The organism is Streptomyces sp. 378 (assembly GCF_030124145.1).
GTDB lineage: Bacteria > Actinomycetota > Actinomycetes > Streptomycetales > Streptomycetaceae > Streptomyces.
The window spans coordinates 55407-170749 of sequence record NZ_JASKMS010000004.1 but is presented as its reverse complement, the minus strand read 5'-3'; the positions used below and the strand labels follow the sequence as shown (position 1 = coordinate 170749).

General features: G+C 71.7%; 85 protein-coding genes, 2 pseudogenes and 2 riboswitches (1 of these 89 only partly in view). Of the genes and pseudogenes, 34 read left to right on the top strand and 53 right to left on the bottom strand.

Annotated features, from left to right (window positions below):
- Nucleotides 1-484, bottom strand: the start of a protein-coding gene (locus tag QNO09_RS07770) for a beta-N-acetylhexosaminidase (protein ID WP_283969505.1). Its footprint begins 1118 nt before the window's first position; 484 of the gene's 1602 nt are visible here — the first part of the coding sequence; the start codon lies at nt 482-484; the stop codon falls past the left edge of the window.
- Between the two features lie 289 nt (nt 485-773).
- On the opposite strand from QNO09_RS07770, the gene QNO09_RS07765 reads away from it, so the two are divergent.
- The 7 genes and pseudogenes from QNO09_RS07765 to QNO09_RS07735 form a co-directional block, all read left to right on the top strand.
- The gene (locus QNO09_RS07765; RefSeq protein ID WP_283969316.1) at nt 774-1247 is read left to right on the top strand and encodes a 2-oxo-4-hydroxy-4-carboxy-5-ureidoimidazoline decarboxylase; all 474 of its coding nucleotides are present in this window, start codon (nt 774-776) and stop codon (nt 1245-1247) included.
- A 221-nt stretch (nt 1248-1468) separates the two neighbouring features.
- A complete protein-coding gene (gene sdhC / locus QNO09_RS07760; protein ID WP_031107855.1) occupies nt 1469-1849 on the top strand; it encodes a succinate dehydrogenase, cytochrome b556 subunit in 381 nt (126 codons plus the stop codon).
- Nucleotides 1850-1854: 5 nt separating this feature from the next.
- Nucleotides 1855-2337: a succinate dehydrogenase hydrophobic membrane anchor subunit gene (locus QNO09_RS07755; RefSeq protein ID WP_283969315.1), complete on the top strand. Its 483-nt coding sequence runs from the start codon at nt 1855-1857 to the stop codon at nt 2335-2337.
- A gap of 19 nt (nt 2338-2356) precedes the next feature.
- Complete coding sequence (gene sdhA / locus QNO09_RS07750; protein WP_283969314.1) at nt 2357-4111, top strand: succinate dehydrogenase flavoprotein subunit; 1755 nt, start codon at nt 2357-2359, stop codon at nt 4109-4111.
- Nucleotides 4111-4890 carry a succinate dehydrogenase iron-sulfur subunit gene (locus QNO09_RS07745; RefSeq protein ID WP_062928709.1) on the top strand — a complete coding sequence of 260 codons (780 nt, stop codon included), beginning with the start codon at nt 4111-4113 and terminating at the stop codon, nt 4888-4890. Before sdhA ends, QNO09_RS07745 begins: the two co-directional genes overlap by 1 nt.
- Nucleotides 4891-5042: 152 nt before the next feature.
- Nucleotides 5043-5663 (top strand): Uma2 family endonuclease, encoded by a 621-nt coding sequence (locus QNO09_RS07740; RefSeq protein WP_283969313.1) that lies wholly within the window; start codon nt 5043-5045, stop codon nt 5661-5663.
- Between the two features lie 32 nt (nt 5664-5695).
- Nucleotides 5696-6042 (top strand): annotated as a pseudogene (locus QNO09_RS07735) (ElyC/SanA/YdcF family protein); the annotation flags it as partial.
- Between the two features lie 28 nt (nt 6043-6070).
- On the opposite strand, the gene QNO09_RS07730 reads toward QNO09_RS07735, so the two are convergent.
- Entirely contained in the window at nt 6071-6595 is a 525-nt protein-coding gene (locus QNO09_RS07730; RefSeq protein WP_283969312.1) for a hypothetical protein, read from the bottom strand.
- A gap of 13 nt (nt 6596-6608) precedes the next feature.
- Here QNO09_RS07730 and QNO09_RS07725 point away from each other — a divergent pair, with 13 nt between their 5' ends.
- The 3 genes from QNO09_RS07725 to QNO09_RS07715 are packed head-to-tail and all read left to right on the top strand — an operon-like array spanning nt 6609 to nt 8332.
- The gene (locus tag QNO09_RS07725; RefSeq protein WP_283969311.1) at nt 6609-7016 is read left to right on the top strand and encodes a hypothetical protein; all 408 of its coding nucleotides are present in this window, start codon (nt 6609-6611) and stop codon (nt 7014-7016) included.
- 42 nt (nt 7017-7058) lie between these two features.
- The gene (locus tag QNO09_RS07720; RefSeq protein ID WP_283969504.1) at nt 7059-7553 is read left to right on the top strand and encodes a thiol-disulfide oxidoreductase DCC family protein; all 495 of its coding nucleotides are present in this window, start codon (nt 7059-7061) and stop codon (nt 7551-7553) included.
- Between the two features lie 32 nt (nt 7554-7585).
- The gene (locus QNO09_RS07715; RefSeq protein WP_283969310.1) at nt 7586-8332 is read left to right on the top strand and encodes a TetR/AcrR family transcriptional regulator; all 747 of its coding nucleotides are present in this window, start codon (nt 7586-7588) and stop codon (nt 8330-8332) included.
- A 171-nt stretch (nt 8333-8503) separates the two neighbouring features.
- On the opposite strand, the gene QNO09_RS07710 is transcribed toward QNO09_RS07715, so the two are convergent.
- Both QNO09_RS07710 and QNO09_RS07705 read right to left on the bottom strand, forming a co-directional pair.
- On the bottom strand, nt 8504-10135 hold the full coding sequence (locus tag QNO09_RS07710; protein ID WP_283969309.1) for a metallophosphoesterase: 1632 nt from the start codon (nt 10133-10135) through the stop codon (nt 8504-8506).
- Between the two features lie 23 nt (nt 10136-10158).
- Nucleotides 10159-10398 carry an SCO4848 family membrane protein gene (locus QNO09_RS07705; RefSeq protein ID WP_003992504.1) on the bottom strand — a complete coding sequence of 80 codons (240 nt, stop codon included), beginning with the start codon at nt 10396-10398 and terminating at the stop codon, nt 10159-10161.
- Nucleotides 10399-10489: 91 nt separating this feature from the next.
- Here QNO09_RS07705 and QNO09_RS07700 point away from each other — a divergent pair, with 91 nt between their 5' ends.
- Nucleotides 10490-11863, top strand: a complete 1374-nt coding sequence (locus QNO09_RS07700; protein WP_349636951.1) for a D-alanyl-D-alanine carboxypeptidase family protein — start codon at nt 10490-10492, stop codon at nt 11861-11863.
- On the opposite strand, the gene QNO09_RS07695 is transcribed toward QNO09_RS07700, so the two are convergent.
- The 4 genes from QNO09_RS07695 to QNO09_RS07680 are packed head-to-tail and all read right to left on the bottom strand — an operon-like array spanning nt 11811 to nt 14623.
- Complete coding sequence (locus QNO09_RS07695) at nt 11811-12728, bottom strand: YihY/virulence factor BrkB family protein (protein ID WP_283969307.1); 918 nt, start codon at nt 12726-12728, stop codon at nt 11811-11813. The two genes, QNO09_RS07700 and QNO09_RS07695, sit on opposite strands and share 53 nt — an antisense overlap.
- Nucleotides 12716-13141: a GtrA family protein gene (locus QNO09_RS07690; RefSeq protein ID WP_283969306.1), complete on the bottom strand. Its 426-nt coding sequence runs from the start codon at nt 13139-13141 to the stop codon at nt 12716-12718. Before QNO09_RS07690 ends, QNO09_RS07695 begins: the two co-directional genes overlap by 13 nt.
- Nucleotides 13142-13164: 23 nt before the next feature.
- Nucleotides 13165-14109: a decaprenyl-phosphate phosphoribosyltransferase gene (locus QNO09_RS07685; protein ID WP_283969305.1), complete on the bottom strand. Its 945-nt coding sequence runs from the start codon at nt 14107-14109 to the stop codon at nt 13165-13167.
- Complete coding sequence (locus QNO09_RS07680; protein ID WP_283969304.1) at nt 14102-14623, bottom strand: phosphatase PAP2 family protein; 522 nt, start codon at nt 14621-14623, stop codon at nt 14102-14104. Before QNO09_RS07680 ends, QNO09_RS07685 begins: the two co-directional genes overlap by 8 nt.
- 133 nt (nt 14624-14756) lie before the next feature.
- Here QNO09_RS07680 and dprE1 point away from each other — a divergent pair, with 133 nt between their 5' ends.
- Nucleotides 14757-16139, top strand: a complete 1383-nt coding sequence (gene dprE1, locus QNO09_RS07675) for a decaprenylphosphoryl-beta-D-ribose oxidase (protein WP_283969303.1) — start codon at nt 14757-14759, stop codon at nt 16137-16139.
- 22 nt (nt 16140-16161) lie between these two features.
- Entirely contained in the window at nt 16162-16917 is a 756-nt protein-coding gene (dprE2, locus tag QNO09_RS07670) for a decaprenylphospho-beta-D-erythro-pentofuranosid-2-ulose 2-reductase (protein ID WP_283969302.1), read from the top strand.
- Between the two features lie 11 nt (nt 16918-16928).
- On the opposite strand, the gene QNO09_RS07665 is transcribed toward dprE2, so the two are convergent.
- From QNO09_RS07665 to pdxR, 6 genes are all read right to left on the bottom strand, one after another.
- On the bottom strand, nt 16929-17507 hold the full coding sequence (locus tag QNO09_RS07665) for a 2'-5' RNA ligase family protein (RefSeq protein WP_283969301.1): 579 nt from the start codon (nt 17505-17507) through the stop codon (nt 16929-16931).
- 139 nt (nt 17508-17646) lie between these two features.
- Nucleotides 17647-18660 (bottom strand): tryptophan--tRNA ligase, encoded by a 1014-nt coding sequence (gene trpS / locus QNO09_RS07660; protein ID WP_283969300.1) that lies wholly within the window; start codon nt 18658-18660, stop codon nt 17647-17649.
- 340 nt (nt 18661-19000) lie between these two features.
- Entirely contained in the window at nt 19001-20449 is a 1449-nt protein-coding gene (locus QNO09_RS07655) for a glycine hydroxymethyltransferase (protein ID WP_283969299.1), read from the bottom strand.
- A 33-nt stretch (nt 20450-20482) separates the two neighbouring features.
- A riboswitch (ZMP/ZTP riboswitch) is annotated at nt 20483-20568 on the bottom strand.
- Between the two features lie 137 nt (nt 20569-20705).
- Entirely contained in the window at nt 20706-21887 is a 1182-nt protein-coding gene (locus tag QNO09_RS07650) for a glutathionylspermidine synthase family protein (RefSeq protein WP_283969298.1), read from the bottom strand.
- Between the two features lie 17 nt (nt 21888-21904).
- The gene (locus tag QNO09_RS07645) at nt 21905-22258 is read right to left on the bottom strand and encodes a hypothetical protein (protein WP_283969297.1); all 354 of its coding nucleotides are present in this window, start codon (nt 22256-22258) and stop codon (nt 21905-21907) included.
- A gap of 210 nt (nt 22259-22468) precedes the next feature.
- The gene (gene pdxR, locus QNO09_RS07640; protein WP_283969296.1) at nt 22469-23857 is read right to left on the bottom strand and encodes a MocR-like pyridoxine biosynthesis transcription factor PdxR; all 1389 of its coding nucleotides are present in this window, start codon (nt 23855-23857) and stop codon (nt 22469-22471) included.
- A 47-nt stretch (nt 23858-23904) separates the two neighbouring features.
- Between pdxR and QNO09_RS07635 the strand changes: the two genes are divergently transcribed.
- Nucleotides 23905-24414, top strand: coding sequence for a carboxymuconolactone decarboxylase family protein (locus QNO09_RS07635; protein WP_283969295.1), 510 nt, complete (start codon nt 23905-23907; stop codon nt 24412-24414).
- A 160-nt stretch (nt 24415-24574) separates the two neighbouring features.
- Nucleotides 24575-25303, top strand: coding sequence for an isocitrate lyase/PEP mutase family protein (locus QNO09_RS07630; protein WP_502962259.1), 729 nt, complete (start codon nt 24575-24577; stop codon nt 25301-25303).
- Between the two features lie 3 nt (nt 25304-25306).
- Here QNO09_RS07630 and QNO09_RS07625 read toward each other — a convergent pair whose 3' ends face one another.
- From QNO09_RS07625 to QNO09_RS07585, 9 genes are all read right to left on the bottom strand, one after another.
- A complete protein-coding gene (locus QNO09_RS07625; protein WP_283969293.1) occupies nt 25307-26263 on the bottom strand; it encodes an ABC transporter substrate-binding protein in 957 nt (318 codons plus the stop codon).
- A 1-nt stretch (nt 26264) separates the two neighbouring features.
- Complete coding sequence (locus tag QNO09_RS07620) at nt 26265-28214, bottom strand: ABC transporter permease (protein ID WP_283969292.1); 1950 nt, start codon at nt 28212-28214, stop codon at nt 26265-26267.
- Nucleotides 28214-29320, bottom strand: coding sequence for a quaternary amine ABC transporter ATP-binding protein (locus QNO09_RS07615; RefSeq protein ID WP_283969291.1), 1107 nt, complete (start codon nt 29318-29320; stop codon nt 28214-28216). Before QNO09_RS07615 ends, QNO09_RS07620 begins: the two co-directional genes overlap by 1 nt.
- Entirely contained in the window at nt 29317-30849 is a 1533-nt protein-coding gene (locus QNO09_RS07610; protein WP_283969290.1) for a GMC family oxidoreductase, read from the bottom strand. Before QNO09_RS07610 ends, QNO09_RS07615 begins: the two co-directional genes overlap by 4 nt.
- Nucleotides 30850-30956: 107 nt before the next feature.
- Nucleotides 30957-32477, bottom strand: a complete 1521-nt coding sequence (locus QNO09_RS07605; protein WP_283969289.1) for an aldehyde dehydrogenase family protein — start codon at nt 32475-32477, stop codon at nt 30957-30959.
- A 374-nt stretch (nt 32478-32851) separates the two neighbouring features.
- Nucleotides 32852-33841, bottom strand: a complete 990-nt coding sequence (locus tag QNO09_RS07600; protein WP_283969288.1) for a malate dehydrogenase — start codon at nt 33839-33841, stop codon at nt 32852-32854.
- A gap of 361 nt (nt 33842-34202) precedes the next feature.
- Nucleotides 34203-35510 (bottom strand): helix-turn-helix domain-containing protein, encoded by a 1308-nt coding sequence (locus tag QNO09_RS07595; protein WP_283969287.1) that lies wholly within the window; start codon nt 35508-35510, stop codon nt 34203-34205.
- Between the two features lie 365 nt (nt 35511-35875).
- Entirely contained in the window at nt 35876-36301 is a 426-nt protein-coding gene (locus tag QNO09_RS07590; protein WP_283969503.1) for a DUF3017 domain-containing protein, read from the bottom strand.
- A 91-nt stretch (nt 36302-36392) separates the two neighbouring features.
- On the bottom strand, nt 36393-37247 hold the full coding sequence (locus tag QNO09_RS07585; protein ID WP_283969286.1) for a bifunctional methylenetetrahydrofolate dehydrogenase/methenyltetrahydrofolate cyclohydrolase: 855 nt from the start codon (nt 37245-37247) through the stop codon (nt 36393-36395).
- A 274-nt stretch (nt 37248-37521) separates the two neighbouring features.
- Between QNO09_RS07585 and QNO09_RS07580 the strand changes: the two genes are divergently transcribed.
- Both QNO09_RS07580 and QNO09_RS07575 read left to right on the top strand, forming a co-directional pair.
- Nucleotides 37522-38103 (top strand): hypothetical protein, encoded by a 582-nt coding sequence (locus tag QNO09_RS07580; RefSeq protein ID WP_283969285.1) that lies wholly within the window; start codon nt 37522-37524, stop codon nt 38101-38103.
- A 346-nt stretch (nt 38104-38449) separates the two neighbouring features.
- A complete protein-coding gene (locus QNO09_RS07575; RefSeq protein ID WP_283969284.1) occupies nt 38450-40192 on the top strand; it encodes a protein kinase domain-containing protein in 1743 nt (580 codons plus the stop codon).
- 39 nt (nt 40193-40231) lie between these two features.
- On the opposite strand, the gene purH is transcribed toward QNO09_RS07575, so the two are convergent.
- Both purH and purN read right to left on the bottom strand, forming a co-directional pair.
- Nucleotides 40232-41797 (bottom strand): bifunctional phosphoribosylaminoimidazolecarboxamide formyltransferase/IMP cyclohydrolase, encoded by a 1566-nt coding sequence (gene purH / locus QNO09_RS07570; RefSeq protein WP_283969283.1) that lies wholly within the window; start codon nt 41795-41797, stop codon nt 40232-40234.
- Nucleotides 41794-42432: a phosphoribosylglycinamide formyltransferase gene (gene purN / locus QNO09_RS07565; protein WP_283969282.1), complete on the bottom strand. Its 639-nt coding sequence runs from the start codon at nt 42430-42432 to the stop codon at nt 41794-41796. Before purN ends, purH begins: the two co-directional genes overlap by 4 nt.
- 305 nt (nt 42433-42737) lie before the next feature.
- Between purN and QNO09_RS07560 the strand changes: the two genes are divergently transcribed.
- Nucleotides 42738-43532, top strand: a complete 795-nt coding sequence (locus QNO09_RS07560) for a hypothetical protein (RefSeq protein WP_283969281.1) — start codon at nt 42738-42740, stop codon at nt 43530-43532.
- Nucleotides 43533-43765: 233 nt separating this feature from the next.
- Here QNO09_RS07560 and QNO09_RS39875 read toward each other — a convergent pair whose 3' ends face one another.
- Nucleotides 43766-45925, bottom strand: a complete 2160-nt coding sequence (locus QNO09_RS39875) for a cell division protein PerM (protein ID WP_502962258.1) — start codon at nt 45923-45925, stop codon at nt 43766-43768.
- A gap of 96 nt (nt 45926-46021) precedes the next feature.
- On the opposite strand from QNO09_RS39875, the gene QNO09_RS07550 reads away from it, so the two are divergent.
- The gene (locus QNO09_RS07550; protein ID WP_283969280.1) at nt 46022-47287 is read left to right on the top strand and encodes a helix-turn-helix domain-containing protein; all 1266 of its coding nucleotides are present in this window, start codon (nt 46022-46024) and stop codon (nt 47285-47287) included.
- Between the two features lie 126 nt (nt 47288-47413).
- Here QNO09_RS07550 and sucD read toward each other — a convergent pair whose 3' ends face one another.
- The 6 genes from sucD to QNO09_RS07520 all read right to left on the bottom strand — a co-directional run bounded on the left by sucD (nt 47414) and on the right by QNO09_RS07520 (nt 56375).
- A complete protein-coding gene (sucD, locus tag QNO09_RS07545) occupies nt 47414-48298 on the bottom strand; it encodes a succinate--CoA ligase subunit alpha (RefSeq protein WP_031132986.1) in 885 nt (294 codons plus the stop codon).
- Nucleotides 48299-48319: 21 nt separating this feature from the next.
- Nucleotides 48320-49498, bottom strand: coding sequence for an ADP-forming succinate--CoA ligase subunit beta (sucC, locus tag QNO09_RS07540; RefSeq protein WP_283969279.1), 1179 nt, complete (start codon nt 49496-49498; stop codon nt 48320-48322).
- 522 nt (nt 49499-50020) lie between these two features.
- Nucleotides 50021-50173 (bottom strand): hypothetical protein, encoded by a 153-nt coding sequence (locus QNO09_RS07535; RefSeq protein WP_283969278.1) that lies wholly within the window; start codon nt 50171-50173, stop codon nt 50021-50023.
- Nucleotides 50174-51424: 1251 nt separating this feature from the next.
- Complete coding sequence (locus tag QNO09_RS07530) at nt 51425-52591, bottom strand: VWA domain-containing protein (RefSeq protein ID WP_283969277.1); 1167 nt, start codon at nt 52589-52591, stop codon at nt 51425-51427.
- A 139-nt stretch (nt 52592-52730) separates the two neighbouring features.
- Nucleotides 52731-55136 (bottom strand): DUF5682 family protein, encoded by a 2406-nt coding sequence (locus QNO09_RS07525; RefSeq protein WP_283969276.1) that lies wholly within the window; start codon nt 55134-55136, stop codon nt 52731-52733.
- A gap of 108 nt (nt 55137-55244) precedes the next feature.
- Nucleotides 55245-56375: an ATP-binding protein gene (locus tag QNO09_RS07520; RefSeq protein ID WP_283969275.1), complete on the bottom strand. Its 1131-nt coding sequence runs from the start codon at nt 56373-56375 to the stop codon at nt 55245-55247.
- 145 nt (nt 56376-56520) lie between these two features.
- Here QNO09_RS07520 and QNO09_RS07515 point away from each other — a divergent pair, with 145 nt between their 5' ends.
- Together QNO09_RS07515 and QNO09_RS07510 are read left to right on the top strand one after the other, a co-directional pair.
- Nucleotides 56521-57876, top strand: coding sequence for an SWIM zinc finger family protein (locus QNO09_RS07515; RefSeq protein ID WP_283969274.1), 1356 nt, complete (start codon nt 56521-56523; stop codon nt 57874-57876).
- A 212-nt stretch (nt 57877-58088) separates the two neighbouring features.
- Nucleotides 58089-59768 carry a DUF5691 domain-containing protein gene (locus QNO09_RS07510; RefSeq protein ID WP_283969273.1) on the top strand — a complete coding sequence of 560 codons (1680 nt, stop codon included), beginning with the start codon at nt 58089-58091 and terminating at the stop codon, nt 59766-59768.
- A gap of 335 nt (nt 59769-60103) precedes the next feature.
- On the opposite strand, the gene icmB is transcribed toward QNO09_RS07510, so the two are convergent.
- Nucleotides 60104-60520: a coenzyme B12-dependent isobutyryl CoA mutase small subunit gene (icmB, locus tag QNO09_RS07505; protein WP_062928665.1), complete on the bottom strand. Its 417-nt coding sequence runs from the start codon at nt 60518-60520 to the stop codon at nt 60104-60106.
- Between the two features lie 525 nt (nt 60521-61045).
- On the opposite strand from icmB, the gene QNO09_RS07500 reads away from it, so the two are divergent.
- Together QNO09_RS07500 and QNO09_RS07495 are read left to right on the top strand one after the other, a co-directional pair.
- Nucleotides 61046-61909 carry an esterase/lipase family protein gene (locus QNO09_RS07500; RefSeq protein WP_283969272.1) on the top strand — a complete coding sequence of 288 codons (864 nt, stop codon included), beginning with the start codon at nt 61046-61048 and terminating at the stop codon, nt 61907-61909.
- A 219-nt stretch (nt 61910-62128) separates the two neighbouring features.
- Entirely contained in the window at nt 62129-63691 is a 1563-nt protein-coding gene (locus QNO09_RS07495; protein WP_283969271.1) for a M23 family metallopeptidase, read from the top strand.
- Nucleotides 63692-63749: 58 nt separating this feature from the next.
- On the opposite strand, the gene pcrA is transcribed toward QNO09_RS07495, so the two are convergent.
- Nucleotides 63750-66230 (bottom strand): DNA helicase PcrA, encoded by a 2481-nt coding sequence (gene pcrA, locus QNO09_RS07490; RefSeq protein WP_283969270.1) that lies wholly within the window; start codon nt 66228-66230, stop codon nt 63750-63752.
- 314 nt (nt 66231-66544) lie between these two features.
- Nucleotides 66545-66717: riboswitch (cyclic di-AMP (ydaO/yuaA leader) on the top strand.
- An 8-nt stretch (nt 66718-66725) separates the two neighbouring features.
- On the opposite strand from pcrA, the gene QNO09_RS07485 reads away from it, so the two are divergent.
- A complete protein-coding gene (locus QNO09_RS07485; protein WP_283969269.1) occupies nt 66726-67901 on the top strand; it encodes a C40 family peptidase in 1176 nt (391 codons plus the stop codon).
- A 279-nt stretch (nt 67902-68180) separates the two neighbouring features.
- Nucleotides 68181-69116, top strand: coding sequence for an SLAC1 family transporter (locus tag QNO09_RS07480; protein ID WP_283969268.1), 936 nt, complete (start codon nt 68181-68183; stop codon nt 69114-69116).
- Here the strand turns inward: QNO09_RS07480 and QNO09_RS07475 are convergent.
- Nucleotides 69094-69447 carry a hypothetical protein gene (locus QNO09_RS07475; protein WP_283969267.1) on the bottom strand — a complete coding sequence of 118 codons (354 nt, stop codon included), beginning with the start codon at nt 69445-69447 and terminating at the stop codon, nt 69094-69096. The two genes, QNO09_RS07480 and QNO09_RS07475, sit on opposite strands and share 23 nt — an antisense overlap.
- 418 nt (nt 69448-69865) lie before the next feature.
- On the opposite strand from QNO09_RS07475, the gene QNO09_RS07470 reads away from it, so the two are divergent.
- The gene (locus tag QNO09_RS07470) at nt 69866-70924 is read left to right on the top strand and encodes a C40 family peptidase (protein WP_283969266.1); all 1059 of its coding nucleotides are present in this window, start codon (nt 69866-69868) and stop codon (nt 70922-70924) included.
- Between the two features lie 9 nt (nt 70925-70933).
- On the opposite strand, the gene QNO09_RS07465 is transcribed toward QNO09_RS07470, so the two are convergent.
- The gene (locus tag QNO09_RS07465) at nt 70934-71674 is read right to left on the bottom strand and encodes a LuxR C-terminal-related transcriptional regulator (protein ID WP_283969265.1); all 741 of its coding nucleotides are present in this window, start codon (nt 71672-71674) and stop codon (nt 70934-70936) included.
- Nucleotides 71671-72963, bottom strand: coding sequence for an ATP-binding protein (locus QNO09_RS07460; RefSeq protein WP_283969264.1), 1293 nt, complete (start codon nt 72961-72963; stop codon nt 71671-71673). Before QNO09_RS07460 ends, QNO09_RS07465 begins: the two co-directional genes overlap by 4 nt.
- A gap of 178 nt (nt 72964-73141) precedes the next feature.
- On the opposite strand from QNO09_RS07460, the gene QNO09_RS07455 reads away from it, so the two are divergent.
- Both QNO09_RS07455 and QNO09_RS07450 read left to right on the top strand, forming a co-directional pair.
- A complete protein-coding gene (locus tag QNO09_RS07455) occupies nt 73142-74578 on the top strand; it encodes a PspC domain-containing protein (RefSeq protein WP_283969263.1) in 1437 nt (478 codons plus the stop codon).
- Nucleotides 74565-74786, top strand: coding sequence for a hypothetical protein (locus QNO09_RS07450; RefSeq protein WP_283969262.1), 222 nt, complete (start codon nt 74565-74567; stop codon nt 74784-74786). Before QNO09_RS07455 ends, QNO09_RS07450 begins: the two co-directional genes overlap by 14 nt.
- Before the next feature lie 15 nt (nt 74787-74801).
- On the opposite strand, the gene QNO09_RS07445 is transcribed toward QNO09_RS07450, so the two are convergent.
- The 3 genes from QNO09_RS07445 to QNO09_RS07435 form a co-directional block, all read right to left on the bottom strand.
- Nucleotides 74802-75329, bottom strand: coding sequence for a DoxX family protein (locus QNO09_RS07445; protein WP_283969261.1), 528 nt, complete (start codon nt 75327-75329; stop codon nt 74802-74804).
- Between the two features lie 138 nt (nt 75330-75467).
- Nucleotides 75468-76832 carry a hypothetical protein gene (locus QNO09_RS07440; RefSeq protein ID WP_283969260.1) on the bottom strand — a complete coding sequence of 455 codons (1365 nt, stop codon included), beginning with the start codon at nt 76830-76832 and terminating at the stop codon, nt 75468-75470.
- A 498-nt stretch (nt 76833-77330) separates the two neighbouring features.
- Complete coding sequence (locus QNO09_RS07435; protein ID WP_283969259.1) at nt 77331-78125, bottom strand: class II aldolase/adducin family protein; 795 nt, start codon at nt 78123-78125, stop codon at nt 77331-77333.
- Between the two features lie 248 nt (nt 78126-78373).
- On the opposite strand from QNO09_RS07435, the gene QNO09_RS07430 reads away from it, so the two are divergent.
- Nucleotides 78374-78847: a pyridoxamine 5'-phosphate oxidase family protein gene (locus tag QNO09_RS07430; RefSeq protein WP_283969258.1), complete on the top strand. Its 474-nt coding sequence runs from the start codon at nt 78374-78376 to the stop codon at nt 78845-78847.
- 10 nt (nt 78848-78857) lie between these two features.
- On the opposite strand, the gene guaA is transcribed toward QNO09_RS07430, so the two are convergent.
- The gene (gene guaA / locus QNO09_RS07425) at nt 78858-80438 is read right to left on the bottom strand and encodes a glutamine-hydrolyzing GMP synthase (RefSeq protein ID WP_283969257.1); all 1581 of its coding nucleotides are present in this window, start codon (nt 80436-80438) and stop codon (nt 78858-78860) included.
- Here guaA and QNO09_RS07420 point away from each other — a divergent pair.
- Nucleotides 80432-81049, top strand: coding sequence for a chorismate mutase (locus QNO09_RS07420; RefSeq protein WP_349636950.1), 618 nt, complete (start codon nt 80432-80434; stop codon nt 81047-81049). The genes guaA and QNO09_RS07420 overlap by 7 nt on opposite strands.
- Before the next feature lie 539 nt (nt 81050-81588).
- Here QNO09_RS07420 and QNO09_RS07415 read toward each other — a convergent pair.
- From QNO09_RS07415 to QNO09_RS07405, 3 genes are all read right to left on the bottom strand, one after another.
- Entirely contained in the window at nt 81589-82677 is a 1089-nt protein-coding gene (locus QNO09_RS07415; RefSeq protein ID WP_283969256.1) for a hypothetical protein, read from the bottom strand.
- 171 nt (nt 82678-82848) lie between these two features.
- On the bottom strand, nt 82849-83430 hold the full coding sequence (locus QNO09_RS07410; protein WP_283969255.1) for an SMI1/KNR4 family protein: 582 nt from the start codon (nt 83428-83430) through the stop codon (nt 82849-82851).
- Nucleotides 83431-83433: 3 nt separating this feature from the next.
- Nucleotides 83434-94041, bottom strand: a complete 10608-nt coding sequence (locus QNO09_RS07405; RefSeq protein WP_283969254.1) for a LamG-like jellyroll fold domain-containing protein — start codon at nt 94039-94041, stop codon at nt 83434-83436.
- A 343-nt stretch (nt 94042-94384) separates the two neighbouring features.
- Between QNO09_RS07405 and QNO09_RS07400 the strand changes: the two genes are divergently transcribed.
- Nucleotides 94385-95392 (top strand): LAETG motif-containing sortase-dependent surface protein, encoded by a 1008-nt coding sequence (locus QNO09_RS07400; protein WP_283969253.1) that lies wholly within the window; start codon nt 94385-94387, stop codon nt 95390-95392.
- A gap of 91 nt (nt 95393-95483) precedes the next feature.
- Here QNO09_RS07400 and QNO09_RS07395 read toward each other — a convergent pair whose 3' ends face one another.
- The 5 genes and pseudogenes from QNO09_RS07395 to QNO09_RS07375 form a co-directional block, all read right to left on the bottom strand.
- Nucleotides 95484-97277, bottom strand: a complete 1794-nt coding sequence (locus tag QNO09_RS07395) for a GMC family oxidoreductase N-terminal domain-containing protein (protein ID WP_283969252.1) — start codon at nt 97275-97277, stop codon at nt 95484-95486.
- A gap of 38 nt (nt 97278-97315) precedes the next feature.
- A complete protein-coding gene (locus QNO09_RS07390) occupies nt 97316-98974 on the bottom strand; it encodes a succinic semialdehyde dehydrogenase (RefSeq protein WP_283969251.1) in 1659 nt (552 codons plus the stop codon).
- Nucleotides 98975-99109: 135 nt separating this feature from the next.
- Nucleotides 99110-101005: a serine/threonine-protein kinase gene (locus QNO09_RS07385; protein WP_283969250.1), complete on the bottom strand. Its 1896-nt coding sequence runs from the start codon at nt 101003-101005 to the stop codon at nt 99110-99112.
- A 61-nt stretch (nt 101006-101066) separates the two neighbouring features.
- Nucleotides 101067-101806: pseudogene (locus QNO09_RS07380) on the bottom strand (serine/threonine protein kinase); the annotation flags it as partial.
- 323 nt (nt 101807-102129) lie between these two features.
- A complete protein-coding gene (locus QNO09_RS07375; RefSeq protein ID WP_502962257.1) occupies nt 102130-103263 on the bottom strand; it encodes a serine/threonine-protein kinase in 1134 nt (377 codons plus the stop codon).
- Nucleotides 103264-103808: 545 nt separating this feature from the next.
- On the opposite strand from QNO09_RS07375, the gene QNO09_RS07370 reads away from it, so the two are divergent.
- Nucleotides 103809-104090 (top strand): hypothetical protein, encoded by a 282-nt coding sequence (locus tag QNO09_RS07370; protein ID WP_283969248.1) that lies wholly within the window; start codon nt 103809-103811, stop codon nt 104088-104090.
- Nucleotides 104091-104209: 119 nt separating this feature from the next.
- Here the strand turns inward: QNO09_RS07370 and QNO09_RS07365 are convergent, their stop codons facing one another.
- The 3 genes from QNO09_RS07365 to QNO09_RS07355 all read right to left on the bottom strand — a co-directional run bounded on the left by QNO09_RS07365 (nt 104210) and on the right by QNO09_RS07355 (nt 110702).
- Nucleotides 104210-105811 carry a serine/threonine-protein kinase gene (locus QNO09_RS07365; RefSeq protein ID WP_283969247.1) on the bottom strand — a complete coding sequence of 534 codons (1602 nt, stop codon included), beginning with the start codon at nt 105809-105811 and terminating at the stop codon, nt 104210-104212.
- Between the two features lie 166 nt (nt 105812-105977).
- Nucleotides 105978-108509, bottom strand: coding sequence for a serine/threonine kinase C-terminal domain-containing protein (locus tag QNO09_RS07360; protein WP_283969246.1), 2532 nt, complete (start codon nt 108507-108509; stop codon nt 105978-105980).
- Nucleotides 108510-108662: 153 nt separating this feature from the next.
- Nucleotides 108663-110702 (bottom strand): serine/threonine-protein kinase, encoded by a 2040-nt coding sequence (locus QNO09_RS07355; RefSeq protein WP_283969501.1) that lies wholly within the window; start codon nt 110700-110702, stop codon nt 108663-108665.
- 171 nt (nt 110703-110873) lie between these two features.
- Between QNO09_RS07355 and QNO09_RS07350 the strand changes: the two genes are divergently transcribed.
- Nucleotides 110874-111917: a serine hydrolase domain-containing protein gene (locus QNO09_RS07350; RefSeq protein ID WP_283969245.1), complete on the top strand. Its 1044-nt coding sequence runs from the start codon at nt 110874-110876 to the stop codon at nt 111915-111917.
- A gap of 69 nt (nt 111918-111986) precedes the next feature.
- On the opposite strand, the gene QNO09_RS07345 is transcribed toward QNO09_RS07350, so the two are convergent.
- A complete protein-coding gene (locus QNO09_RS07345) occupies nt 111987-113699 on the bottom strand; it encodes a glycerol-3-phosphate dehydrogenase/oxidase (protein WP_283969244.1) in 1713 nt (570 codons plus the stop codon).
- 271 nt (nt 113700-113970) lie between these two features.
- Between QNO09_RS07345 and QNO09_RS07340 the strand changes: the two genes are divergently transcribed.
- On the top strand, nt 113971-115179 hold the full coding sequence (locus tag QNO09_RS07340; RefSeq protein WP_283969243.1) for a nucleotide sugar dehydrogenase: 1209 nt from the start codon (nt 113971-113973) through the stop codon (nt 115177-115179).
- The last annotated feature ends 164 nt before the right edge of the window (nt 115180-115343 follow it).

Genomic DNA, 115343 nt, shown 5'->3' with positions numbered 1-115343 from the left:
TGCCGTAGAAGACCCCGGTGTCGGACGGCCCGTTGATCTCCACCCGCCCGTCGCGCACGGTCATCACGTACGACTCGGGGTTCGCGCCCTTGTCCTTGTTGAGCGCCAGCCTCAGGTCCCCGGCCCGCCGGTCGTCCTTCTCACCCGCGTACGCCATCCCCAGCTCGCCGGCGACCAGCCGCCCCTCGTCGGCCAGCGCCGGGTCGTCCACGACCACGCGGTTGCCCTTCTCGGGACGCCAGCCCGGGCCGCGCGCCGGCTCGTGTTCGCGCACGGCGGGGATGGTGCGGGGCGCCTCGGACAGGGGGTAGGAGCGGGTCGGGCCGGGGGTCGGGCTCGCCTCCGGCGCTCTGTCCGGGGGCGCCGCCGCGGTGGCCCCCCGCGAGGGCCCGGCCTCCTGGCCCGTGGACCCTCCGGCACCGCCCGAGGCCGCCCAGAGCCCGAGACTCACCCCGGCCGCGACCACGACCAGGGCTACCGCCATGGCCACGACCAGCACCTGCCGCTTGCTCTCCTGCTTCGCCGAAGCCCGGCGCCTGTGCTGACTCACACGGCCAACCTAAAACCCGGGGCTCGATGGCGCGCGTCCACCACGCGTCCGAATCTCTCTCCCCCGGGTGAAATTCAGGCATCCTTCGGACACGTCATGGTCGTACTCGATAGCGTGACGTCACATCTCTCACAGCTTGCCCTGCCGACACACGTGACGCCCACGAGGACCCACGCTGCCTGCGCACCGTCTCCCAGATCTCCCCGGTCGGCTCGCCATACCGGTGGAGCATTTCAACGCGGCCTCCGAGGAGGACCTGGAGCAGGCCCTCCTCTCCTGCCTGCGCAGCCACCGCTGGGCCCGGCGTGTCGCGGAGCACCGCCCCTACCCGGACCTGGACTCCCTGCTGGCCGCCGCGGACGAGGCGGCCTACGACCTGACCTGGTCCGAGCTCGCGGAGGCATTGGCGGCCGAGCCGCTGCCCACCCTGCCGCCGGACGCCTACTCCGCGGCCCACACGGCCCTGAGCGCGGCCCACGCCGCCTACGAGGCCCGCTTCGGACACGTGTTCGTCATCTGCCTGGACGGTTTGTCCCCCTCCGAGACCCTGGACCGCCTCCTCGCGGCCATCCGGTCACGATTGACCAACGATCCGGAGGAAGAGCGGGTGGTGGCGGTGGAGGAGCTCCGGCGCCTCGCCCGGGGACGTCTGCTGGATGCCCTCAGGGACGCGGGGAACTGCGCGATCGACCACTGACGGTCCGCACCCGGCGGTCCCGGAGACCCCTCCCGCCCCCTTGGCCGCACTAGCCCACCCGTACCTCTTTGCGTGCCAGTTTGATCACACCGGGGGACCCCCGCTCAGCCCAGCGGCAGCGCATCGCTACGATGCTGGGGGCCGGTGGACCGTACCCGGCCGGGCCCGACCGACACACCAAGCCGGCGCGGCCCCAATCCCCGCTCCCGGAGGAAACTTCCGTGCCGGCTGGAACGCTGTACCGCGGCCGGGAAGGAATGTGGTCCTGGGTGGCTCACCGAGTCACCGGCGTCCTCATCTTCTTCTTCCTGTTCGTTCACGTGCTGGACACCGCGCTCGTCCGTGTGTCCCCGGAGGCCTACGACACCGTCGTGGCCACGTACAAGACGCCGATCGTCGCGCTGCTGGAGTACGGCCTCGTCGCCGCCATCCTCTTCCACGCGCTCAACGGTCTGCGCGTCATCGCTGTCGACTTCTGGATCAAGGGCGCCCGCTACCAGAAGCAGATGCTCTGGACCGTCGTCGCCCTGTGGGTCGTGCTGATGCTCGGGGCCATCTACCCCGTCCTCGGCCACGCCGCTCGTGAACTCTTCGGGAGCTGACGCCAATGTCCACGTCTGAGAAGACCGCCTCCGGCGTCGGCCCCGTCGAGGGCGGCGCCGTCTACACCGTCGACAACCCGGCGCCCCTCATCGAGGCCCCGCGCCGGCGCACCCGCAAGAGCCCGAAGAGCACCCGCGGCAACTTCGAGCTGGCGGCCTGGCTGTTCATGCGCCTGTCGGGCGTCGTGCTGGTCGTGCTCGTCCTCGGCCACCTGCTGATCCAGCTCGTGCTGGACGGCGGCGTCTCCAAGATCGGCTTCGCCTTCGTGGCGGGCCGCTGGGCGTCCCCGTTCTGGCAGGTCTGGGACCTGCTGATGCTGTGGCTCGCCATGCTGCACGGCGCCAACGGCCTGCGCACGGTCATCAACGACTACGCGGAGCGCGCGAACACCCGGCTGTGGCTCAAGGGCCTGCTCTACACCGCCACGGTGTTCACCATCCTGCTGGGCACGCTGGTGATCTTCACCTTCGACCCGAACATCCGCTAGGCACGGGGCTGCGAGAATCATGAAGATCCACAAGTACGACACCGTCATCGTCGGCGCCGGTGGCGCCGGCATGCGCGCGGCCATCGAGTCGACCAAGCGCAGCCGCACCGCCGTCCTGACCAAGCTCTACCCCACCCGCTCCCACACGGGCGCCGCGCAGGGCGGCATGGCCGCCGCGCTCGCCAACGTGGAGGAGGACAACTGGGAGTGGCACACCTTCGACACGGTCAAGGGCGGTGACTACCTGGTCGATCAGGACGCCGCCGAGATCCTGGCGAAGGAGGCCATCGACTCCGTCCTCGACCTGGAGAAGATGGGCCTGCCGTTCAACCGCACCCCGAACGGCACCATCGACCAGCGCCGCTTCGGCGGTCACAGCCGCAACCACGGCGAGGCCCCGGTCCGCCGCTCCTGCTACGCGGCCGACCGCACCGGCCACATGATCCTCCAGACGCTGTACCAGAACTGCGTCAAGGAGGGCGTGGAGTTCTACAACGAGTTCTACGTCCTGGACCAGCTGATCACCGAGGTCGACGGCGTCAAGAAGTCGGCCGGTGTCGTGGCGTACGAGCTGGCGACCGGTGAGATCCACGTCTTCCAGGCGAAGTCCGTGGTCTACGCGTCCGGCGGCTGCGGCAAGTTCTTCAAGGTGACGTCGAACGCGCACACGCTGACCGGTGACGGCCAGGCGGCGGTCTACCGTCGCGGTCTGCCGCTGGAGGACATGGAGTTCTTCCAGTTCCACCCGACCGGCATCTGGCGCATGGGCATCCTGCTGACGGAGGGCGCCCGCGGTGAGGGCGGCATCCTCCGCAACAAGGACGGCGAGCGCTTCATGGAGAAGTACGCGCCGGTGATGAAGGACCTGGCGTCGCGTGACGTCGTGTCCCGCTCCATCTACACGGAGATCCGTGAGGGCCGCGGCTGCGGTCCCGAGGGCGACCACGTCTACCTCGACCTCACCCACCTCCCGCCGGAGCAGCTGGACGCGAAGCTTCCCGACATCACGGAATTCGCCCGCACCTACCTCGGCATCGAGCCCTACACGGACCCGATCCCGATCCAGCCCACCGCGCACTACGCCATGGGCGGCATCCCGACCAACGTCGAGGGTGAGGTCCTGGCGGACAACACCACGGTCGTCCCGGGCCTGTACGCGGCCGGCGAGGTCGCCTGCGTGTCCGTGCACGGCGCCAACCGCCTCGGCACCAACTCGCTGCTGGACATCAACGTCTTCGGCAAGCGCGCGGGCATCGCCGCCGCGGAGTACGCGCAGAAGGCGGACTTCGTCGAGCTGCCGGAGAACCCGGCGGAGCTCGTGCTCTCCCAGGTGGAGCGGCTGCGCGACTCCACCGGCACCGAGCGGGTGGCGGAGCTGCGGCGCGAGCTGCAGGAGACCATGGACGCCAACGTCATGGTGTTCCGCACCGAGCAGACGATCAAGACGGCGGTCGAGAAGATCGCGGAGCTGCGCGAGCGCTACCGGAACGTGTCGATCCAGGACAAGGGCAAGCGGTTCAACACGGACCTGCTGGAGGCCGTCGAGCTGGGCAACCTGCTCGACCTGGCCGAGGTCATGGCCGTCTCCGCGCTCGCCCGCAAGGAGTCCCGCGGCGGTCACTACCGCGAGGACTACCCGAACCGCGACGACGTCAACTTCATGCGGCACACCATGGCGTACCGCGAGGTCGGCGCCGACGGTTCCGAAACCGTCCGTCTCGACTACAAGCCGGTCGTCCAGACCCGCTACCAGCCGATGGAGCGTAAGTACTGATGGCTACCCCTGTTCTGGACAAGGAAGACGCGGCCGGCAAGCCCGAGCCCGGTTTCGCCGACTCCCCCTACATCACGGTCACGTTCCGCGTCCGCCGCTTCAACCCGGAGGTCGCGGCGGACGCCACCTGGGAGGACTTCCAGGTCGAGATCGACCCCAAGGAGCGCGTCCTCGACGCCCTCCACAAGATCAAGTGGGAGCTCGACGGTTCGCTGACGTTCCGCCGCTCCTGCGCGCACGGCATCTGCGGCTCGGACGCCATGCGGATCAACGGCAAGAACCGTCTGGCCTGCAAGACGCTGATCAAGGACATCAATCCCGAGAAGCCGATCACGGTCGAGGCCATAAAGGGCCTCACGGTCCTGAAGGACCTCGTGGTCGACATGGAGCCGTTCTTCCAGGCGTACCGCGACGTCATGCCCTTCCTCATCACGAAGGACACGAACGAGCCGACGCGTGAGCGTTTCCAGACGGCCGAGGACCGCGAGCGCTTCGACGACACCACGAAGTGCATCCTCTGCGCGGCCTGCACCACGTCGTGCCCGGTCTTCTGGAACGACGGCCAGTACTTCGGCCCGGCCGCCATCGTCAACGCGCACCGCTTCATCTTCGACTCGCGTGACGAGGCCGGCGAGCAGCGCCTGGAGATCCTCAACGACCGCGACGGCGTCTGGCGCTGCCGCACGACCTTCAACTGCACGGACGCCTGCCCGCGCGGCATCGAGGTCACGAAGGCGATCGCGGAAGTGAAGCGTGCGCTGATCACGCGCCGCTACTGAGGTCGACCGCCTGCGCTCGAGGGCCCTGTTTCCGCTGGAGACGGGGCCCTTTGGCATATGCCACACCATCGGGTGAACGCGACTCAACCGGCCCTACGAGCGGCGCCCGGCCTACGATGATGCTCTCGACACCAGTTCCCAGGAGGCACCTGATGTCCGCAGCTTCCGTCGAGCAGCCCTTCCACGACGAAGAGCCGGTCACCCTCACGACCATCGCCGACGAGATCATGGAGCGCCATCCGGGCTACCGCGTCGAGATCATCGGAGGCCATCTCCTCGTGGCCCCGTCACCGGATGCTCCCCACGCCCGTGCCCTGACCGGCCTCATGATTCCGTTCATCGCCGCCGGACTGCACGACGGCGAAACCGAGGTCCTCCAGAACGTCGGTCTCTGGCTCCCCACCGGCGCCGAGGACTACGCCATCCCGGACCTCGCGGTGGTGGATGCCGATATCGACGACCACTTCGTCGAGAACAACGCCTACGACCCGGTCTGCTTCCGCCTCGTTCTGGAAGTCACGTCCGGGAACTGGAAGGACGACCTCAAGACCAAGGTCGGCGCCTACGCCGAGGCCAAGGTGCCCGTCCACGTCATCGTCGACCGCAAGCACCAACGCCTTCACGTCCTGACCAACCCGGTCGGAAGCGCCTACGAGAACCACCGCCCGCACGCCCCCGGCGAGCTCGTCACCCTCCCCGACTCCATCGGCGCCAAGGTGACCCTCGACGTGGCCGAGATCCTCAAGGCCGGCCAGCCGAAAACAGCCGACTGATCCGCGAGGCTCGGAACTCGCCAGACCCAGGCGGCAGCTACGCCGCGGAAGCCCAGCTGATGGCTGACTACGCGAAGTCGGTGCTGGGTTCGACGGCGCGGTGCTTCTCGAGGACCGGAGCGCGACGACATCGGAGAACATCACGAACGTGATCCCGCTGCTTGAGGATGTCGATCGCATCAGGATCGCCTCCCAACCAGCGCACGCCCTCAAGGCCCGTGCGTACCTGCGGCGGCAGCGCCCTGATCTTGCTGAGAGGCTCGTACGGGCGGATGACTACCGTCCTGGCGAGTGGGTGATCGGTAAACCGCTGCTGGCTCTGTACGGGCTTTGGACACTCCGTGGTCTCAAGGCCGAGGAGCGGAAGGTCTCGCTGTAGGCAGCCGCTGTGCTGCCGCGCCCGCCCCTCACCCGCCCGCTCTGTCCGCTCCGGTCGCCTCGCTCAGCAGGGCGGCGAAACGGACTGCGGTCTTCTCCCCGGCTCGTTGCCTGATCAGACCCTCTTTGGCAGCTGCACGAAGCCAGACCTCCGTGCTGACCTCATCGGCCTTCAGCACTCGGGCGGTCACCACTACGGGATTCAGACCGCCCGCACCGCCGCCGGTGACGACGCGGATCGTCTCCTCGTCCTCCCTGGAGTCGACCGGCACGGTCGCGACCGCGTGGCCCGCCTTCCCGAGCACGCTGGTGACGCGTCGCAGCACATCGTCGAACGGCAAGGGGACGAGGAGATCGATCTCATGGACGTTCTTCCTCATCAGCCTGGCCACAAGGCGGACCACGTGACCGCTCCCCCCGCTCGACGCGCCTAGGGCGGCAAGCTCCTCAGCCAAGATCTGATCTTCGCTCTGATCCACAGAACCTTCATAGACGTTGAACACGTTCAAAAATAGGTCTAGAGTCATCCTCGACAGCATTTTGAACGTGTTCAAGAAGGGTGGGGCAATGGACCGCACGGTCGTCGCCTACGTCATCTACCTGCTGGTCAGCATCGGCCTGACCGTCTGGGTGGCCCGCACGCTCAGCCGGAACGGCAAGGTCTTCCTGGCCGACGTGCTGCACGGCAACGAGAAGCTCGCCGATGCCGTCAACCACCTCCTGGTGGTCGGCTTCTACCTCGTCAACCTCGGGTTCGTCGCCCTGTACCTGAGCGGTGACGGGACCATCACCGACGCCCGCGGCATCTTCGAGGCCCTGTCGACGAAGCTCGGCGTGGTGCTACTGGTGCTCGGTGTGATGCACCTGGCCAACGTCTACGTGCTGAACCGGATCCGGCGCCGGGGGGCCATGGAGCGCGAGCAGGTGCCGCCGGTGCCGCCGCAGGGCTGGGTCGCCCCGTCGGCGCGGGCCTGAGCGGAGGCCCCCGTGAACGCCACCGGCACCGGCACGACCGGCATGAACACACCCGCACCGCTCCGTCGGCTCACCGTCCTGTACGACGCCGAGTGCTCCCTGTGCGCGTTCCTGCGCGACTGGCTCCTGCGGCAGTCCCACCTGGTGCCGCTGGAGCTGGTCCCGGCCGCCTCCGAGGAGGCCCGGCGACGCTTTCCCGGCCTCGACCACGGCGCCACCCTCGACGAGATCACCGTCGTCGGTGACGCCGGACAGGTCTACCAGGGCCCCGCCGCCTGGGTGGTGACCCTGTGGGCGCTGCGCGAACACCGGCCGCTGGCCCACCGGCTGAGCACCCCGTCCGGCGCTCTGCTCGCCAGGGGCGCGGTCCTCGCCGCCGCCAAGTGGCGCGGGGCGCGGTGGCCTCGGGGGCAGCGCGGCGGGACGCAGTGGGGCGGCCGGGTGTACCGGCGGGCGGACGGGTGGTCGTACGCCCCGGACAGCGGCTGGAGCTACACCGCCCCGGGCTGCGCCGACGGCGCCTGCGCCCCTCGGTGACCGCACGGGTGCTGACGTTAGGCTCTCTTCCCGTGCCCGCGAAGAACGACGGCCCCGACGACGGCGCCACCCCCACCAAGTCCGAGCAGACCCGCGCCCTGATCCTGGAGACGGCCATGCGGCTGTTCCAGGAGCGTGGCTACGACAAGACCACGATGCGGGCCATCGCCACGGAGGCCGGGGTCTCCGTAGGCAACGCCTACTACTACTTCGCGGGCAAGGAGCACCTGATCCAGGGCTTCTACGACCGGATCGCCGCCGAGCACCAGGTGGCGGTCCGGGAGATCCTGGACCGGGAGACCGACCTGGAGACCCGGCTCGCGGGAGTGCTGCGGGCCTGGCTGGACATCGCCGCGCCCTACCACGAGTTCGCGGTGCAGTTCTTCAAGAACGCCGCCGACCCCGACAGCCCGCTCAGCCCCTTCTCCCCGGAGTCGGAGCACGCGCGCGAGGAGGCCATCAGCGTCCACCGGGACGTGCTGGCCGGGGCGACGAAGACCAAGGTGCCCGAGGAACTGCGGGACATCCTGCCCGAGTTGATGTGGCTGTCCCAGATGGGACTGTGCCTGTACTGGATCTTCGACCGGACCGAGGGCCGCGAGCGCAGCTACCGGCTCGCCGAACGCGGTGCCCGGCTCACCGCGCGGGGCGTGGCCCTGGCCCGCTTCCGGGTGCTACGGCCGCTCGTGCGCGAGGTGCACGAGCTGTTCACGGACTTCCTGCCGGGGATGACGCACGCCATCCCGGATCCGGCGGCCCGGCGGCGCTCCGACCCCTGACCGGCGACCGGCCCCAGGCCGTCAAGGGTTCGGAGGGTTCAGCGGGTTCAGAGGACTCGGAGGTTCAGCGGGTTCAGAGCGTGGTGAGGCTCCACAAGCGGAACACACCCGTGCCGTCCGACAGGTACTGGCCGCCGCCGACGTCCTCGGTCGTGACGACGTACTCCTCGCTCAGGCCTGCTTCGACGCGAGCTCGATCACGGTGATGTCCGACGGTGCCCCCACCCGGGTGGGTGGGCCCCAGGCGCCGGCACCGCGCGAGACGTAGAGCTGGGTGTCGCCGTAGCGCTCCAGGCCCGCGAGGGTGGGGTTCGCGCCGGAGGCGACGATGTTGCCGGGCCAGAGCTGGCCGCCGTGGGTGTGGCCGGAGAGCTGGAGGTCGACACCGTGCTCGACGGCGTCGTGGATCTGGACGGGCTGGTGGGCGAGCAGCACGCAGGCGCGGGCGGTGTCCCGGTCGCCGAGCGCCTTCGCGAAGTCCGGGCCCTGCCCCTCGTCCTCACCCGCGACGTCGTTGACTCCGGCCAGGTCGAAGTACGGCATCTCCCGGCGGGCGTTCTCCAGGGGGGCGATGCCCAGGCGGCGGATCTCCTCGAGCCACTGCTCCGCGCCGGAGAAGTACTCGTGGTTGCCGGTGACGAAGTAGGACCCGTGACGGGCCCTCAGCTGGGCGAGCGGGGCCGCAGCGGGTCCCAGGTCCTTCACACTGCCGTCGACCAGGTCGCCGACGACCGCGATCAGGTCGGGCTGGGCCGCGTTGATCGTGTCGACGACCTTCTGCGCGAAACCGCGTCCCAGGACCGGGCCGAGGTGCACGTCACTGACCACGGCGATCCGGTATCCGTGCGCGGCGCGCGGCAGCTTGGCGAGGGGCACGGTGACCCGCTTGACCTTCGGCCCGCGCAGCACGCCGTACGTCCCGTACCCCACGGTCCCGACGGCGGCGGCCGCGGCGGCCCCGGCGACGACCCGCGAGACGAAGAGCCGCCGGGAGGGCGAGGGAGGGGCGGCAGGGGACGGCTGCGGGGAGGCCTCGGGAGTGTCCGCCGCGGGGTCGCCCTGCGGGTGGACGGCGGTCGCGCAACGGGCACGGCCGGGCTGCGAAGCGGGCGCGGGCGCCGTCCCCGAGACAGGCACTCCACCGGAATCGCCCGTCCGCGAGGCGGTCGTGGGCGCCGTCCCGGGGGCTGCCGCTCCACCGGAACCGCCCGCCTGCGAGACGGGCGCGGCGGGCACGGGTGCGGTGGACGCGGGCGCGGTGGGCGTGTCGCCGGCGTGCTCCCGCGGCGCGGCCGCCGGCGTCCCGGCGCCGCTGCCGTTGCCCTGGGGGCCGTCCGCTCCCGGGGAGAGGCTCGCGGTGGGAGTGCGGCCCGCGGGTGAGTCGGGTGCCGTGGCACCGGCCGGGGCGTGCGGGCCGGGCTCGGAGTCAGTGGGCTGCTCGGCGGTGGTCGCCGGGCGCCGCTCCTGGTTCGTGCGTCTCGCGCGGTGCTCGAGGAAGCGGCGCAGAAGCGGGCGGACGAGTTCCCCCGCCAGCACCGCCAGCAGCAGGTATATCGACAGGGCCAGCCACAGGAAGCCCGGCCAGGCGAGGACCTGCTGGAGCCGGAAGGGGGCGCCCGCGCGTTCAGCGACCAGGGCCGTGATCGCCAGGAACCAGCCGCCGGCGATCAGGACCGCGCCCGCGCGGCGGACGAGGCCCGGGCCGCTGGTCGTGTCGCGGAACAGGCGGCGCCACACGTACCAGTTGGCCGTCACGACGACGGCCAGGACCAGACTCGCGACGAGTACGAAAACGATGACCACGGTGTCGTGTCTCCCGATCGCCGTTATGACGTCCGGCGCAGTGCGCGCAGACCACGCAACCCGATGGCCCCGATGACCGTCCCCAATACGAAGGAAACGACGGCGAGCAGCAGGTGCACCCAGAAGTAGGCCGTGGGACGACCGTCGTCGAAGGCGAGCCCGCTGCCGTCCTTGACCAGGTTCTTGACGAAAGTGATCCAGATGACCCAGCTCCACACCCCGAAGGCGAGCAGGAACCAGGAGACGGGGCGGCTGAGCTTCATGCACCCAGTATCGCCAGGCCGTGTCCGGTTCCGTTCCCGGGGTGGGGCCGGAGGCGGGACTTCCGACCGTACGGCATGTACGTTTCCGACCGTGCCCGCTCCGCAGCAGACCACCAGGCGATCCCTGCTGGTCACCTCCACCGTCCTGTCGTCCCTGGCCCTGGCCCTGGCCGCGCCCGCCGCCGTCGCCGCACCGAGCCCCTCGGGCAGCCCTTCGAGCAGCCCCTCCGGCAGCCCTTCGAGCAGCCCCTCCGGCAGCCCTTCGGGCAGTCCCTCGGCGAGCCCGTCGGCCACTCCCCCGGCGTCGATGTCGAGCGTGGGCGGCGCCCGGCTCGGCAGGCCGGGGACGCAGGTGAATCTGGCGAGCGGCGTCCCGGTGCTGCCGAAGGACGTCAGCGCCCGGTCCTGGATCGTCGCCGACGCCGAGTCGGGCGAGGTGCTGGCCGCGCACAACGCCCACTGGCGCCTCGCCCCGGCGAGCACCCTGAAGATGCTGTTCGCGGACACGCTGCTGCCGAAGTTCCCGAGGGACACCGAGCACAAGGTCGTCCCCTCCGATCTGGCGGGCATCGGTTCGGGCTCCAGCATGGTCGGCATAAAGGAGGAGGAGACGTACACGGTCCACGATCTGTGGCTGGGCGTCTTCCTGCGCTCCGGCAACGACGCCGTGCGCGTGCTGTCCGCCATGAACCACGGCGTCGAGAACACCGTCAAGGAGATGAACGAGCACGCCGAGGAGCTCCAGGCCCTCGACACGCACGTCGTCAGCCCGGACGGCTACGACGCCGAGGGGCAGGTCTCCTCGGCGTACGACCTGACACTGATCGCCCGCTCCGGGATGCAGAAGAAGGACTTCCGCGAGTACGCCTCGACGGTCAGCGCCAAGTTCCCCGGGAAGACGAAGAAGGGCAAGAAGGGCAAGAAGGTCCGCGAGTCCTTCGAGATCCAGAACACCAACCGGCTGCTGGCCGGCGACTCCGACGTGCCGGTCTACGAGGGCATCGCGGGCGTCAAGAACGGCAACACCACCAACGCGGGCGCCACCTTCACGGGTGTCGCCGAGCGCGGCGGCAAGGTGCTGCTGGTGACGGTGATGAACCCGGAGAAGTCCGAGCACAACGAGGTCTACAAGGAGACCGCCCGGCTGTTCGACTGGGGCTTCAAGGCGGCCGGGAAGGTACGGCCGGTGGGCGAGCTGGTGCCGCCCAGGAGCGCCGCGCGGGCCAGTGCGCAGCCCGGCGCGAACCCCTCCGGCGAGGCCGGTGGCTCCGGGGACGGCGGCGGCGGCACGGCCGGGACCGGTGCGAAGCCGGTGGCCGGCGCACCGACCGCGGACGGCTCCAGCGGCATCGGGACGGCGCTCGGCATCACGGGCGGGGTGCTGGTGCTGCTCGCGGGCGGCGCGTTCCTGGTCAACCGCCGCTGGCCGCTGCCGGATCTGGTGCGCCGTCGGACTCGCCCGTGAGACCCGGGACTTCGTCCTGCTTGCTCCGCGTCGCCGTCCAGGCGGCGCAGAACAGCACCAGCTTCGAGGTGAAGTTGATCCACAGCAGCAGCGCGACGGGGACCCCGAACGCGCCGTACATGCTCTTCGCGGCCACGCCCTGCAGATAGCCGCTGAGCAGCAGCTTCAGCAGTTCGAAGCCGATGGCGCCGGTCAGCGCCGCCACGATGAGGCGGTGGCGCGTCGGCTCGACGCCGGGCAGCAGCGTGAGGACGTAGAGCAGCAGCAGGAAGTTCGCCAGCACGGCGACCAGGAACGCGACGACGTGCAGCAGGACCCCGCCCCAGCCGCCCTCGTCGACACCGAGTTGCCGGGTGACCCAGCCGATCAGCGCGGAGGCGACGGCGGAGGCGGCGATGGTGACGAGCAGCGCGCCGCCGAGGCCGATCAGGACACCCGTGTCCTTGCCGTAGCGCACGGCGGGGTTCTCCTCGTCGTCGTCGAGGTCCCACACCGCCCGCAGGCACTCGCGCATCGAGCCGGCCCAGCTCACCCCGGTGAAGAACAGCAGGGCGCCCGCGATGAGCCCGATCGTGCCGGCGTTGTCCACCAGACCGGCGATGTCCATCTGGTCGGAGATGCCGGGGACCTGCTCGGCGACCTTGTCCCGCAGCCTGTCCTCCTGCTCCGTGCTGAGCGTGGCGGCGGCGATGGTGGCGGACACCGTCAGCAGCGGGAACAGCGCGACGAAACTCCTGAAGGTCATCGCGGCGGCCAGCCGCGTCCACTTCACGCGGTCCAGCCGTTCGTACGACCGCCACACGTGGGTGATCATCAGCCGCTGCGCCCACGGCCCGACCACCGGGAGTCTTTTCAGCCAGTCCATGATCCGACTCTGCCCTCCGCCCGGAACACCCATGTACGGGTACCCCAGAACCGCAGGACTGTGGCCAGCGCCATCCCGACGACTCCGCCGGAGACGGTGTCCGCGCGCTGCGAGGTGAGGCCGAGCCCGTAGTGGCTGACGGCCAGGCAGAGCAGTTGTACGCAGGCTCCGGCGAGGTTCACCGCGAAGAACACCGCGTACGGGCGCGGGCCCCGGGGTCGTGTGGTCCGGTAGGTGCCGAGGGCGTTGCCGGCGTAGGCGACCGTGCAGGCGGCCAGGAAGGACACGGACTTGGCGGTGAGCGGGTCGAGCCCGGCGGGGCCGCGCAGCTGCGTGAAGAGGGCGAGGTCGACTGCGTAGGCGAGGAGACCGGTGGTGGCGAAGCCGATCAGTTCCCGGCGGCACGGGAGCACGTGGGCTCGCCCCGGGCGCGTGGTCACCAATTGGCCACTGCCAGGCCGTACATCGCCACCCAGACCACACCGATGAGGGCGAGGGCGCGGTCGCGCAGGACGACGTCCTCGGGTTCGCCGGCGGTGCCGCGGTCGGCGAACACGGCGTAGCGGAGGATCGCGAGGATGAAGGCGACCATGGACAGCTGCCGCCAGGGCAGCACGCTGGTGTGCGGGACGCCGCCCTCCTCCATGGCCCACAGGCAGTAGCCGAGGACGGCGACCCCGGCCGCGAGCTGCCAGACGAAGCGGAGGTAGCCGGTGGTGTACTCGGTGAGCAACGCCCGTGTGGCGCCCGCCTTTCCGGCCATCTGGACGGCTTCCGAGTAGCGCTTGGCCGACACCATGAACAGCGCGCCGAAGCCGGTGGTGATGAGGAACCAGCGCGACAGCGGGATGCCGAGGGCGAGTCCGCCGACCATGGCGCGCATGAGGAACCCCGTGGTGACGACGGCGAGATCGACGACGAGGACGTGCTTCAGGCTGATGCAGTAGGCCAGTTGCATGCCGAGGTACGCGGTCAGCAGCGCGGCGACGGCCGGACCGCACAGCCAGGCCGCGGCGGCGGGCGCGAGGAGGCCGAGGGTTCCTCCGACGGCGTAGGCCACGGGCACGGGGACCTGCCCGGCGGCGACCGGGCGGTGCCGCTTGGTGGGGTGGGCGCGGTCGGCGTCGGCGTCGCGGGCGTCGTTGACGAGGTAGACGGCGGCGGCGCAGGCCGTGAAGAGGACGAAGACCAGGGCGAGTCGGATCAGGGCGTGCCGCGAGAAGAGCTCGCCGGCGGCGGCCGGGGCGGCGACCACGAGAACGTTCTTGATCCACTGTCTGGGGCGCGCGGTTCTGAGGAGACCGGCCGGGAGACCGCCCTTGCGGGGTGGTGCCGGCCGCTCCTGGCGGGTGCGCTGCCGCAGGACGGTCGTCTCAGCCATGGTGGGCGCCTCCTCGCATCCAGCGGGCGCCGAGCCGGGCCGTGAGGGCGCCCAGCGCCGCGCCCGCGGCCACGTCGGAGGGGTAGTGGACACCGGCCACGAGGCGCGAGACGCACACGGCGGCGGCGAGCGGCGGGACCGCGTGTGCTCCCAGGGCGCCGAAGGCGACGGCGGCGGCCGCCGCCGAGGTGGCGTGCGAGCTGGGGAAGGAGTGCCGGCCGGCGGTGCGCACCAGGGGCTCGACGTGCGCGGGGCGCGGCCTGCGCACGACCCGTTTCACCCCCATGCTGACGAGGTGCGCCCCGGCGGTGAGGGCGGTGCCGCGCAGCCAGACGCCGCGTCTGCCGGCGTCGACGGCGGCTCCGGCGAGCCCCGCCACCAGCCACAGTGCCGCGTGCTCCCCCGCCCAGGACAGGGCACGCGCGGCACCGGCGACGCGCGGGTCGGTGCCGCACGCCCTGAGCGCCGAAACGATCCGGTGGTCCATGTCGTGCAGGTCGTCGAGGTCGTCCATGTGGACTCACTGTTCACGCCCACCAGGCCTGAACTCCGGCAATATTGGGCGACATCCCATTAATCACCCATTTCGGGGAGAGATGCCATGTTCGCTAACTAATCGCTCACAGTAGGGCGATACGGTCGCGGACATGTCTGCCGACACCGATTTCGACCCGGACATCATGGGCCTGGACCACACCACCGTCACGGGCTGGGGCCGCACCGCCCCCACCGCCGCCCGGCTGATCCGCCCACGGACGTACGAGGAGGCCGCGGCGGCCGTCCGGGACTGCGGGGCCCGCGGCGGCATCCCCCGGGGACTGGGGCGGGCGTACGGGGACGCGGCGCAGAACGCGGGCGGCTCCGTGCTCGACATGACGGCCCTGGACCGTGTGCACGCGATCGACGCCGCCGGCGGGACCGTGCTGTGCGACGCGGGGGTCTCCCTGCACCGGCTGATGGAGGTGCTGCTGCCGCTCGGCTGGTTCGTGCCGGTCACCCCCGGCACGCGCTACGTCACCGTCGGCGGGGCGATCGGCGCCGACATCCACGGCAAGAACCACCATGTCTCGGGCTCCTTCGCCCGGCACGTCCTCGCCCTCGAACTGCTCACCGCGGACGGCGAGATCCGCACGGTGATCCCCGGCACACCCCTGTTCGACGCCACCGCCGGCGGCATGGGCCTCACGGGGGTGATCCTCACCGCGACGATCCGGCTGCAGCCGGTGGAGACCTCCCTGGTGTCGGTCGACACCGAGCGCGCGACCGACCTCGACGACCTGATGGCCCGGCTGGCCGCCACCGACCACCGCTACCGCTACTCGGTGGCCTGGATCGACCTCCTGGCCCGCGGCGCCTCGACCGGGCGCGCGGTGCTCACCCGCGGCGACCACGCGCCCGCGGACGCGCTCCCGGCCCGGTTGCGCCGCGACCCGCTGGCCTTCCGCACCTCACGCCTGCCCGCCGCGCCCGCCCTGCTGCCCGAGGGCCTGCTCAGCCGGACGACCGTGGGCCTGTTCAACGAACTCTGGTACCGCAAGGCCCCCCGCGCCCGCACCGGCCGACTCCAGCGGATCTCCGCCTTCTTCCACCCCCTGGACGGCGTGCCGCACTGGAACCGCGTCTACGGCCGCGGCGGCTTCGTGCAGTACCAGTTCGTCGTCGGCCACGGCCGGGAGGACGCCCTGCGCCGCATCGTGCGCCGCATCTCCGAACGCCGCTGCCCGTCCTTCCTGGCCGTCCTCAAGCGCTTCGGGGAGTCCGACCCGGGCTGGCTGTCCTTCCCCGTGCCGGGCTGGACCCTGGCGCTGGACATCCCGGCGGGCCTGCCCGGCCTCGGCGCGTTCCTCGACGAACTCGACGAGGACGTCGCCGCCGCCGGCGGGCGGGTCTACCTCGCCAAGGACGCCCGGCTGCGACCGGAGCTGCTCGCGACCATGTACCCGCGTCTCGACGACTTCCGCGAGCTGCGCGCCGAGCTGGACCCGCGCGGGGTGTTCGTGTCCGACCTGGCCCGCCGCCTCAGTCTGTGAGCAACCTCAAGGAGCTGCTGTCATGAAGGACGCCTTCGGCCTCCCCCAGTCCCTGCTCGTCCTCGGCGGTACGTCCGAGATCGCGCTGGCCACCGCCCGTCGGCTGGTCGCCCGCCGCACCCGTACGGTCTGGCTGGCGGGCCGCCCCTCCCCCGCCCTGGAGGAGGCCGCCGGGCAGCTGCGCGGGCTCGGGGCCGACGTGCACACCGTCGCCTTCGACGCCCTCGACCCGGCCTCCCACGAGGCGGTGCTCGGCAAGGTCTTCGCCGAGGGCGACATCGACATGGTGCTGCTCGCCTTCGGGCTGCTCGGCGACCAGGCCCGCGACGAGCGCGAGCCGGAGGCGGCGGTGCGGGTCGCGCAGACCAACTACACCGGCGCGGTCTCGGCGGGGCTGGTGTGCGCCCGCTCGCTCCAGTCGCAGGGGCACGGCTCGCTGGTCGTGATGTCCTCCGTCGCGGGCGAGCGGGCCCGCCGCGCCAACTTCATCTACGGCTCCAGCAAGGCCGGGCTCGACGCCTTCGCGCAGGGCCTGGGTGACGCGCTGTACGGCACGGGCGTGCACGTCATGGTCGTGCGCCCCGGCTTTGTCCGGACCCGGATGACCGCCGGTCTGCCCGAGGCGCCGCTCGCGACCACGCCCGAGGCGGTCGCGACGGCCGTGGAGCTGGGCCTGCGCCGCCGCTCGGAGACGGTGTGGGTGCCGGGGGCGCTGCGGGTGGTGATGGCGGCGCTGCGGCACCTGCCGCGCGGGGTGTTCCGGCGGCTGCCGGTCTGACCCCGGGCGGGTCAGCGGGTGGGGACCGAGCCGCGCTCCACCCGCCCGGCCTGCGGGGGCACCACGGAGCCGCCGAAGGGGAACTCGCGGAGCTTGCGCCAGACGCCGTCGGCGCCCTGCTCGTAGAGGGCGAAGCCGGTGCAGGGCCACTCGGCCTCGTAGCCGGCGAGTTCCTCGAAGGCGCGGTCCATGGCCGCCTCGTCGATGCCGTGCGCCACCGTGACGTGCGGGTGGTACGGGAACTGCAGGTCGCGCGCGGCCGGCCCGGCGGGGTCGCGGACCTGCTGCTGGAGCCGGGTGCAGGCCTCCGCGCCCGAGACGACCCGGACGTACACCACCGGTGACAGGGGCCGGAAGGTGCCGGTGCCGGACAGCCGCATGGGGAACGGGCGGCCGGCCGCGGCGACCTCGGCCAGATGTGCCTCGACGGCCGACAGGGCGCTCTCGCCGACCTCCGTCGGCGGCAGCAGGGTGACGTGCGTGGGGATGCCGTGAGCCGCGGCGTCGCCGAAGCCCGCGCGCAGCTGCTGGAGCTCGCTGCCGTGAGGCTCCGGGACCGCGATCGAGACACCGATCGTTACGGTCCCCACGTCGTCTCCTGTCGTGTCAGTGTGGCCGCTGGTACGACCACCCGGTTATCGACTGTACGGCCACGGCCGGGTTACGGGCAGGCGCAACCGGAGTGATGTACAGCGCTGTTCGGGGGTACGGCTGTGCGCGGGAGCGGTTTCAGTGCTTGGCGGGCAGGAAGCCGACCTTGTCGTACGCCTGCGCGAGGGTCTCGGCGGCGACCGCGCGGGCCTTCTCGGCGCCCTTGGCGAGGATCGAGTCGAGCGTCTCGGGGTCGTCCAGGTACTGCTGGGTGCGCTCCCGGAACGGCGTGACGAAGTCGACCATGATCTCGGCGAGGTCGGTCTTGAGCGCGCCGTACATCTTGCCGGTGTACTTCGCCTCCAGCTCGCCGATGCTCTCGCCGGTGAGGGTCGAGTAGATCGTCAGCAGGTTGCTGACGCCCGGCTTGTTCTCGGCGTCGTAGCGGATCACCGTGTCCGTGTCGGTGACGGCGCTCTTGACCTTCTTGGCCGTGGCCTTGGGCTCGTCGAGGAGGTTGATGAGGCCCTTCGGCGTGGACGCCGACTTGCTCATCTTGATCGACGGGTCCTGAAGGTCGTAGATCTTCGCCGTCTCCTTGAGGATGTACGGCTTCGGGAGGGTGAAGGTCTCGCCGAAGCGGCCGTTGAAGCGCGTGGCGAGGTCACGGGTGAGCTCGATGTGCTGGCGCTGGTCCTCGCCGACCGGGACCTCGTGGGCCTGGTAGAGCAGGATGTCCGCGACCTGGAGGATCGGGTACGTGAACAGGCCGACCGAGGCGCGCTCGGCGCCCTGCTTGGCGGACTTGTCCTTGAACTGGGTCATCCGGCCGGCCTCGCCGAAACCGGTGAGGCAGTTCATGATCCAGGCGAGCTGGGCGTGCTCGGGGACGTGGCTCTGCACGAAGAGCGTGCAGCGGTCCGGGTCGAGGCCCGCCGCGAGGAGCTGGGCGGCGGCCAGGCGCGTGTTCGCGCGCAGGTCCTTCGGGTCCTGCGGGATGGTGATCGCGTGCAGGTCGACGACCATGTAGAACGCGTCGTGGGTCTCCTGGAGGGCCACCCACTGGCGGACGGCGCCGAGGTAGTTGCCGAGGTGGAACGAGCCGGCGGTGGGCTGGATCCCGGAGAGCACGCGAGGTCGGTCAGAGGCCATGCACACCATTCTCTCAGGTCTCGCGGCCCGATCCGGAACCGGTCGGGAACAGGGGCGACCCCGTTCCGCTCCGGCGGTGTAACAAGAGTGAGGACCCGGGAGGGGCTGCCCCCGTCCATGCGTAGGGGGTGGGGCGGAGCACGGCCGGGGCGGACTGACCGGCCCGGTGCCGGTGCGCGGTGGTGTCCGGTGGGCCGTGGCGGCAGGGTCCTGGGGCTCGTGGCCGGTGCCGGCGGCACGCTGCCGATACGCCGCGCGGCGGCCCGGCGGGAAGCCGGACCGCCGCGGGAGGAGCCGCGTCGGGTGCTGACGACCTGGACCCGTGACCGGGCCGAGGGCGTCAGCCCAGGTCGATCTCCGGGTACAGCGGGAAACCGGCCACGAGGTCGGTGGCGCGCTGGGAGATCTCGTCGGCGATCTTGGCGTCGAGCACGTGGGCCGCCTTGGAGGGGGCGCCCGACTTGGTCGTGCCCGGCTCCGTGGTGGACAGGACGCGGTCGATGAGGCCGGCGACCTCGTCCATCTCGGCGGTGCCCAGGCCGCGGGTGGTCAGGGCGGGGGTGCCGATGCGGATGCCGGAGGTGTACCAGGCGCCGTTCGGGTCGGCGGGGATGGCGTTGCGGTTGGTGACGATGCCCGACTCGAGCAGGGCCGCCTCGGCCTGGCGGCCGGTGAGGCCGTAGGAGGAGGCGACGTCGATGAGGTTCAGGTGGTTGTCCGTGCCGCCGGTCACGAGGGTCGCGCCCCGGCGCATGAGGCCTTCGGCGAGGGCGCGGGAGTTGTCGACGATGCGCTGCGCGTAGTCCCGGAAGGACTCCTGGCGGGCCTCCGCGAGGGCCACGGCCTTGGCGGCCATGACGTGCGGCAGCGGGCCGCCGAGGACCATCGGGCAGCCTCGGTCGACCTGGTCCTTCAGCGAGTCGTCGCACAGGACCATGCCGCCGCGCGGGCCGCGCAGCGACTTGTGGGTGGTCGTCGTCACGATCTGGGCGTGCGGCACCGGGTCGAAGTCGCCGGTCAGGACCTTGCCCGCGACCAGGCCGGCGAAGTGCGCCATGTCGACCATGAGCGTCGCGCCGACCTCGTCGGCGATCTCGCGCATGATCCGGAAGTTCACCAGGCGGGGGTAGGCGGAGTAGCCGGCGACGATGATCAGCGGCTTGAACTCGCGGGCGGAGACGCGCAGGGCCTCGTAGTCGATGAGGCCCGTGGCGGGGTCCGTGCCGTAGGAGCGCTGGTCGAACATCTTGCCGGAGATGTTCGGGCGGAAGCCGTGGGTGAGGTGGCCGCCGGCGTCCAGGGACATGCCGAGCATGCGCTGGTTGCCGAAGGCCTGGCGCAGCTCGGCCCAGTCGGCGTCGGTCAGCTCGTTGACCTGGCGGACACCGGTCTTCTCCAGGAAGGGCACCTCGACGCGGGCGCCGAGGACGGCCCAGAAGGCGACCAGGTTGGCGTCGATGCCGGAGTGCGGCTGGACGTAGGCGTGGCGGGCGCCGAAGAGTTCCCGGGCGTGCTCGGCGGCGAGGGACTCGACGGTGTCGACGTTGCGGCAGCCGGCGTAGAAGCGGCGGCCGATGGTGCCCTCGGCGTACTTGTCGCTGAACCAGTTGCCCATCGCCAGCAGCGTGGCCGGGGAGGCGTAGTTCTCGGAGGCGATCAGCTTGAGCATCTCGCGCTGGTCGGCGACCTCCTGGCCGATGGCGTCCGCCACGCGGGGCTCGACGGCGCGGATCACGTCGAGGGCCGCGCGGTAGGCGGTGGAAGCGGGGGAGAGGGGCTCGGCTGGCATGTGTGGACCTCCGGACGTTGCGTTCAGCGTTCACGGTACGGCCCAGGCGCACGGCTCTCGTCCTTCGGACCGCTCCCCGATGGTTCGTCCATCCCAGCGCGCCAGTCACGGCCCGGCGATCAGCCTACCGGCTGGGCCGGGGAAGCGTCTGCCGGGTTGGCGAGCGTGGCCGGGTGCGGGTGCGTCGTGGCCGGTCGCGCCCACGCGGCGGAGCCGCATAGGTCGCAGCCCCGCGCCCCCTGGGGCGTCGGCCCGGTCAGAGGATCACGTGGGGAAGGAACCGTGCGTACTCGTCGGTGATCAGGCCCGACGACTCGCGGATGCCCAGGCCGGCCGACTCGTTCTCCACCACCCAGGCGCCCAGGACGACGCGGTTGCCGTCGAAGTCGGGGAGGGGCGCCAGTTCCTGGTAGCAGCACGGTTCGTCGCGGAGGGCGGGGTCGGAGCCGGGCTCGTGGATCGTGACGCCGGCGCCCTCGCGCCCGAGGAGGGGCTTGGCCGCCCAGCCCGTGGTGGCGAGGTCCCGGGGGCCGTCCAGGTAGGCCGGGAGGAGGTTGGGGTGGCCGGGGTAGAGCTCCCAGAGGACGGCCAGCAGGGCCTTGTTGCTGAGGAGCATCTTCCAGGCCGGTTCTATCCACAGCGTGGAGCCCGTGCCGCCGCCGTTGTCGAGGGTGTCCAGGACGTGGCCGGCGAAGCGGTCGGCGGTGAGCCATTCCCAGGGGTAGAGCTTGAAGACGCTGCGGATGAAGCGCAGACGCTGGTCGACGAAGCGGCCGGAGAGACGGTCCCAGCCGATCTCCTCCATGGAGATCCAGTCGGTGGCGAGGCCCGCCTGCTCGGCGGTCTCCTTCAGGTAGGCCACCGTCATCATGTCCTCGCCGAGTTCGTCGGCGGAGGAGTACGCGAAGTGGAGGGGGCTGCCGGGCGGGAGCAGGGCGGCCTGGTTCTTCCACGCGTCGATGAGGCGTTCGTGGAGGGAGTTCCACTGGTCGGCGCCGGGGAAACGGTCCTCCATCCAGAACCACTGGGGCGACGCGGCCTCCACCAGTGAGGTGGGGGTGTCGGCGTTGTACTCCAGGAGCTTGGCCGGGCCGGTGCCGTCGTAGCGGAGGTCGAAACGGCCGTAGACGGAGGGGAGTTCGGCACGGCGGTGCCAGGCCTCGGCGACCGCGTCGGCCACGCGGGGGTCGGTGATGCCCAGGTCGGCGAAGCGGCCCGCGGTGACGATGTGGTCGGCCGCCGCCAGGCACATGCGGTGGAGGTCCTCGACCACCTCCTCGAGGGCCTCGATCTCCTCCAGGGAGAAGACGTAGTACGCGCTCTCGTCCCAGTAGGGGCGCAGGGAGTCGTCGGGGTAGCGGGTCAGGGGGTAGATCAGGCCCTGTTCCTCGACGATCTGCTGCCAGCCGGGGCGGGGCTCGGTGATCCGGCGTTCCATCGCTCGCGTCCGCCCGGTCAGCCGCCGCCGCTGCCGGAGCCGGAGCAGCCGAAGCCGCCCCGGTCGACGGCCTCGCTGCGGCTGAAGGTGCCGTGCTCGGCGTAGCCGCCGCTGACGTCGGCGTCGTAGTACCAGTCGGCGTCGGCGGCCCTGGTCGTGCCGCTCTTCTTGCGGCCCTTGCCGGAGGAGGCGGCGCCGGACGCACAGTTCTTGTCGGCGACGATCTTGTAGCCGTTGAGGTAGTCGTAGCTGTCGCGGTCCACACAGCGGCGGTCGGGATCGGAGCCGCACGCGGACAGGGTCGCCGCGAGGACGCCCATGCCGCCCAGCACCACCGTGCTCGAACGCAGCCTTCGCCGTGTCTCAGCCATCTGTGTGTCTCCCCCGGTTCTCCCCGTTGTGCACCGACAGACGGTCAGCCTAGAGATCGCTGTGAACGGGCGTGCACGACCCCCCGCCCATGACCCTTCCCCTGGTGCCGATTTGTGATGTACGGAATGCTGTGCGCCCTTGATGCGGCTGCCCGAGCGGGCCCTGGCACTGGGCCTGGGGGCGGGGCTCGGACGGTGCAGTGCGCGCAGTCACCCGGGCAGTACCGCGCACAGCGCGTCCAGCGCGCCGGACCACGCGTGGTCCGGGGGTGTCCCGTATCCGACGACCAGGGCGTCGAGCGGCTCGACCCGCGCGTCGGGGTGGCCGAACCGGGCGAGTCCGTGCAGGGCGAGGCCTCGCCAGTGGGCCGCCTGGATCACCGACTGCTCGGTGCCGGGCGGCAGCCGCAGCAGGACGTGCAGACCCGCCGCGATGCCGGTGACACGGGTCTGCGGGGCCCTGGCCGTCACGGCGGCGACCAGGGCGTCCCGGCGGCGCCGGTAGCGCAGGCGGGTCGCGCGGACGTGCCGGTCGTAGACACCGGAGGTGAGGAACTCGGCCAGGGTCAGCTGGTCCAGCGCCCCGCAGGAGTCGACGCCGCCCTTCGCCGCCGCGACCTCCTCGGCGAGGCCCGGCGGCAGCACCATCCAGGCCAGCCGCAGCCCCGGCGCGAGGGATTTGCTCGCGGTGCCCAGGTAGACCACCCGGTCGGGGTCCAGGCCCTGGAGCGCCCCGACGGGCTGCCGGTCGTAGCGGAACTCACCGTCGTAGTCGTCCTCCAGCACCAGCCCGCCGGTGCGCCGCGCCCAGTCCACGACGGCCGCGCGGCGGTCGCGGTGCAGGGGCACGCCCATGGGGAACTGGTGGGCGGGGGTGAGCAGCAGCGCGTCGGCCCCGGACAAGCCGCCCGGGTCGGTGCCGAGCCGGTCGAAGGGCAGCGGGGCGGTGTCCAGGCCGCGGTCGGCCAGGATGTTCCGGTGCGCGTCGAGTCCGTACGACTCGACCGCGACCAGCGCCGCTCCGCGCGCCCGCAGCACCGTGCCGAGCAGTTTCAGGCCGTGTGCGAACCCGGCGCACACCACGATCCGTTCGGGTTCGGCGCGCACGCCCCGGGCCCGTGAGAGGTACCCGGCGAGCGCGGCCCGCAGCTCGGGGCGGCCGCGGGGGTCGCCGTAGTCGAGGGCGTGGTACGGGGCGGCGGCGAGGGCGCGGCGGGCGGCCCTGAGCCACTCCGCGCGTGGGAAGGAGGCGAGGTCGGGGCTGCCGGGGCGCAGGTCGTAGGCCGGGCGGGTGCGGGCGCGGGGGTGGGGTGCCGTGCCGGACGGCGGGACGACCTCGCGCGCGGCGACCCGGGTGCCCGAGCCCTGCCGGGCGGTGAGCCACCCCTCGGCGACCAGGTCGGCGTAGGCGTCGGCGACCGTGTTGCGGGCGATGCCCAGGTCGGCGGCGAGCGCGCGGGAGGAGGGCAGCCGGGTGCCGGGGGCCAGCCGGCCGGAGCGCACCGCCTTGCGCAGGGCGTCCGTCAGTCCTCGGCGCAGGCCCGGCCCGGTCGGCTCCACATGCAGGTCGATGCCCAGAGTGGCCCACGGCTTTGCCATGGAAATGGACCATACTCCTGGGTGACTTCCTTCCTAGGATCGAGGGCATGACGACGCACACCGACGAGACCGAGGCCGTGGAGTACGCCCCCGAGCAGCCCGCCCGGCTGGAGTGGGCCAAGCACGCGCCCGAGGTCTACAAGGCGATGGTCCGGCTGGACACCGCCGCCCGGAAGGGCCTCGACCACAAGCTGTACGAGCTGGTGAAGATCCGCGCCTCCCAGATCAACCACTGCGCGTTCTGCATCGACATGCACACCAAGGACGCCCTCGCCTCGGGCGAGAGCGTCGAACGGATCGTGCAGCTCAGCGCCTGGGAGGAGTCCCGGCACTTCTACACCGCGAAGGAGACCGCGGCCCTGGAGCTGACGGAGGCGGTGACGGTCCTGACGGACGGTTTCGTGCCGGACGACGTCTACGCGCAGGCGGCCGAGCACTTCGAGGAGGCGGAGCTGGCGCAGCTCATCGCGGCGATCACGGTCATCAACGCCTGGAACCGGTTCGGGGTGACCTGCCGTATGACGCCCGGGCACTACCAGCCGGGCCAGTACAAGTGACGCCCCGCACCCGGCTGCCGGACCCGGCGGTCGGCCGGGCCATGCCGGCTCTCGGCGCCACCGCGAAGAAGGGAACGCGGCCGGCCCGTGTGATCGGGCCGGTCGTCGCCGTCAACCACGGGAACCGGGTGATGGCCGGTCGCCGGATTCCGCCAGGGGGATGCACGCCGTGAGCAAGGTCGAGACGTTCCGCGCCCTGCACCACCACCGGGTGCCGGGGGATCCGCTGGTGCTGCCCGGGCCCTGGGACGCGGCCAGTGCGCGGGTGTTCGCCGAGGCCGGGTTCCCGGCGCTCGCCACGCCCAGCGCCGGGGTCGCCGCCTCCCTCGGTTACGAGGACGGGCAGGTCCCGGCCGACGAGATGTTCGCGGCGGTCGCCCGGATCGCCCGGGCCGTCGACGTGCCCGTGTCGGCGGACGTGGAGGGCGGATACGGGCTCGCGCCGAAGGAGCTGGTGGAGCGGCTGCTGGAGGTGGGGGCGGTCGGCTGCAACCTGGAGGATTCCGCGGACGGGGTGCTCAAGGACCCCCGCGCGCACGCCGGTTGGCTGGCCGAGGTGCGGGAGGCGGCCGGGGACCGGCTGTTCGTCAACGCGCGCGTCGACACCTTCGCCCGCGGGGTCGACGATCCCGGACAGGCCATCGAGCGGGCCGCGTTGTACGTGGCCGCGGGGGCCGACTGCGTGTACCCGATCGGCGCCCCGCCGGAGGTGCTGCCGCTGCTGCGGGCCGGGATCCAGGGGCCGATCAACGTCGGGGCCCCGGCGGAGGGTGGCCCCTCGCCCGCCGAACTCGGGGCGAAAGGGGCCACCCGGATCACCTTCGGGCCGGGACTCCAGCGGCGGGCCACCCGGGCCCTGCGGGAGATCGCCGACCGACTGAGCCGGTGAACGTCAGGACAGCCACTTCTTCCACGTGGAGGGGTGGCTGTCCACCCACTTCTTCGCCGCGTCCTCCGGCGTCATCTTCTTGTCGGCGATCATCAGGGAGACCTCGTTCTGGTCCTCGGTCGTCCACTTGAACTTCTTCAGGAAGGCCGCCGCCTTGCCGCCGTTCTCCGCGAAGTCCGCGTTGAGGTACTTCTGCAGCGGGGTGTGCGGGTAGGCGCAGGCGACCTTGTCCGGGTCGGCGTCGCAGCCCTCCTTGTACTCCGGCAGCTTCACCTCGGTCATCGGGACCTTCTTGAAGAGCCACTGCGGCGAGTACCAGTAGGTGAGGAAGGGCTTCTTCTCCTTGGCGAACTGCCGGATCTGCGTGATCTGCGCCGCCTCGGACCCGGCGAACACCACCTTGTAGTCCAGCTTCAGGTTCTTCACCAGCGCCTTGTCGTTGGTGACGTAGGACGGCGAACCGTCCATCAGCTGGCCCTTGCTGCCGCTTTCGGGAGTGCGGAACAGCTCGGCGTACTTGTTGAGGTTCTTCCAGTGGGTGATGTCGGGGTGCTGCTCGGCGAGGTACGTCGGGACGAACCAGCCGATGTGGCCGGTGACGCCGAGTCCGCCGCCGCGCACGATCGTCTTCTTGTCCTTGACGTAGCGCTGCTCCTGCTCGGGATGGCCCCAGTCCTCCAGGAGCGCGTCGACGCGGCCCTGGCTGAGGGCGTCCCAGGCGGGCACCTCGTCGACCTGGACGGTGTCGACGCGGTAGCCCAGCTCGTGCTCCAGGATGTACTGGGCGACGGCCACGTTCGACTGGGCGCCCACCCAGGACTGCACGGACAGGGTGACGGTCTTCGCGCCCTGCGCGTTGGCGAAGGGCGAGGCCTGCTTGGTCATGTCGGCGGCACCGCAGCCGGTGAGCAACGCCAGGGAGCTCACCGCGGCGAGCGCGGCAGTGATACGGACGCGCATGTCAGGCTCCCTTCTGCGCGCGGCGTTCGGTGGGCTGGGTCACCCGGTCGAGCATCAGGCCGAGGCAGACGATCGCCACGCCGGCCACCAGACCGGTCGCCAGGTCGCCCTGGGCGAGGCCGAAGACGACGTCGTAGCCGAGGGCGCCACCGCCGACCAGGCCGCCGATGACGACGACGGCGAGGACCAGGACGAGGCCCTGGTTGACGGCGAGCAGCAGGGCCCGGCGGGCCAGCGGGAGCTGGACCTGCCTCAACTGCTGCCAGCTGGTCGCGCCGAGCGAGCCGGACGCCTCCAGCGCGGCCGGATCGACCTGGCGCAGGCCCTGGGTGGTGATGCGGACGACGGCCGGCAGCGCGTAGACGATCGCGGCCGCGACGGCCGGGGCGCGGCCGACGCCGAACAGGGCGACGACCGGGATCAGGTACACGAACTGCGGCATCGTCTGGAACACGTCGAGGACCGGGCGCAGGGCTCGCTCCAGACGGTCGCTGCGGGCCGCGGCGATACCGACGGCGAACCCGACGACGAGGGTGACGGCGACGGCCGCCAGGACCTGCGAGAGGGTGTCGAGGGAGGGCTTCCAGACGCCGAGGACGCCGATCGCGGCCATGGCGAGGACGGCGGTGAGCGCGGTGCGCCAAGTACCGATGACCCAGGCCAGTGCGGCGACGATCAGCAGGACCCCCCACCAGGGCAGCGCCTGGAGGCTGTCGCGCATCGGGTCGAGGACCCAGGTGGTGAAGTGGCCCGCCCAGTCGGCGGTGCCGCCGATGACGGGGACGCCCGAGTACAGGTGCGCGGTCATCCAGTCGACGGCGCGGTTGACGGGCTCGGCGATGCCGACGACCCAGGTGTCGGGCCAGTCGAGGCGGCCGGCGAGCCGCCCGGCGACCGCCACGGCGACGACGCCGGCGAGCGCGATGAGCCAGCCGCGACCCCTGTGGGGCTCCGGTTCGGCGCCGAGCCGCTCCCCCGCCGCGCCGGTGACGCGGTCGAGGACGACGGCCAGCAGCACGATCGGGATACCGGCGGCGAGCGCGGCACCGACGTCGACCGAGGCCAGGGCCTGGTAGACGCGGTCACCGAGACCACCCGCGCCGATGACGGCCGCGATGACGGCCATGGACAGCGCCATCATGATCGTCTGGTTGAGGCCGAGGAGGAGTTCCTTGCGGGCCAGCGGGATGCGGGCCGTCAGCAGGCGCTGGCGTGCGGTGGAACCGAGCGACTCCACGGCCTCCAGCACCTCCTTGTCGGCACCGCGCAGACCGAGCGAGGTCAGGCGGGCCATGGGGGGCGCGGCGTAGATGACGGTGGCCAGGACGGCCGCCGGGACGCCGATGCCGAAGATCAGCACGACGGGCAGCAGGTAGGCGAAGGCGGGCAGCACCTGCATGGTGTCCAGGACCGGGCGCAGCACGCGGTCCATCCGGTCGGACAGTCCTGCGGCGAGCCCGAGCAGCGCGCCCACCACGACCGACGCGAGGACCGCGACGACCATGAGGGCGAGCGTCTGCATGGTCGGCACCCACATGCCGAGCAGCCCACAGGCGAGGAATCCGACGGCCGTGCCGAGGGCCAGCTTCACGCCCGCCACACGCCAGGCGACCAGGGCGCCCAGGGCGGTGACACCGGCCCAGCCGACGGCCAGGAGGGTGAGGTAGACGGCCCGTACGGCGATGACGACGACGTTGCTGACGTGGCCGAAGAAGTACAGGAACAGCGGGTGGCTGTCGCGGTTGTCGATGATCCAGTCGCTGGTCCTGGCGAGCGGCTCGGAGAAGTCGACGGTCAGCGCGCCGGGCCAGGCGCCGCTCGCCCAGCGGGCGTTGGCCAGCGGCACGAGGATCGCGGCGGCGAGGCCGAGCAGCAGCAGCTTGCGGACGGCGTGGTGCTTGAGGAGGGCGGGCAGGCCGATACGCGTGGGGGACGCGGTGATGGTCGCCATCACACCGCCTCCCTGGGCTGCCGCGGCCCGGGCGGAGCGGGCCGCTCCGTCCCGGCGACGATGCCGAGGAGCGTGTCGGAGTCGACCACGCCCACGCACCGGCCCTTGTCCACGACCCGGGCCGGAGCGCCGGCGCGGGCGACCGCCTCGATCGCCTCGGACACCGTCGCGTCGGGGGGCACGGCCGGTCCGCTGCCGTCCTGGTCCGCCGAGGGCCGGCGCATGGCCGTACGGACGGTGAGGACCTGTTCGCGCGGGACGTCCCGGACGAACTCGCGGACGTAGTCGTCGGCGGGCGCGCCCACGATCTCCTCGGGGGTCCCGAGCTGGACGATCCGGCCGCCGCGCATCAGGGCGATGCGGTCGCCCAGCTTGAGTGCCTCCTGGAGGTCGTGCGTGATGAAGACCATCGTGCGGCCCTCCTCGTGGTGCAGCCGGACGACCTCCTCCTGCATGTCGCGCCGGATCATCGGGTCGAGCGCGCTGAACGGCTCGTCGAAGAGCAGGACTTCGGGGTCGACGGCGAGCGCGCGGGCCAGACCGACACGCTGCTGCTGACCGCCGGAGAGCTGGCCGGGGCGGCGGTGCTCCATGCCCTCCAGGCCGACCTTGGCGACGACCTCGGCGGCCCGCTCGCGCCGCTCGGCCTTGCCCATGCCCTGGATCTCCAGGCCGTAGGCGACGTTGTCGAGGACCGTGCGGTGCGGCAGCAGGCCGAAGTGCTGGAAGACCATCGCGGCGCGGTGGCGGCGCAGTTCGCGCAGCCGGGAGCGATCCATGGCGCGGACGTCCTCGCCGTCGATGGCGATGGTGCCGGCCGTGGGCTCGATCAGCCGGGTCAGGCAGCGCACCAGGGTGGACTTGCCGGAGCCGGACAGGCCCATGACGACGAAGACCTCGCCCTTGCGCACGTCGAAGCCGACGTCGCGGACGGCGGCCGTGCAGCCGGTGCGGGAGCGCAGCTCGGCGGGGTCGAGGGCGGTGAGCTCGGGGTCGGCGGGAACGCGCTCGGCCTTGGGGCCGAACACCTTCCACAGGCCCTCCACCGAGAAGACGGGGGCGGTGTCCATGGTCTGCTCCGTGGGGGGTTCGAGGGTCGCGGTCATCGGGAACCACCGCCGATCAGCTCGGCGGCCTTCTCCCCGACCATGAGCACGCCGATCATCGGGTTGACGGTGGTCATGGTGGGGAACACGGAGGCGTCGGCGATGCGGATGCCCTCCAGGCCGCGGATGCGCAGCTCCGGGTCGACGACCGCGAGCCGGTCGTCGGCGTCGCCCATCTTGCAGGTTCCGGCGGGGTGGTAGACGGTGTGCGCGACCTTGCGGGCGTACTCGCCGAGCTCCTCGTCACCGGTGACGTCCGGGCCGGGGGCCACCTCGCGCTTGAGCCAGCCGGCCAGGGGCTCGGTCCTGGCTATCTCGCGGGCGATCCTGATGCCGTCGACGAGGGTCTTGCCGTCGTAGTCGTCCTCGTCGGTGAAGTAGCGGAAGTCCAGCGCGGGCTTGACCTCGGGGTCGGCGCTGGTCAGGTACAGCCGGCCGCGGCTCTTCGGCTTGGGGATGTTCGGGGTCATGGAGACGCCGAACTCCGGCCGCCGGTAGCCCAGTCGCTCCGGGTTGTCCGTGAAGGGGATCTGGTAGAAGTGGAACATCAGGTCGGGGTGCGCCAGTTCGGGGTCGCGGCGCACGAACAGGCCCGCGTCGGAGTCCATCGCGGAGTTCTCCGGGATGGGGCCGTTCGTCTCCCAGACGATGACCGACTCGGGGTGGTCGAGCAGGTTCTCGCCGACACCGGGCAGGTCGTGCGTGACGGGGATGCCGAGCTTCTCCAGGTCGGCCTTGGGGCCGATGCCGGAGTGCATCAGCAGCCGGGGCGAGTCGACGGCGCCGGCGCACAGCAGGACCTCGCGCCGCGCCTTGACGAGGATCTCCTCGCCGTCCGCGGTGCGCACGTGCACGCCCTCGGCGCGGTCGCCGTCGAGCTGAAGCTTGTACGCCCAGGTCTCCAGCAGGATCGTCAGGTTGGGCCGCTCGTCCATCACCGGGTGGAGGTACGCGACCGACGCCGAGGACCGCTTGTTGTTCTCGGGGTGGTAGGCGAGGTCGAAGAAGCCGACGCCCTCGGTGAACGGCTTCCGGTTGAAGCCCTCGACGCGCGGCACGCCCAGCGCCTCCTGGGCGGCGTCGACGAAGTCGCGGGCGATGGCGTTCCGGTCCTTCTCGTCGACCGGCACGATGTTGTTGAGGAGCCGGGCGAAGTACGCCTCCATCTGCACCGCGCCCCAGCCCTTGGCGCCGGCGGTCTCCCACTCGTCCCAGTCGGCGGGCAGCGGCTTGAAGGCGATCAGGGTGTTGTGGGAGGAGCAGCCGCCCAGGACACGCGCCCGACTGTGCCGGATATGCGAGTTTCCGCGTGGCTGTTCGGTGGTGGGGTAGTCGTAGTCGAGCTCGCCGCCGAGCAGGCCCATCCAGCGGCGCAGGGTCAGTACGTCGTCACGGCCGACGTCACTGGGGCCGCCCTCGATGACAGCGACGGTGACGTCCGGGTTCTCGGTCAGGCGGGAGGCGATCACAGAACCTGCGGTTCCGCCGCCTATCACGACATAGTCGTACTCATGGCGGGTGTGGGACATGGCGTGCTTGCTCCAGTGGGGGTGAAGTGAACGGGCTCGGGGACGTCGGCCCGGGATGTGGGGGTGAACCCGGGATGGGGCGTCGGCGGCCCGGCGGGGGGACGGTCTCAGCCCGCGAACCAGCGCACCGGCTGGGGAGCGAGGTTCTGGTAGACGTGCTTGGTCTCCCGGTATTCGGCGAGTCCGGCCGGGCCGAGTTCGCGGCCCACACCGCTCTTGCCGAAACCGCCCCACTCCGCCTGCGGCAGGTAGGGGTGGAAGTCGTTGATCCAGATCGTGCCGTGGCGCAGCCGCCCGGCCACGCGGCGGGCGCGGCCCGCGTCGGAGGTCCAGACGCCGCCCGCCAGCCCGTACTCGGTGTCGTTGGCGAGGGCGACGGCCTCGTCCTCGGTCCGGAAGGTCTCGACGGTGACGACCGGCCCGAAGACCTCCTCCCGCACGACGCGCATCTCGCGGTGGCAGTGGTCGAGGACGGTCGGCTCGTAGAAGTAGCCGTTCTCCGGACGCTGCGGGGACGGCTCGGGGCGCTTGCCGCCGGAACGCAGCACCGCGCCCTCCTTGAGGGCGGACTCGACGTACATCTCGACCTTGGCGCGCTGCTGCTCCGAGACGAGCGGGCCGCACTCGACACCGTCCTCGGTGCCGCGGCCCAGGCGGATCTTCTCGGCGCGCCGGGCCAGTTCGGTGACGAAGCGGTCCCGGACGGACTCCTCGACGATGAGGCGGGCACCTGCCGAGCAGACCTGGCCGCTGTGGATGAAGGCGGCGTTGAGGGCCTGGTCGACGGCGGTGTCGAAGCCCTCCTCGGTGGCGCAGGCGTCGGCGAAGACGACGTTGGGGTTCTTGCCGCCGAGTTCGAGGGCGACCTTCTTGACGGTCGGGGCGGCGGCCTGGGCGACCTTGATGCCGCTGACCGTGCCGCCGGTGAAGGAGACCAGGTCGACGTCCGGGTGCTCGGACAGGCGTGCGCCGACGGAGTGACCCGGGCCGGTGACGATGTTGGCGACGCCGTCGGGGAGCCCGGCCTCGACGAGCAGGTCGATGACCGCGATCGTCGTCATCGGCGTGATCTCGCTCGGCTTGATGACGAAGGTGTTGCCGGCGGCGAGGGCGGGGGCGATCTTCCAGCTGGCCTGGAGCAGCGGGTAGTTCCAGGGCGTGATCATCCCGCAGACGCCGATGGGCTCGTGCACGACGACGCTGTGGATGTCGGTCGAGCCCGCGTCCACGACCCGGCCGGGGGCCTCGCCGGCGACCAGGTCGGCGAAGTAGCGGAAGGCGTCGGCGACACAGTCGATGTCGACGCGCCCCTCCTCGACGGTCTTGCCCGCGTCGCGGGCCTCCAGCCGGCCCAGCTTCTCGCGGTCCCGCACGAGGAGGTCGGCGACGCGCCTGAGCAGTGCGGCCCGCTCGGTGGCCGGCGTGTGCGGCCAGGGCCCCTCGTCGAAGGCGCGCCGGGCGGCGGCGATCGCCAGGTCGGTGTCCTTCTCGTCGCCCTCCGCGACCACGGCGAAGGGCAGGGCGTCCGCGGGGTCGAGGATCTCGCGTGTGGCGCCGGAGACGGCCGCGCGCCACTTTCCTCCCGCGTGGATGGTTTGACGTGCCTGGAGTTCGGTACTTACCGCCATGATCGCTGTTCGCCTTCCGTTCCTGATCAGCGCCCTTGTGTCACATCCGTGTCACTAAGAGACCGGGATCGCCTGCCCGACTCCCCTGGATGCATGCGCACCGATGGCCGAAAGTGCGCTGTGTCACGGGAGATGCGGACAAATCCTCCCAAACAACACAAGTGCTGAGTGTGGTCCGCGAGCGCCCCCGGCGGCGTGCACCTCCTGTGGGTCACTGCGCACCGGCCCCGCGCACCGTCCGCCTGGCGGTCCTGGCCGCCACGGCGGCGGTTCTCGCAGGACACGGCGGGACCCGGCGGGGCTCGGGAAAGCCCGCAGGCCCCGCACCGGAACCACCGGTGCGGGGCCTGCGCACGAACGCGGAGAGACTCCGGTCAGATGAGGCCGAGGCCGCGGACCGCCTCGCGCTCCTCCTCGAGCTCCTTGACGGAGGCGTCGATCCGGGCGCGGGAGAACTCGTTGATCTCCAGGCCCTGGACGATCTCGTACGCGCCGTCCTTGGTGGTGACCGGGAAGGAGGAGATCAGGCCCTCCGGGACGCCGTAGGAGCCGTCCGACGGGATGCCCATGGAGACCCAGTCGCCGTCGGCGGTGCCGTTGACCCAGCTGTGGACGTGGTCGATCGCGGCGTTGGCGGCGGACGCGGCCGACGAGGCGCCACGGGCCTCGATGATGGCGGCGCCGCGCTTGGCGACGGTCGGGATGAAGTCCTCGGCCAGCCACTTCTCGTCGTTGACGACCTCGGCGGCGTTCTTGCCGGCGACCGTGGCGTGGAAGATGTCGGGGTACTGGGTGGCGGAGTGGTTGCCCCAGATGGTCAGGCGCTTGATGTCGGCGACCGTCGAACCCGTCTTCTTCGCGAGCTGGGTCAGCGCGCGGTTGTGGTCCAGGCGGGTCATGGCGGTGAACCGCTCGGCGGGGACGTCCGGCGCCGCGGCCTGGGCGATCAGGGCGTTGGTGTTGGCCGGGTTGCCGACGACCAGGACCTTGATGTCGTCCGCGGCGTGGTCGTTGATGGCCTTGCCCTGCGGCTTGAAGATGCCGCCGTTGGCCTCCAGCAGGTCGCCGCGCTCCATGCCCTTGGTGCGGGGGCGGGCGCCGACGAGCAGGCCCACGTTGGCGCCGTCGAAGGCGACGTTCGGGTCGTCGGTGATCTCGATGCCCTGGAGGAGCGGGAACGCGCAGTCGTCCAGCTCCATGGCCGTGCCCTCGGCCGCCTTCAGGGCGGGCGTGATCTCCAGCAGGCGCAGCTTCACCGGCACGTCCGCGCCGAGCAGCTGACCGGAGGCGATGCGGAAGAGCAGGGCGTAACCGATCTGGCCGGCCGCGCCGGTGACGGTGACGTTCACGGGAGTGCGGGTCATGGCGTTCTCCGTATGACAGCTGGCGGTGGGGCGGGCTCCCTGCCCCGGACGTTTGATCGATCTCTTGGCGTCAAGAGATCGATCCAGCGGTCAGGCTATCGCGCATCCGGGATCCCGGACGTCCGGGTCGGTGTGGCCCGGCCCACAACCCCTCCCCGTGTCATGCGAGAGGCGGCCGCCCGTCCGGGAGAGGAGGACGAAGACGGCCGCCTGGGGGATACCGACCAGGCCGGACTCCCGTGGGGGTACGGTCCGCGTGCCCCCGATTCCGGTGGGCATTCCACCCCGACCGGGATTCCTCGCCGGGCCGGGGCGGGGCGGGCCGCGCTCCACGCGCCTACGTCGGTGCAGCCCTTCGCGCCTACTCGGTGCAGCCCTTCTGCCCGGCCGCCAGCGTCGCGCAGGCCTTGGCGTCGGCGGCGCTCTTCACCGCCACCATCGGGGTGTACGCGATGGTGTCCCCGGCCGCGGTGATGCCGCCGGACTGCTTCGCCTTGCCCGCGCTGATCTGCACCTCGTCGCCCTGTGCCCCCTGGATGATGCGTCCCCAGGCCGTCTTGCAGGTCTCGCTGTAGCGGACCTCGACCGTGGCCGCGCCGACGGTCGCCGTCTGCGCGGTGGTCACCAGATCACCGCTGCATCCCATGGCCTCCGCGTCCTTGCCGGTGCAGCCGTCGCCGCTGCACTTCACACCGGGCGGCAGCTTCGGGTCGGCGCTGACGGTCGGCGAGGGCGACGTGCCACCGCCCTGGTTCTCGCCTTCCCCACCGCCGCCGACGAGGTAGAACGCGCCGACGATCACCACCAGCACGCCCACGGCACCGGCGAGAAAAGTCGCGGTCCGCTTCTTGCCCGCGGGGGCGGAGGCGGCGGGATGCGTCCCGCCGGAACCACCGGAGGCGCCGCCGACCCGGGCCGGGACGGCGTCCTGCGGTTCGCCGTACGAGCCCGTCCCGACGCCCGCGGTCCGGCCAGGGCCGCCGGACGACCCGACGGGGGCGACGGGCCCCGGGCCCGTGCCGGTGCCGGGACCGGCGGAGCGCCCGCCCGTCGGCGACGGGCCCTGGTACCCGGCCATCCCCCACGAGTTGACCTCGGGCGCGGCGCTCCGGCTCTCCTCCCGCACACCCGAGCCGGTGGAGTCCTGGACCTCGGGGGCCGTCGGCTGCGGCGGCACGGACGGCGCCACACCGGCCGGTCCCGCGATGCCCGGCGTGACGGTGGTGCCACCGCGGCGGACGGGCTTGGCGCCGCCCGCGGAGGCCGCTCTGCCCTCGCCCGAGGAGGACGTCCTGCCACCGGCCGAGGGGTCGGTGAAGTCCTGCCCGCCGAACTCGCCGAGCGCGGCGCGCGCCTGGGAGATCCGTATGGCCTCCATCGTCATGTCGTGCCGCATCTCCGAGCGGCTCCAGGCACGCTCGGCGAGCTCCCACATGGTGCTCAGGTGCACCGGATTGGTGCCGGTGACCTCGGCCAGGGCCACGATCGCGCCCTTCGGCGCGAGCAGCCGGCCGTTCAGGTAACGCTCCCAGGACGTCTTGCTGTAACCCGTGCGGTCCGCCACCGACGCGATGCTCAGACCGCTGCGGTCCACGAGCCTGCGCAGCTGGCTGGTGAACTCCCTGATCTGTGGATCGAGCTCATCCGGCAAGGCCTTCCAACGAGGCATTGCTCCCCCTCTTCCCCCCGAAACGTGCTGATATTTCTCGCGCTGTTCGCCCCGCGCGTGGCGGCCTTGGCCGAGTCCCCGTTCTGGATACCCACAGGGATGCGCCCACTCAGGATCTCAGTTCCCTGACAGGGGGCGCACAGAAGCGTGGTGACCGCGCGCGATACACCCTGGACCGTCCCGATTGTCCACGCCAACCCCGTGCTTGCACCACTTCATGCCGAATCGGATGCGGGACGTAGCGGAACCGTCACTTCCGTGCCACAGCGCACTGACAGCCGTTGAACAGGCCGTTCGCCGTGCTGGAGGGTGGGGCGTGACGGCGGCCCGTCCCTCCTCGGGGGAGGGGACGGGCCACCGTCTCGTCACTCGTTGGTGACCGTGAAGTGCAGGGTGTCCTTCAGGAACGGGATCTGCAGCAGCGGCTTCGGCTGCGCCATCAGCGCCAGCAGGACGATCACGGTGCCCAGCAGGACACAGGTGACGATGTCCGTGAAGCGGGAGCGGACGGCGAGCATGCCGACGTCCGGCAGCAGCCAGCGCATCGCGCCCCCGCCCAGCAGAGCGACGCCGATCAGCAGCGTCCCGAACCGGAACTGGCCGAACGCGGTCACCAGCAGCCCGAGCCCGGCCAGCCCCAGCACGGCGAGCACGGGCCACTGCCGCGCCGGCGCGGGCGCGTCCCCGGACGCGGCCCGGCCACCGCCCTCGGGCCGCGCGGTGTCCTTGGTGAACAGCGGAAAGCGCCGGGTGACCCGCCGCGGCCGCCCCTGGGCGTCGGGCGCGCTGATCGGGTCACGGACGGTGAGGTCCTCCGTCGGCTCCTCGCCGCCCGGGGCGTCCTGCCCGCTCGGCGTCTCGCGCTCGCTCGGGGCGCGGTGCTCAGCCGACACTGCGCTCCGCCGCCTCGACCACGTTCACGAGCAGCTGGGCGCGGGTCATCGGGCCGACTCCGCCGGGGTTCGGCGAGATCCAGCCGGCGACCTCGGCGACATCGGGGTGGACGTCGCCCACGATCTGTCCCTCGGCGCTGCGGGAGACGCCGACGTCGAGGACGGCCGCGCCGGGCTTCACGTCCTCGGCGCGGATCAGATGGGCGGAACCGGCGGCGGCCACGATGACGTCGGCGCGCTTGAGGTGCGCCGACAGATCACGCGTGCCGGTGTGGCACTGGGTCACCGTCGCGTTCTCGCTGCGGCGGGTGAGCAGCAGCGGCATCGGCCGGCCGATGGTCACACCGCGTCCGACGACCACGACCTCGGCGCCCTTGATCTCCACGCCGTAGCGGCGCAGCAGCGTCAGCACGCCGTTCGGGGTGCAGGGCAGCGGGGCGGGCTCGTTGAGGACGAGGCGCCCGAGGTTCATCGGGTGCAGGCCGTCCGCGTCCTTGTCCGGGTCCATCAGTTCGAGGATGCGGTTCTCGTCGATGCCTCTGGGCAGCGGCAGTTGCACGATGTACCCGGTGCAGGCCGGGTCCTCGTTCAGCTCGCGGACGACCCCCTCGATCTCCTCCTGGGTCGCCGTGGCGGGCAGTTCGCGCTGGATGGAGGCGATGCCCACCTGCGCGCAGTCGCGGTGCTTGCCGGCGACGTACTTCTGGCTGCCGGGGTCGTCCCCGACCAGGATCGTGCCGAGGCCGGGCGTGACGCCCTTCTCCTTCAGCGCCGCCACGCGGGCGGTCAGGTCGGACTTGATCGCGGCTGCGGTGGCCTTGCCATCGAGAATCTGGGCGGTCATGACCCCATCCTCGCGGATGACCCCGCCGCGGTTCCAATCCGACCGCGATCCGGGCACCGCGGGACCCGTGCCCCCGTATCCGTCCAAGATCAGCGATGTTGCACTTGCACAACACATCGGGAATGCGGCTGGACAAGCCGGTCAATGGTGAAGAACGATGACCTGACAAGTGCCGCGGGCAGCTCAACGGGGGGACGGTCGCAATACTGAAGATTTTCCTCCGTGCGGATGTCACGCGTCGTCCCCGCACTCGGACCAACGGAGGAAAGCCCCCATGAGCTACGGCGACCCCAACAACCCCTACGGCGCTCCCCAGGGGCAGCAGCCGCAGCAGCCGGGCTACGGCTACCCGCAGGACCAGGGCCAGCAGGCTCCCGGTTACGGCTACCCGCAGGCGCCTCCGGTCTCCCCCTACGGCGGCCCCGCCGCGCCGACCACGATGCCCGGCTCGGTGAGCGCGGCCCGCGTGATGATGTGGGTCATCGTCGGTCTGCAGGTCCTCGGCGTGGCCGTCTTCGCCTTCTCCGCCATCGCGCTCAACGCCGCGAAGGACGACGAGTCCCTCAAGGACAACACCGCCTTCCAGGACCTGGTCGGCGACTCGACCGGCTTGATCTGGGGCTACGTCGTGTTCGGCCTGGCCTGGCTGGTGTTCGCGGCCGTCCTGGCGACGAAGTTCAAGAACGGCGGCAACGGCGCCCGGGTCACCATCCTGGTCTTCGCCATCATCACGGCGGTCCTCGGCATCTACCCGTTCGTCATCGTGGGCCTGGTGCACACGATCCTCGCCATCCTGGTGGCCGTCTTCGTCGGCAACGCGGCCGGCAAGGCCTGGTTCAACCGCCCCCGCTACTGAACGGGCCCGGCCGACCGGACCCGTTCACGCCATTGACACCCAAGGGCCGTGTCCCACCCGTACGAGGGGGGCACGGCCCTGGTGCGTCGCCCTGGTCCGACGGTGGTGGCCGGTCAGGCACGGGGGAGAGCACCTTGTACAGCACCCACCGGGTTTCCGGTGGGACCGCAGGTCGGTTGCGGTGGCGGGCCGGTGCGCCGGGTTTCCGGTCGGGCCAAAGGTTCGGCGACGGTGGCGGGCCGGTGCGCCGGGCTTCTCGCCGCTCCCACCCCGGGGGCGGTAGCCTTTCCGCCCAACTGGCGTGACACGAGCGTTCGTTGTGAGACCGCAGCTCTTCGGGGGGCCCATGTCAGACCGACGGCCGATGCCGCCGTACTCGCCGGCGCCCGGAAGCACGGCGCTGGAACAGGCGGGCGCGAGTCCGTTACGGGCCAGGGACCCGGGACAGATCGGCCCCTACACGCCCCTCGGGTTACTCGGCTGCGGCGGCATGGGCCGCGTCTACCTCGCCCGGGCCGCCGCCGACGCCCCTGGTCTCGTCGCCGTCAAGGTGATCCGCCCCGAGTACGCCGAGGACCCCCGGTTCCGGCGGCGTTTCGAGCGGGAGGCCTCCGTGCACGCCCGGCTGTGTACACCGCACGCGCCTCCCCTGCTCGGCAGCGGGTTCGAGGACGAGTTGCTGTGGATGGCGACCCGGTACCTGCCCGGCCTCAACCTCGCCGACGCCGTCCGCGAGTGCGGTGCGCTCGAACCGGCCGGGGTGTGGCGGCTGGTGGCGGAGCTGGGGCGGGCGCTGTCGGCACTGGACGCCGCCGGGGTCGTACACCGGGATCTCAAGCCGTCCAACGTGATCCTTTCGCCGCAGGGCGCGCACGTCATCGACTTCGGCATCGCGCAGGCCGTCGACAGCAGCGCGATCACCTCCACGGGCAACCGGGTCGGCACGCCCGCCTTCATGGCGCCCGAGTATCTGCGCGAAGGGCTGTGCGACAGCGCCTCCGACGTCTTCTCGCTCGCCGGAAGCCTGATCTACGCCGCGACCGGGAACGCCCCCTTCGGGGACGGGACGGGCGTCGACGTGATGCACCGGGTCGCGTTCGAGGAGCCCCGGCCCGGCATCATGGCCAAACTCGCGGCCCGGGACGCCGAACTGGCCGCGCTGCTGTCCGCCTGCCTCTCCAAGGACCCCGCCGGCCGCCCCACCCCCGAGCGGCTGACCGAGATCGCCGAGGACCGCCGAGCCGCCGCCTGGCCCGAGCCGCTGGGCGGCCGGTTACTCGCCCGGCGGCAGGCCTGCGACGCACTGGAACGCCGCACCGGGCAGAAGGCCGCTCCCGGCGCCGTCCCGTCGCGTGCGCCGGCGCCGGACTCGCAGGCCTCTGCCCCGAGTCCCGCACGCAGTCCCGTCGCCGAGAGCGGGGCCGGGCGCCGGAAGCGGAAGGTGTACCTCGCCGTCACCGCCGGTCTCGCCGTGGGCGCCGTCGTTGCAGGAACCTTCTTCCTCACCCGTCCGTCCCTCGGCGGCACCGCCTCGGCCGCGCCGACGGCGGTCGCCACCGCCCGCGGCGACGACGCTCGGATCTCCCCTCTCCCCGGTTCCTCCGCATCACCTTCCAGTGCCGAGGGCGAAGGGAAGGAGGCGGGCGGGGAGGAGAAGGAAGCCGCATCGGGGAAGCGGGCGGACGATGTGTCGCCCGGCGAGGGGGCACCGTCAGGCGCGGCCGGATCCCCTTCCACCGCCGAAACCTCCGGCGCCTCGGCCGGGGGCACAGGCGGCAGCAGCGACGGAGGCGCCCCGACCACCGCGCCCACCAAGACGGCGACCGGGCCCGCCACCCCTCCCTGGATCTCCCGGTGCACGCACTACTCCGGCACCGAGCTCACCGTGCGCGGCGACCGGGGCGAGCGCGTGCTCCAGGTGCAGTGCATGCTCACCCAGCGCGGCTTCAAGGTCGGTGACGCGGGCGTGGACGGACAGTTCGGCGGATCCACGCTGGCCGCGGTGAAGAAGTTCCAGAGGGCGAAGGGCCTCGCCGCCGACGGCGAGGTGGGACCCGGCACCTGGACGGCGCTGCGCGGTTCGACGTAGGTGTCGATCCGGCGCGGCGCCGCCCGGGTGGGGTCGCCGTCAGTGGAAGAAGTGCCGCGTCCCCGTGAAGTACATCGTGATGCTGGCCTTCTTCGCGGCCTCCACGACCAGTTCGTCGCGGACGGAACCGCCGGGCTGGACCACGGCCTTCACTCCGGCCCCGGTGAGGATCTCCAGGCCGTCCGGGAAGGGGAAGAACGCGTCGGACGCGGCGTACGCACCCGCGGCGCGCTCGGCACCCGCCCGCTCGACGGCGAGCTTCGCGGAGTCGACCCGGTTGACCTGCCCCATGCCGACGCCCACCGAGGCGCCGTCCTTGGCGAGCAGGATCGCGTTGGACTTCACCGCGCGGCAGGCCTTCCAGGCGAAGGCCAGCTCGGCCAGCTCGTCGGCGCTCAGCGCCTCGCCGGTCGCCAGCGTCCAGTCGGCCGGGTCGTCGCCGTCGGCCTGGAGGCGGTCGGTGACCTGGAGCAGCGCGCCGCCGTCGATCGGCTTGACCTCGACCGGGGCCGAGGGGCCGTCGGGACAACGCAGTACGCGGATGTTCTTCTTCTTGGTGAGGGCCTCCAGGGCGCCGTCCTCGTAGTCCGGCGCGACGATGACCTCGGTGAAGATCTCCGCGACCTGCTCGGCCATCTCCTTGCTGACCGGGCGGTTGACCGCGATCACGCCGCCGAACGCCGACAGCGGGTCGCAGGCGTGTGCCTTGCGGTGCGCCTCGGCGACGTCCGCGCCGATCGCGATGCCGCAGGGGTTGGCGTGCTTGATGATCGCGACGCAGGGCTCGGCGTGATCGTACGCGGCACGGCGGGCGGCGTCCGTGTCCGTGTAGTTGTTGTAGGACATCTCCTTGCCGTGCAGCTGCTCGGCCTGGGCGAGACCGCCGCCCTCCGGGGAGACGTAGAGCGCGGCCGGCTGGTGCGGGTTCTCGCCGTAGCGCAGGGTGTGCTCGCGCTCCCAGGTGGCGCCGAGGAAGTCCGGGAACCGCGACTCGTCGGCGGGGGCGTAGGAGGAGGCGAACCAGGAGGCGACCGCGACGTCGTAGGCGGCCGTGTGCTGGAAGGCCTCGGCGGCGAGCCGCTTGCGGGTGGCGAGGTCGAAGCCGCCGTTCTGGACGGCCTTGAGTACATCGGCGTACCGGGCGGGGCTGGTGACGACCGCGACCGACGGGTGGTTCTTGGCGGCGGCGCGGACCATCGAGGGACCGCCGATGTCGATCTGCTCGACGCACTCGTCGGGCGAGGCGCCGGAGGCGACGGTCTCACGGAACGGGTAGAGGTTGACGACGACGAGGTCGAACGGCTCGACACCCAGCTCGGCGAGCTGCCGCCGGTGGTCCTCCAGGCGCAGGTCGGCGAGGATGCCGGCGTGGACCCGGGGGTGCAGGGTCTTGACCCGGCCGTCCAGGCACTCGGGGAAGCCGGTGAGTTCCTCGACCTTGGTGACGGGGACGCCGGCAGCGGCGATCTTCGCGGCGGTGGAGCCGGTGGAGACGAGCTCGACCCCGGCCTCCTGGAGCCCGCGCGCGAGGTCCTCGAGCCCGGTCTTGTCGTAGACGCTGACGAGCGCCCGGCGAAGGGGCCGCTTGTTGCTCTCGGCGGTCACTGGATAACTACCTTTCGTCCCTCAATGCGATGGCCGTTGCGGGCGAGGCGCCCCACGACCTCGACGAGCAGCCTTCGCTCGACTTCCTTGATGCGCTCGTGCAGAGCGCCTTCGTCGTCCTCGTCCCGGATCTCCACCACGCCCTGCGCGATGATCGGCCCGGTGTCGACGCCGTCGTCGACGAAGTGGACGGTGCAACCGGTGACCTTGGCGCCGTACGCGAGCGCGTCCCGCACGCCGTGGGCTCCCGGGAAACTGGGCAGCAGCGCGGGGTGCGTGTTGACGAACCGCCCGCCGAACCGCGCGAGGAACTCCTTGCCGACGATCTTCATGAACCCGGCGGAGATGACGAGATCGGGCTCATGCGCGGCGACGGCCTCGGCGAGGGCGGCGTCCCACTCCTCGCGGCTGCCGTGGTCCTTGACTTTGCACACGAAGGTGGGCAACCCCGCGCGCTCCGCACGCGCCAGTCCCTCGATGCCCTCGCGGTCCGCGCCGACGGCCACGATCTCGGCCCCGTACTCCCGCGCGCCGACAGCGGCGATCTCGTCGAGCAGCGCCTGAAGGTTGGTGCCGGATCCGGAGACCAGCACGACGAGGCGCTTGGCGCGCGGGGCCACGGGCTTGGCGGCCACGGTGGAGGCCTTTCTCGGGGAAGCGTCTGTCCAAGGCGGCCGACGCTCAGCGTTTTGTGCATTCATACGAATGCTTTGCGTCCCCGGATACGGGGAAGCCTACGAACCGGCCGACCGTCAGCAACGATACCGGCACACCGGACGGCCCCCACGGGACGGGGGCATGGCCGGAAGGTAGCGTCTGGGCGGGGCCGGTTCGGGAACGACGTCCGGACGTGGTGCGTTCAGGAGGTGACGGACCCGGGTCCGACGCCGTTCCGTTCTGTCCACTCATTCCTCCTCACCAACGGGAAGACGCTCACTTGATGCCGGACCGCAGCCTGCGACTCCTCACGTTCCCCCAGCTGTCGCCGCAGGGAGGGGAGCGCGGCGCCGTGCTGCCGCGGGAGCGCTCCAGCACACCGCCCGACGCGCCTTCGAGCGGCGACGGCGGAGACGGGCGGGGGCGCGGATCCCAGGAGGACAACCCCTTCGCCCCGCCGCCCGAGGGCACCCCGGACCGGCCCTGGCAGCCGCGACACACCTCGGGTGACGGCCCCCAGGACTCCGGAGACGGCGGCGGCGGACGCGACCGCTCGCCCTGGGGCAGCCAGTGGAGCGACCAGCAGCCCGGCCGCTCCCCCGGCGGCTTCGGTGAGCGTCCCCGCGGCGGGCCCGAGGGCCAGGGCGGCCCCCAGGGCGGCGGCCCGAACATGCGCTGGGACCCGACGGACCCCGCGCAGCGCCGGGCACGCTATGCCCTCCTCTCGGGCATGTGGGCCTTCTTCTTCGCCCTCTTCAGCTGGCCGTACGCGGCGCTGCTGCTCGGCGCGCTCGCCCTCTACTGGGCCATCAGCTCCCTGCGCGCCAAGCCCCAGCGGCCCGACCCGGACTCCCCGGCCCCCGAGCAGCAGGGCGGCCGTCCTCAGACGACGGCGGCGGTGAGCGGCCTGGTCACCGCGTCCCTGGCGATCGCCCTGGTGGCCGCGTCCTTCACGGCACAGCTGGTCTACCGCGACTACTACACGTGCATCAACGACGCCCTGACCAACGAGGCGAAGCAGTCCTGCTCCACGCTTCTGCCGGAGGAACTCCGGAGGTTCCTGGAGACGGACGACTGACGCCCTAGGCCGCTTCTGATGGATCTCCGCGGGAGAAGGAGCGGCGTTCGGGGCGTGCTCTGGGGGTCCCCCCTGCTCGAAGAGCTTGGGGGAGTGCCGCGTTGAAGCCCTCGTAGCGGAGCTACTTGGGCTTTCGCGCGGTGCGGCGGTGGGGGCCCCTCCCGTTCGAGCGAAGCCGAGAACGGGGGAGCGTGCCGGGCGTCGCGACGCCGCGGAGATCCGTCAGAAACGGCCTAGCGGTTCTCCGGCGGTGAGGACCGGCCGGGCGGGGCCGGAGCGTCGGGCGGCTCGGGGGCCGGGCCGGGCGACAGGAAGTCGTACTCGAAGGGCTCGAAGGGGGCGTACGGGGCGTAGGACGTGTCCGGGTCGGGGGCGGAGGAGTGTGGCGCCGGGGTGACGTCCGCCGGTCTCGCATCGCGCCCGGGGCGTCCTGGGTCGCCGGTGCCCCAAGCGCCTCCGGGATCTCCGAGATCTCCGAGATCCCAGAAGGAGGCGACGCCGTCGTCGCCTCTGGCACGCGCGGCACCCGGACCGACGTCGACGGCTCCGGAACTGCGGGAACGTCCGCCGCCGTCGTAGCCCCCCGCTCGCCCGGCGCCCCCGGGGCCGTCGGCGGCTCGGGCACCCTCGAAACGTCCGTCGTCGTTGTAGTCCCACGCTCGCCCCGCACCCCCGAGGTCATCGGCGGCTCCGGCAACCCCGAAACGTCCGCCGCCGTCGTCGTAGCCCCCGGCCCGCCCGGCACCCCCGGGGCCGTCGGCGGCTCCGGCACCCCCGGAACGTCCGCCGCCCTCAAAGCCCCCGGCCCGCCCGGCGCCTCCACGAGCGTCGGCCGATCCGGGGCCGCGAGAAGCCCCGGCTGCCCGGCCGGCGTCGGATGCTCCGGCACCCCCGGCCACTCCCGCGATCCCGGCGACTCCGGTGCGCGTGAACCAGCCGCGGCCGAACCGGGCACCCTTCCGCAGCCGCCCGGCCCCACGGGCGCCCTGAGCCGCGTCCTCCCGCTGCCTGCCGACCGTCGGCTCAGCCGCCCGTGGCGACCGGCATCGCCAAGCCCGTACGCCGATCGCCGTGGGGATCGCCGACAGTCCCAGCCAGGCCAGTGTCGCGGCGCCGACCTGCCACCAGACCGGGCCGAACCGGGACAGCACACCGGAGCCGAGGGGACCGCCCGACAGCGCGGCCAGCCCCGCGAGCACCACGGCGCCCAGCAGAGAAGCCAGCGCCGCGGCACGGGCCGTGCGGCCGGTCGTCCACACCGCGGGCCGCTTACTGCCCGGCCTCGTCGCGGCGCCCTCCGCGGGCGCCGCCCGCTTGGCGACCGTCCAGCCCACGACCACCCCCGCGACCATCGGCACCACCCCGGCCGCCCAGTGCAGCGACGTCCCCTCCCCCGCCTCCGGCACCGCCGCCAGCAGCGGAAACGGCGGCAGGAACGGAGCCGGCGCCGAGGACAGCGGACCCACCGCATGACCGGCACCGAGGGCGAACCCCGGGCCGAGGGCGTAGGCGGCACCCCAGACCGCCGCGTTCGGGACCAGGGCCGCGCACAGCAGCAGCACGGCGGCCCGTCCTGACCACCCCTCGGTCAGCCGGAGCAAGGACGCCTGGGCCATCGAGCCATGACCCACGAGCGACACGGTCACCAGCAGGGCACCGCCGCCGAGGAGCACCACCACCCCGGCCGCCGCGGCCCGTGCGGCGACACCCGGGCGCCCGTCCGGGCCGAGCACCAGCGGGCGCACTCCCGCCGGCAGCACACCCAGCAGCCGCCGCAACGGCCTGTGCGGGCGGCCGTACGCCGACCACACGCCCGCCCCCGCGGCCACGACGGCGACCAGCAGGACGCACACCCCCGTCCCCACCCAGGAGGGGCGCAGCGCCCCACCGGCGGCGTACAGGGCGGCGGGCGCGGCGACGGCGAGGTAACCGAGGACCACGCCCGCCCACGCCGTGCGCGGGGCGACCAGGGGCGGGGCCGCGACCGGCTCGGCGTCCGCACCGGAGTCGTCGTCCTCGTCTCCTCCCCCGCCGTCCGTGGCGTCCCGTGCCGCCCGGTGCAGCAGCCACACCGGCAGTGCCAGCAGCAGCAGGGGCGGGACGCCCATGGGAGCGGGGACACCGGAGAGCGTGTCGGTGCGGACCAGGTCGGCACCGTGCGTCAGCAGCCACAGGGCCGCCGCCACGTGCATGGCCCCGCCGGGCCCGCTGTCGGGATACGGCGAGCTGATCCACAACAGCATCACGAGCACGGCGAACGACGCGAGCCCCAGGCCCGCCGCGAGCGCACCCCCCGTGAAACCGCCGGCCAGTCCGGGCGAACGGTCCCGCATCCGGGTGAGCAGGGGCGACGGCGAACGTCGGCGAGCTGTCATCTCGATCACGATCGCCATGCTCCCAACGACACGCGCTTTCCCGTCGCAACAGGCGAACCATCGCTGTGTCGCTCAATATACGTTTATGTACTTTTCTGGACGGAGGGGCGCCCTGTGACACAGAGCCCTGCCATCCCCCTCCCCCCGCCCAAGGAACGCCGACGCCTGCGCGAGGCCGCCTCGCTGACGCGGGCTCAGCTGGCCTCCCGGGTGGGCGTCACCAGCGAGACGGTGCGCGGGTGGGAGACCGGCCACTCCACGCCGCGCGGCCGCAAAGGGGAGAAGTACGCGAAGCTGCTCGACTCTCTGGAAGGCGAGGCGGAGGTGACGTCCCCTCAGGAGGGCCCCGTCGAGGCCGGTGAGCCGGTGACCGGGCCCGGGGCGGCGTCTTCCCGGCGAGCGGCCCGGGCCCGGCACAAGCCCGCCCCTCCCGACCGGAATCGGCCCGCCGCGAAGGACCGGAGCCGAGGTCCCGTCACCGTCCCCGACCGGAGCGACACCCCCGTCCCGCACGGACACCGCGTCATCCTCACGAATCGCCCGCGTACGGCGTCACCGCGTCGGCCGGACGACGCCGTCGCCGCCCTGACCCCCGACCAGGCCTTCGACGCCCTCTACTCCTTCTGCGCCCCCGCCCTCGTCCGGCAGACCTACCTGCTGACCGGCCGCCGCGAACTGGCCCGGGAGTCGGTGGAACGGGCCTTCCAGATCGCCTGGCAGAGGTGGCCCGAGGTGGCCCGCGACCGCGACCCGGCGGGCTGGGTGCGTGCGATGGCGTACGAGTGCGCGCTCTCCCCGTGGCACCGGTTCCGGCCGCGTCACCGGTACCCCGAGCCGCCCCCGCCCGGTGCCTCCGACCGCGCGCTGATGGACACCCTGCTGCAGCTCCCGCCGTCCTACCGCCGCACGCTCGTGCTCTATGACGGGGTCGGGCTCGGCCTGCCGGAGACGGCGGCGGAGACGGAGGCGAGCACCCGCGCGGCCGTGAACCGGCTGGCGCACGCACGCGAGGTGATCGCCGAGCGGCTGCCGGAGCTGGCGGACCCGGAAACACTGCACTGGCGGCTGGTCGAACTGGCCTCCACCGAGCGGCTGCGTGCCTCCACACCACTGACCGTCCGCAGAGGCGGTGAGCGTCGGGCCCGCTTCTGGACCCGGGCCGCCATCGCCTTCACGGTCGCCCTGATCGGCACGACGGCCCTCACCGTCCGCACGGCCCCCACCCACTACGAGCCGCCGGTACCGGCGGGAGAGGAGATCCAGGGCGTACCGCCACCGGTCGCGCCCGGACCGCTGTCGGAGTCGGAGCAGGAACTGCGCGCGAAGCTGCGCGAGGAGCAACAGAAGGGCCCCGACCGGTTGCTGCCGCAGCCCCGGTGACGGGCGCGACGGTGGCCCGGGGGGCGTGGCGGTCGAAGACCGCGGACAGGGTGATGGGCCCGCCCCCCTTCGGGGAGCGGGCCCATCGGTGTGCGCTACGGCGTCGTTCAGCCGGTGAGGCTGTACTCAGCTGCCGAGAATGGCGCGCGCCAGCTTGGCGGTCTCGGTCGGGGTCTTGCCCACCTTGACGCCGGCGGCCTCGAGGGCCTCCTTCTTCGCGGCGGCCGTGCCGGAGGAACCGGAGACGATGGCGCCGGCGTGGCCCATGGTCTTGCCCTCGGGCGCGGTGAAGCCCGCGACGTAACCGACGACCGGCTTCTTCACGTTCTCCTTGATGAAGGCCGCGGCCCGCTCCTCGGCGTCGCCGCCGATCTCACCGATCATGACGATCAGGTCGGTGTCGGGGTCGGCCTCGAACGCGGCGAGGGCGTCGATGTGGGTCGTCCCGATGACCGGGTCGCCACCGATGCCGACGGCGGAGGAGAAGCCGATGTCGCGCAGCTCGTACATCATCTGGTACGTCAGCGTGCCGGACTTCGAGACCAGGCCGATACGGCCCGGCTTGGTGATGTCGCCCGGGATGATGCCGGCGTTGGACTGACCCGGCGTGATGAGACCGGGGCAGTTCGGGCCGATGATCCGGGTCTTGTTGCCCTTGGACACGGCGTACGCGTAGAACGCGGCCGAGTCGTGGACCGCGATGCCCTCGGTGATGACGACCGCGAGCGGGATCTCGGCGTCGATGGCCTCGACGACGGCGGCCTTGGCGAAGGCCGGCGGGACGAAGAGCACGGACACGTTCGCGCCCGTCTTCTCGATCGCCTCGGCGACCGTGCCGAAGACCGGGATGTCGTTGCCGTCGATGTCGACGGACGTGCCGGCCTTGCGGGGGTTCACGCCACCGACGATGTTCGTGCCGTCGGCCAGCATGAGCTTGGTGTGCTTCATGCCCGTGGCACCGGTCATGCCCTGGACGATGACCTTGCTGTCCTTGTTGAGGAAGATAGCCATGGCTGTTTAGTCCCTCGTCCCTTACTTCGCAGCCGCGAGCTCGGCGGCCTTGTCGGCCGCGCCGTCCATGGTGTCCACGCGCTGGACCAGCGGGTGGTTGGCGTCGGAGAGGATCTTGCGACCCAGCTCGGCGTTGTTGCCGTCCAGACGGACGACGAGGGGCTTGGTGACGTCCTCGCCCTTGTCCTTGAGCAGCTGCAGCGCCTGGACGATGCCGTTGGCGACCTCGTCGCAGGCGGTGATGCCACCGAAGACGTTGACGAAGACGGACTTGACGTCCGGGTCGCCGAGGATGATCTCCAGGCCGTTCGCCATGACGGCGGCGGAGGCGCCACCGCCGATGTCGAGGAAGTTGGCGGGCTTGACGCCACCGTGCGCCTCACCGGCGTACGCGACGACGTCCAGGGTGCTCATGACGAGACCCGCGCCGTTGCCGATGATGCCGACCTCACCGTCGAGCTTGACGTAGTTGAGGTTCTTCTCCTTGGCGGCGGCCTCGAGCGGGTTGGCCGCGGCCTTGTCCTGGAGGGCCTCGTGCTCCGGCTGACGGAACTCGGCGTTCTCGTCCAGGGAGACCTTGCCGTCCAGGGCGATGACGTCACCGGAGGCCACCTTGGCCAGCGGGTTGACCTCGACCAGGAGGGCGTCCTCCTTGATGAAGGTGTCCCACAGCTTGACCAGGACGTTCACGACCTTGTCGGCGACCTCGGCCGGGAACTTGGCGGCCGCGACGATGTCGCGGGCCTTCTCCTCGGTGACACCCTCGTTGGCGTCGATCGGCGTCTTGGCGACGGCCTCGGGGCGGCTGGCCGCCACCTCCTCGATCTCCACGCCGCCCTCGACGGAGGCGATGGAGAGGAAGGTGCGGTTGGCACGGTCCAGGAGGAAGGAGACGTAGTACTCCTCCAGGATCTCCGGGGCCGTCTCGGCGATCATCACCTTGTGGACCGTGTGGCCCTTGATGTCCATGCCGAGGATGTTGGTCGCGTGCTCGACCGCCTCGTCGGGGGTGGCGGCGAGCTTGACGCCACCGGCCTTGCCACGGCCGCCGACCTTCACCTGGGCCTTGACGACGGACTTGCCACCGAGGCGCTCGGTGGCTGCGCGGGCCGCCTCAGGCGTGTCGATGACTTCACCGGCCAGCACCGGTACATCGTGCTTGGCGAAGAGGTCCCTCGCCTGGTACTCGAACAGGTCCACGCGCTTCCGTCCCTATCAGTGATCTCGCGGTTCGTTGTCTGCGTGGGCGTGCCGCGAGGGCAACGTGACGTCCGCTGTCTGTCACAAGGGAGGCGCACACGGTGTCCGAGCGCGCGGCATGTCCGTCTCGCAGGTTATCGCTGCTTGCGGGGGGCCTCTAAATCGAGGGTCACACCTGAGCGGTGATACCTGTCACATGATGCCGCGCTCTCTGGCACGGCGTGCCGGGGGTGAGGGGCCTCACCGGGCTGGGGTTGACCCGGTGAGGCCCACCGGACACCTCCGGCGGAGCACCGAGACCCTGTTCAGGGCCCGGCTCTCCGGGGTGCGGGCCGGATGGTCCCCACCCCGATGGGGATCGTCCGGCCCTTCCACGAGGTTTCGGTCCCGGACAACCGACGGCTTTCGGCCGTACGGGCGTGAGCCTCGTGAAGCACTGGGGGAAGGGCCGACGTGGGCGCCCGGGGCGGCTCTGCTGCGAGCCGCCCGGGCGATCCGTCGGTACCAGCCGGGGAAGAGGGGCTAGCCGGGGAAGAGGGGGATGTCCCGTTGACCGCCCCTGGTGCCCGTCGCGTGGGCGCGGGCCACGGCACCGGGCACGAGCCTGGGCGGCGTCCGGCGGACCGGGGTGACGGCATGGGCGTCGCCGTGACGCGACGAGTCGCTGTCGGCCATGACCCGATTCCCGAGCACGCCATCGGGACGGCCGTCTACCGGGTGACCGACCTGGGTAGGCCCGGCCGGGCGGGGATGATGTGAGCGGCTCGGACGGCCGGGGCGGCCCACAGGTCTGACGTGGTGGGCGCGGGTGGCGTGGACGCAGGTGGCGCGGGCGCGGGTGGCGCGGGCGCGGGTGGCGTGCGACCCGCTGCCCTGGGCGCCGACGCCCAGCGCCGTGGTTGCCTTCGGTAGCACGGCACTTCGCACCGCAGTCCCTTCCGGCTGCGGGTCAGCGGCGACCGGGGCGGGGAGAGCGTGGCCCGGTGGTGCCCACTGGCCGGGTAGCGGGGAGAGCCCGGGCAAGTGGCCCGGTGGCGCCGACTGGCCGGGTGGCGGGGAGAGCCCGGGCACTCCGGGCAGCAGTATGTGATCGCCGGGCGGGACAGGGAGGGCCGGCAGCGCGGCTGACCCGGCCAGTCCCGGCGGGTCCGGCAGCGGTTGCAGGTCCGGCCGCGCGGGAGGGGCGGGCAGCACGGGCACAGTGGGGAGCAGGGAATCACCGGACCGCCCCGGCTTGTGCGGCAGCGGCTGCACGTTCGGCAACGCCGGAGAGGCGGGCAGCACCGGCACGGAAGAAGGCCCGGGGTTGCCGGACAGCCCCGGCTTGCCCGGCAACCGAGGCGGGCCCGGCAACCGAGGCGGGTCCGGCAACCGAGGCGGGTCCGGCGACGCGACGGGAGCGGGACCGACGCGGGCCGGTCGGTGGGCGTCCGGTGGTTTCGAGAGCCCCGGGCCACCGGCGACCTGCCCGGCGCGGAGCTCCTGTGACGCCGTTGTGTCGTTCTCCGCGTACGCCCGGTCCCCCCACAGGAACCCGATGACCAGCAACCCGCCCACGAGCAGCGCCACATGGAGCGCGCGTCGCCCGGCCACAGTGCGCGGCATGCGCGACGCGGCGCCGGGCAGGGCTGCTGACCAGATCAAGTGGGGGCTTCCTCCCGTGCGACGGAAGCGGTACCGCCCGGCCGGCATCACGCACGGCCGAGCAGGCGCCGATCCTCGCACGGGAGTGCGGAGGTTACGCAAGCCCTTGCCTACTGACGGGACGTCATGTCCGCTCCGCTGCCGCACGTGGGACGACTATGCATGGACAAGTCGCCATCCGCCCCTCACGCGCTGCCCTCTATGCACAGCCCCCTACGCGCAGCCCTTCACGCGGAACCCATCACGCGGAGCCCATCACGCGGCCCATTCGAGCCGGACTCTTCACGCCGCGTCCGGTATCGGCAACGGCCGCTTCTCGATCGCCGCTGCCATCACCTCGGGGAACAGATCGGGCGTGCACGCGAACGCCGGTGCCCCCAGCGCCGCGAGCGCCGCCGCGTGCTCCCGGTCGTACGCAGGTGCCCCCTCGTCCGAGAGCGCCAGCAGCGTCACGAACTGCACGCCGGAGGCCTTCATCGCGGAGACCCGCTTGAGCATCTCGTTGCGGATGCCGCCTTCGTAGAGGTCGCTGATCAGCACGACCACCGTCTCCGCGGGCCGGGTGATCTGCGACTGGCAGTACGCGAGCGCCCGGTTGATGTCCGTGCCACCGCCGAGCTGTGTGCCGAACAGCACGTCGACCGGGTCGTCGAGTTGGTCCGTGAGGTCGACGACCGCCGTGTCGAAGACGACGAGTCGCGTGGAGATCGTCCGCATCGAGGCGAGCACCGCCCCGAACACCGATGCGTACACAACGGATGCCGCCATGGATCCCGACTGGTCGATACAGAGGATGACCTCCTTCTTCGTGGACTGGGTCGCCCGCCCGTAGCCGATGAGCCGTTCCGGCACGATCGTTCGGTACTCGGGCAGGTAGTGCTTGAGGTTGGCCGCGATGGTGCGGTTCCAGTCGATGTCGTGGTGGCGGGGCCGGCTGATCCGGGCACTGCGGTCGAGCGCGCCGGTAAGGGTGGCCCGGGTGCGGGTGGCGAGCCGCTTCTCCAGGTCCTCGACGACCTTGCGCACGACGGCCCGGGCCGTCTCCTTCGTCGTCTCCGGCATCGCCTTGTTGAGTGAGAGGAGCGTCCCGACGAGGTGCACGTCGGCCTCCACCGCCTCCAGCATCTCCGGCTCCAGCAGCAGCGTGGCGAGGCCGAGCCGGTCGATGGCGTCGCGCTGCATGACCTGCACGACGGAGGACGGGAAGTAGGTGCGGATATCCCCGAGCCAGCGCGCCACGGACGGCGCCGACGCCCCGAGCCCCGCCGAACGGTCCCGGCCGCCCTGTGACGCGCCGTCCTTCCTGCCGTAGAGCGCGGTGAGCGCCCCGTCCATCGCCGCGTCCCGCCCGGACAGCGCGCACCCGGTGCCGTCCGCCGCGTCCCCTCCGAGCACGAGCCGCCATCGCCGCAGCCGCTCCTGAACGGGGTCCGTCGTCCGGGACGTCATCCCCGTCCTCCCTTGCGGGGCCGTTCCCACAGCGGGATCACCGGCACGGCCGTCGCCGGTCGCTCCTGCGCCAGGAGCCCGCCCGTCGCGGTGCCCCTTCCCTCCGGTGTCGTCGCCCGCTGCCTCGATGCCTTGGTCGTCATGCCGTCACCCCCGTCAGGTCGTTGCCGGTGTTCTCGTCCACTTCGTCCAGCCCGAGCAGCAGCCGCACCACCGGCAGCACGGCGTCCGCGCGCGCCGGGTCGAGCTCGGCCGCGAAGCCGGGTGTCCCCGCGCCGGTGACGGCCGCGCCGCCTCCGGCTCCCGGTCCGCGTCGGACCAGTTCACCGATGGTTCGGCGCACGCCGGGCTCGTACGCCGAGAACGTCCGCCGCAGCAGGGGCAGTACGTCCGTGAAGGCCTCGGCCGGCACGCCGGTCAGCCACGCGACGACCAGCCCGAGCAGCCGTTCGTCGTGCACCAGGAGCATCCCGCCCCCCGAGCCCCCTCCGACGAACCCCTCGATCCACGCGGCGGCGTCGGCGGGCGGTGTGCCCGGTGACAGGACGAGTCCCATCAGCAGTGCCGCCTCGTCCTGGGCCAGTTCCCCGTCGTCGAGCAGGAGCCGCACGGCCCGCCCCCGGATCACACCGGGCACGGTGTCCCGCCCGGACAGCACCCGCAGCACCGCCTGCCAGCGGGCTCTCAGACGGCCGTGTCCCTGCGCGGGCGCGTCGCCCAGGAGCCCGACGGCTCCGTGCACCGCGTCCACATGGCCTCGCATCTCCTCGGCGGCGTCGGCGTCGAGCGCGGCGCAGGCGGGGGGCAGTCCGACGAAGACCCGCTCGGCGAGTCCCGCCGCGACCTCCGCCAGGGCGCCGGTGTCCGTGCCGCGCACGTCGCCGTAGCGCAGGGAGCGGACCAGGGCCGGGAGTGCCTGGGCGAGATGGCCGACGTCCGTGTCGAGGGCCGCCCGGTCGGCGAGGACCCGCATCACCGTGGGCAGCGCGTCGGGCAGCTCCGCCAGGAGGCACCGCTCGGCGAGCCCCGTGACGTCGGCGAGGCCCGCCGCGGTGACGGCGTCCCCCTCCGCCTTGGCCGTAGCGGCGGACAGGACGGTCGTCCCCCACACCCCGGCCTCGGCGACCCGCACGGCCAGCTCGGGCTCCCAGCGCAGCCGCCACGTCTCCCGGAAGGTGCCCGTGCTGCCCCGGGAGGCGGCCGGTTCACCCCACGCGATACCGAGCAGCCGCAGCCGGTGCAGCAGTCTGCTGCGGGCGGCGTCGTTCTCCTTGCGCAGGTCGAGCTCGACCTCCCGCTCCAGCGCCTCCGGCTTCAGCCTCAGCCGGCGTTGCAAACGGGTGAGGTCCCGCTGCAACGGCACGGCCGGCGCCGACGGCGGCACCTCCCCCAGCACGTCCCCGACGACGAGGCGGTCCCGCACCAGTGCCAGCGGCACGTCCGAGCCGTCGCACATCACCGCCCGCACCGCGTCGGTCGTCTCGCTCAGGCCGGGCAGCGGACGGCCGCGCATCGCCGCCAGGGTCTCGGCCAGCCGCACCGCCTCGATGACATGCGCGGAGGACACGATCCGGTCCTCGGCTCGCAGCAGTCCCGCCACCTTGGTCAGCCACCGCTCGACCGGCCGGTCCGGGGCACTGAACAAGTGCCCGTACCAGCCCGGCGAGTCGATGCCGGCCCCATACCCGCTGTCCCGGGACAGCCGGCGGTGGGTCCACGGCACCCAGGTCAGGTCCGTCTTGACCTTGGGCAGCCCTTTCAGCAGCGCCCTGTCGGCGGCGACGGTGGTCTTCTGCCGCAGGGCCGGGACGTGCCAGGCCCCGCAGACGACCGCCACGGCGTCCTCGAACTCCCGCTGGGCGGAGCGCACCTGAAGCCGCATGTACGCCTCCCGCACGAGGTCCCGGTCGTGTCCCCCACTGCCGTAGGTCTCCCGCAGCGCGGTCATGGCCTCCTCGAGCGCGGTGAACGGCGCGAGCGCGTCGCCCGCTGCCGCCCCCCGGTGTTCCACGACGTCCTCCCACCACCGCTCCGGGTCGTCGTAACCGGCGGTTCGGGCGAGCACTCCCAGTGGGTCGATCCGCAGGTCGGCCGGGCCGGGGGCGATGTCCCCGTCCGCCGCCTCCTCGGCCTCCTCGGCCTCCGGAGGGCGCTCGCACTCCACCGCCGCCTCGTCCTCCCGCCGGCCCCAGGCCAGCGTGTGGGTGGCGGGCAGGTCGATGAAGCGGGCCGGTACGTCGTGCTCCAGGGACCAGCGGAGGGCGCCCCACTCCGGGGAGAACTCGGCCAGCGGCCAGAACGCCGACCGGCCGGGCTCGTCCACGGCGTGGGCCAGCAGGGCGACCGGCGGGCGCATCTCCGGATCGGCGGCGAGCGGGACCAGCGCGTCGGCCTCGGGCGGCCCCTCGATCAGCACGACCCGCGGCCGGACCTCCTCCAGCACCGCCCGCACCGCCCGCGCGGACCCGGGTCCGTGATGCCGCACTCCCAGCAGCACCGGCCCCGCTCCGGCCCTCTGGCCGGCGGCCCTTTCCACACCGGTCATCTCATCCCCCTCCCGTCCCGCACGCCCGATCCGAACCCGCCGGCAACCGCCGCCCCGCCGCCCGGGCCCCCGCCCCGCGTCGGGCCCGGGGCCCCCGCCCCACCTCGCTCACACGCTCACCTCGCGGCAGGCCCGGTAGAAGTCCTTCCAGCCGTCGCGCTCGCGGACGACCGTCTCCAGGTACTCCTGCCAGATGACCCGGTCCGCAGCCGGGTCGCGGACCACCGCGCCGAGGATGCCCGCGGCGACATCGCCCGGCCGCAGCAGGCCGTCGCCGAAGTGGGCCGCCAGGGCCAGTCCGTTGGTGACGACGGAGATCGCCTCGGCCGTGGACAGCGTGCCGCTGGGCGACTTCAGCTTCGTCCGGCCGTCGGCCGTGACCCCGTCGCGCAGCTCACGGAAGACCGTGACGACCCGTCGGATCTCTTCGAGACCCTCGGGCGCGGCCGGCAGGTCGAGGGAGCGGCCGATCTGGTCGACGCGCCGCGAGACGATGTCGACCTCGGCCTCGGGGCTCTCCGGCAGCGGCAGCACCACGGTGTTGAAGCGGCGGCGCAGGGCGCTGGAGAGGTCGTTGACCCCGCGGTCGCGGTCGTTGGCCGTGGCGATCAGGTTGAAGCCGCGGACCGCCTGCACCTCCTGGCCCAGTTCCGGTATCGGCAGCGTCTTCTCCGACAGGATGGTGATCAGCGTGTCCTGCACGTCGGCCGGAATCCGGGTCAGTTCCTCCACGCGGGCCGTCATGCCCTCCGCCATGGCCCGCATGACGGGGCTGGGCACGAGGGCGTCGCGGCTCGGGCCGTTCGCGAGCAGCTGCGCGTAGTTCCAGCCGTAGCGGATGGCCTCCTCCGGAGTGCCGGCGGTGCCCTGCACCAGCAGCGTGGAGTCACCGCTGACCGCCGCCGCCAGATGCTCGGACACCCAGGTCTTCGCCGTGCCCGGCACGCCGAGCAGGAGCAGGGCGCGGTCGGTGGCGAGCGTGGTGACGGCGACCTCGACGATGCGGCGCGGTCCGACGTACTTGGGGCTGATCACCGTGCCGTCCGGCAGTGTGCCTCCGAGCAGGTAGGTCGCGACGGCCCAGGGCGACAGCTTCCAGCGGGCCGGGCGCGGACGGTCGTCCTGGGCGGCCAGCAGGGCGAGTTCATGGGCGAAGGCGTCCTCGGCGTGCGGTCGCAACGCCTGGGCCGCGTTCGTCTCCCCCGCTTCGACGGACGTCGGCTCAACGGACACAGTCATGGCAAAGTCCCCCTCCAGCTCGGCCGGTTCGGATCTGGCACCAACGTTGCACCACCCCACTGACAATGCGTTCTGACCTGCGGAAACAGTCCGCCGGGGGCGTTCACGGACCCGATTGTCAGTGGTGGGATCTACCTTCGATGGCATGACTCAGCAGGGGGTGCGCTGGACGGCGGACCAGGTGCTGGCACTGGCACCTGACGCCGCATCACGCAAAGCGGGAAGCAAACTCGGCGCGGCGGGACCGTGGTCCGAGGCGGGCAGTTCCGACGAGGGGGCGGTGTGGGGGCTGTGCAAGGGCAGCGGAAGCAAGCCGTATCAGACGGTCGTGGACATCGCGGACGCCGCCGGGCCCGCGTACAAGTGCAGTTGTCCGAGCCGGAAGTTTCCGTGCAAGCACGCGCTCGGGCTGCTGCTGCTCTGGGCCGGCGACGAAGCGGCGGTGCCGCCGGGGCAGGCGCCGGAGTGGGCCGGGCAGTGGATGGCGGGGCGGCGCAAGCGCGCGGAGGAGAAGAAGGCCGGGGACGGCTCCGGTGCGTCGTCCGGGCCCGCTGATCCGGAGGCGGCGCTGCGCCGGGCGGAGCGCCGGGCCGAGCGGGTCACGGCGGGCGCGGTGGAGCTGGAGCAGCGCCTGACGGACCTGTTGCGTGGCGGCCTGGCGACGGCGGAACAGGCGGGGTACGGCCTCTGGGAGGAGACGGCGGCCCGCATGGTCGACGCCCAGGCCCAGGGTCTGGCGGGCAGGGTGCGGGAGTTGGGGGCGATCCCGGGGACGGGTCCCGGCTGGCCGGTGCGACTGTTGGAGGAGTGCGCGCTGCTGCATCTCCTCGACCAGGGCTGGTTGCGCCGCGAGCGGCTCCCGGACGGCCTCGCCGCGACGGTCCGTTCCCGGATCGGACTCCCGGCCTCCGCGGACGGCCCGCCGCTGCGGGACCGCTGGCTGGTCCTCGCGCAGCACGACACGACGGACTCGCGCCTGACGACCCGACGGATCTGGCTGCACGGCGCCGCTTCGCGCCGGACCGTGCTGCTCCTCTCCTATGGAGCCGCCGGACGCGCCCCGGAGCTGGCACTGCCGGTGGGGCTTGCCCTGGAGGCGGAGGTGTCCGCGTACCCGGGCGCCGGGCGGCTGCGAGTGGTCCTGGGCGAGCAGTTCGCCCCGCCCGCGCCCGCGGCGCTGCGTCCGCCGGGGACGACGACGTCCCAGGCGCTGGCCCGCTACGGCGACGCCCTGCGCGAGGATCCGTGGCTGGAGTCCGTCCCGGTGACGTTGGACCGGGTCGTCCCGGCCCCGGACGGCGACTCGTGGCAGCTGGCGGACGCCGACGAGGACGCGGCGTTGCCGATCACTCCCGCCGGGCGTTCCCGGCCGGGCCTGTGGCGGCTGGTCGCCCTGTCGGGCGGTGCCCCGGTCAGGGTGTTCGGTGAATGCGGCCACCAGGGCTTCACCCCGCTGACGGCCTGGCCGGAGGGGCCGGGCGAGGCGGTCGCCCTCTGCTGAGCCGACGGCACCGGCATCGGCCCCGGCACGAGTACCGGTACCCGCACCAGCACAGTCCCCTGCGTCGGCACGAACACCGGCCCGGGCCCCGGCCCCGCCCGGCCGCTCGGCCCGGCGCACGCATCCCACAGACCCACGCATCTTTCAGGCATCGCGGGACAACCGACAAGGGCGAGCCTTCAACCACCGGGCGCCCCGCGGAAAGGAAGCTCATGACCAGGACCTCCGCTCCTGTGGACGCGCCCGGCGCGGACGCCTGGGAGGGGCTCGTCACCACCGCGCTGCTGGGCACCGACCGGCGCACCCCGCCGGGCAGCGCTCCCGGCCCGGACGCACCCGTGGCCCTGCTGGACGCGGCGGCCGTGCAGACCGTGCGGCGACGGGCCGGTCTGCGTCCGGCGCGGGCCGCCGAGCGGCTTCAGCCGGCTCCGGTGGACGCGCGTCCCGCCCTGCCGCCGGCGGCCGCCCACAGACTCGCGATGCTGCTGGCCGACCGACCCGGTCCGTCCGGCGGTGGCCGACGGGGCGCCGCACCCGACCTGGTGGAGCTGCTGCCCCAATGGCTCGCGGCGGCGAACGCCCGTGGTTTCGCACCGCCTCCGCAGGTGCTTCCGGCGCTGCTGGACGCGGCCCGGGGGCGTACCGACCTGCGCCCGGCGGCACTGGAGTTCGCGGGGCCGCGGGGTCTGTGGCTGGCGCGGCTGAACCCGGACTGGCGTTTCGCCCTGCGCGCGACCTCGGGCGGCGGAGCGGCCCTGCCGCAGCCCGAGGACGACGCCAGGATCCAGCGGCTGTGGCAGGAGGGCCTGTTCGCCGAACGGGTCGCCCTGCTGTCCGCGCTCCGCTCCCGTGAACCGGCCGCCGCACGCGCGCTGCTGGCGACGACTTGGACGACGGAACGTGCCGAGGACCGGCTGATGTTCCTCGACTCCCTGCGCGCGGGCCTGGGCCCGGACGACGAGCCGTTCCTGGAGCAGGCCCTGGCCGACCGCAGCCGCAACGTCCGGGCGACGGCGGCGGAGCTGCTGTCGTCCCTGCCCGGTTCGGCGCTCGCCGCGCGCATGGCGGTCCGGGCGGAGGCCTGTGTCGCCATCGACCACATGCGGACCGTGCCGCCGTCGGAGACCGGCGGCGAGCACGACGGACCGGGGAGCACCGCGCAGAACACCCCGACGATCGTCGTCGAGGCACCGCACGAGTGCGATCCGGCCATGGAGCGCGACGGTGTCGTGGCGAAGGCTCCGGCGGGGCGGGGAGAACGGTCCTGGTGGCTCGGCCAGTTGGTGGAGGCGGCGCCGCTCGGTACCTGGTCACGGCGGCTCGGCGGGCGTACGCCCCGGGAGATCGTGGCGCTGCCGGTGGCGGACGACTGGCAGGGCGAGTTGCACGCGGCGTGGTGCCGGGCGGCGGTGCGCCAGGAGGACGCCGAGTGGGCACGCGCGCTGCTCGGCGAGCCGTCGGCGCCGGAGGCGGGCGGCCCGGGGGCGGTGTCCCTGGCCGAACGCGCCAGGCTGCTCGGCACGCTGGGCGCCACGGAACGGGCCGAGTGGGTGGCCGGCTTCATCGCCACGCACGGCCTGTCCGAGGCCTTCCAGTTGCTCGGGATGTGTGCGGTGCCCTGGGCCGCACCGCTCGGCGGGGCCGTGGTGGACGCGCTCAACATCGCTCGGGACGCGGGGAGTTATCCATGGAGTTTCAGCGGGGTCATGGGCCTGGCCGAGCGCTGCCTCGACCCGTCCGAGGCCGCCCGGCTCGACGCCCTGCTGGCCGTGCCGGACGAGCCGGAGAACGCGTCTCCGGGAGCGGGCGGCTACTGGGCGGAGGCCTTCCAGCGCCTCGTCACGACCCTGCGGCTGCGTGCGGCGATGGCCGAGGAGCTGGGAGCGGCCTGACCCCTGCCCGCCCGTCCGGCGACGGCGGCCCACCAGCAGCCGACCACCGCCGAGCGTGCCGACGACCGGGGCCGCCGGAACCACCCGGTCGGCCGGGCCCCCCGGAACTACCCGGACGACCGGTACGAACGAAACAGCAGCAACCAACTGAGCGACCGCCGAAGGGGACCGTCCCGCCGAAAGATCTCACCCGAGCCGGGAAGGCACCGGCTCTGCCACCGGCACTGGCACAAGCTCTGGCACTGGCACCGGCACCGGCACCGGCACCGGCACCGGCTCCGGCACCCGCTCCAGCCCCGGCTGGACATGGCCACCCCGGCCAAGCCGCCGGAGGCCTACGCTTCGGCGGGCTGGCGCGCGTTCGTCCGCACCCAGTCCACGATCGACGCCGTCGTCGCGCCCGGAGTGAAGATCTCCGCGACGCCCTTCTCCTTCAGCAGCGGAATGTCCGCCTCGGGAATGATCCCGCCGCCGAAGACCAGGATGTCCTCCGCGTCCCGCTCCTTGAGCAGGTCGATCACCGCCGCGAAGAGCGTGTTGTGCGCCCCGGAGAGGATGGACAGCCCGATCGCGTCGGCATCCTCCTGAAGCGCCGTGTCGACGATCTGCTCGGGAGTCTGGTGGAGCCCGGTGTAGATGACCTCCATACCGGCGTCGCGCAGGGCCCGCGCGATGACCTTGGCCCCACGATCGTGGCCGTCGAGCCCCGGCTTGGCCACCACCACGCGGATCGGACCGGCTGCCACACCCATCACTGCCTCCATGAAGCGACTACATCCATCCGTACCGACAAGTACCGCACACATCGGGCAAGCCGTACACGCCGCACCGCACGGACACCTCACCCCGAACCGTCCGGGCAAGTGAACGAACGTTATGTCCAGCATCCCGCAACCGGCAGTTTCGCGGTGCGCGGCGAGGGGGAAATCACATGGTGGGACAAGCGCAAGGGGAGCCGCATCGAGGTTGCCGTACCGCCGCGCCGTCCACCACACACAGCGGCGGTCAGGTGCTTCGGCGAAGGCACGCAGGGCAAGCACCGCACGCACAGCACGCAGGGCAGACACGGCACACCAGCGGGGAACCTCGTCACCCCACCGATCGGGGACCTCCGTCGCACCTCAGGCGTCCCACACGCCACACGCCGCGCTCCAACCCCGCAGCTCACGCGGCTCACGCCGCTCTCGCGGTCAACGCCGGCCGTCTTCGCGGCTGCTCCCCACGAGGGCACACGGGGGGGCGGAGCCGTCCTCCAGCGTGCCGACAGGAGGTCGGCCATGAAGGTCACCAGGGCTGCTCTGCCCTTTCTTCCGCTCTGCGAGCGCCTGCTGCCGAGCAGGACGGCGGGACTGCCCCTGGCCCTGCTGAAGGCCACCGCCCTGGAGCTCGCGATCCTGGCCGGGCATCTCCTCCTCTACCCGTCGGGCATCACGCAGGAGCGACGCACCCCCGTTCCGGCACTGCCCACGGACGGCGCCGCCCAACTGCCCACGCGGGCCAAGCCCCCGGTCGTCCTGCTGCACGGCTTCATCGACAACCGCTCGGTCTTCGTCCTCCTGCGCCGCAGTCTCGCCCAGCACGGCAGGCAGCGGATCGAGTCCCTCAACTACTCGCCGCTGACCTGCGACATACGCGCCGCGGCCGAGTTGTTCGGCCGGCACATCGAGGAGGTCTGCGAACGCACCGGGTCCCCGCAGGTCGATGTCGTCGGGCACAGCCTCGGCGGTCTGATAGCGCGTTACTACGTGCAACGCCTCGGCGGCGACACGCGTGTACGGACCCTTGTCACGCTCGGCACGCCGCACGCCGGAACCCGGGTGATGCCCGTGGCGAACGCGCACCCCATCGTGCGCCAGATGCGCCCCGGCTCACCGGTGCTCGATGAGCTCGCTCTGCCCGCCCCTGACTGCCGTACGCACTTCGTCAGCTTCTGGAGCGACCTGGACCATGTGATGGACCCGGTGGAGACGGCCCGCATCGACCATCCCGACCTGAGGGCGGAGAACGTGCGCGTGACCGGCATCGGCCATCTCGCCCTGCCCGTGCACCCCGCCGTCGCCAACGGCATACGAGAGGTCCTCGACACGGCCCGCCCGGGTGAACCGGCCGCCGAACACACCGGCGGCCTGACGGTCGCCTGAGACTCGTCATACGGCGGGCCCACCACGGCGAAGCACCGATCAACATCGAACAAACTTCGAACACAGAACCAAACCCGTGCCCGCAGTCCGCCAAAACACGGCCGAATGCCCGTTTCCTGCGCGCGTGAAACCTGTCGAAGATTGTCGTGCCCGCGTACCGCCGGGTACAGTCGCCGCACTGCTCTGGCAGCCCCTGTTGTCGAGGCGAAAGAGAAGTTGGTGAACGACCGTCACCCGTCGGGGACCATGACCCCGGCTCCGGCTTCCGACGCCGCCTCGGCGCACTACGCGTCGTACGGCACCGAGGAAGCCCAGTACGGCGACTCCACCACGTACGGCGACCGCGCCGCCACCGGATTCGACCCCTCCGGTACCCACGGCGCCGGTTTCGATGCCTCCGGACACGCCACCACGAGCTTCGCCACGGACCCCCTCTTCGGCGACATGCCGGGCAGCGGCCACGACACGGGCACCTACGACACCGGTCAATGGCCCACCGGCACGCACGAGAACGTGCACTACGACGCGTACGCGGCCCAGCACCACGCCGCCTACGACACCGGCGTCTACGACACGACGTCCTGGCCGGGCGAGCAGCTGCCGATGTCGGCCATCCCGTCACCGGCCCCGTCCCCCGACGCCACCGGGCAGTGGGAAGCAGGCGCCTGGCTCCAGCCCGACCAGTCCGGCAACCCCGCCGACCACACCCAACAGTGGGACTGGGGCACGCAGACCTTCGACACGGGCGCCTACGACGCCACGCAGTGGAACTCCGACGGCGCCGCCGCGCCTTCCCCCGAGGCGTACGAGCACTCTGCTGAAACCTTCGACCAGCACGAGACCGCGACGTTCGAGCAGGTCGCCTACGACGCATCCGACGGGGACGGCTACCGCGACTCCGAGGGGGACGGCTACCACGACCCCGACGGGGACGGCGACGAACCGGCCGCCACCGGCGAACTGCCCGTCGTCGCACCGCTGCTGGACGGCCAGGAGGACGTCGACCCCGCTCGGTCCCCGCGGGCGGCCTCGCGCGCCGGGTCGCGTTCCCGCCGCCGTACGCCCCCCAAGCGCTCGGCGCTGATGACCATCGCGGTGCCCTCGGCGTGCGTGATGGGCGTAGCCGGGATCGCCGCCGCCTCCGTCGGCGGTTTCGCCGACGACAGTGCCGCCGAGGCGCGGACGACGGCGGCGGACGCGCAGCCCGTCAAACCGGCCGCCGCCAACAACAAGCTGGACACCCAGCTGCAGAGCCTCGCCGCCGGCGCCGACGACTTCGCCGACCGGGCCAGTCGTACGCAGGAGCGCATCGACCTCAAGGCCCAGCAGGCGGCCGAGAAGAAGCGAGCGGCTGAGGAGGCGGCCCGCAAGGAGCGGCTGCGCCCCAAGTTCGCCCTGCCGGTCGCGCGGCACGGACTCAGCGCCTACTACGGCCAGTCCGGCATCAACTGGATGTCCCTGCACACCGGCATCGACTTCCCCGTCTCGTACGGCACGACCGTGATGGCCGCCACCGACGGCACCGTGCGCACGCAGTGGAACAGCGCGTACGGCAACATGATGATCGTGACCGCCAAGGACGGCACGGAGACGTGGTACTGCCACCTCTCCACCTACACGGTCCCCTCGGGTACGACCGTGAAGGCCGGCGATCCGATCGCCCGCTCCGGCAACTCCGGCAACTCCACCGGCCCGCACCTGCACTTCGAGGTGCGCCCGGCTGGCGGTTCGGCGATCGACCCGCTCCCGTGGCTGCGCAGCCACGGCATCGACCCGGCGTAACGCCCGGCAGCCCCCGCCCGCCGGGCGAGCAGGGGCCCCACCGGCTCATCCCACCGGGCTACAGCTTCTCCACCGGCGCGTACCGCAGCAGCAGCCGCTTCGGCTTGGTGTCTCCGAAGTCGATCGTCGCCTCGGCGTTGCCTCCCGTGCCCTTGACCGCGACGACGGTCCCGAGCCCGAACTGGTCGTGCGTGACCCGGTCCCCGACCGCGAGCGACACCACCGGCTTCTCCGAGGTGCGTCGCGTGGCGAAACCGGAGGCGCCCGAGGCCGACGAGCGGGAGCGGGACGAGGACAGCGAGGCCGCCACCGCCGAGACCGGCCCGGAGGCCGCCGGTCCGGTCGCACCCGTCCGCTTCCACTCCACATACGTGGCGGGGATCTCCTCCAGGAACCGGGAGGGCGGGTTGTACGAGGGCTGGCCCCAGGCGCTGCGCAGCGTGGACCGTGTCAGATACAGCCGCTCGCGCGCACGGGTGATGCCGACGTAGGCAAGGCGCCGCTCCTCCTCCAGCTCCTTGGCCTGGCCGAGGGCGCGCATGTGCGGGAAGACGCCGTCCTCCATGCCGGTCAGGAAGACGACCGGGAACTCCAGGCCCTTGGCGGTGTGCAGGGTCATCAGGGTGATGACGCCGTCGCCGTCCTCCTCGTCGGGGATCTGGTCGGAGTCGGCGACCAGCGCGACCTGTTCGAGGAAGTCGGACAGGGTGCTCCGCTCCTCCTCGCCGCGCTCCTGCTCGAACTCCATGGCGACGGCGGCGAGTTCCTGGAGGTTCTCGATCCGGGTCTCGTCCTGCGGGTCGGTGGAGGCCTGGAGCTCGGCGAGGTATCCGGTGCGCTCCAGGACGGCCTCCAGCACCGTGGCCGGTCCGGCGCCCGACTCGACGATCGTCCGGAGATCCTCCATCAGCGTGTTGAACCGCTTGACGGCGTTGGTGGAGCGCGCGGCCATGCCGTACGCCTCGTCGACGCGCTTGAGAGCCTGCGGGAAGCTGATCTTCTCCCGCTGGGACAAGGCGTCGATCATCGCCTCGGCGCGGTCGCCGATGCCCCGCTTGGGGACGTTGAGGATCCGGCGCAGCGGCACCGAGTCCTCGGGGTTGGCCAGCACGCGCAGGTAGGCCAGGACGTCCCGGACCTCCTTGCGCTCGTAGAAGCGGACACCGCCGACGACCTTGTAGGGCAGCCCGACGCGGATGAAGACCTCTTCGAAGACGCGGGACTGGGCGTTGGTGCGGTAGAAGACGGCGACATCGCCGGCCTTGGCCTCACCGGTGTCCGTGAGGCGGTCTATCTCGTCGGCGACGAACTGGGCCTCGTCGTGCTCGGTGTCGGCGACGTAACCGGTGATCGTGGCGCCCGCGCCCGCGTTGGTCCACAGGTTCTTGGGGCGGCGGGACTCGTTGCGCTCGATGACCGCGTTGGCGGCGCTGAGGATGGTCTGCGTGGAGCGGTAGTTCTGCTCGAGCAGGATCGTCGTAGCGTCCGGGTAGTCCTCCTCGAACTGGAGGATGTTGCGGATCGTGGCGCCGCGGAAGGCGTAGATCGACTGGTCGGCGTCACCCACCACGCACAGCTCGGCCGGCGGCACGTCGTCCGGGCCGGGGGGTACGTCGACGGGGTGCTCGGAGGTGCCGACCAGCTCTCGGACCAGGGCGTACTGGGCGTGGTTGGTGTCCTGGTACTCGTCCACCAGCACGTGGCGGAAGCGGCGGCGGTAGTGCTCGGCGACGTCCGGGAAGGCGCGCAGCAGATGGACCGTCGTCATGATCAGGTCGTCGAAGTCGAGCGCGTTCGCCTCGCGCAGCCGTGACTGGTACATGGCGTAGGCCTGGGCGAGGGTCTTCTCGAAGCCGTCGGTGGCCTGGGCGGCGAAGTCCTCCTCGTCGATCAGCTCGTTCTTCAGGTTGCTGATCTTGGCGCTGAAGGACTTCGGCGGGAAGCGCTTGGGGTCGAGGTCCAGGTCGCGGCAGACCAGGGCCATCAGACGCTTGGAGTCGGCGGCGTCGTAGATCGAGAAGGACGACGTGAAGCCGAGCTTCTTGCTCTCCCGCCTCAGGATGCGCACGCACGCGCTGTGGAACGTCATGACCCACATGGCGTTCGCGCGCGGGCCGACGAGCTGCTCGACGCGCTCCTTCATCTCGCCGGCGGCCTTGTTGGTGAAGGTGATCGCGAGGACCTGGCCCGGGTGCACGGCCCGCTCGGCGAGCAGGTGGGCGATGCGGTGCGTGAGCACGCGGGTCTTGCCGGAGCCGGCACCGGCCACGATGAGCAGCGGGGAGCCGGAGTGGACGACGGCGGCGCGCTGGTTGTCGTTCAGCCCCTCCAGGAGGGTGGCGGTGTCCACCACCGGGCGGGGGGCGCCGTCCCGGTAGTACGGGTCCCGGTCCGGGGGCACGTCGAACTTCCCGCCGAACAGATCGTCCGGGATCGACTCCGGTACGTGATCGTCCTCGGGCGGCGGCGGGGGCTCGCCCGCGGGGCCCCGCTGGGCCTGGAGGTTCGCCAGGAAGTTGTCGTCAAAGAGGCTGCTCATCGCTCTCCGAGTCTAGGGCGCCCCACTGACAGCCCGCCGCCGCCCTGGAAACATCGCCGCGCGCCCGGACTCCCGCCGGCCACCCGGCGGCGTGATATCGCCCTGCATGACGGCCTGATCACAGGCTGCTACACCCCATTCAATTGCGGACGATTCGCAACTAAACCCCCTCGGTCAGCCACCGTACGCAACGCCCATGAGGAAGGTCACGAAAACGTATCGGGCATATCACCCATCAACCTTCACAGGGGCCACACGAGTTGGCTACGGTGCGACCAGGCCGCATGACCCCCACCGGCGAACGTCGCCGGGCCGCGCGGCCTCCGCCGAGTCCGGTGTGCCGCAGCGGCAGCCGGAGCCGGGGACCCAACCGTGAACCTGGGGTGAATCGGCCCGACTCCCTGTGCGGAGAAGGCCGTAGGGCAACCCTTCCGAACCATCCGCCCGAACCCGACAGCTAACCCGGTAGGCGGAACGTGGAAGGAGTCGCCTCCCTTGGCGTCGCACCGCAAGTCGCGTCCTACGGGTACGCGCGTGGCAGGCATACGGACCCCCGCCCTCGCAACGGCGGCCCTCACCTCCGTGGCCCTGCTGTCCCAGTCGGCCAACGCCACCCCCGAGGCCGACGGCAAGCCCAGCCTGGAGGAAGTCGAGAAGAAGGTCGACGATCTGTACCGCCAGGCCGGGTCGGCCACCGACAAGTACAACGCGGCCAAGGAGAAGACCGCGAAGCAGCGCAAGCGCGTCGACACCCTCCTGGACGACGTGGCCCAGCGCACGCAGACGCTCAACGAGGCGCGCGAGCAGCTCGGTTCCTACGCCTCCGCCCAGTACCGCGCCGGTGTCGCCGCCCCGGACACGGCGACGTTCCTGCTCGCGGACACCCCGCAGGACTACGTCGACCAGGCCCAGCTGATGGACCGGATGACGGGCCGTCAGAAGGACGCGGTCGACGACTACGTCACGCAGCAGTCCGAGACGATGAAGAAGCGCCAGGAGGCCACCGAGAGCCTGGAGACGCTCACCGAGTCGCAGGGCGATCTGAAGACGGCCAAGGCCACCGTCCAGCGCAAGCTCGCGGAAGCGCGCGAGCTGATGTCGAGGCTGACCGCCGAGGAGAAGGCGCGGCTCGCGGCGATCGAGAGGGAGCAGCGGGAGGAGGCCGCCCGCAAGGCCGACGAGCTGGCCCGGCAGCAGGCCGCGCAGCAGAAGGCGCAGGAAGAGGCCGCCCGGCAGCAGGACAGCGGCTCGTCGTCGATGTCGCCGGGCACCGGTTCGTCCACCTCGACGGCCCCGGCCGACTCGTCGTACGCCACCAAGGCGGACAAGGCGCTCGCCTTCGCGCGCGCCCAGATCGGCAAGCCGTACGTGTGGGGCGCCGTCGGCCCCGGTTCCTACGACTGCTCCGGCCTCACCCAGGCCGCCTGGAAGGCCGCGGGCGTCGACCTGCCGCGCACCACCTACGGCCAGGTCGACGCCGGCACCACGGTCCCGCTCTCCCAGGCCCGGCCCGGCGACCTGGTCTTCTTCTACGACGATGTCACCCACGTCGGGATCTACATCGGCAACGGCATGATGATCCACGCCCCGAAGCCCGGCACGTACGTGCGCGAGGAGTCGGTCTACTACGACGGCGAGTCGGCCGTCCACAGCGTGGTGCGGCCGGCCTGAGAGATCTCGTCGCGATTTCGAGGGGCACGCGCGCGTGCCCCTCTCGTCGCGCGTCCGGCGCTCTCTAGTGCCGCGGCGGGCAACGTTTGCCCGTCAAGGAGCGGCGTCCGGTGCGTGCTCTCGGCGCGCCGGGTGCAAGCCCTCGTACCGGGTGTACTCGGGCTTGTGCCCGGTGCGGCGGTGGGGGCCCCTCCCGCTCGAGCGAAGCCGAGAACGGGGGAGCGTGCCGGGCGTCGCGACGGGGCGAACGTTGCCTGCCGCGGCACTAACATCGGCACCATGTCCGGTCCCTCCCTGTTTGTCACCTGGTGGGCGATGTATGCGCTGGCGACCGGTGTCGTCTCGGTCGGTCTCGACTCGGCGGGCCACGAGGTCCTCTCCCGCATCGCCCTCGCCCTGGCCTGCGCGGCCTGGCTGGTGGCGGCCACGGGCCTCGCCCAGCGGGCCCACGGCGCGTGGCGGGCGGAGGCGGCGGCGGCGCTGACCGCCGTGGCGACGATCGCCGTGCTCGGCACCGGCTTCTCCGCGGCCGGTCCGCAGCCGCTCGCCGAGGCGCTGCTGGCACTCGCCATGCTGCTCTGGGCGGCGCTGCTCGGCGTGCGGGTCACAGAGCGGCGCGGCACGGTCTTCCTGCGCTGCGTGGCCACCCAGGGCCTCGCCGTGCTGGGCGCCACGCTCGCCGCCGCGGCTGCGGTGGCCTGGCTCGCCCACGCGGCCCTGGTCCTGTTCTGGCTGGGACTCGCGCTCTACGGCCTCGCCCTGTTCCGCTTCCAGCCCCGGCAGGTGGAGGAGGGGCGCGGCGACCACTGGCTCGCGGCCGGGGCCCTCGCCCTGTCCGCACTGGCCGGGGCGAAGCTCCTCAGCGCCGACAGCGCACGCCTGTACCTGTGGAACGAGGAGAACACCGACGCGCTGCGCACGACGACCGTCATGCTGCTCGTGCTCGCCCTCATCGCGTGCGTCGCCCTGTTCCTCGCCGAGTTGTTCTGGCCCCGGCGCCAGTACGACGTGCGGCGCTGGTCGACGGTGTTCGCCGCGGTCGTGACGGCGGCGGCCACCCTGGCCGTCGCCGCCGCCCTGGACGCCCCCTGGCTCGGCGTCGCCGGAGAGGCGCTGCTGTGGGTGGCGGTGGCCGCCTGGCTCGGGTGCACCGCCTGGGCGCTCGCCTCGGCCCGTGCCCGGCGCTCCCGGGTCAGGTCCAGAGCACGGCGATGAAGATGTTCACCGTGGTCAGCAGCCCGACCAGGCCGAAGAGGCCCTTATCCACCCTCTCGTCGTCCCGCTTCACGTACACCAGGCCCAGGATCACGATCAGCAGGGCCAGCTTCACGCCGATCTTGACGTTGTTCACGGACTGGTCGTCGGCCTGGTTGAGGCCCACCAGGATCACACCGGTGACCAGCATCGTCAGCGCGCCGTGCAGCATGGCGGGGGTGTAGCGCGCGGTGCCCTCGCCCATCGCCTTCATCTGGGTCAGGAAGCCGCCCAGGAGCGAGGCGATGCCGATGATGTGGAGGCCGACGAAGAGGTGGATGAGTACGTCCATGAGGCCGGAGCCTAATCAGGGGCTCGCAGGCCGCCGGCACCGGTCCACCGATGCATATATGCGCCCCATAGCACCCGATCACGGTCACTTGCCCGCGATTCGACGCATCGGTCATCACGCTGAGTGAAGTAGACGGGGCCAGGGCGGGACCACGGTCGCATACGGTCACCGTCGGTCCTCTCGAAACACTTCCGCACACCTGCCACCGGCCCGCCACGGCGACGCCTAACGTCCCCTCCAGGTGCCCGGCTCCCCACCGCCGCCCGGGCCAGGGGCGGCAGTCGGACACCACCGCCGAGAAGTCCGGCGGCGTTCCGCTCCCCCTGTGCGGGCCGTCGCCGGACGCGCAGGCCGCCCGTCCGCTCCCCCGGCGGCCACACGCACCCACCGGCGGTCGAGGAAAGGACGTGGCCTCCAGGTGGCAGCACACCGCAAGCCCCGACAGCGCGCCATGGGTGGCGGCAAGGCCCGAACGGCCGCCACGATCGCCCTCGCGGGCGCGGCGACGGCGACGGGCTTCGACGGGACCGGACACGCCGACCCACAGCTCACCCCCGGCCAGGTCAAGGCCGACGTGGACAAGCTGTACCAGCAGGCGGAGGTCGCCACCGAGAAGTACAACGGCGCGAAGGAGAAGGCCGAAGCGGCCGGGCAGCGGCTGAAGGGCCTTCAGGACCAGGCGGCGCGCAAGGAGGAACGGCTCAACTCCTCCCGTGAAGCCCTCGGGTCGGTCGCCGCCGCGCAGTACCGCGCCGGGGGTCTCGACCCCGCGGTGCGGCTCGCCCTGTCCGACGACCCCGACCGGTACCTGGAGAACGCCGAGTTCGTCGAACGGGCCGGCAACCGGCAGCACGCCGCCGTCGCGGGCGTGCGCCGGCAGCTCCGGGAGATCGAGCAGCTGCGCGGGGCCGCCCACATCGAGCTGACCTCCCTGAGGTCGCGGCAGACGGAGCTCGAGCGGCACAAGAAGACGATCACCGGCAAGCTGGGCTCCGCCCGGCAGCTGCTGTCCCGGCTCACCCCGCAGGAACGTTCCCGGCTCGGCGTTTCGCCGGAGCGGGCCTCACGCTCGACGGGCGCGCGGGACACCCTGGCGGCCCCCGGCTCCACCTCGCCCCAGGCGCCCGGCTCCCGCGCCTCCGCCGCCGTCTCCTACGCCTACCAGAAGATCGGCAGCCCCTATGTCTGGGGCGCCACCGGCCCGAACGCCTTCGACTGCTCGGGCCTGGTCCAGGCCGCGTACCGCGCCGCGGGCGTCTCCCTGCCCCGCACGACGTACTCCCAGATCGCCGCCGGCCGCCGCGTCTCCCGCTCCGAACTCCTCCCGGGCGACCTGGTCTTCTTCTACGCCGGCATCAGCCATGTGGGCATCTACGTGGGCAACGGGCGGATGATCCACGCGCCGAACCCCTCGGCGCCGGTACGCGTCGCCCCGCTCGACGAGATGCCGTACGCGGGGGCGACGCGGGTGGTGTGAGCGCCGGCGTCAGACCAGTCGGCGGGCCGTGGCCCAGCGCGTCAGTTCGTGCCGGTTCGACAGCTGGAGCTTGCGCAGCACCGCCGAGACGTGCGACTCGACCGTCTTCACCGAGATGTACAGCTGCTTGGCGATCTCCTTGTACGCGTACCCCCGGGCGATGAGCCGCAGCACCTCGCGCTCGCGCTGGGTGAGGCGGTCCATGTCCTCGTCGACCGGCGGGGCGTCCGTGGAGGCGAAGGCGTCCAGGACGAACCCGGCCAGCCTCGGGGAGAAGACGGCGTCGCCCTCCTGGACGCGGAAGATCGAGTCGACGAGGTCGGTGCCGGTGATCGTCTTGGTGACGTATCCGCGGGCCCCGCCGCGGATCACGCCGATCACGTCCTCCGCCGCGTCCGACACGGACAGCGCGAGGAAGCGGACCGGCTGCTCGGTGTCGCCCATCAACGGGGCACAGCGCCGCAGCACCTCGACGCCGCCCCCACCGGGCAGGTGCACGTCGAGGAGGACCACCTCGGGCCGGGTCGCGGTGATGACCGTGACGGCCTGGTCGACGTCCGCGGCCTCTCCGACGACCTCGACACCGGTCTGCTCGGTCTGGCCGATCTCCGCCTGGACCCCCGTGCGGAACATGCGGTGGTCGTCCACCAGGACCACGCGCACGTGACGCCCGGGGCCGCCGCCCGGCTCCGTGGGCCCGGCCGCCTCCGCCGATCCCGCCGTACCGTTCGTCTCGGTCGGGTCGCTCATGACGTCTTCTCCGCCCTCTCCATCTCCAGCTCGACCTCCGTGCCGCCGTCCGGCACCGCGCGCAGCCGCGCCGTACCGCCGTGGCGCTCCATGCGGCCGATGATCGATTCTCTGACACCCATCCGGTCGGCGGGTATCGAGTCGAGGTCGAAGCCGGGGCCGCGGTCCCGGACGGACACGAAGACCGTCCTCCCCTCGACCTCGGCGAAGACCTGTACGGCGCCGCCCTCGCCACCGTACTTGGCGGCGTTCACCATTGCTTCCCTCGCGGCTTGCATCTGTGCGCCGGTTCTCTCGTCGAGCGGGCAGTCGCCGACGACCACGACCTCGATGGGCACACCGTGCTTGTCCTCCACCTCGGCCGCGTCGCGCCGCACGGCGTCGGCGAGGGTGGTGGGTTCGTCGGCCTCGTCCTTGCCGGTGCCCTCGGGCTTGTAGAGCCAGGTGCGCAGGTCGCGCTCCTGGGCACGCGCCAGACGGCGCACCTCGTTCGCGTTCTCCGCGTTGCGCTGGATCAGCGTGAGGGTGTGCAGCACCGAGTCGTGCACATGGGCGGCGACCTCCGCGCGCTCCTGGGCACGGATGCGCATCAGGCGCTCCTCGGAGAGGTCCTGCGTCATGCGGACGAGATACGGGCCCGCGAGAAGCGTGATCCCGACGAGGACCGCCAGCGCCGCTTGCAGGACCGAGCCGAGGTGGGCGGCGGAGCCCTGGAGGACGAAGATGCCGGAGACGCCGGCCGTCACCAGCAGCACGCCGCCCACCGAACGCAGCAGCGTCACCGTGCGCCGACGGCGGCCGACCTCGGCCCAGCGGGCCCGGCGGGCGTTGTCCGCCTGCCGCCAGACCAGGGCGACGCCCGCGCCGACGAGCACCATCGGCCACAGATACGCCCTGGCTCCGCCGCTGAGGTTCACGTTGCCCACGAAGACCATGGCCACCACGACCATGAGGAGCAGGGCCACGATCTGGCCCTTGTCGGGTCTGCGCGCGACCCGTCTGCGGCGGCCGTCGGGCGAGGTCTCCGCGGCCGGGGGCGCCGGCGGCTTCTGCGCCTCGACACCGCCGACCCCGAGCGGCACGAAGAACCAGAACGCGGCGTACAGCAGAGCGCCGAGGCCGTCGGCCATGAACAGGCCGACGAAGACGAGCCGGACCCAGATCACGGGCAGCCCGAGGTGCCCGGCGAGCCCTCGCGCCACGCCCCCCAGCCAGCGTCCGTCACTGCTGCGGTAGAGCTTGCGCGGCGGCCGCGGTTCGGCGAGTGGCGCTGCTGCGGCTTCCGACATGCCATTGATGGTCACATGTGTGGGAGGCCGGAGCATCAGGGTCGGCCCCTAGGGCACCCCTGATCTCCCCCGGGCCGCCCCCGGAACGGTTCCCGAGCCGCCTCTCAGGGCCGATATCAGGGTCCGGCCAGGGTCGTTCCGGCTCCCGCCGGGGCGTCGCGCCCGTCACCATGGACCCATGACCGATCACGAGCACGCCGCGACGGGTCCGGGACCCGGCTCCGGCCCGGGTCCCGCCGCGGGCTCCGCGCCCGGGAGCGCGGAGGCGGGAGAGCGGGGAGGAGCACCCGGCGCGGCCACCCCGGCCGAGGAAGCCGCCTCGGCCGAGGACGCCGTCCCGGCCGGTCCGCCGCACGCCTTCCGCCGCGACCGCCGGCACAAGACCCTGGCCGGCGTCTGCGCCGGGCTCGGACGGCAGTGCGACATGGACCCGGTGATCTTCCGCATCACCCTCGCCGTGCTCTCCGCCACCGGCGGCATCGGCCTGATCTTCTACGGCTTCGCCTGGCTCTTCGTCCCGTACGACGACGAGGAGAACGAGGTCCGCAAACTGCTCACCGGCCGCGTCGACGGCCAGGCCCTGGCAGCCGTGCTGTTCGCGCTGGTGGGCTGCGGGGTGTTCCTGACCATGCTGAACAACGGCGGGGTGCTGACCTTCGCCGTCATCCTCTCCCTCCTCCTCGCGGGCGCCGGCTACTGGTCGCGCCAGCGCGGCGCCCCCAGCCCCGACCCCATCGCCGCCCAGGCCGTCGCCGACGCCCCACCGGAACCCCAGGCGCCGCCGGTGCTCCTCACCTCCCCCTCCTGGTGGCGTGACCCGATCGTCAAGGACGGCACCCACTTCGGCGGCACGGGATATCTGTGGGGCCCCCGGAACACGCACGACCTGGACGTCGCGGCGGCCGCCGACATCAGCCTCGGCACCCGGCCCGGCGCGCGCGAGGACATACCCGCCCCGCGCCCTGGGCCGCCCCGGGCGCAGGGCCCCCGCTGGATCGGCGGCTGGGTCTTCGTGCTGGCCGTGCTCGCGGGGGCCCTGGGCACCAGCCGCACCTGGGACGGGCACCCGCTCGGCACCAGCCTCCAGACGGGGCTGGCCTGCGCGCTCGCCGTCCTGGGCCTGGGCATGGCCGTCAGCGCCTTCCTGGGCCGGACCGGTGCCGGCTCGATCTTCCTGGCGATCGTGACGGCCGGACTGCTCGCCGGCGCGGCGGCCCTGCCCAAGGACATCGCCACCCACTGGTCGCGCACCACCTGGCAGCCCGCCACGGCGGCGGACGTACGGCCGCGCTACGAACTGGGCACGGGCGTCGGCACCCTGGATCTGCGCAGGCTGGACGTGACCGGGAAGCAGACGGTGACGACGCGGGCGGAGGTCGGGATGGGCCGGATCAGGGTGCTCGTGCCCGAGGACGTGACCGTGCGGCTGAACGTCGAGGTGGGCCTCGGCGACCTCCAGCTGCCGGGCGACGACCCGAAGGACGTGGACGTGCAGCCGGGTCGCCACAAGGAGATCACCCTCTCCCCCGCCGAGGGCGCCGAGAAGTCCGGCATCATCGACCTGGATCTCCAGGTCGGTATGGGACAGGTGGAGGTGACCCGTGCTACGTCATGAATTCCGGCCCGGAAAGCTGGTCGCCGGCGCCGTCCTGATCCTGGTGGGCGTGCTCTACGCGGGCGACGCGGGCGGTGCCTGGGAGACCCCGTGGTTCGTGGCGATCCCCCTCGTCGCGGGCGGGCTGTGCCTGGCGGGCGCGGTGGCGCTCCTGACCGGCCGCGTACGGCGCCGCCGGGCAAGCCGGTCGGGCGCCGACCCGGCGTGACGGCGGGCGGGCCTGTTACCGGTGGCCGCCGCGCTGCCGTCGTCGCGACCGCAGCGCGGCGTCGACGGACAGCAGGGGCGCACCCGCCAGGATCAGCGGGGTCCAGGCCATGAGGTAGGCGAGGTCGTTGCCGTAGTAGTAGGGGTCGGAGGCCCAGCTCACGGTCAGCCACAGGCTGAGGGAGATCAGCGCGCCACCGAGCGCGGCCAGCCGGGTGAACAGTCCGAGCAGGGTGCCGATGCCGACGGCCAGTTCCCCGAAGGCGATGGCGTAGCCGAAACCGACCGGGCTCTTGAGGGAGAGGTCGACCAGGGCGGGAACGGCGGAGGAGTCCCGCACGGCACGCATCATGTCGCCGATCGACCCGGTGCCGGAGTCCCTCATGAACGCACTGTCGGTGAGTTTGTCCAGCCCGGCGTAGATGAAGGTGACGCCGAGGAAGAGGCGCAGGGGCAGCAGGGCGTAGCGGGTCGCGTTGTCCCGCCAGCCTCCTCCCTCGCCGAAGTGCGGGGTGTGCGTGTCCGTTCGCATACCGTGAGTCATCGCTGATGGCCGCCTCTCGCCCGCCGGTGCCGAGCCCCCTCGACAGACCATACGTACGACGAACGGACCGCGCTCAATCCCGGGCGAACGGCTTTTTCCGTCGCGCCGGTGGTGGGGAGCGCTCAGGGGCGCCCGCACTCACTCGGTGACGTCGACCGCGTACCGGTTCGTCTCCACCCCGGCCGCCGTGACCACCTGCACGTCCACCCTCCCGGGTTCCACGTCGGCCGGCACCGGGACCGTCAGCCGGGTGTCCGTGGGGTTGCGGAACCCGCCGGGCACCGGCACCAGCGGCACGTGGACATGGACGGCGCCCACGCGTACGACCATCCGGGCCAGCCGGTCGGCCGCCTGTGCGCCCGGCGGCACGAACCCGGCGCCCCGGATCTCGATGTCGTCCCCGGTGCGGATCGGCCCGTCCAGGTCGCCCGCCTCCCGGGCCCGGACCACGGAGAGGATGACCGGCCGGCCGCCCTCCGCGTACTTTCCGGCCAGATACGTCGCCGCCGACACCAGCATCACCAGCGCCAGGCCCCACGGCAGGTCCGGCAGCTGCTCCGGCCGCCTGGCCAGCCGTACCGCGGCGAAGACCAGGGCGACACCGCTGATCACCACGTACTGGATGTCGGCGAAGGTGCCCCGCCCGGCGTCGTCGGTCAGCAGGTCGGCGGCCCGGGGCCGGTCGGCGCGTACCTTCTGCAGCCGCTGCCCCAGCACCCGCAGTGCCACCACCCGCCGCACGAGCACGGCGATCCCGCACACCACGGCGAGCACGGTCACGACTCCGGCACCCCGGGCGAGGTCCAGCCCGGAGATCAGCGCGTCCCGCTCCCGGTGGCCGGAGGCGGCGGCCAGCCGCCCCGCGAGGACGAGCACCGCGTAGGCCACGAAGAGCACCCAGGCCGCGGCGACCGTACGGGACGTGGACAGCCGGTTGTCCTCACCGATCAGCGGCGCCAGCACCCCGCCCTTGGCGCGGTGGAACCACGAAGCGGCGGTCAGCGACAGGGCTGTCACCAGCGCCGCGACCAGTCCGGCCGTCCGCGCCGCCGTCCAGCCCGCCCCGACCGCCGTGAGGGCCTGCCCGAGGAGCAGCAGCACCACGGCCGCCCCCACCACACCCGACGTGCGCCGCCACAGGCCCGTCAGCCAGGCCTGCCCCTCGGCCCGCCCTCGTTCGGCGACGTGCTCGGCGGACTGCGCCAGTTCCTCGGAGACCCACTGGCGGGACGCCGACGCGGAGTGGGCCACCGCGGCCGGCAGCCCCTGCCCCGCAGCGAACTCGTCCCGTCGGCGCAGGAACGCGGCGACGGCCCGCCGGTGCCCCTCGCGCGCGCCGTGCGGGCAGTCCCCACAGGCGCACCCGCCCCCGTGGTCGCCCCCGGGGCCACCCGGGGGCCCGCCGGTCCGGCCACCGGCGTAGCCACCTGAGTACCCCTCGGCATAGGCACCCGCGTAACCGCCCGCGTCCGCGCCTCCCTGTCCCGCCTCCCGCACCGCCACGCCCGACGCCCGCCCTTCCCGCGACCCAACCACCGCCGGCCTTCCGGACCCCGGAAACACCGCTGTACAACTCCCCTGCGCCGACAGCGAATTGTGCCCTACACCGCCCGGTTCGCGTCCGATCGGTCTGGTCAACACGGGTGAAGTTCGGCGTGCCGTGTTGACCCGGCTGAGAGAATTCCCCTAGGGCCGAAATCATCCAGCGTGACGGGACCCGGGCCTTCGACGGCGACACGATCCGGATCACGCCCGGCCCGCACCGCTCCGGGCCTAGCCCCTTCTGATGGATCTCCGCGGCGTCGCGACGCCCGGCACGCTCCCCCGTTCTCGGCTTCGCTCGAACGGGAGGGGCCCCCACCGCCGCACCGCGCGAAAGCCCAAGTAGCTCCGCTACGAGGGCTTCCACGCGGCACTCCCCCAAGCTCTTCGAGCAGGGGGGACCCCCAGAGCACGCCCCGAACGCCGCTCCTTCTCCCGCGGAGATCCATCAGAAGCGGCCTAGTCCAGCAGACCCGGCTCGCTGCGGCTGACGTCCTCCCACATCGGCTGGTAGTTGATCCACGCCACCAGGTCGCCGCCCAGCTGCTCCCGTGTCGCCACCGCCATCCGGTGGTCGATCCGGACCGGGCGCCCGGCCGCCTGGGCCGTCAGCTGCACCTGGCAGGAGCGCTCCATGGACACGAACCACCAGGCCGCCGCGTCCACCGAGTCGCCGACGGTCAGCAGTCCGTGGTTGCGCAGCACCAGCGCCTTGCGGGAGCCGAGCACGGCCGCGATGCGCCGCCCCTCCTCGGCGTCGACGGAGACGCCGGTGTACGTGTCGTAGAGGGCGTGGTCCTCGTAGAAGGCGCAGCTCTCCTGGGTGATCGGCTCCAGCAGGTCGCCCAGGGCCGCCAGCGCCCGGCCGTGCACGGAGTGGCAGTGGGCGACGGCGACCACGTCGGGCCGGGCGGCGTGGACCTGGGCGTGCACGGTGAAGGCCGCCTGGTTGACGTGGTAGCGGCCCTCGACGACCTGGCCGTCCTGGTTGGCGAGCACGAGGTCGCTCACGGTGACGTGCCGGAAGGGCATCCCGAACGGGTTGACCCAGAAGCAGTCGGAGTACTCCGGGTCGCGGGCGGTGATGTGCCCGGAGACGCCGTCCTCGTAGCCGAGCCGGCCGAAGATCCTCAGGGCGCCCGCGAGGCGTTCCTTGCGGTGCCGGCGCTCGTCCTCGACCGACTCGTGCATCGGCGGCATCGCGAACCGCAAGCGGTCGGTGGGGACCGGGAGAGGCGGCGTGGGCCCGTGCATGTTTCCTCCGGCACTGGGGTGCTCTAGGGGCGGAAGCTACCGCCGGTGAGGTTGGGTGAACAGAGGTCTTCCGTGAAGATGACGCGCGCAACCCTTGCGGGGGCTCACGGGTCTGGTGTCCGTCGCCGTGCCGGCACCGTCAGCGCCGCCATGCCACCCTGCAAGAGCGGGAACGGAGCCGTGCGACACCGGCCGGCGCGGGAGCGATATCTGACAGAGATGTCGGGATTGGGCGCGACACTCGCCGTATGACAGCGAACTGGGCGGCATTCACCACCGCCGAACCGGATCTGGCCCACACGGTCGAGAGGCGTTTCGGCGCCTTCACCCACCACATCCTCGCCACTCTCCGTAAGGACGGCTCGCCCCGCACCAGCGGTCTGGAGGTGCGCTTCCTCGGCGGCGAACTGTGGCTCGGCATGATGCCGGGCTCACTCAAGGCCCTCGACCTGCGCCGCGACCCGCGCTTCGCTCTCCAGGCGAACCCCGGGGAGGGCACGGGCATGGGCGGCGGCGACGTCCGGATCAGCGGCCGGGCGATCGAGGTCGACGACGGGGAGACGAAGGCCGGATACGTCGAAGAGGTGGAACCGCCGGAGCCGTTCCACCTCTTCCGCACCGAGCTGACGGAGGTCGTACGGACCTACGTCGAGGACGACACGTACCTCGTCGTCCAGGTCTGGACGCCCGGCGCGCCCCTGCGCACGATCAAGCGCGCGTAGGGCTCAGGGGTCACTCCCACTCGATCGTGCCCGGCGGCTTCGAGGTCACGTCGAGGACGACCCGGTTGACGTCCTTGACCTCGTTGGTGATTCGCGTGGAGATCCGGGCGAGGACCGCGTAGGGCAGGCGTGACCAGTCGGCCGTCATGGCGTCCTCGGAGGAGACGGGGCGCAGCACGATGGGGTGGCCGTAGGTGCGGCCGTCGCCCTGGACGCCGACGCTGCGGACGTCGGCGAGCAGGACCACCGGGCACTGCCAGATGTCGCGGTCGAGGCCGGCCGCCGTCAGCTCTTCGCGGGCGATGGCGTCGGCCTCGCGCAGCAGGTCCAGGCGCTCCTTGGTGACCTCGCCGACGATGCGGATGCCGAGACCCGGACCGGGGAACGGCTGGCGCTGGACGATCTCCTCCGGCAGGCCCAGCTCCTGGCCGACCATGCGGACCTCGTCCTTGAAGAGCTTGCGCAGCGGCTCGATCAGCTGGAACTCGAGGTCCTCGGGCAGGCCGCCCACGTTGTGGTGGGACTTGATGTTGGCGGTGCCGGTGCCGCCGCCGGACTCGACGACGTCCGGGTAGAGCGTGCCCTGCACCAGGAACTCCACGGCCGGGCCCTCATCGGCGATGATCTCGGCCTGGGCCTGCTCGAAGACCCGGATGAACTCGCGGCCGATGATCTTCCGCTTCTCCTCGGGGTCGGAGACCCCGGCCAGCGCCTTGAGGAACCGCTCTTCGGCGTCCACGACCTTCAGTTGCACGCCGGTCGCCGCGACGAAGTCCTTCTCGACCTGCTCGGTCTCGCCCTTGCGCATCAGGCCGTGGTCGACGTACACGCAGGTCAGCTGGGAGCCGATGGCCTTCTGGACGAGGGCCGCGGCGACGGCGGAGTCCACTCCGCCGGACAGCCCGCAGATGGCGCGCTTGTCGCCGACCTGCTCGCGGATGGCGGCGACCTGCTCCTCGATCACGTTGCCGGTCGTCCAGTTCGGCGTGAGCCCCGCGCCCCGGTACAGGAAGTGCTCCAGCACCTGCTGCCCGTGCGTGGAGTGCATCACCTCGGGGTGGTACTGGACGCCGTAGAGCTTCTTCTCGTCGTTCTCGAATGCGGCGACCGGCACGACGTCCGTGGAGGCCGTGACGGAGAAGCCCTCGGGGGCGGCGGAGCAGGCGTCGCCGTGCGACATCCAGACGGGCTGCTCGGCGGGGGTGCCCTCGAAGAGGGTGGAGGACACCTTGGAGACGTGCAGGTCGGTGCGGCCGTACTCGCGGGCTCCGGTGTTGTCGACGGTGCCGCCGAGGGCGCTCGCCATCAGCTGGAAGCCGTAGCACATGCCGAAGACGGGGACGCCGGCCTCGAAGATCTCGCGGTCCAGGCTGGGCGCGCCCTCCGCGTAGACCGACGAGGGGCCGCCGGAGAGGATGATCGCCGCGGGGTTCTTGGCGAGCATCTCCTGGACCGGCATGGTGCTCGGCACGATCTCGCTGTAGACCCGCGCCTCGCGGACACGACGGGCGATGAGCTGGGCGTACTGCGCACCGAAGTCGACGACCAGGACGGTGTCGGCGGCGTTGGCAGCGGGAGTCGCTGATGACACGGGGTGCCTTCCGGCGGTGGGGCGGGGGTCCTTGTGCCACCCGATTCTACCGGGGGGCCGTGCGGCTGTTTCCGTGTGCCGGGCACCGGCCCCGTCTCAGGATGCGAACCCGCTTGGACGCTCCTGGAAGGCGGTGCATACTTGCCCTATGTTCAAGCACCAGACGTTCGTCTTTACCTATGGCATCCGGCCCGCCGGACGCCATGGTCGTGCTGCTTGAGCTACTGACAAGCGACTTCCCAGGCGCCCCGGGCCGACAAGGCCCGGGGCGCCTGTCGTCGTCCGGGCCCTGTCGCCCCGGGGCAGCCCCTGACCACCAGGAGCCCCCTATGACCGCCATCGACGTGACCGGCGCCCGTACCCCCGAGGCCGCCGGTGTGATCAGCGGAGCCCGCGAGCGGATCGACGCGCTCGACGACCGGATCATCGGCCTGATCCAGGAACGGGTGGCGGTCTCCGCCGTCATCCAGGAGGCGCGGATCGCCTCCGGCGGCCGGCGCGTGAACCTCTCCCGCGAGATGGACGTCCTCGGCCACTACAGGGAGGCCCTGGGCAAGCCGGGCACCGCGCTCGCGATGACCCTGCTGGAGCTGTGCCGCGGCAAGATCTGAAGCCGCCCCGCGGCCGGGACCGGTGTTCCCGGGACAGACGTGCGCGCCCCTCTCACTCGTACGGCGCGTGACCGCCCGGGCACGACCTCGTTGGTCTCGGTGTCCGTGCCGGCCAGGGGCGGGCTTGAAAGAACCACGCGTGGCTCACTGGGGCGATGAGACGCACGGATCGTGCCGTGCGTCGTGGGACCTCGTTCCAGGGATGTGACCGGACGGCAGGGGACAGCAGCCCGGTCACCCAGAGAACGGTGGGCCCCGGGGACGCCCGGGGTCCACCGGCGGACCTTGCATAAATGCACAAGTCTGGGTCAAACGGTTGCGGGCGACGTGTTCATCCAGCACGATGCGTATAAGGCCCAAGTCCCCCCGAGGGCACCCGCATTGCGACACTTCCAGAGGTACAGACCAGCGGCGCTACCCCCCGGCGCCGCTTCCAGGCACCGGCGCTGCCCTGACGTCGGTGCTGACGAGAAGAAGGGCCCTGCGGCTCCACCCCGCAGGGCCCTTCGCTCCGTGTCGGCCGACGGTCCGGCGACGCGTCAGGTGCGGGTCACCGTCCCGCAGTCCTCACGGTCGCCGTCGTCGATGCTCCTGCTCCGGTCATACGGATCCACGGCCGGGCCGCTCGGAGTCGAGCCCGCAGTGGCGCTCGACGAGAACTCCGGATGAAGGTAACCGTCGTAGACGAAGCACGAGGAGTTGCCTATCTCCTGGTCGTACTCCACGACGAGCAGCCGGCCCGGGGTGACCTGGTACCGGGCGGGGTCGGCGAGTTCCGTCTCAAGGACGCGGCGCACGATGGTGCGGGTGACCTCCGTGGAACCGTCCGCGCGCGACACCGGGTAGACGAAGGTGTAGTCGGCACGCACGGCGACGCCCCCGTGCTCGCCCTTCTTGAACGTCATCCGACCGCGCGTCTTGATCACGTCGCCGACCAGCCGTATCTCGTCGGGGTCGAACCGGCTGAACAGGGCCACCGGGTCGTTCTTGCCGCTCGGCGAGCGCAGGGCGGTCTCGAGACGATGGACGATGTCCGGCTGCTTGGGGTCCAGCACGGAGAACGCCGCATCGGGCCGTGCGCCACGCACCGCCTTCGGGTCGAGATTGGCGCCCACCACCAGCTTCTTCGTCAGCTTCAGCGCCTGTTCCACACGGTCCTTGGAGACCGCGCCGACCGCCTTGGCCTCGGGCAGGACGATGCCGGCCTCGCCGTCGGCCCAGCGCAGAGCCGGGGAACCGGCGAACGGCTCGTCCAGGGTGGGGGTTTCGGGGTCCGGCGACTCGGGCGCGGCAGTGGGCGGCGCCGTCTCGTCGGGCAGCGGTGAGGCCTCGGCGGCCTGGGACTCCCCGGCACCGAAGGGGTCGCCGGGCAGCAGTGACGGCTTCAGCGCCACCAGCGCCACGGCGACCGCGAGGGGGACGCCGATGAAGGCCCACAGCCTGCGCCGCCGGGCGGCCCTCCCGTTCATCTCCTGCCAGGCGGGGCCGGTACGCCACCCCGGCGGCAACTCGCCCCGGGCCTCCTGCTCACGCAGCCGCTCGGTGACCATGCGGGCCCGCGCGGACGGCTCCTTCGGGGCGGAGGAGCGGATGTCACGTTCGCTGTCCTCGAGGAACTTCTCCCACATACCGTCGGGTATGGACGACGAAGAGGTCTCAGACTCTTCACCGTGACCGGGACCGGGTCTGGGGCCTTCTGGCGATCTGTCGGCCATGATTTTTTCGCGCTTTCTCGTGATCTCCTGCCGGGCGGCCGAGCGTACGTCAGCCCTCAAACACGGGTTTGGGTGGCGTCGTTGCTACTCCGCCCTGTCCGGTCTGGCTGGACCGAACCAGAACTCCCCCTTGCCTTTCGAGGCATACGGCAGAGCGTCGAAGCGGACCGGGCCCGGATAGTAGGCGCTGCTGTTGGGGCCGGCCATGTCCTCCCCTTGCAGGTAGCGGTACAGCCACTCGGTGAACCCCACGTCGTATCGGTAGATGTCGTCGTCGGCCCCGACGTAGACGTAGATGCGGGGCTCGTCGCCGGGCTTGAAGAAGAAGCACTCCCCCCTGTCGGACTCAAGGAACGGGACCAGCTGCTCCGGGCCGTCGAACCTCGGGTCCTCGGAGGCGAAGTCGGGGCAGCTGAGATCCCAGTCGAGAGTGCGGTAGATCTCCACCGTCTCAGCGACCCACTTCCCAAGGCTCCAGACCGGGTGAGCGGGATGGTTGAAGTGCAGGTGGAAGTTGATCCGGACCGGCCCATACCCGTCGATGAACTCCTTGTAGTCGTCGGGGAATCCGACATCCATCTCGCGTTCGAGGGGTGTCCACGCGTCGGGATTCCCTCGGTGCAGCGGTGCGCCCAGAAGCGCGGCCAGTTTTTCCCTGTAACTCATACGTCACCTTCTGGGGCAGTCGGCGGACCCGGTGGTGGTACCGCCGGTCGGGGTCTGGTGGACCACGCAGTGTTTGCTGACGCCGTCCTCGACGATCACGTAGTTGTACTCGATGCTGGACGGGATGCCGGAGTTGGTTCGCTTCCCTTCGTAGTGGGGGTTGATCGCCAGGGCGACATGCTTACCCCCCTTGATCGCCTTAATGATGTCGTTCTCGACGGTAGTGCTCAGGTACGGCGTGTTGGTCTTCGTGTACTCGGCGACCAGATTGCGCAGGTCGATACCCGACCCCGTCGCGGCCGCCGGTACGAGGTGTCCGTTGGCCGCAGAGTTTCCCTCATGGCGGATCTCGTTCATCCCCGGAGGCTGTGTGCTGCCGTTCGTGTTCGTCCCCGGACGCTTCCTGCCCCGGTTGTAGTCCGACTGGTCGAGGAAGGCGTACACCCCCGTGGCCCGGCACTCGGCGCGCTTTTCGAAGGCGTCGTAGTACCGCTCGCGCGGCATGTAGACGGCGTGGCCGGTGAGGCTGAAGCCGGGTCCGTCGTCGCACTCGCCGTCGTTGCGCGTCCGGCCGCGGTTCTTGCCGCCCGAGTCGTCGGCGGTCTGAGGCGAGTAGCCCTCGCGCCCGTCGATGTCGGTGGGCATGAAGATCGCCACGGCCGCCAGGTCGAGCATGGCCTGAGCTGCGACGGTCGCGCTGACGCCGGTCCCCGCGACCCAGATCGCGTCGTCCCAGTCCACGATGGGCTTGGGACGGGTAGGGGCCGGTACGGGGTTCTTGCCGTTGTTGGGGTTCTGATCGATCGGGGGCTTCGGCGGCTTGGTCGGCCTGGCCGTGCACGTGCCGTTGCATCGGGTATAGACGGCCGTGCCGCCGCCACGGCCTCCGCCGTAGTAGGAGCCGCCACCGCCGTAGGAGGAGCCGCCACCGCCGCCGTAGTAGTACGGGGACGATCCGCGTCCGCCGCACTGCTTCGTCCAGAAGTGGGTGTCGCAAAACAGGGACTTGGTGTCGGCGTGGTACCAGGTGAGGTAGCAGAGGTTGCTGGGGTAGCCCCAGCAGTCGTCCCCGATGCTGTCACTGCCGCCCATGAAGACCGTCCCGAAGACTCCGACGAAGGTCGGTCTGACCACGGTGGACGCGACGCCGAGGTACTGCCAGAGATCCCAGTCGTGCCCGGTGATGTCGGTCCGTGCCAGCGGGTTTCCGCCGCCGTACATGTACCGGTTGGCGCGGGAGGACGGACTCGGGTCCAGCTGCCACGTGTCCCGCGAGGCGAAGGATCCCGTGTCCGGCTGGTACCAGCGGGCCGCCATGTTGACGTCGCCGTTTTCCGGGTCGGTCCAGCCGGACTGGTATCCCAGGGCGGGGGTGGTACCGGAGGTGGACGTCTCCGCGCCGAAGGGGTCGTAGGTGGTGGAGCCGCTGACCTGCATGCCGTCCGTGGAGAGGCCCGCGGTCAGGTCCATGTGCTTGTCGGTGACGGCCCACTGATTGCTGGTGCCGGTGGCCAGGGAGAGCAGCGTGCCCTCCGGAGTGCGGTTGTAGTCGGTGGTGCCGTCGTTCGCGAGGTTGTTGGAGCCTCCGTCGTAGGTGAAGGTCGTCGACCCCCGGGTCTGAACACGGTCCAGTGAGTCGTACGTGTACGACGTCCCGCCGTCGGTGATCTTGCGTTCGAAAGCGTCGAACGACAGGGTTCGCGCGGCTGAGCCGCCAGTCTGCACCGATGCCAGGGTGCCGCGTGCGGTGTACGTGAACTGCTCCGTCCCATCCGTCAGTTGACGGTTGCGGGCGTCGAAGGTCGCCGTTGTCGTGCCGGCCTTGGTGCGGTTGCCTGCGGCGTCCCATTCGTAAGCGGTCGCGCCGCCACCCATCGCCCAGGACGTGAGGCGGTTCGCGTAGTCGTACCCGTAGGTGCTGGCGCCGGCCCCCGCCGTGCCCGTGGTCGTCTTGGACGTCACGTTGTCGTCGAGGTCGTAGCCGTACGTCGTCGACGCGACCGTCGTGGTGCCGTCGGGACTGGTGACACTGTCACCCTTGAGGCGGCCGAGGTCGTCATAGGTGTACGTGCGCTTGGCCGTGACCGCGTAGGAGGTCGATCCGTCCGGCTTGTTCACGAACTGGTCCAGACGCGGCCGGCCGGCGGCGTCGAAGTCGTACTGGATCTCCCTGCCCGTGAGGGAGTCCGACGTCCAGTCGATCCGGCCCGCGCTGTCGTAGCCGTAGGAGGTCGAGCCCGCCGTCGTGGTCCGCTTCGTCATGCTGCCGTCGGCGTTGTAGCTGTAGCTCGACTGCCCACCCGGCCCGTCGGCGGTGAGGAGGGCGCCGCGGTCGTTGTAGGTGTAGGTGTCGCGGGTCACGCCGTCGGCCGTGCCGACCGCGGTGAGACGGCCCGCCAGGTCGTACCCCAGCGTGCGGGCGGTCGTGGTCGCCTCCGCACCCGTGCCGGTCTCACCGGTGAGACGGCCCAGGCCGTCGTAGGTGCGCTCCCGCTTCACCCCGCCCGGAAGCAGTTCCGTCACGGCCTGACCGGCCTTGTCGTACACGGTCGTCCAGGTGCGGTCGGCCGCGTCCGGGTGCGCGGACGTGGACGGTTCGATCGTCGACTCGGGCAGACCCCAACTATTGAAGGTGTAGACGGTCTTGTTGCCCCGTCCGTCGGTCAGCCGGGTGCGATTGCCCGCCGCGTCGTGGCCGAAGGTCGTGGTGATGGAGTCGGTGGTGGAGACCGGCTCGACCTGCCTGGTGATACGGCCCAGCGCGTCGTACGTGTAGGTCGTGCGCGCCTTCGTCTGCGCGGAGGTCACCGCGGTGCGGTTGCCCTCCACGTCGAACTCGGCGGCCACAGTGCGGAGCGCGGAGGTGCCGGTGCCGGTGCCGTAGTCGTTCGAAGCGGTGGCGTTGCCGAGGGCGTCGTACGTAGTGGTCGTACGGCGGTTCGTGGCGTCGGTCGTCTCCGTGCGGCGGCCCAGGCCGTCGTAGCCGAACCGCGTGGTCCCCGCCGGGTCCGCGACGGTGAGCGTTTCGCCCGCCGGGTTGAACGTGGCGGTCGACGTGACGCTGGCCGCGGTCGTCGACGCGGTCTGGTTGCTCGCGTCGTCCCAGGTGTAGCGGCTGGTGAGGTTCTGCGGGCTCGGATAGCGCTCGACTGTGGTCGTGGTCAGCTGCCGACCCAGCTCGTCGTACGTCGCCTCGCTGCGGGCACCTGTCGGGTCGGTCACCGACAGCCGACGACCGGTCGGCGTCCAGGTGTAGCGGGTGACTCCGCCACCTTCCGCGCTCGCTGAGTTGAGCAGATCGGGGTCGCTGTTCTCGGCCGCCGCCAGGGCCGCCGCCGCGTCGGCCACCGGATCCGTCCTGCTGGTCAGCTGTCCGAACTGGTCGTAGCCGTAACGCGTGACTCGGCCCAGCGGGTCGGTGACCGCCAGCGGCAGACCCGACGAGGTGTACGTCGTGCGGGTCGTCGCCGCCAGCGGGGCGGCGGCGCCCGGCGGGGTGTAGTCGGGCCGGGTCACGGCGGTGGTGCGGCCGAGGCGGTCGACCTCCGTACGGGTGACCTTGCCCCGGGCGTCCCTGGCCTCAGTGGCCTCGCCGAAGGTGTTGTAGCCGGTGCGGGTGGTCGGCTCGACCGTCGTCGGCGCGCCGCCGTTCTCCTCGGCCTGCACCGCCGGGGCGGTCTGCTGCACCAAGCGGCCCAGGGCGTCGTAGCGGTAGGTCGTGGTGTACGCGGACGCGTCGGCACCAGCTACGTTGCCGCGCGGGCTGACCGTGGTCAGCGGCAGGCCGCGGTCGTCATAGGTGCCGGTGGTGATGTGGGTGGTGGTGCCGTCGGTGACCGTCTGCTCGGTGAGGTTGCCGGCGAGGTCGTACTCCGAGGACGTGGTGAGCTTCTTGGTCCCGGAGATGGTCTGCGTCTGCTCCTTCACGCGGTCGTCGCCGTCGTAGGCGTAGGTGGTGGTCCGGTTCAGGCCGGCGGGGTCGAGGACGCTGGTCGTCGTGCGGCCCAGGGCATCCACTGCGAATGTCCGTGTGGTCTTGCCGCCGCCGGTGACCTGCTTGGTCAGGTGACCTGCCGCGTTGTAGGTGTTGGACTCCAGGACGATGTCGTGCTTCGTGCCGTCGGCCTGGGTGACCTGTTTGGCCGTCGTGGTGGCCGGTAGCCCGTCGTCGAAGTAGGTGTACGCGGTCGTCGCGCCCATCGCGTCGGTGGTCGAGGCCAGGCGGCCGGACGGGTCGTAGGCGTTGGAGGCGACCGTCAGGTCGCGGACGGTGCCGGACGGATCGCCCGTCCAGTCGTCCAGTACCGTCGTGGCGTGCTGGCCGCGGGCGGTGTAGGCGTACCGGAAGTGGGTGCCTGCCGGATCGGTCATGCCGCTGACCCGGCCCATGGTGTCGTGTTCGAACAGCGTCGTGTTCTGCTCCGCGCCGGTGACGCTGTCGTTCAGGCCATGTTCGTTGTAGTGGTAGATCGTCGTACGGGCGGTGTCGCCGCCGGTGGTGTCCGTGGCCGTCTCCGACAGCAGGTTGCCGTCCTCGTCGTAGTCACGGGTGATCTTCGCGGTGTGGGTGGTGCCGGTGATCTCGTTCTTCACCGCCGCGCCGGTCTCCGTGACGACGTGCGACGCCGAGTCGTATCCAAACGTGGTGGTCACGCCGTCCGGGAACGTGTCGGATCTCTGCTTCTCGGACGTCTTACGGCCCAGGCCGTCGTACGCGTAGGACGTGACCAGCCCGGAAGGTGAGGTGACCTCCGCGAGGTCGCCGTTGGCGTAGTAGCGGTACGACGTCCTCGCACCGCCTGGCGTCGTCTCGGTCAGGACCAGGCCAGCCGGCGTGGCGCCGCCGCCGACCGCCGTCTCGCTGCCCGTGGTGTACGTGGTGGAGGCGGCACTGCTGTCGGGGCGGGTCGTAGTGAGGGGCAGGCCCAGGGAGTTGTAGGCGTACTCGGTGCGGTAGCGGGTGTCCTTGTAGTCGGTTGAGCGCTGATCGCGATACGTCAGCGGCTTGTCGTTGCGCGGGTCCAGCGGGTCGCTCGCGTTCATGTAGTACGAGGTGAAACTCGTCCAGCACGAGTCGGCGTCCCGACAGGTCGACGTCGACACGACGTTGCCGCGACCGTCGCGGCCGGTGACAGTGGTGTGGCCGTTGGGGTCGGTGACGGTGTGCAGGTTGCCGACGTTGTCGTAGGCGTAGGAAGTGACCGCTCCTGTCGCGTCCTTGCGCGAGACCACACGCTCGCCGTGCAGGGCGTCGTAACTGGCGCTGCTCGTCTTCTGGGCGGGGTCGGTGACCGACACCGTGGCGGTCAGGCCGGAGTCCGCGGCCTCCGCCTGGGCACGGTAGTGGGCCGAGACCTGGTCTGCGGTCAGCGGCTTGCGGTAGAGGGCCACCTCGTCGACATCGCCGCGGAAGGAGTAGGTGCCTTCGTCCAGGCCCATCCAGCCGGAGCTGCCGTAGCCGCTGCCGATATAGGCGTGTGTGCGGGACTGGTCGGCGATGGCGCCGTTCAGCGACCCGACCTTGACTCCGTCCAGGTAGAGCGTCTGCGCCGTGCCGTCGGCGGAGAGCACGACGTGGTGCCACTTGCTGTCGGTCACGGTCTGCGACGACACGATGGGCGTCGCTCCGGAGGCGCCGGCGAGGTAGAACTCGCCGCGCAGCTTGCCCGCGCCGTCGATGTTCAGTACCGGACGCCAAGAGGTAGGCGTCTCGCCGGCCGGCGCATTCTGGAAGCTCATCAACACGGCCGAGTCGTTGGACGTGCGGAACCACATCTCGGCCGTCAGTTCGTCCGCACCGGACGGGACGGAGCCTGGAATCTCAATGTGCCCGCCGTTGCCGAGGGTGACCGCGCGGTTGTCACCGGTGCCGAAGACACCGCCCCGGTCCATCTGGGAGTAGACCACCATGCCGTCGTCACCCTCGAAGGCCGCGCCCATGGCCGTGCCGCCGACCTCGCTGCGCAGGGCGGTTCCCTCGCTCTCGCCGAGCCGCCAGTACGCCGTGGGCGCGTCGGCGACGGCGACGCCCTGGTACCTGTCGCCCGTTCCCTGAACCAGCGCCTTGCGGGCTTGGACGTGACGGTTGGGGGTGTCCGTGTAGCCCGGGAAGCTCGTCCAGCCCAGGTAGGTCCAGATGGTGTCGCCAGAGGTGTTGGTCGCCTTGCGGAAGGTCACCAGGGGCTTGTTGTAAAAGGCCACTTCATCGATCTGGCCGCTGAAGTTGCGGTAGCCCGCGTCCTGGCCGTCCCAGCCGGACGAGGAGTAGCCGCCGCCGACGAACACGTGGGAGAAGCGCGAGGTGCCCACGCCGGTCCGGGTGCTGCCCTGGTAGGCGCCGTCGAGGAACAGCGCCTGGATGCCCTCGTTGCCGGTCAGCATCACGTGGTGCCACTTGTTGTCGGTGACGGTCGTGTCGGACAGGATGCTGGACGCGGCGCCGGAGAACCGTCCCCGTACCTTGCCGTCGGCGTCGACGAGCAGCATGGGCCGCCAGCCGGTCGGAGTGTCACCGAACTCGCTGTTCTGGTTGGCGACGAGCACGCCGGCCTCGGTGGTCTTGAACCACAGCTCCAGCGACATGGCCGTTGTGCTGCCGAGGGACTCGACGGGTACTTCGATTGCTCCGTCGCCGGTGAAGGTAGCGGAGGTGTCGTCACCGTCGGCGAAGATGCCCGCGTTGCCGAGCCGTACGGTGTCGAGGTAGGCGCCGTTCAGTTCCTCGCCGAGCGGGCTGGCCGCCTCGGCCCCGCTGCCCTCGCCCAAGCGCCAGTAGCCGGTCGGACCGCTGCGCTGGATGGCGTCGGCGTAGGAGACGGACGCGTTGGAGTAGGACGGTGCGGAGACCTTCCAGGCGCCGCCGTTGGCGTCGGTGTGCGCGGTCAGACGTCCGTCGACCGGGTCGTAGGTGGCGGCGGCGTGGACCCGACCGGACGGCAGGGTGACCTTCTTGACCTGCCCGATCGCGACCCGCGCGGCATAGTGTTCGGCGACCGTGGCGGCGTCCAACGGGTGGTTGTAGACCGCCACTTCGTCCATCTGGCCCTTGAAGCGGTACTCACCGCTCGCCAGCCCCATCCAGCCCGAACTCCCGTAGCCGGCGCCGAGATAGGCGTACTCACGGGACTGCTCGGTGATCGTGCCGGCCAGCGAGCCGACCTTGGCACCGTCCAGGTAGAGCGTCTGGGCCGTCGCCCCGCCCGACAGTACGACGTGATGCCAGGCACCGTCCGTCACCGTCCGCGACGACACGATGGGCGTCGCCCCGGAGACGCCCGCCAGGTAGAACTCGCCGCGCAGCTTGCCCGCGCCGTCGATGTTCAGCACCGGACGCCACGAGGCCGGCTTGTCTCCCAGTTCAGTGTCCTGGAACCCGACCAGGACGGCAGACGGTGTACTCGTCTTGAACCACAGTTCGATGGCAGGGAAGGCCGCGGCTTGCAGCGTGCCGGCGGGCATCTCGATCACGGAGTCTGTGCCGTCGAAGGTGACCGAGGTGTCCGTCGTTCCCCCGATGGCAGTATCAGTGCCGCCCAGCTGTACGTCCCGGTATACGGCCTCATTGAGCCCCGTGCGCGACACGGCCTCGCTGACCGCTGTCGCCCCTTCGGCCTCGCCCAGGCGCCAGTACGACGTGGGGGACGCGTCGAGCACGCCGTTGCGGTACACGGAGCCGTCGGCGTAGTCGTAGACCGTGCACTTGGTCGTCGACGAGGGCGGGCACACCCTGGAGAGACGGTCACCGGTGTAGGAGTAGGTCCAGGTCAGCCCTGATGTGCCGGTGTCGACGGGGCTCGTGGTCACCGACGCCACGTGGCCGTCCGACCAAGTGAACGTCAGCGAGCGCCCCGAGAGGTCGTCGGTTACCTTCTGGACCGGGCCGCCGTCCTCGGACTCGTGCGTGACGGACTGGGTGCGGCCGGCCACGTCCCGGAGCCGGGCCAGGACTCCGTTCGTCATGAAGTGATACGTGTTGCCGGAACGTTCCCGCAGGACCCATCCCTCCCCGGCTTGCCGGACAAGGGTGAGAGAACCACCAGGCGGACCGGTGTAGCTGCCGTCCGCGTTCCGTCCGAATCGCGCCTGTGAGCCGTCGGCGAGGGTCACGAGCACCGTCGACATGCTGGGTTCCTCCCGCAAGCGCATGTCCCAGCGCGTCGACCAACCGGTGCCGAACGCGCCGTCGGCGCGCGGGTCGAGCGAGTTGTAGGTGCGCGTGACGGCCAGCTCGGGGCCGACGGTGCCGACCGCCGCGTCGGTGGCGGCGGTGACGTAGTTGCCCGCGCGCGAACCGATCTCCTTGCCGTTGTCCGGGCCGCCCAGGTGGCTGGTGACGGTTGGCTGTAGTACTTGCGTGGTCAGCAGCGCCGGTCCGGGCCGGGCCGAGGTCGCGGAACCGTCGTAGACATAGGCGTACCAGGCGTAGGACTTCCCCCACGACATCCAGCCGGACGGCACCGCCCACTGCTGTTCGCTGCTGCGGGTGCCCTTCTTGCAGTTCTTGCGCAGGTTGCTGCCCTCGACCTCGCAGACCTCGAAGGTGTACTCCAGCGTCGACTTCGGGTAGCGGTCCGCGTCCGCGCCCTTCGCCCAGAGAGTGGGAGTGAGCGAGTCGACGGTGACCCCGCTGCCCGGTGACGCGGCGGTCAGCTGCGGCGGGATGTTCACGGAGGCGATCTTCACGGCGGGACCTGGGACGCCTGCGCTCGTGAAGCGGCTGACACCGACGTCGTCCATCGTCCACTGCACGGTGTACGTGGCGGGCGTCAGCGGGGCGATCTTCGCGGCCAGCGTCACGCTCTCGCCGGGCGACACCGCCTCCGGCATCGCCGTCCAGCGGATCTTCGCGCTGTCAGTGATCTCCTTGCCGGAGGAGTCGAACAGGTTGTACCGCAGCTTGTAGTTGCCGCCCGCGGGCCAGGTCTCCTGGCCCCGGTTGGTGACGGTGACCTTCTCCACGCCCTCGCTGGTGGCGGTGACCGGGGCAGTGAAGTCGCCGACCTTGTAGGTGGCACCGTACTCGGTCCAGGTGATGTCCAGGCTGGGCTTGCCGTTCGGGTAGTCGTCGGAGCCGAACTGCTTCCAGCCCTTGGAGTCCGAGGTGGACGCCTTGACTGCCAGGCCGTAGTTCCTCTTGCGGCCGTGCGTCCAGTCGTCGACCAGCTTGCGACCGGCCGAACCGAGTTTGATGCTCTCCCAGGCCGGCCCGCACGACCAGTTGGTCGTACCTTCCGGGCGCCAGCCGTGCGCGAAGCTCTTGGAGGCCAGCGACGAACCGGTCGCGGGGCCCGGGTACTTGGTGGTCGTGGACTCAGACCAGTTCGACGTGATGGGGTGCACGGTCACCGGGCGAGCGGTGCACGACTGCGACCACGTGTTGTACAGGGCCAGGTTGGCACCGAGGACCCAGGCGTTCTTCACCGTGCTCTCCACACCGGCGAACCGGAGGAAGGCCGCGGCCTTGTGGCTGCCACCGTCGTAGGTGCCGGCCTTGAGAACCGTGTCCGAGGCGAAGTTCTGGTTGTACGGGTACTCGACGTACGTCCCGGAGGTGGAGTCGACGGACTTGACCGAGGGGTCGACCCGGACCGGGTACACGCGCTCGGGGGCGTCCAGCCATTTCTTGTCCAGCTTGACCACCAGGACCTGCCGTCCGCCCTTCTCCTTCAGGCTGTAGGTGACGCCGGAGGAGATCGCGCCTTCGTTGGAGTCGGGGGCGAGGTTCGCGTCCTGCATCCAGCCGGCGGGCGTCCAGGCGCGAGTGGCACCGTCGGTGTCGGTGAACACCAGGCCGCCGTGGTCGTCGAGACCGGCGGTCAGCCCTTCCAGGTCGAGCGGGAAGCGCCATTCGCTGGGCGCGGAAGCGTTTTTGAGGACCAGGGTTTCCTTTACGGAGTCGCTACCCGCGAGGAACTCCAGGTCCGCGTGCGGACGCACGTCGGGATAGGTCACCGTGCTGCCATCGGTCCGCCCTCCCGACGCGCTCGCTCCCTCGACGCCGTAGCCGATGGACAGACCGTCACCGACCCGAATGCGCACCACCGAACTTGCGTCCGCCGCCCCCGCGAACTCGATCGCCGACGCGGTAGAGCGCGTCTCCCAGCCGTCGTTGCCCGCGCTCATCGTGCGCGAACCGGTGGTGTCCTGAGGGACGAGGGTGGTGTCGATGGGCTTCCAGCCGCCGTCCCGCCCACGGAAGTTGACCGGCTCGGTGTAGAAGCGACTGGTCTGAGTGCCGTCCGGGTTCTGGTACGTCCGCCGTCGTTCCGCACGCTGTCCAGTGAGCTCCTTGCTGCGTTTGGAGTCGAATCCACGGGGCGCGGCCGGGCGGGGTGCCTCGGTCTTCCGCACGGGACCCGGCTCGGGCAGCTTCGGCGTGCTGTCCAGCCGGGTCACTCCCGGATCGCCCGGAGCGGGCACCTGACCGCGCCCGGCCAGAGGACCCTCGTGGCCACCCTTGGCGGAGGCATCGGTGGCGTCGGCGGGTGCCGTGTGACGACGGCCTGCCGCCGATCCCCACGACTGGTCGGGAGCCTCTGCGGTGGAGGCAGCCCCCGTGGGCCCGTCGACGGTCGGCACCGCCTGCTCGGTTCCGGCGACCAGAGCCAGCACGAAAGCGACAGCGACTACAAGCGGACGTGCTGAGCGCACGATTCTCCCCACCCCGGGCGATCAAGACGGGGATTTCCTAATTCGCTCTACAGAAGGTGCACAAGTGCTCAGCAGGGTTCCGTTACTCAAAAGTGATGACGGTCACATGACATATCACCCCCGATCGGGATCTTCATGCTTGTGATGCAGGACACATAAAAACTCCGTTAGGGCTGGCACAACCATTCACAGCCTTCGCTGATCAAACACCGCGAACCAAGGGCCACTCCCGCGCCCCACACGCGGAGGCCTCCCCCAACGTTCGTGCCGCGTCACGCGGTACGCCGGACTTTCCGAGGTCTTCATGAAGCTTCGCCGCGCCATGGCAGCAGCGGCCGCTACGGCGGTCATAGCCCCGGTGGCTCTGCTCGCGGCACCGGCCGCGTACGCGACCGACGACACCACGCCCACGCCGAGCGCGTCGGTGAGCGAGTCCGCTCCCGAGACGTCCGCCTCGCCGTCGGCGACCGAGACCACGCCCGAGACGTCGCCGTCGCCGAGCACGTCCGTGAGCGAGTCGGCTCCTGACGCGACCGCGTCCGCTTCGGCCAGCGCGTCGACGTCGGCCAGCCCCTCCGCGTCCGCCTCCACCACTCCGAGCGAGCCCGCCGACGGGGACGACGAGGAGTTCCCGGAGTGTGAGGAGGCGAGCATCTCCGTGGGCCTCACCGGCTTCCCGGAGAAGATCGTCGCAGGCAGCGGCTGGAAGACGTTCGAGTTCAACGTCAAGAACACCAGCAAGACGGACATCGAGTCCCTGGTGGTCACGGCCAGCGCGTTCTCGGCCGCGGACCTGGACTCCGAGGAGAACCAGCTCTTCGACAAGTACGCACACTTCGAGTACCGCAACCCGAGCACCGGCAAGTGGACCAACGACTTCGCGGGCTCGGGCATCAACAACGGGTTCTTCTTCGGTGAGTTCCAGCTGGATGCCGGCCAGAAGGTCAGCATCGACCTGCGCGTGAAGATCGACGCCGGCGCGCCCGTGGGCGACAGCCTGGCAATCGCCGCCGGTGGCTACGACACGAGCGAGGGCGACTGCTTCGAGAACGGTGCGGTCTACCCGTTCCAGATCCTCAAGCCGGGCTCGAAGCCGGGTGACGTGGGCGACTCCGAGCCCTCCGGCCAGAAGCCGCCGAAGGACATCAAGCCGCAGGGTGAGGCCAAGCCGATCGAGGTCGAGGGCAACCTCGCCGAGACCGGTTCCAGCTCCGCCCTGCCGATGATCAGCCTGGTCGGCGGTGCCGCGGTCGTCGCCGGTGCCGGTGCGATCTTCGTGGTGCGTCGCCGCAAGGTCGGCGTGCAGGCGTAAGCCGTAACGGCCGACGGGCCGTTGCACCAAGCAGAAGAGGGACCTGCGCTCGGAGGGGGGCGCAGGTCCCTCTTCTGTATCCCGCTGTCGCTCAGCCCTTGGGCTTCGGCGGTACGGCCGGCATGCCGAGGAACGGCAGCCGCAGTGCGCCGAACGCCTCGGCCGGGACCGCCGGGTGCTTCGGCTCGACCGGCTGGAGACGCTCGTAGGCCGCGCCCTGGTGCGGACGCGGGTCGGGCTCGCCCTTGTTGGGCCAGTACGACATCGCCCGCTCGGCCTGGGCCGTGATGGTGAGGGACGGGTTGACGCCCAGGTTGGCGGAGACCGCCGCGCCGTCGACGACCGAGATGCCGGGGTGGCCGTAGAGGCGGTGGTACGGGTCGATCACGCCGGTCTCGCGGGAGTCGCCGATGGGGCAGCCGCCCAGGAAGTGGGCGGTGAGCGGGGTGCCCATCAGTTCGCCGACGTTGGAGCCGGCGAAGCCGTTGATCTCGGCGGCGAGTGCCGAGGCGCTGTCCGTGGCCGCCTTGATCTGCTTGGGGTTGGGGGCGCCGTGGCCCTGGCGGGCCGTGAGCAGGCCGCGGCCGATGCCCGACGGCTTCACGTACGTCGTCAGCGAGTTGTCCAGCGACTGCATCACCAGGCCGATGATGGTCCGCTCCGACCAGCGGCGGTTGGACAGGGAGCGCAGCACCAGCACGGGGTGGCGGGCCGCGTGGGCGAGGAAGCCCAGGACCCGTGAGGTGCCCGATTTCCGTCCGGCGTAGGGGACCTGGAGGATGGACAGGCTGCCCATCGAGTTGGAGCCCTTGCCGTAGCGGACCGGCTCGATGTGGGTGCTGGCGTCGGGGTGGATCGAGGACGTGATGGCCACGCCCCGGGTGAAGTCGGCCTTCGGCGCCCCGTGCGCCTTGCGGTAGCGCCGGTCGTCGGTCTGGGCGCCGACCAGGGCCTCGGAGTTGGTGCGGGTCAGCTCGCCCAGCCGGTCCGAGAGACGCGGCAGCCGGCCACCCGCCTTCATGCGGTGCAGCAGTGTCTGGGTGCCGTAGGTGCCGGCGGCGAGGACGACCCAACGGGCCGTGTAGGTGCGGCCCTTCTTCTTGCCGCGGTCGTCGGTGGGCAGGGTGGCGACGGCGTAGCCGCCGCGCGAGTCGTCGGTGACCGACACGACCGTCGTCATGGGGTGGACGACCGCGCCTGCCTTCTCGGCGAGGTGCAGGTAGTTCTCGTTGAGGGTGTTCTTCGCGCCGTGGCGGCAGCCGGTCATGCACTCGCCGCACTCCGCGCACGCCTTGCGGGACGGGCCCACCCCGCCGAAGTACGGGTCGGGCACCTCCTGGCCCGGCTTGGCCTTCACCGCGCCGTCGGCGTCCCTGCCGTCGCCGAAGAAGACGCCGACGGGGGCGAGGTGGAAGGTGTCGCCGCAGCCCATCCGCTCGGCGGCGGCCTTCAGGTGCACGTCGGAGGGGGTCATGGTCGGGTTGGTCCGGACGCCCAGCATGCGCCGGGCCTGGTCGTAGTACGGCGCCAGCTCGTCCTGCCAGTCGGTGATGTCACGCCACTGGGGGTCCTCGAAGAACGGCTTCGGCGGGACGTAGAGGGTGTTGGCGTAGTTGAGGGAGCCGCCGCCGACGCCCGCCCCGGCCAGGACCATGACGTTGCCCAGCAGGTGGATGCGCTGGATGCCGTACATGCCGAGCTTCGGGGCCCAGAGGTAGTTCTTGAGGTCCCAGGAGTTCCTGGGCAGGGTCTCGCGGGTGAAGCGGCGGCCCGCTTCCAGGACGCCCACGCGATAGCCCTTCTCCGTGAGGCGCAGGGCGGTCACCGAGCCGCCGAAGCCGGAACCCACGACGATGACGTCGTAGTCGTAAGCGTCCTGAGACACGTGCCGTCTCCCCTGTGAGTGTCTGAAGCGAAGGTCGTCTACCGGAACCGGAATGCCTTCATCAGGCGCAGGCTCCTGCTCATGAACTGGGCGTACTTCTCGTCGTCCATGCCCAGCGAGGGGGCCATGGGGAGCACACGCTGGTGGGCGACGGTCTGGGCCTCGGTGTACTTGAGGATGCCCTCGGAGCCGTGGCGGCGGCCGAGGCCCGAGTCCTTCATGCCGCCCATGGGCGACTGGACGCTGCCGTAGGCGGGGGCGTAGCCCTCGTTGATGTTGACCGTGCCGGTGCGCAGGCGGGCCGCGACCTCCTGGCCGCGGCGGCCGTTCCTCGTCCAGACCGAGGAGTTCAGGCCGTACGCCGTCGCGTTGGCGCGCTCGATCACCTCGTCCTCGTCGGTGAAGCGGTAGACCGAGACGACCGGGCCGAAGGTCTCCTCCGTGCAGACGGACATGTCCGTGGCGACGCCGTCGAGGATCGTGGGCTCGAAGAAGTACGGGCCGATGTCGGGGCGGGCCACCCCGCCCGCGACGACCTTCGCGCCCTTGGCGACGGCCTCCTCGACATGCCGCGTGACGGTCTCCAACTGGCGTTCGCCGACCAGGGAACCCATGTCGGCGCCGTACGCCAGGGACGTGCCGAGGCGGATCGCCTTCGTGCGGGCGGCGAAACGCTCCAGGAAGGCGTCCGCGATGGACGCGTGGACGTACAGCCGCTCGATGGAGATGCACAGTTGCCCGGCGGAGGAGAAGCAGGCCCGGACGGCACCGGCCGCGGCCTTCTCGATGTCGGCGTCCTCCAGCACCAGCATGGCGTTCTTGCCGCCGAGTTCGAGGGAGACGCCGACCAGCCGGGCGGCGGCGCCCTGGGCGACCTCGCGGCCGGTGCGGGTGGAGCCGGTGAAGGAGACGTAGTCGGCGTGCCGGACGACCTCGGGGCCGATGACCGGGCCGTCGCCGAGGACGACCTGGAAGACGTCGGCGGGCAGCCCGGCCTCGATGAGCAGGTCGCGGGCCCACAGGGCGGTCAGGCAGGTCTCGGTGTCCGGCTTCATGACGACGGCGTTGCCCGCGACGAAGGCCGGGAGCGCGTCGCCGACGGAGAGTTCGAGGGGGTAGTTCCAGGGGGCGATCTGGCCGACGACACCGCGCGGGTGGCGCAGTTCGGTGACCTTGGTGAGGGTCGGCATGGCGCCGGCGTGCCGCTTGGGCCGGAGGTAGGCCGGGGCCTTGCGGCCGTAGTGCCGGGCGGCGACGGCGACGGCCTGGACCTCCTCGTGGGCGTGCAGGCGGGCCTTGCCGGTCTCCAGCTGGATGAGGTCGAGCACCTCGGCCTGCCGCTCCAGCACCAGGTCGTGGAAGCGGAGCAGGACGGCGGCGCGCTGCCGTACGGGGGTCTGCGCCCACACGGCCTGGGCGGCGCGGGCCTGTTCGAAGGCCTTCGCCACGTCCTCGGGCGTCGACTCGGGGAGGTCGGCCAGCTTCTCGCCGGTGAACGGCGTGTGGTTGGCGGTCCGGCCGGAGCCGGCGACGCCCTTGGTGAGCTGGGCGACCAGCTCGGGCGTGACCACGTCGTCGGCGGTGCGGGCGCCCTCCGGGGCGGGGGCGAGGGGATTTGTGCCGGTTACTGGGAGGGTCGTACCGGTGAGTGCCGTCCCGGTCTCTGCCGTCTTCTCGGTGGCCTGCGCGTCCGTCATGACGCGCAGGGTATGCCGCGGCGGAGCCTTTGGGTACCCGTCGGTAATACGGCTTCACCGAGTGCACACACGACGCCAGTGGCTGCTGGCAACAAACAGCCTGATCAGGGCGTTGGGCGGTGACGGTGCGGTGATTCAGCCTTTTACGATCCCGAGTCGGTCCCGGGCGCCCCGGAACAGCGAGGCGCCCTCCTTCTCCTCCGGCGTGCCGCTGGGCATGTCGACGCGCAGCTCGTACATGCGGTCGTCGTCGGTGCGGATCAGCAGGCGCATGACCCGCCTGGGGGTCTCGCCGGAGGTGTAGGTGGTGTCGGCGAGGGCGGCATCGTAGCCCTGGACACGGGTCGGGGCGTACCGCGTGTGCGCCGTCCGCCCCCATGCCCGGGGCGTCTCGCGGGCCTGGTCCATCGGGGCGCCCGGGGCCTTGTCCCAGAGGAGGAGGCGGACCCGGATCGTGCCGCCCCGCTCGTCGCCGTAGAGCGTCGCGCGGGGCCGGCCGGCCGCGCCGCCGGTCCTGTCGAGGACCCGGTAGGGGCGCGGGAGGTGGAGCACGGCCGCCATGCCCGGTTCGCGGTGCGGGGTCCAGGTGTCCCCGGCACCCGGGACAGGACTGGTGCGGGCCGTCTGTTCCGCGCTCTCGGCGCTGCCCGTGTCGGCGAGTTGGGTGGCGGCTCCTATACCGCCGGCGAGCAGTGCGCTGAGGAGGGCGAGGGGGGCGGGGCGGAGGAGCGTGTGACGCTTCGGGGGCTCCGTGGGCTTCGAAGGCTTCGAGGGCTCCGTGGCCTTCGGGGGCTCCAAGGGGACGGCGGTGCTGTCTGCTTGCGCTCCGGTGAGGGGGGACTCCGCCTGCTGTGGTGTCTCCCTGGGGGGTGCTTTGGTGCCGGGGCTCTCCGCCGGCTCTTGTGTGACCGTGGGGGGCGCTCCGGAGCCAGGGGCCTTCGCCGGCTCTCGCATCTCCGTACGGTGCGCTCCGGAGCCAGGGTTCTCCGCCGGCTCTCGTACCTCCGTAGGGGGCGCTCCGGTGCCGAGGGCCTCCGCAGGCTCTCGTGTCTCCCCCGCGCGCACTCCGATGCCGGGGGCTGCGGGCACCTGCTGCGCGACCGGCGGCCGTCCGGCCACCGCCTCCAGCGCCTTCTCGACCTCCTCGGCGTCCGGCCGCTGTTCGGGGTCCCGTGCCAGCAGCCGTGCGATCAGCGGCCCGAGCGGTCCGGCCCGCCGCGGTTCGGGCGGCTCCGCGGCGACGATCGCGGCGAGCACGGACTCGGGCGTGGCCCGGCGGAACGGGGACGCCCCCTCGACGGCGGCGTACAGCAGTACGCCCAGGGACCACAGGTCGGAGGCGGGCCCGGCGATGCGGCCGGACATCCGCTCGGGGGCGACGAAGTCCAGCGAGCCGACGAACTCCCCGCCGGCCGTGAGCGACTCCTCGCCCTGCACATGGGCGATCCCGAAGTCGGTGAGGACGACGCGCCGGTGCGGGCCGAGCAGCACATTGGCTGGTTTCACCTCCCGGTGCACGATGCCGACGGAGTGCGCGGCACGCAGGGCACCGAGGACGGCGAGGCTGATCCGGGCGGCTTCGCGCGCGTCGACCGGGCCGCGCCGGAGCCTCTCGTGCAGGGACTCGCCTTGGACCAACTCCATGACGATCCACGGGAGTCCGTCGAGCGCCGCGTCGACCGCGTGCAACCCGTCACGTCCGACCGGCCGGTGGCCATCGATCCGCCCGTCGCGTGCGTCCGGCCGCCGCTCCGGCTCGACGACCACGTCGTGGATGGTGACGGCGGCGGGGTGGTCGACGCGGGCGGCGGCGCGGGCCTCGCGGTAGAGCCGGTGCGCTGCCCGCCGGTGGCTCTCGTCCTCCGGGTCGCCCGGCAACCGGGGCTGCTTGACGGCGACGTCACGCTGCACGAGGTCGTCATAGGCCCGCCAGACGGTGCCCATCCCGCCGGAGCCGATGCGCTCGATCAGCCGGTACCGCCCGCCGACCAGTCGGCCCTGGGCGCCCGTCCCGCCCCCGTCGTTGCTCATGCCCCATCAGTATCCCGCAGGACGGCCGCTTGTCGACGCGAGGCAGTGGCCGGACGCCGGTTCAGGCCCCGTCGACGTCCAGGTTCGCGATCGCCGTCCGCGCCACCTCACGCCCGCGTTCCGTGAAGTCGCCCTTGCCCGGGTAGCTGACGGTGAGCTTGTACATGTCGCCGCCGGAGGTCTTGTAATAGAAGATCCTCAGCTCGCGGGGGCGGGGGTCGTCCCTGTCGTCGGTCTCGTAAGTGACGGTGTTCTCGGCGGCCTTCCTGCCCCTGTACGTGGTCCCCTCGGGTTGCGTCTTCGGGTTCTCCGGCATGTCCAGGGGGTAGCTGCCGTTGTCCTTGAACCCACTGTCGTCGTCGTACATCTCGGCGGCCGCGGAGCCCGCGATGGTGCTGCCGGTGTCCTCCGCCTTCTCGTCGAGGGTCAGGCCGATCCAGATGCTGCCGCTCCAGTCGGTGTACGTGACCCAGTGCCCCTGGTCCGACTCCCGGTCGGGCACGGTCCGCTGGTAGTCGCCGGGGACGGCCGGCGACGCGGCGAGTTCCTCGTGCCGGTGTGTCTTCCAGCCCTCGGGCAGCGGCCCGGCGAACGGGTTCGCGAGCACCAGGTACGCCGTCACCGCCGCCGCGACGACCGCCGCACCGAGCCCGATCCACTCTTTGCGGCCGAGCCGGAGTCTTCGGCCCTCACCGCCCTGGCCGCCCGTGGCCTGAACGACCTGCGTCGGCCGGCCGGCGGGTTCGCGGCGGCTTCCAGCAGGACACGCACCCGGGCGGCGTTCGGGCGGCGGGCCGGGTCCCACCGTCTCGTCCTTGGCCGGCCACACCATGCCCATCCCGCCGTGCCCGAGCTTCGCCAGCAGCCAGTAACGACCGGTGATGAGCCGTCCGGGCTGGACCACCTGGGTGGGCGCCGCGTACGGGTTGCCGGGATGCGGTACGGCCGCCGGCTGGCCAGGCGGTTGCAGAACGAAACTCGTCGGCTCGCCGGCCCCATGTCGGGCACCGTGTCGGGCTCCCCCGTTGCTGCTCATGAGTCCATCCACATCGCGCCAAGCGCTTGCGTATCCGGCAAGAACGGCTTCCGGTCACACACCCGTGACGCGCACCGAGCCGTATCTCCTACCTGTGTGCCCGTCCGGGCGCGGACGAATGGGTCGACGTCGGGCGGGTGCCGGCCGTGGAGGGAGAGGGCGCGCGGGTCACGGTGACGGTGGCGGTGGGGGTGCCGGAGGAGGGAGGCCGGGCCGTGGGCGTCCGTGGCGCCGAACTCGCCGGTGTACCGCCGCCGTCGCCGTCCCGGTCCGCGAGCAGCACCGCGGCGGACAGGCCCGCACCCGCCGTCGCGGCGACCAGCAGCGCTGCAATGAGGGCACCCCGCGTCGAGAGCCGCTGCGGTCCCGTACGGGCCGCTGGCGGCATACGTCCCACCTCCAGGAAGGCCCGCAGCATCCGCTCCGCCTCGGCCGCGTCCAGCCGCCTGTCCGGATCGCGTTCGAGCAGGCCGCGTACGACGGGCAGGATCGGCGCGGCCTGCTCGGGCGGCCGTATCTCGTCGGACACGACGGCGTGCAGGATGCCGCCCAAGGAGTCGCGCCGGAACGGCGATTCGCCGCTGAGGGCCGCGCACAGCAGCGCGCCGAGCGACCACAGGTCGGACTCGGGGCCGGTCCTGGCCACGTCTCCGGCCATCCGCTCGGGCGCGGTGTACTCGGGAGAGCCGACGAAGGAACCGGTCTCGGTGAGTGTGGTCGCGCCGGAGACCTGGGCGACACCGAAGTCGGTGAGGACGACCCGGCCGTCCTCGGCGATCAGCACGTTCGACGGCTTCACGTCCCGGTGCAGCACACCGGCCGCGTGCGCGATGCTCAGGGCGCCGAGCAGGGCGATGCCGATGCGGGCGGCCTCGGCGGCGTCGACCGGGCCGCCGGTGGCGATGCGGTCGGCGAGCGAGCCGCCCTCGACCAGTTCCATGACCATGTAGGGGCGTTCGTCCTCCTCGACGACGTCGTGGACGACGATGACGTGCGGATGGCTCAGCTGGGCGACCGCGCGGGCCTCGCGCAGGGTGCCGTCGCGCCGCCGCCGGGCCTGGGCCGCGGAGAGGGTCTCGTCGACGGGGAGTTCCTTGACGGCGACCTTGCGGCCGAGCAACTGGTCGGTGGCCCGCCAGACGACACCCATGCCGCCACGCCCGAGCCTCTCTTCCAGCCGGTAACGGCCCGCGACGACACGGCCGCCTGCCTCGGTCCCCATGCGCCCCATGATGCCGCAGGGACGCACGCCTTCCGTGGCGGCGACCGGCCAAGTATGCCGCCGTCCCAAGACAGTCGATGGCACACTCCAGCGTGCTCAGGCCTGGGCGCGGACCATGCTGGATCGGATCGACGAGGTCACCGCGATGGAACGGCGCCTCAACGCTCGTGTCGAGGAACGCATTCGGCCGTTCGAGCGTCAGGTCCGCCGATGGGCCCTGGTGTCCGAGCCAACCGATCCGGTCGGCCGACTGCTGTGGCTCTCACTCGCGTTGCGGCCGCACTCACGACCTGACCGCTGCCCGCACCCACCGGATTACGGGCGTCTGAGAGCGCCAGGGGCGTCCCCATCCTGGCCGAACTCCGCCTGCCAGGGCGGCGACTCCTGGATGACCACCGGCATCGAACGCAAGCCTTCAGGACTCACCCACGGTGAGTCCGGCCAGGCCGTCGGCGCTGGGTTTGACCAGGTCGGGCCGGACGGCCACACCGCGATGCAGCGGCTTACCGCGGCGACAACTCCTGGGGACCGGCGCCTCGGGGAGCATGACGTTCACCAACTGGACGTCCGACTATGTGGACATCAGCGGTTGGGTCAAGGACACCGCTGCCGATGGTCACCATGTGGCCATCAGATTCAGATCCATTGACCACTACACCGGCTGGGTGACGGACTGGCCCTGGCGTACCGAATACGACGGAAACGGATCGACTACCTCCTTCACCACATACGCAAACCCCTCCGGCGATGATCTCGACTCCATCGGCGCGCAGGTGGCGGTCAGGGAAGGAACCAAGATCGTCCGTTCTTGCACGGACTGGGCCTGAGCCCCGGCGCGACAACCAATGTCATCGCGACGACGTATCGGCCCACGCCATGTCCGGTTGGGCCGATACCTGGCCGCCTTCCGTGAGGTCGTCGTCCACGTAGGTCACGACGTTCTCGATCAACCCTCCTGGAAGCCCCGCAGGATCCAGTCGAACTGCTTCCTGGTGGTGGCCCAGTCGTCGGTCGGTGAGGCCGCGTAGATGGAGTACTCGGTGCCGTCACCGTCCATGTACCCGACGTCGATCGCACGGTAGGGCCCCGGGAAGTAGTGCGGCGCGTCCTTGGCCAGCGCGTTCCACGTGTACTCCCAGCGGGCGCCCGGCTGATCGCGGAAAAGCTCCTCCTTGAGGCGCAGCCCCTTGTAGTCCTGCAGCCGTGAGACCCGCTGTTCCAGGTTGCTCATGTGCGCGTAAGAGGTGCTGAAGTCCGGTGCGGTGTCGACGGCGACCCGCACGAGGTGCTTGCCCTTGTCGGGCGAGTAGTCGACCTGCCGGAGGCCGTCCTGGTCGATGGAGACGGACCGCTTCCACCCCTTGGGCAGGGGGATGCTGAACCCCACCGGGTCGTGGCGCCGCACCCAACCGGCTGGAACCACCCCCTGACCGCCCTCGTCACTCGGCGTGGCACTGGCGCTCGGAGTCGGCGCAGAGGCGGAGTTGCCGGGGCCGGCCGTGCCGAACTGCTGCAGCGCGACCGCGGCTCCCGCACCGATGACCGCGGCAAGGGCGACGACGAGGGCGGCCGTTCGCAGACGGTGCCCCCCTTTCGGGGGCGCGGCGGACGGGCCGACCTGGGTGACGGCGGTCTGGTGCGGCCTGGTGACACCGGTCCGCGGCTGCTCGTGGGGCCCCTGATGTCCGTACGACCCGTGCCGCGTCGGCACGTACACCTGTGCCGCGCTCGGGCGCCGTCCCTCCGCCGTCTCGACCAGCATCTGCTCGGTCTCGGCCACGTCGGGACGTGTGGCCGGATCCTTGCGCAGCAGGGCATTGATGACGGGCGCGAGCGGACCGGCGTGCCGGAGCTCGGCGGCCTCTTCCTCGACCACGGCCTGCATGGTGGTCAGCGGTGTCGTGCGGCGGAACGGCGACCGGCCCTCCACCGCCGTGTAGAGCGTCGCGCCGAGCGCCCAGAGGTCGGAGGAGGGGCCGGGGTCGTGGCCGCGTACGCGCTCGGGCGCCAGGTAGTCGACCGAGCCGACGACCTCTCCGGTCCGGGTGATGGTCGTGTCGCCCTCGATCTGGGCGATGCCGAAGTCGGTGAGCAGCACCCGCCGGTCGCGGGCGAGGAGCACGTTGCCCGGCTTGATGTCACGGTGCAGGACTCCGGCGGTGTGCGCGGCGCGCAGGGCCCGCAGCACCCAGAGGCCGATGCGCGCCGCCTCGCGCGGCTCGACGCGGCCCTCCTCCTTGACCGCGTCGGCAAGGGAGCGGCCCTCGACCAGCTCCATGACGATCCAGGGGCGGCCGTCGTGCTCCAGCACGTCGTGCACCGTGACGACCGCGGAGTGGTTGATCCGTGCCGCGGCACGCGCCTCGGCCCGGGTGCGGGCCAGCAGGATCGACTGCTCGCTCTCGGAGACGTAGAGGGCGGCCGTCAACTCCTTGATGGCGACCGACCGGTGCAACACCTCGTCATGTGCACGCCAGACCCGCCCCATGCCGCCGCTGCCGATGGATTCGGCCAGCCGGTAGCGGCCCGCGACGAGCAGGCCCTGCATCTGATTCACGTTGCCCCGCAATGGTCTTGACAGGGTCAGCGTAAGGACCCGCCCTCACCCAGGGAACAAGCGGGGTATCACGGTGACCGCACTGTGACGGTTGTGCCTGCCGGGACGGGAGGCAACCAGATGTCGCACAACGGCGCACAGGCGGCGCGCCGGTCTCTCAGCGCGTGACCTTGTACGTCGCCGCCGCCTGCTCGTACAGCCGCGTCACCTCGTCCCGTTCGGACTCCGGGCCGCGCACCTGGACCACGTGGTAGCGGCCGTCGACCAGCATCGCGAGGTTGCGCACGTACAGGTCACCCCCGCCGCCGGTCCAGGTGAACTGTCCCTCGGCCATGGTCCGCCCGCCCACCTCGATCCTCTTCAGGCCGGTGGAGGTGGCCCAGCTGGAATCCCGGTACGGCTGCAACTCGCGCTCCGACTCCCGCTGGTAGGCCATCGGGTCGCTGCCGTACTCCGAGGCGCTGTCCCGGCCCGGCACGACGATCAGCTCGAAGGCGCCCCTGGAGTAGACGACCTGACCGCTGCCGTTGCGCGGTGCACGCTCCCAGCCCTTGGCGACGGCGACCTGGAACCCGGCCGAGTCCTTGCGCAGCGTGAAGCCGTCGGCGACGTCGGGGTCGGTGGTCTGCGTCTCGGTGGTGCCGGCCGACGACGACGGGCTCTTCTCCGGCTCGGGCGAGGTCTGCTCGGGCCGGGGCTCGCTGCTGGCGTCGGGCTCGGGCGCCTGGCTCACCTCACCGGCGGCACCCGTGCGGTCCGTGCCGTTCGCGCCCTCGGTCCCCGACTTGGGCATGAAGAGCATGGCGTAGGCGATCGCCGCGGCCATCGCGAGCAGCACCAGCAGGAGCAGGGTGCGGCCCAGCCGGCGCGGCGAACCGGGCTGCTTCTTCGCTCGCTTGTGCCGTCCGTGGTGCGCGGGCAGCCCGGCCTTCCGCCTGCGCACGAGTTCACCCCGGCGCCGTACGACGGGCAGCCGGCCGGGGTCCACGGGCGGTGCCGGGACGACGTGCAGCCCGGCCTCCGGCTCGGGCGCCGAACGCACCAGCGAGCGCAGCCAGCCGCGCGCCTCCTCGAAGTCGAGGCGCTCGGTGGGGTCCTGGCGCAGCAGGGATTCCACCACCGGCCGCAGCGGACCGCACTCCTCGGCGTAGGCGGGCGGCTCCGCGCACACCATCTGCACCAGCTCGGCCGTCGACTCCTCGGGGTAGGGCGCGTGTCCCTGCACGGACCTGAAGAGCAGCGCGCCGAGCGCCCACAGGTCGGTCGCGGGGCCGATCGGTGCGGCCAACTGCCAGTTCTCGTGTACGGGTCCGGCCTGTTCCGGCGCCCAGCGCTCGGTGACGGGCCCGACCACGGCCATCCGCGCCTGCCGCGCCCGCTCGGCGGCCAGCGCCGTCGCCGGACCGCGCCGGGGGGCGGGGGTGTCGGCGACCAGGTCGTCCCATCGCGTGGACTCGCCGTGCGTTCCGGTGTCCGGGGCCGGCGGGAGGGCCGTCTGCTCCCGGCCCTGCGGCGCGGGCTCGCCACCGATCGCTCCACGGGGTGTCGCACCGTGCCAGCCGGTCGTCCGCGGGCCGCCGCCCACGCCGTAGGGGTCGGCGATCCGCCCGGGCGGCTGGGCCCCCGGGGCCGTGCCCTGCCCGGGGATGTACGGCGACTGCGCCGAGCCGTTGCCGTAGGGCGCGGCCCCGCCGTCGGGGGCCGGCCGGGCGCCGGGCAGTGCCGCCCGCTCGCCCTCCTGCGCCTCCTGTACCCGTGCCGCTGCCCGGGCACCGGCGCGGTAGGCCGCGATCGCCCCGGCACGCGCCGCCCGCGGGTCCCCGCTCTCCCGCACCGCACTGCGCGCCGGCACCACCGATCCGCCACCGGGGCCCTCGCCCCCGGCCGAGGGCAGTCCCCTGGACTCCCGGGCCTCTATGGCGGCGCGCCGCGCGGCCTCGGGATCACCCGCCCCGCCGATGCCTCCGGCCGGCCCGGGGCCTCCCGGCCCTCCGACTCCAGGGACCGGCCCGGCGCCGCCGCCGTCCTGCCCCGGCCGCTGCCCGGACTCCTCGAAGGCCGGTTCCGGCACCGGGTCGTATCCGCACAGCGCCTCCTCGGCGGCGCCCACCGCGAGCCCGGTCAGCATCACCCGGCCGTCGTCGCAGACGAGCACCGTCCGCGCGGTGATGTTCCGGTGCACCCAGCCGTGCGCGTGCAGCACCCGAAGGGCCATCAGCACGTCGGAGGCGACCTCCGCCGCCCGGTACGGCGTCAGCGGCTTCTCGGCGAGCAGCGCCGCCAGCGGACGCGCCGCCACCAGCTCACTGACGATCCAGAGTGAACCGCCCTCGGCGAACACGTCGAAGACCTGGTCGAGTCGGGGATGGTCGGGGATGGCCGCCGCGGCCTGCGCCGCCTCGACCGCGCGCCGCACCACCGGATCCGTGGGCCGCCGCACGCCCGGACGGGCGCCCGCACGCCCCCCGGGCCGCCGCGCACCACCGTCACGTGCCGTGAAGCCGTCGGGCAGCCCCTCCGCGTCGAGCACCTCCGCCTCGACCACTTCCGGCAACGGCACCTGCCGGACCAGGACTTCCTGTCCGCTGTAGGTGTCGAAGGCCCGGGTCTCGGTGAGTTCGTACTCGTCGGACGGGGGCAGCGGCAGGCGGTAGCGGTCGGCGAGTACCCGGCCCGCGTAGTCGTCCACGTTGCCTCCCCCGGCAGCCCGGTCGGTCACATCCGTTCGCCCCGCGGTCCGATTCGGCTGCGCACGGTCCGCAAACATTTACGATACGTGCCGCAGGCAACCCGCAATGCGGGGATGCCAGATCTCACTCCCCAAACCCGGGGCGCCTCATGCTCAGGACTTGGGTTCGAAGGTCTTCGTGAACGTCCGCCACGTCTCCTTGCGCAACTCGCCGTCCCAGCCTGCCGCCTTGGCCGTGTACATCAGCGCGTACCCCTGCCGGTCGTCGACCACGAAACCCCGGTCGATCGTCCGGTACCGGGTGCCGCCGTCCGTGTAGGTGAACTCCCAGTCGGCCGTGTTCCAGTCGCGGTAGTCCACCTTCTCTATACGGATCTTCTTGTACTGCGCGCGCACCATGTAGCGCTCCTGGCTCTTCCAGTCCGCCACCGGGTCACCCTTGGGCGTGGACGTCCAGGCGATGAGCAGCTTCTGCCCGTCGGGCCCGGTGAAGCGGTCGCCCGCCGCACCCGTGGACCGGTACTTCCAGCCCTTCGGCAGACCGATCGAGTACCCCTGGTTCCCCTGGTGAGTCGACTCCGCCGCGGTGCCCTTCCCGCCGCCGGAGCCGCCCTCGTCCGCCGAGCCGCTCGTCTGTCCGCCCGGCGTGCTGTCCGAGACGGACCCGGACGGCGCGGGCTGGGACTCCGCACCGTCCGTGCGCGTGCCGTCGCTCTCGTCGCCCTTGGTGTCGGAACTGCCCGACGCGGTGGCGGCGTGCTTCCCGCCGCCCTTGTCGGAGGCCCCCTTGGAGCCCTCGTCGTCACCGCCCAGCGTGAGGGCGAGGACGGTGCCGATCACGGCCAGCACCACGATCACGGCGATGATCATCAGGGTTCGCCGCGGCACCACGTCGGTGAGCGGCGCCCGGGGCACGGGCCTGGGCGGCAGGTCCGGCGGCGGCACGACGGGCCATCCCGAACTGCGCCCCTCGGACGCCGTCTTCGCTTCCGTCGCCCCCCGCTCGCCGCCGTCGGCAGCCGCAACCGAGCCCGACTGCGTCGCGGACGCGCCCGCGTCCCCGGCCCGGCCCGCTTCGCCGTCCGGCGCGGAGGAGGCCTTGCCCGCCGCCTGGGAAGAGGCGGCGGCGGTACCGGACTTGGCGGCGAGGGCGGCCGGTCCGGCAGCGGCCTTGCGCACGGAACGCAGCGCTCCGCGCAGCCGCTCCCCGGGTTCCTCGCCCCGCTTGCCCGCGGCCCCCGCCGAACTCCCCTGGCCCGAGGACCTGTCGGGCTGCGCCGGCAGCGGCACGACCTTCGTCGCGTCCATGGGCTCCGGCTCGGCCTTGTCCGGCGCGCGCAGGACCGCGTTCAGCATCGCCCGGGCGCCCGCGTCGTCGAGCCGCTGCGCGGCATCCTTGGTGAGCAGTCCGTAGATGACGTCCTTCAGCGGGCCCGCGTTCTTCGGCTCCTCCAGCGGCTCCGTCATCACAGCCGTGAGGGTCGCTATGGCCGACCCCTTGTCGTACGGCGGCGCACCTTCCACCGCCGCGTACAGCAACCCGCCGAGGGACCACAGGTCGGCCGCCGGGCCCGGCTTGTGACCGCGAGCCCGCTCCGGGGAGATGTAGGAGGGCGCGCCGACGAGCATGCCGGTCGAGGTGATGGACGGGTCGCCCTCGACCTGGGCGATGCCGAAGTCGGTGAGCACGACCCGGCCGTCCTCGGCGATCAGCACGTTGGACGGCTTCACGTCTCGGTGCAGGATTCCCTCGCGGTGGGCGGACCGGAGCACGTCGAGGACGGCGAGCCCGACCTCGGCGGCGCGCTTGGGTTCGAGGAGGCCGTCCTCCCGGATGACCTCGGCGAGCGACTTGCCCTCGACGAGCTCCATCACGATCCAGGGCCGGTCGTCCTCCTGGACGACGTCGAAGACCGTCACGGCGCTGTTGTTGCGGATGCGCGCGATCGCCTTGGCCTCGCGCAGCGTCCGCGTGATCAGCCGCCGCTTCTCCTCCTCGTCGATGTTCGACGGGAACCGCAGCTCCTTGACGGCGACCGTCCGTCCGAGGGTCTCGTCCTGGGCCCGCCAGACCGTGCCCATGCCTCCGCGGCCCAGCACCTTGCCCAGTCGGTAACGCCCCGCGAGGAGACGCTCCGTGTTGTCCTGACGAGTGTCCTGACGAGATGTGCCCGCCCGCTCCGCCTCCGACATGCGTCCCCTCATGCAACCCGCCCTGACAGAGCCTTCATTGTCTCTCACCCGACAAGTGCCCGGCGCCCAGGGGCCCCCTGGCGAACGCCCACGGCTCCGTCTCCCGGGAGCCCGGGTGCGCCACGCCCCGCGCGGCCTTGCATGATGGGCCCTCACCAGGGAGGAAACCGTATGCCGCCGATTCGGACATTGCCGGCCCTGCCGGTGGCCGCCGCCCTGTTCGTCCTCCCCCCGGCCGACTCGTCGGCCCTGTCGATGCCGCCCGCCGACGCGGTGCTGCCGCTGCTGGTGACGCAGGGCCGAGCCCCGGCCGCGGCCCTGCTGGCCCGGGAGGGGACCACCACCCGCTATGCCACCACCGGTCCGGGAATCGCCCGGTCGGACCATTTCCGCGCCGGCAGCATCACCAAGACGTTCATCGCGACGGTCGTGCTGCAACTGGCCGCCGAGCACCGGCTGTCACTGTCCGACACGGTGGAGCAGCACCTGCCCGGCCTGGTGCGAGGAGCCGGCAACGACGGCCGCGCGCTGACCCTGCGCTCCCTGCTCACCCACACCAGCGGCCTGTACGACTTCACCGCGGACACCGACGGAACCGTGCCCGTCACACCCCGTCAGGCGCTGCGCCTCGCTCTCACCCACCCTCCGGCCGAACGCGGCCGCTTCTCCTACTCGAACACCAACTACGTCCTGCTCGGCCTGGTCATCCAGCAGGTGACCGGCCACTCGTACGCCACGGAGGCCGAGCTCCGCATCATCACTCCCCTGCGTCTGACGGGCACCTCCTTCCCCGGATCCCGCTCCTCGCTGCCCTCTCCGCACGGCCGCGCCTACGCCGCCGACGGAACCGACGTCACCGAGCTCGACCCGCGGGTGGCCGGCGCCGCGGGCGAGCTGGTGACCACGCTCACCGATCTGGACCGCTTCTACACGGCCTTGCTCGGCGGCCGTCTGCTGCCCCCGCACTGGCTGCGCGAGATGCTCGACACCCGTGCCGCACACGGCGCGTACGGCATGGGCGTGTTCCCCGAGAGACTTCCGTGCGGCATCACGGTGTGGGGGCACAGCGGGCACATATCCGGCAGTTATGTGCGCACCGCGGCCACCGTCGACGGCCGGCGGGTCCTCACCTTCCGCGTGAACACGGACGCGATCGCAGACCCCGGTCTCGAACCCGCGGTGCTCGCCGCCGAGTTCTGCCCCCGCACCTCGTAGAACGACCCGGCTCCGAACGGAGATCCCGTTCCCCGACACTCGTTCGGGTGATGCGTCCGGCAGGACCTGTCAGGGCCCCAGCGGCACGATGTCCGGCGCCCCCAGCCGCGCCGCGTCCGCCGTCAGGTCGTCCGGCTGGCGCTGCGACTCCCGCTCGGCCTCCACCCGCTTCTGGTAATGCTCGACCTCGCGCTCGATCTGGTCCTTGTCCCAGCCGAGCGCGGGCGCCATCAGCTCCGCGGCGTCGCGGGCGCTGCGGGCGCCCCGGTCGAAGGTCTCGATCGAGATGCGCGTCCGCCGGGTCAGCACGTCGTCGAGGTGCCGCGCCCCCTCGTGGGAGGCCGCGTAGACGATCTCGGCGCGCAGATAGTCGTCGGCCGCCACCAGGGGTTCGCCCAGGGACGGGTCCTCGGCGATGAGCTCGAGCAGCTCCTCGGTCATCGCCCCGTAGCGGTTCAGCAGATGCTCGACCCGGACCACGTGGAGACCGGTCCGGGCGGCGATCCGCGCCCGCGCGTTCCACAGCGCCCGGTAGCCCTCGGCGCCCAGCAGCGGCACGTCCTCGGTGACGCACTCGGCGACGCGCATGTCGAGTCCGTGCACCGCCGCGTCCACCGCGTCCTTGGCCATGACCCGGTACGTCGTGTACTTGCCGCCCGCCACGACGACCAGCCCGGGCACCGGATGCGCCACGGTGTGCTCACGCGACAGCTTGCTGGTGGCGTCGGACTCGCCCGCGAGCAGCGGCCTCAGGCCCGCGTACACCCCTTGGACGTCGTCCCTGGTGAGCGGCACCGCGAGCACCGAGTTCACATGGTCCAGCAGGTAGTCGATGTCCGCGCTGGAGGCGGCCGGGTGGGCCTTGTCGAGGTCCCAGTCGGTGTCCGTGGTGCCGACGATCCAGTGCCGGCCCCAGGGGATGACGAACAGCACGGACTTCTCCGTGCGCAGGATCAGCCCGGTCGTGGAGTGGATCCGGTCGCGCGGCACGACCAGGTGGATGCCCTTGGACGCGCGGACGTGGAACTGACCGCGCTCCCCGACCATCGCCTGGGTGTCGTCCGTCCACACACCGGTCGCGTTGACCACCTGCTTGGCGCGGATCTCGTACTCGCCGCCCGCGTCGACGTCCTGCACCCGCGCGCCGACGACCCGCTCACCCTCCCGGAGGAAGCCCGTCACCCGCGCGCGGTTGGCGGCCTTCGCACCGTACGCCACCGCCGTGCGCACCAGATTCGCCACGTACCGGGCGTCGTCCATCTGCGCGTCGTAGTACTGCAGCGCGCCGATCAGCGCGTCCTTCTTCAAACAAGGGGCCACGCGCAGGGCGTGAGAACGCGTCAGATGGCGGTGCATCGGCAGGCCCCGGCCGTGCCCGCGGGCCATGGACATGGCGTCGTACATCGCGACGCCCGATCCGGCGTACAGCCGCTCCCAGCCCTTGTGCTGCAACGGGTACAGGAACGGCACCGGCTTCACCAGATGCGGGGCGAGCCGCTCCAGCAGCAGGCCGCGCTCCTTCAGGGCCTCGCGGACGAGCGCGAAGTCGAGCATCTCCAGATAGCGCAGGCCACCGTGGATGAGTTTGCTGGACCGGCTGGAGGTTCCGGACGCCCAGTCCCGCGCCTCGACCAGACCTGTGGACAAACCCCGGGTCACGGCGTCGAGCGCGGTGCCCGCACCGACCACGCCTGCGCCCACGACCAGCACATCCAGCTCGCGCTCGGCCATGGATGCGAGTGACTCGGCGCGCTGCGCCGGTCCGAGTGTCGCTGTCCTCACCACTGCCTCCCGCTCATCGGTCGCGCCGGCCGCACCCGTCGGGTGAGACCCCGTCCGTATCCCCCTGCCCAAATTCTGACCGCGTTGCCCCACTTCAGCCACCACGGACCCGCAGCCTGTGGACAACGCTCACGGGACACTCACCGAAACTCGGCCGGACAATCCCGCATATCGGTCATATTTACTCCTAGTCTGACATTGCGCTCGCCCGTCCTGTCCACAGGGCTTGCGTACCTGTCCCACTTCGGCTATCGGGAAGGACGGCCACGCCATGCCCGCAGATCTCGCCGTCATCGGACTCGGCCCGTACGGCCTGCCCCTGGCCCAGGCCGCCGTCGCCGCCGGCATCCCCACCATCGGCTACCGGACCGGACCCGAGGCGGGCTCGCTCAGCCCCGCCGAACTGCGCCGGATGCTCTCGGGGGGCTTCCGGCCGACCACCGACCCGGCCGAGCTCGGCCGGGTGCGCACCGCGGTCATCTGCGCGCCGACGCCACGCGGAGCGGACGGCGGGCTCGATCTCAGTCAGCTGGAGACGGCCGCCCGGACCCTGGCCGCCCGTCTGCGCCCGCACACCACGGTGATCCTGGAGTCACCCGTGCACCCGGGGGCGACCGAGGAATTCCTGCGTCCGCTCCTCGAAGAGGGCTCCGGTCTGCGCGCGGGCCGCGACTTCCACCTCGCGTACTCCCCCAGCCGGGTCGACCCCGGCAACCGCGACGTCACGCCCGCCACCACGCCCAAGGTCATCGGCGGCCTCACCCCCGCCTGCACCGAGTCGGCCGCCGCCTTCTACGGACGGCTGACCGACAAGGTGGTACGCGCGCGTGGCACCCGCGAGGCGGAGACCGTGCAACTGCTGGAGACCAACTACCGGCACGTGAACATCGCCCTCGTGAACGAGATGGCCGTCCTCTGCAACGACCTGGGCGTCGATCTGTGGGACGTCGTCCGCTGCGCGGAGACCAAGCCGTTCGGCTTCCAGGCCTTCCGCCCCGGCCCCGGCGTCGGCGGCCACTCCGTGCCCCAGGACGTGACCGCCGCCGGTGGCCGCGGCCTGCGCATGGTGGAACTGGCCCAGCAGGTCAACCGCCGTATGCCCGGCTACGTCGTCCAGCGCGCGGCCACGCTCCTCAACGAACACGGCAAGTCGGCCCGCGGCGCCCGGGTGCTCCTCCTCGGCGTCACCTACAAGCCCGACCTCGCCGACCTCCAGGGCACCCCCGCCCAGGAGATCGCCCTGCGCCTGCTGGAACTGGGTGCCTCGGTCAGCTACCACGACCCCCACGTCCCCGCCTGGAGCGTCCTCGACCGCCCCATCCCCCGCGCGGACTCCCTCTACGAGGCAGCCGCCGACGCCGACCTGACCATCCTGCTCCAGCAGCACCGCACGTACGACCTCCAGGGCCTGTCGGTGAAGGCCCAGCTCCTGCTGGACACACGGGGCGCGGCGCCCACAGGGGCGGCGCATCGGTTGTGAAGGGGGGCGCGCGGGGTGCGTGAGCCCTGGCACTGGTGGCATGCGGCACGCCGCGCGGGTACCTTACGGACACAGGTGGAGCCCACCGCAGCGGTCACTGCGGCAGGCTTCAGGATGGATCACGGAGTGTCCGCCCCTAATTCTCCTGGGGACGGCCGCTCACC

Bases quoted from the DNA above. Each gene is read 5' to 3' on its own strand.
- QNO09_RS07510 (WP_283969273.1), top strand. From the start codon at position 58,089: ATGACCAGGACCTCCGCTCCTGTGGACGCGCCCGGCGCGGACGCCTGG.
- QNO09_RS07755 (WP_283969315.1), top strand. From the start codon at position 1,855: ATGTCCACGTCTGAGAAGACCGCCTCCGGCGTCGGCCCCGTCGAGGGC.
- QNO09_RS07580 (WP_283969285.1), top strand. From the start codon at position 37,522: ATGAGCTACGGCGACCCCAACAACCCCTACGGCGCTCCCCAGGGGCAG.
- trpS (WP_283969300.1), bottom strand. From the start codon at position 18,660: ATGGCCTCTGACCGACCTCGCGTGCTCTCCGGGATCCAGCCCACCGCC.
- QNO09_RS07350 (WP_283969245.1), top strand. From the start codon at position 110,874: ATGCCGCCGATTCGGACATTGCCGGCCCTGCCGGTGGCCGCCGCCCTG.
- QNO09_RS07650 (WP_283969298.1), bottom strand. From the start codon at position 21,887: ATGGAACGCCGGATCACCGAGCCCCGCCCCGGCTGGCAGCAGATCGTC.
- QNO09_RS07645 (WP_283969297.1), bottom strand. From the start codon at position 22,258: ATGGCTGAGACACGGCGAAGGCTGCGTTCGAGCACGGTGGTGCTGGGC.
- QNO09_RS07455 (WP_283969263.1), top strand. From the start codon at position 73,142: ATGACCGATCACGAGCACGCCGCGACGGGTCCGGGACCCGGCTCCGGC.
- QNO09_RS07695 (WP_283969307.1), bottom strand. From the start codon at position 12,728: ATGGACTGGCTGAAAAGACTCCCGGTGGTCGGGCCGTGGGCGCAGCGG.
- QNO09_RS07655 (WP_283969299.1), bottom strand. From the start codon at position 20,449: ATGCCAGCCGAGCCCCTCTCCCCCGCTTCCACCGCCTACCGCGCGGCC.
- QNO09_RS07685 (WP_283969305.1), bottom strand. From the start codon at position 14,109: ATGGCTGAGACGACCGTCCTGCGGCAGCGCACCCGCCAGGAGCGGCCG.
- QNO09_RS07530 (WP_283969277.1), bottom strand. From the start codon at position 52,591: ATGACGTCCCGGACGACGGACCCCGTTCAGGAGCGGCTGCGGCGATGG.
- QNO09_RS07525 (WP_283969276.1), bottom strand. From the start codon at position 55,136: ATGACCGGTGTGGAAAGGGCCGCCGGCCAGAGGGCCGGAGCGGGGCCG.
- QNO09_RS07355 (WP_283969501.1), bottom strand. From the start codon at position 110,702: ATGTCGGAGGCGGAGCGGGCGGGCACATCTCGTCAGGACACTCGTCAG.
- QNO09_RS07515 (WP_283969274.1), top strand. From the start codon at position 56,521: ATGACTCAGCAGGGGGTGCGCTGGACGGCGGACCAGGTGCTGGCACTG.
- QNO09_RS39875 (WP_502962258.1), bottom strand. From the start codon at position 45,925: ATGGCGATCGTGATCGAGATGACAGCTCGCCGACGTTCGCCGTCGCCC.
- QNO09_RS07430 (WP_283969258.1), top strand. From the start codon at position 78,374: ATGACAGCGAACTGGGCGGCATTCACCACCGCCGAACCGGATCTGGCC.
- sucD (WP_031132986.1), bottom strand. From the start codon at position 48,298: ATGGCTATCTTCCTCAACAAGGACAGCAAGGTCATCGTCCAGGGCATG.
- QNO09_RS07375 (WP_502962257.1), bottom strand. From the start codon at position 103,263: ATGGGGACCGAGGCAGGCGGCCGTGTCGTCGCGGGCCGTTACCGGCTG.
- QNO09_RS07420 (WP_349636950.1), top strand. From the start codon at position 80,432: ATGACACGGGGTGCCTTCCGGCGGTGGGGCGGGGGTCCTTGTGCCACC.
- QNO09_RS07400 (WP_283969253.1), top strand. From the start codon at position 94,385: ATGAAGCTTCGCCGCGCCATGGCAGCAGCGGCCGCTACGGCGGTCATA.
- QNO09_RS07460 (WP_283969264.1), bottom strand. From the start codon at position 72,963: ATGTCGGAAGCCGCAGCAGCGCCACTCGCCGAACCGCGGCCGCCGCGC.
- QNO09_RS07610 (WP_283969290.1), bottom strand. From the start codon at position 30,849: ATGTCCCACACCCGCCATGAGTACGACTATGTCGTGATAGGCGGCGGA.
- QNO09_RS07415 (WP_283969256.1), bottom strand. From the start codon at position 82,677: ATGTGGGAGAAGTTCCTCGAGGACAGCGAACGTGACATCCGCTCCTCC.
- QNO09_RS07340 (WP_283969243.1), top strand. From the start codon at position 113,971: ATGCCCGCAGATCTCGCCGTCATCGGACTCGGCCCGTACGGCCTGCCC.
- QNO09_RS07600 (WP_283969288.1), bottom strand. From the start codon at position 33,841: ATGACCCGCACTCCCGTGAACGTCACCGTCACCGGCGCGGCCGGCCAG.
- QNO09_RS07635 (WP_283969295.1), top strand. From the start codon at position 23,905: ATGACGACGCACACCGACGAGACCGAGGCCGTGGAGTACGCCCCCGAG.
- QNO09_RS07615 (WP_283969291.1), bottom strand. From the start codon at position 29,320: ATGACCGCGACCCTCGAACCCCCCACGGAGCAGACCATGGACACCGCC.
- QNO09_RS07720 (WP_283969504.1), top strand. From the start codon at position 7,059: ATGAACACACCCGCACCGCTCCGTCGGCTCACCGTCCTGTACGACGCC.
- QNO09_RS07575 (WP_283969284.1), top strand. From the start codon at position 38,450: ATGTCAGACCGACGGCCGATGCCGCCGTACTCGCCGGCGCCCGGAAGC.
- QNO09_RS07630 (WP_502962259.1), top strand. From the start codon at position 24,575: ATGCACGCCGTGAGCAAGGTCGAGACGTTCCGCGCCCTGCACCACCAC.
- QNO09_RS07385 (WP_283969250.1), bottom strand. From the start codon at position 101,005: ATGAGCAACGACGGGGGCGGGACGGGCGCCCAGGGCCGACTGGTCGGC.
- QNO09_RS07520 (WP_283969275.1), bottom strand. From the start codon at position 56,375: ATGACTGTGTCCGTTGAGCCGACGTCCGTCGAAGCGGGGGAGACGAAC.
- QNO09_RS07725 (WP_283969311.1), top strand. From the start codon at position 6,609: ATGGACCGCACGGTCGTCGCCTACGTCATCTACCTGCTGGTCAGCATC.
- QNO09_RS07365 (WP_283969247.1), bottom strand. From the start codon at position 105,811: ATGCAGGGCCTGCTCGTCGCGGGCCGCTACCGGCTGGCCGAATCCATC.
- QNO09_RS07625 (WP_283969293.1), bottom strand. From the start codon at position 26,263: ATGCGCGTCCGTATCACTGCCGCGCTCGCCGCGGTGAGCTCCCTGGCG.
- QNO09_RS07475 (WP_283969267.1), bottom strand. From the start codon at position 69,447: ATGGACGTACTCATCCACCTCTTCGTCGGCCTCCACATCATCGGCATC.
- icmB (WP_062928665.1), bottom strand. From the start codon at position 60,520: ATGGGTGTGGCAGCCGGTCCGATCCGCGTGGTGGTGGCCAAGCCGGGG.
- QNO09_RS07680 (WP_283969304.1), bottom strand. From the start codon at position 14,623: ATGGACGACCTCGACGACCTGCACGACATGGACCACCGGATCGTTTCG.
- QNO09_RS07435 (WP_283969259.1), bottom strand. From the start codon at position 78,125: ATGCACGGGCCCACGCCGCCTCTCCCGGTCCCCACCGACCGCTTGCGG.
- QNO09_RS07390 (WP_283969251.1), bottom strand. From the start codon at position 98,974: ATGACGGACGCGCAGGCCACCGAGAAGACGGCAGAGACCGGGACGGCA.
- QNO09_RS07595 (WP_283969287.1), bottom strand. From the start codon at position 35,510: ATGCCTCGTTGGAAGGCCTTGCCGGATGAGCTCGATCCACAGATCAGG.
- QNO09_RS07500 (WP_283969272.1), top strand. From the start codon at position 61,046: ATGAAGGTCACCAGGGCTGCTCTGCCCTTTCTTCCGCTCTGCGAGCGC.
- sdhA (WP_283969314.1), top strand. From the start codon at position 2,357: ATGAAGATCCACAAGTACGACACCGTCATCGTCGGCGCCGGTGGCGCC.
- dprE1 (WP_283969303.1), top strand. From the start codon at position 14,757: ATGTCTGCCGACACCGATTTCGACCCGGACATCATGGGCCTGGACCAC.
- QNO09_RS07740 (WP_283969313.1), top strand. From the start codon at position 5,043: ATGTCCGCAGCTTCCGTCGAGCAGCCCTTCCACGACGAAGAGCCGGTC.
- QNO09_RS07745 (WP_062928709.1), top strand. From the start codon at position 4,111: ATGGCTACCCCTGTTCTGGACAAGGAAGACGCGGCCGGCAAGCCCGAG.
- QNO09_RS07620 (WP_283969292.1), bottom strand. From the start codon at position 28,214: ATGGCGACCATCACCGCGTCCCCCACGCGTATCGGCCTGCCCGCCCTC.
- QNO09_RS07480 (WP_283969268.1), top strand. From the start codon at position 68,181: ATGTCCGGTCCCTCCCTGTTTGTCACCTGGTGGGCGATGTATGCGCTG.
- pdxR (WP_283969296.1), bottom strand. From the start codon at position 23,857: ATGGCAAAGCCGTGGGCCACTCTGGGCATCGACCTGCATGTGGAGCCG.
- QNO09_RS07410 (WP_283969255.1), bottom strand. From the start codon at position 83,430: ATGAGTTACAGGGAAAAACTGGCCGCGCTTCTGGGCGCACCGCTGCAC.
- QNO09_RS07585 (WP_283969286.1), bottom strand. From the start codon at position 37,247: ATGACCGCCCAGATTCTCGATGGCAAGGCCACCGCAGCCGCGATCAAG.
- QNO09_RS07445 (WP_283969261.1), bottom strand. From the start codon at position 75,329: ATGACTCACGGTATGCGAACGGACACGCACACCCCGCACTTCGGCGAG.
- pcrA (WP_283969270.1), bottom strand. From the start codon at position 66,230: ATGAGCAGCCTCTTTGACGACAACTTCCTGGCGAACCTCCAGGCCCAG.
- QNO09_RS07370 (WP_283969248.1), top strand. From the start codon at position 103,809: ATGACGTTCACCAACTGGACGTCCGACTATGTGGACATCAGCGGTTGG.
- QNO09_RS07605 (WP_283969289.1), bottom strand. From the start codon at position 32,477: ATGGCGGTAAGTACCGAACTCCAGGCACGTCAAACCATCCACGCGGGA.
- QNO09_RS07560 (WP_283969281.1), top strand. From the start codon at position 42,738: ATGCCGGACCGCAGCCTGCGACTCCTCACGTTCCCCCAGCTGTCGCCG.
- QNO09_RS07705 (WP_003992504.1), bottom strand. From the start codon at position 10,398: ATGAAGCTCAGCCGCCCCGTCTCCTGGTTCCTGCTCGCCTTCGGGGTG.
- QNO09_RS07535 (WP_283969278.1), bottom strand. From the start codon at position 50,173: ATGGCCGACAGCGACTCGTCGCGTCACGGCGACGCCCATGCCGTCACC.
- dprE2 (WP_283969302.1), top strand. From the start codon at position 16,162: ATGAAGGACGCCTTCGGCCTCCCCCAGTCCCTGCTCGTCCTCGGCGGT.
- QNO09_RS07465 (WP_283969265.1), bottom strand. From the start codon at position 71,674: ATGAGCGACCCGACCGAGACGAACGGTACGGCGGGATCGGCGGAGGCG.